The 115,343-nt window shown below is 63.3% G+C and carries 100 protein-coding genes, 3 tRNA genes and 1 pseudogene (2 of these 104 cut by a window edge); 69 read left to right on the top strand and 35 right to left on the bottom strand.

Annotated features, from left to right (window positions below; all coding sequences use genetic code 11):
* From DU490_RS00765 to DU490_RS00735, 7 genes are all read left to right on the top strand, one after another.
* Positions 1-107: the 3' portion of a class I SAM-dependent rRNA methyltransferase gene (locus DU490_RS00765; protein ID WP_309485725.1), read on the top strand. 1,096 nt of this gene lie to the left of the window's left edge; 107 of the gene's 1,203 nt are visible here — the last part of the coding sequence; its start codon lies off the left edge, out of view; its stop codon occupies positions 105-107.
* Positions 108-114: 7 nt separating this feature from the next.
* Positions 115-447 carry a putative signal transducing protein gene (locus DU490_RS00760; RefSeq protein WP_114572433.1) on the top strand — a complete coding sequence of 111 codons (333 nt, stop codon included), beginning with the start codon at positions 115-117 and terminating at the stop codon, positions 445-447.
* A gap of 6 nt (positions 448-453) precedes the next feature.
* Positions 454-906 carry a thioesterase family protein gene (locus DU490_RS00755; protein ID WP_114572432.1) on the top strand — a complete coding sequence of 151 codons (453 nt, stop codon included), beginning with the start codon at positions 454-456 and terminating at the stop codon, positions 904-906.
* A 167-nt stretch (positions 907-1,073) separates the two neighbouring features.
* On the top strand, positions 1,074-2,186 hold the full coding sequence (ald, locus tag DU490_RS00750) for an alanine dehydrogenase (RefSeq protein ID WP_114572431.1): 1,113 nt from the start codon (positions 1,074-1,076) through the stop codon (positions 2,184-2,186).
* Between the two features lie 517 nt (positions 2,187-2,703).
* Positions 2,704-3,729 (top strand): tryptophan--tRNA ligase, encoded by a 1,026-nt coding sequence (gene trpS / locus DU490_RS00745; protein ID WP_114572430.1) that lies wholly within the window; start codon positions 2,704-2,706, stop codon positions 3,727-3,729.
* 353 nt (positions 3,730-4,082) lie between these two features.
* The gene (locus tag DU490_RS00740) at positions 4,083-5,762 is read left to right on the top strand and encodes an NAD-dependent malic enzyme (RefSeq protein WP_114572429.1); all 1,680 of its coding nucleotides are present in this window, start codon (positions 4,083-4,085) and stop codon (positions 5,760-5,762) included.
* A gap of 175 nt (positions 5,763-5,937) precedes the next feature.
* Positions 5,938-7,806, top strand: coding sequence for a sensor domain-containing phosphodiesterase (locus tag DU490_RS00735; protein ID WP_181869915.1), 1,869 nt, complete (start codon positions 5,938-5,940; stop codon positions 7,804-7,806).
* 119 nt (positions 7,807-7,925) lie between these two features.
* On the opposite strand, the gene acnA is transcribed toward DU490_RS00735, so the two are convergent.
* Positions 7,926-10,673, bottom strand: a complete 2,748-nt coding sequence (acnA, locus tag DU490_RS00730) for an aconitate hydratase AcnA (protein WP_114572427.1) — start codon at positions 10,671-10,673, stop codon at positions 7,926-7,928.
* A 156-nt stretch (positions 10,674-10,829) separates the two neighbouring features.
* On the opposite strand from acnA, the gene DU490_RS00725 reads away from it, so the two are divergent.
* Together DU490_RS00725 and trxB are read left to right on the top strand one after the other, a co-directional pair.
* Complete coding sequence (locus DU490_RS00725; RefSeq protein ID WP_114572426.1) at positions 10,830-11,039, top strand: CPXCG motif-containing cysteine-rich protein; 210 nt, start codon at positions 10,830-10,832, stop codon at positions 11,037-11,039.
* Between the two features lie 147 nt (positions 11,040-11,186).
* Positions 11,187-12,137 carry a thioredoxin-disulfide reductase gene (trxB, locus tag DU490_RS00720; protein ID WP_114572425.1) on the top strand — a complete coding sequence of 317 codons (951 nt, stop codon included), beginning with the start codon at positions 11,187-11,189 and terminating at the stop codon, positions 12,135-12,137.
* 217 nt (positions 12,138-12,354) lie between these two features.
* On the opposite strand, the gene DU490_RS00715 is transcribed toward trxB, so the two are convergent.
* Positions 12,355-12,600: a SlyX family protein gene (locus DU490_RS00715; RefSeq protein WP_234279507.1), complete on the bottom strand. Its 246-nt coding sequence runs from the start codon at positions 12,598-12,600 to the stop codon at positions 12,355-12,357.
* Between the two features lie 136 nt (positions 12,601-12,736).
* On the opposite strand from DU490_RS00715, the gene DU490_RS17555 reads away from it, so the two are divergent.
* Entirely contained in the window at positions 12,737-13,201 is a 465-nt protein-coding gene (locus DU490_RS17555; protein WP_114572423.1) for a cold-shock protein, read from the top strand.
* Positions 13,202-13,426: 225 nt separating this feature from the next.
* On the opposite strand, the gene DU490_RS00700 is transcribed toward DU490_RS17555, so the two are convergent.
* The 7 genes from DU490_RS00700 to map all read right to left on the bottom strand — a co-directional run bounded on the left by DU490_RS00700 (position 13,427) and on the right by map (position 21,179).
* Entirely contained in the window at positions 13,427-13,813 is a 387-nt protein-coding gene (locus DU490_RS00700; RefSeq protein WP_114572421.1) for a hypothetical protein, read from the bottom strand.
* 8 nt (positions 13,814-13,821) lie between these two features.
* Positions 13,822-14,988, bottom strand: a complete 1,167-nt coding sequence (dapE, locus tag DU490_RS00695; RefSeq protein ID WP_114572420.1) for a succinyl-diaminopimelate desuccinylase — start codon at positions 14,986-14,988, stop codon at positions 13,822-13,824.
* Positions 14,975-16,000 (bottom strand): 2,3,4,5-tetrahydropyridine-2,6-dicarboxylate N-succinyltransferase, encoded by a 1,026-nt coding sequence (dapD, locus tag DU490_RS00690; RefSeq protein ID WP_114572419.1) that lies wholly within the window; start codon positions 15,998-16,000, stop codon positions 14,975-14,977. Before dapD ends, dapE begins: the two co-directional genes overlap by 14 nt.
* A gap of 35 nt (positions 16,001-16,035) precedes the next feature.
* A complete protein-coding gene (locus tag DU490_RS00685; RefSeq protein ID WP_114572418.1) occupies positions 16,036-16,380 on the bottom strand; it encodes a Spx/MgsR family RNA polymerase-binding regulatory protein in 345 nt (114 codons plus the stop codon).
* Positions 16,380-17,576 (bottom strand): succinyldiaminopimelate transaminase, encoded by a 1,197-nt coding sequence (gene dapC, locus DU490_RS00680; RefSeq protein WP_114572417.1) that lies wholly within the window; start codon positions 17,574-17,576, stop codon positions 16,380-16,382. The genes DU490_RS00685 and dapC overlap by 1 nt, the downstream gene beginning before the upstream one ends.
* Before the next feature lie 118 nt (positions 17,577-17,694).
* Positions 17,695-20,376, bottom strand: coding sequence for a [protein-PII] uridylyltransferase (locus DU490_RS00675; RefSeq protein WP_114572416.1), 2,682 nt, complete (start codon positions 20,374-20,376; stop codon positions 17,695-17,697).
* Between the two features lie 11 nt (positions 20,377-20,387).
* Entirely contained in the window at positions 20,388-21,179 is a 792-nt protein-coding gene (map, locus tag DU490_RS00670) for a type I methionyl aminopeptidase (protein WP_114572415.1), read from the bottom strand.
* A gap of 313 nt (positions 21,180-21,492) precedes the next feature.
* On the opposite strand from map, the gene rpsB reads away from it, so the two are divergent.
* From rpsB to tilS, 18 genes are all read left to right on the top strand, one after another.
* On the top strand, positions 21,493-22,239 hold the full coding sequence (rpsB, locus tag DU490_RS00665; protein ID WP_114572414.1) for a 30S ribosomal protein S2: 747 nt from the start codon (positions 21,493-21,495) through the stop codon (positions 22,237-22,239).
* A gap of 170 nt (positions 22,240-22,409) precedes the next feature.
* Entirely contained in the window at positions 22,410-23,279 is an 870-nt protein-coding gene (gene tsf / locus DU490_RS00660; protein ID WP_114572413.1) for a translation elongation factor Ts, read from the top strand.
* A gap of 116 nt (positions 23,280-23,395) precedes the next feature.
* A complete protein-coding gene (gene pyrH, locus DU490_RS00655) occupies positions 23,396-24,172 on the top strand; it encodes a UMP kinase (protein WP_114572412.1) in 777 nt (258 codons plus the stop codon).
* Between the two features lie 4 nt (positions 24,173-24,176).
* Positions 24,177-24,734, top strand: a complete 558-nt coding sequence (gene frr / locus DU490_RS00650; RefSeq protein ID WP_114572411.1) for a ribosome recycling factor — start codon at positions 24,177-24,179, stop codon at positions 24,732-24,734.
* Positions 24,735-24,803: 69 nt separating this feature from the next.
* Positions 24,804-25,580, top strand: a complete 777-nt coding sequence (gene uppS, locus DU490_RS00645; protein WP_114572410.1) for a polyprenyl diphosphate synthase — start codon at positions 24,804-24,806, stop codon at positions 25,578-25,580.
* Positions 25,573-26,373, top strand: a complete 801-nt coding sequence (locus DU490_RS00640; RefSeq protein WP_114572409.1) for a phosphatidate cytidylyltransferase — start codon at positions 25,573-25,575, stop codon at positions 26,371-26,373. Before uppS ends, DU490_RS00640 begins: the two co-directional genes overlap by 8 nt.
* Position 26,374: 1 nt before the next feature.
* Positions 26,375-27,583 (top strand): 1-deoxy-D-xylulose-5-phosphate reductoisomerase, encoded by a 1,209-nt coding sequence (gene ispC / locus DU490_RS00635; RefSeq protein ID WP_258801079.1) that lies wholly within the window; start codon positions 26,375-26,377, stop codon positions 27,581-27,583.
* Between the two features lie 49 nt (positions 27,584-27,632).
* Positions 27,633-28,991 (top strand): RIP metalloprotease RseP, encoded by a 1,359-nt coding sequence (rseP, locus tag DU490_RS00630; protein WP_114572408.1) that lies wholly within the window; start codon positions 27,633-27,635, stop codon positions 28,989-28,991.
* 131 nt (positions 28,992-29,122) lie between these two features.
* On the top strand, positions 29,123-31,465 hold the full coding sequence (gene bamA / locus DU490_RS00625; RefSeq protein ID WP_258801078.1) for an outer membrane protein assembly factor BamA: 2,343 nt from the start codon (positions 29,123-29,125) through the stop codon (positions 31,463-31,465).
* 19 nt (positions 31,466-31,484) lie between these two features.
* Positions 31,485-31,985 carry an OmpH family outer membrane protein gene (locus DU490_RS00620; RefSeq protein ID WP_114572407.1) on the top strand — a complete coding sequence of 167 codons (501 nt, stop codon included), beginning with the start codon at positions 31,485-31,487 and terminating at the stop codon, positions 31,983-31,985.
* A 47-nt stretch (positions 31,986-32,032) separates the two neighbouring features.
* Positions 32,033-33,073 carry a UDP-3-O-(3-hydroxymyristoyl)glucosamine N-acyltransferase gene (lpxD, locus tag DU490_RS00615; RefSeq protein ID WP_114572406.1) on the top strand — a complete coding sequence of 347 codons (1,041 nt, stop codon included), beginning with the start codon at positions 32,033-32,035 and terminating at the stop codon, positions 33,071-33,073.
* Positions 33,074-33,196: 123 nt separating this feature from the next.
* Positions 33,197-33,640 carry a 3-hydroxyacyl-ACP dehydratase FabZ gene (fabZ, locus tag DU490_RS00610; protein WP_114572498.1) on the top strand — a complete coding sequence of 148 codons (444 nt, stop codon included), beginning with the start codon at positions 33,197-33,199 and terminating at the stop codon, positions 33,638-33,640.
* Positions 33,637-34,404: an acyl-ACP--UDP-N-acetylglucosamine O-acyltransferase gene (gene lpxA, locus DU490_RS00605; protein ID WP_114572405.1), complete on the top strand. Its 768-nt coding sequence runs from the start codon at positions 33,637-33,639 to the stop codon at positions 34,402-34,404. The genes fabZ and lpxA overlap by 4 nt, the downstream gene beginning before the upstream one ends.
* A gap of 12 nt (positions 34,405-34,416) precedes the next feature.
* Positions 34,417-35,700 carry a lipid-A-disaccharide synthase gene (lpxB, locus tag DU490_RS00600; RefSeq protein ID WP_114572404.1) on the top strand — a complete coding sequence of 428 codons (1,284 nt, stop codon included), beginning with the start codon at positions 34,417-34,419 and terminating at the stop codon, positions 35,698-35,700.
* Positions 35,687-36,298, top strand: coding sequence for a ribonuclease HII (gene rnhB, locus DU490_RS00595; RefSeq protein ID WP_114572403.1), 612 nt, complete (start codon positions 35,687-35,689; stop codon positions 36,296-36,298). The genes lpxB and rnhB overlap by 14 nt, the downstream gene beginning before the upstream one ends.
* A gap of 332 nt (positions 36,299-36,630) precedes the next feature.
* On the top strand, positions 36,631-40,131 hold the full coding sequence (gene dnaE, locus DU490_RS00590; RefSeq protein ID WP_114572402.1) for a DNA polymerase III subunit alpha: 3,501 nt from the start codon (positions 36,631-36,633) through the stop codon (positions 40,129-40,131).
* Positions 40,132-40,525: 394 nt separating this feature from the next.
* Positions 40,526-41,479 carry an acetyl-CoA carboxylase carboxyl transferase subunit alpha gene (gene accA / locus DU490_RS00585; protein ID WP_114572401.1) on the top strand — a complete coding sequence of 318 codons (954 nt, stop codon included), beginning with the start codon at positions 40,526-40,528 and terminating at the stop codon, positions 41,477-41,479.
* A 155-nt stretch (positions 41,480-41,634) separates the two neighbouring features.
* Positions 41,635-42,918 carry a tRNA lysidine(34) synthetase TilS gene (gene tilS, locus DU490_RS00580; protein WP_114572400.1) on the top strand — a complete coding sequence of 428 codons (1,284 nt, stop codon included), beginning with the start codon at positions 41,635-41,637 and terminating at the stop codon, positions 42,916-42,918.
* A gap of 13 nt (positions 42,919-42,931) precedes the next feature.
* Here tilS and ppx read toward each other — a convergent pair.
* A pseudogene (ppx, locus tag DU490_RS00575) lies at positions 42,932-43,915 on the bottom strand (exopolyphosphatase); the annotation flags it as partial.
* Positions 43,916-44,395: 480 nt separating this feature from the next.
* Here ppx and rho point away from each other — a divergent pair.
* The 7 genes from rho (at position 44,396) to DU490_RS00545 (ending at position 51,382) form a co-directional block, all read left to right on the top strand.
* The gene (gene rho, locus DU490_RS00570) at positions 44,396-45,655 is read left to right on the top strand and encodes a transcription termination factor Rho (protein WP_114572398.1); all 1,260 of its coding nucleotides are present in this window, start codon (positions 44,396-44,398) and stop codon (positions 45,653-45,655) included.
* 288 nt (positions 45,656-45,943) lie between these two features.
* The gene (gene ubiD / locus DU490_RS00565; protein WP_114572397.1) at positions 45,944-47,443 is read left to right on the top strand and encodes a 4-hydroxy-3-polyprenylbenzoate decarboxylase; all 1,500 of its coding nucleotides are present in this window, start codon (positions 45,944-45,946) and stop codon (positions 47,441-47,443) included.
* On the top strand, positions 47,440-48,219 hold the full coding sequence (locus DU490_RS00560; protein WP_114572396.1) for an NAD(P)H-flavin reductase: 780 nt from the start codon (positions 47,440-47,442) through the stop codon (positions 48,217-48,219). The genes ubiD and DU490_RS00560 overlap by 4 nt, the downstream gene beginning before the upstream one ends.
* On the top strand, positions 48,216-48,929 hold the full coding sequence (gene folM / locus DU490_RS00555) for a dihydromonapterin reductase (RefSeq protein ID WP_114572395.1): 714 nt from the start codon (positions 48,216-48,218) through the stop codon (positions 48,927-48,929). The genes DU490_RS00560 and folM overlap by 4 nt, the downstream gene beginning before the upstream one ends.
* Before the next feature lie 83 nt (positions 48,930-49,012).
* The gene (locus DU490_RS17375; RefSeq protein WP_258801075.1) at positions 49,013-49,135 is read left to right on the top strand and encodes a hypothetical protein; all 123 of its coding nucleotides are present in this window, start codon (positions 49,013-49,015) and stop codon (positions 49,133-49,135) included.
* A 536-nt stretch (positions 49,136-49,671) separates the two neighbouring features.
* Positions 49,672-50,763, top strand: coding sequence for a 3-deoxy-7-phosphoheptulonate synthase (locus tag DU490_RS00550; RefSeq protein WP_220270430.1), 1,092 nt, complete (start codon positions 49,672-49,674; stop codon positions 50,761-50,763).
* A gap of 106 nt (positions 50,764-50,869) precedes the next feature.
* On the top strand, positions 50,870-51,382 hold the full coding sequence (locus DU490_RS00545) for a DUF3087 family protein (protein ID WP_114572393.1): 513 nt from the start codon (positions 50,870-50,872) through the stop codon (positions 51,380-51,382).
* A 42-nt stretch (positions 51,383-51,424) separates the two neighbouring features.
* Here the strand turns inward: DU490_RS00545 and hemB are convergent, their stop codons facing one another.
* Positions 51,425-52,426: a porphobilinogen synthase gene (gene hemB, locus DU490_RS00540; protein WP_404872823.1), complete on the bottom strand. Its 1,002-nt coding sequence runs from the start codon at positions 52,424-52,426 to the stop codon at positions 51,425-51,427.
* A gap of 204 nt (positions 52,427-52,630) precedes the next feature.
* On the opposite strand from hemB, the gene elbB reads away from it, so the two are divergent.
* The gene (elbB, locus tag DU490_RS00535) at positions 52,631-53,293 is read left to right on the top strand and encodes an isoprenoid biosynthesis glyoxalase ElbB (RefSeq protein ID WP_114572391.1); all 663 of its coding nucleotides are present in this window, start codon (positions 52,631-52,633) and stop codon (positions 53,291-53,293) included.
* 54 nt (positions 53,294-53,347) lie between these two features.
* Here elbB and tatC read toward each other — a convergent pair whose 3' ends face one another.
* From tatC to DU490_RS00470, 13 genes are all read right to left on the bottom strand, one after another.
* Positions 53,348-54,136 carry a twin-arginine translocase subunit TatC gene (gene tatC, locus DU490_RS00530; RefSeq protein ID WP_114572390.1) on the bottom strand — a complete coding sequence of 263 codons (789 nt, stop codon included), beginning with the start codon at positions 54,134-54,136 and terminating at the stop codon, positions 53,348-53,350.
* Positions 54,133-54,603, bottom strand: a complete 471-nt coding sequence (gene tatB, locus DU490_RS00525) for a Sec-independent protein translocase protein TatB (protein ID WP_114572389.1) — start codon at positions 54,601-54,603, stop codon at positions 54,133-54,135. Before tatB ends, tatC begins: the two co-directional genes overlap by 4 nt.
* A gap of 6 nt (positions 54,604-54,609) precedes the next feature.
* A complete protein-coding gene (gene tatA, locus DU490_RS00520) occupies positions 54,610-54,876 on the bottom strand; it encodes a Sec-independent protein translocase subunit TatA (protein WP_114572388.1) in 267 nt (88 codons plus the stop codon).
* A 46-nt stretch (positions 54,877-54,922) separates the two neighbouring features.
* Complete coding sequence (locus DU490_RS00515) at positions 54,923-55,258, bottom strand: phosphoribosyl-ATP diphosphatase (RefSeq protein WP_114572387.1); 336 nt, start codon at positions 55,256-55,258, stop codon at positions 54,923-54,925.
* 30 nt (positions 55,259-55,288) lie between these two features.
* Positions 55,289-56,911 (bottom strand): ubiquinone biosynthesis regulatory protein kinase UbiB, encoded by a 1,623-nt coding sequence (ubiB, locus tag DU490_RS00510; RefSeq protein ID WP_114572497.1) that lies wholly within the window; start codon positions 56,909-56,911, stop codon positions 55,289-55,291.
* Positions 56,911-57,549, bottom strand: coding sequence for an SCP2 domain-containing protein (locus DU490_RS00505; RefSeq protein WP_114572386.1), 639 nt, complete (start codon positions 57,547-57,549; stop codon positions 56,911-56,913). Before DU490_RS00505 ends, ubiB begins: the two co-directional genes overlap by 1 nt.
* Positions 57,550-57,556: 7 nt before the next feature.
* The gene (gene ubiE / locus DU490_RS00500; RefSeq protein ID WP_114572385.1) at positions 57,557-58,324 is read right to left on the bottom strand and encodes a bifunctional demethylmenaquinone methyltransferase/2-methoxy-6-polyprenyl-1,4-benzoquinol methylase UbiE; all 768 of its coding nucleotides are present in this window, start codon (positions 58,322-58,324) and stop codon (positions 57,557-57,559) included.
* Between the two features lie 108 nt (positions 58,325-58,432).
* Complete coding sequence (locus DU490_RS00495; RefSeq protein WP_114572384.1) at positions 58,433-58,816, bottom strand: gamma-butyrobetaine hydroxylase-like domain-containing protein; 384 nt, start codon at positions 58,814-58,816, stop codon at positions 58,433-58,435.
* Positions 58,817-59,070: 254 nt separating this feature from the next.
* Positions 59,071-60,393, bottom strand: a complete 1,323-nt coding sequence (gene hslU / locus DU490_RS00490; protein ID WP_114572383.1) for an ATP-dependent protease ATPase subunit HslU — start codon at positions 60,391-60,393, stop codon at positions 59,071-59,073.
* A gap of 10 nt (positions 60,394-60,403) precedes the next feature.
* Positions 60,404-60,949, bottom strand: coding sequence for an ATP-dependent protease subunit HslV (hslV, locus tag DU490_RS00485; RefSeq protein WP_114572382.1), 546 nt, complete (start codon positions 60,947-60,949; stop codon positions 60,404-60,406).
* A gap of 150 nt (positions 60,950-61,099) precedes the next feature.
* Positions 61,100-61,837: an SPOR domain-containing protein gene (locus tag DU490_RS00480; protein ID WP_114572381.1), complete on the bottom strand. Its 738-nt coding sequence runs from the start codon at positions 61,835-61,837 to the stop codon at positions 61,100-61,102.
* A gap of 3 nt (positions 61,838-61,840) precedes the next feature.
* A complete protein-coding gene (argS, locus tag DU490_RS00475) occupies positions 61,841-63,526 on the bottom strand; it encodes an arginine--tRNA ligase (protein ID WP_114572380.1) in 1,686 nt (561 codons plus the stop codon).
* A gap of 203 nt (positions 63,527-63,729) precedes the next feature.
* On the bottom strand, positions 63,730-65,970 hold the full coding sequence (locus tag DU490_RS00470; RefSeq protein WP_258801072.1) for a primosomal protein N': 2,241 nt from the start codon (positions 65,968-65,970) through the stop codon (positions 63,730-63,732).
* Positions 65,971-66,116: 146 nt separating this feature from the next.
* On the opposite strand from DU490_RS00470, the gene rpmE reads away from it, so the two are divergent.
* On the top strand, positions 66,117-66,332 hold the full coding sequence (gene rpmE, locus DU490_RS00465; RefSeq protein WP_114572378.1) for a 50S ribosomal protein L31: 216 nt from the start codon (positions 66,117-66,119) through the stop codon (positions 66,330-66,332).
* Between the two features lie 266 nt (positions 66,333-66,598).
* Positions 66,599-67,870 (top strand): malic enzyme-like NAD(P)-binding protein, encoded by a 1,272-nt coding sequence (locus DU490_RS00460; protein ID WP_114572377.1) that lies wholly within the window; start codon positions 66,599-66,601, stop codon positions 67,868-67,870.
* 77 nt (positions 67,871-67,947) lie between these two features.
* Here the strand turns inward: DU490_RS00460 and DU490_RS00455 are convergent, their stop codons facing one another.
* Entirely contained in the window at positions 67,948-70,476 is a 2,529-nt protein-coding gene (locus tag DU490_RS00455; RefSeq protein WP_114572376.1) for a penicillin-binding protein 1A, read from the bottom strand.
* A gap of 265 nt (positions 70,477-70,741) precedes the next feature.
* Between DU490_RS00455 and pilM the strand changes: the two genes are divergently transcribed.
* The 12 genes from pilM to eno all read left to right on the top strand — a co-directional run bounded on the left by pilM (position 70,742) and on the right by eno (position 88,065).
* Entirely contained in the window at positions 70,742-71,803 is a 1,062-nt protein-coding gene (gene pilM / locus DU490_RS00450; protein ID WP_114572375.1) for a type IV pilus assembly protein PilM, read from the top strand.
* Complete coding sequence (locus tag DU490_RS00445) at positions 71,800-72,366, top strand: PilN domain-containing protein (RefSeq protein ID WP_114572374.1); 567 nt, start codon at positions 71,800-71,802, stop codon at positions 72,364-72,366. Before pilM ends, DU490_RS00445 begins: the two co-directional genes overlap by 4 nt.
* Positions 72,363-72,986, top strand: a complete 624-nt coding sequence (locus DU490_RS00440) for a type 4a pilus biogenesis protein PilO (RefSeq protein WP_114572373.1) — start codon at positions 72,363-72,365, stop codon at positions 72,984-72,986. Before DU490_RS00445 ends, DU490_RS00440 begins: the two co-directional genes overlap by 4 nt.
* Positions 72,983-73,513 (top strand): pilus assembly protein PilP, encoded by a 531-nt coding sequence (locus tag DU490_RS00435; RefSeq protein ID WP_114572372.1) that lies wholly within the window; start codon positions 72,983-72,985, stop codon positions 73,511-73,513. Before DU490_RS00440 ends, DU490_RS00435 begins: the two co-directional genes overlap by 4 nt.
* 86 nt (positions 73,514-73,599) lie before the next feature.
* Positions 73,600-75,639 carry a type IV pilus secretin PilQ gene (gene pilQ, locus DU490_RS00430; protein WP_114572371.1) on the top strand — a complete coding sequence of 680 codons (2,040 nt, stop codon included), beginning with the start codon at positions 73,600-73,602 and terminating at the stop codon, positions 75,637-75,639.
* The gene (aroK, locus tag DU490_RS00425) at positions 75,639-76,181 is read left to right on the top strand and encodes a shikimate kinase AroK (protein WP_114572370.1); all 543 of its coding nucleotides are present in this window, start codon (positions 75,639-75,641) and stop codon (positions 76,179-76,181) included. Before pilQ ends, aroK begins: the two co-directional genes overlap by 1 nt.
* Before the next feature lie 5 nt (positions 76,182-76,186).
* Positions 76,187-77,299: a 3-dehydroquinate synthase gene (aroB, locus tag DU490_RS00420; RefSeq protein ID WP_114572369.1), complete on the top strand. Its 1,113-nt coding sequence runs from the start codon at positions 76,187-76,189 to the stop codon at positions 77,297-77,299.
* Positions 77,300-77,789: 490 nt separating this feature from the next.
* Complete coding sequence (gltB, locus tag DU490_RS00415; protein ID WP_114572368.1) at positions 77,790-82,241, top strand: glutamate synthase large subunit; 4,452 nt, start codon at positions 77,790-77,792, stop codon at positions 82,239-82,241.
* 24 nt (positions 82,242-82,265) lie between these two features.
* Positions 82,266-83,687: an FAD-dependent oxidoreductase gene (locus tag DU490_RS00410; protein ID WP_114572367.1), complete on the top strand. Its 1,422-nt coding sequence runs from the start codon at positions 82,266-82,268 to the stop codon at positions 83,685-83,687.
* Between the two features lie 480 nt (positions 83,688-84,167).
* Positions 84,168-85,829 (top strand): CTP synthase, encoded by a 1,662-nt coding sequence (locus tag DU490_RS00405; protein ID WP_114572366.1) that lies wholly within the window; start codon positions 84,168-84,170, stop codon positions 85,827-85,829.
* A 17-nt stretch (positions 85,830-85,846) separates the two neighbouring features.
* The gene (kdsA, locus tag DU490_RS00400; protein WP_114572365.1) at positions 85,847-86,698 is read left to right on the top strand and encodes a 3-deoxy-8-phosphooctulonate synthase; all 852 of its coding nucleotides are present in this window, start codon (positions 85,847-85,849) and stop codon (positions 86,696-86,698) included.
* Between the two features lie 74 nt (positions 86,699-86,772).
* Positions 86,773-88,065, top strand: coding sequence for a phosphopyruvate hydratase (gene eno, locus DU490_RS00395; RefSeq protein ID WP_114572364.1), 1,293 nt, complete (start codon positions 86,773-86,775; stop codon positions 88,063-88,065).
* A gap of 535 nt (positions 88,066-88,600) precedes the next feature.
* On the opposite strand, the gene fdxA is transcribed toward eno, so the two are convergent.
* Positions 88,601-88,924 carry a ferredoxin FdxA gene (gene fdxA, locus DU490_RS00390; protein ID WP_114572363.1) on the bottom strand — a complete coding sequence of 108 codons (324 nt, stop codon included), beginning with the start codon at positions 88,922-88,924 and terminating at the stop codon, positions 88,601-88,603.
* A 159-nt stretch (positions 88,925-89,083) separates the two neighbouring features.
* On the bottom strand, positions 89,084-91,660 hold the full coding sequence (mutS, locus tag DU490_RS00385; RefSeq protein WP_114572362.1) for a DNA mismatch repair protein MutS: 2,577 nt from the start codon (positions 91,658-91,660) through the stop codon (positions 89,084-89,086).
* 154 nt (positions 91,661-91,814) lie between these two features.
* Between mutS and DU490_RS00380 the strand changes: the two genes are divergently transcribed.
* From DU490_RS00380 to DU490_RS00340, 9 genes are all read left to right on the top strand, one after another.
* Positions 91,815-92,342: a CinA family protein gene (locus DU490_RS00380; RefSeq protein WP_114572361.1), complete on the top strand. Its 528-nt coding sequence runs from the start codon at positions 91,815-91,817 to the stop codon at positions 92,340-92,342.
* 176 nt (positions 92,343-92,518) lie between these two features.
* Complete coding sequence (gene recA, locus DU490_RS00375) at positions 92,519-93,580, top strand: recombinase RecA (RefSeq protein ID WP_114572360.1); 1,062 nt, start codon at positions 92,519-92,521, stop codon at positions 93,578-93,580.
* 3 nt (positions 93,581-93,583) lie between these two features.
* Positions 93,584-94,054, top strand: a complete 471-nt coding sequence (locus DU490_RS00370) for a regulatory protein RecX (RefSeq protein WP_114572359.1) — start codon at positions 93,584-93,586, stop codon at positions 94,052-94,054.
* A 178-nt stretch (positions 94,055-94,232) separates the two neighbouring features.
* Positions 94,233-96,848, top strand: coding sequence for an alanine--tRNA ligase (alaS, locus tag DU490_RS00365; RefSeq protein ID WP_114572358.1), 2,616 nt, complete (start codon positions 94,233-94,235; stop codon positions 96,846-96,848).
* A gap of 65 nt (positions 96,849-96,913) precedes the next feature.
* Positions 96,914-98,164: an aspartate kinase gene (locus DU490_RS00360; RefSeq protein ID WP_066450799.1), complete on the top strand. Its 1,251-nt coding sequence runs from the start codon at positions 96,914-96,916 to the stop codon at positions 98,162-98,164.
* 210 nt (positions 98,165-98,374) lie between these two features.
* Positions 98,375-98,575 (top strand): carbon storage regulator CsrA, encoded by a 201-nt coding sequence (gene csrA, locus DU490_RS00355; protein WP_114572357.1) that lies wholly within the window; start codon positions 98,375-98,377, stop codon positions 98,573-98,575.
* A 103-nt stretch (positions 98,576-98,678) separates the two neighbouring features.
* Positions 98,679-98,771 (top strand) — tRNA-Ser (locus DU490_RS00350).
* 80 nt (positions 98,772-98,851) lie between these two features.
* A tRNA-Arg gene (locus DU490_RS00345) sits at positions 98,852-98,928 on the top strand.
* Between the two features lie 100 nt (positions 98,929-99,028).
* Positions 99,029-99,105, top strand: a tRNA-Arg gene (locus DU490_RS00340).
* Positions 99,106-99,860: 755 nt separating this feature from the next.
* Here the strand turns inward: DU490_RS00340 and DU490_RS00335 are convergent.
* A complete protein-coding gene (locus DU490_RS00335; protein ID WP_114572356.1) occupies positions 99,861-100,826 on the bottom strand; it encodes a tRNA-dihydrouridine synthase in 966 nt (321 codons plus the stop codon).
* Between the two features lie 173 nt (positions 100,827-100,999).
* Between DU490_RS00335 and DU490_RS00330 the strand changes: the two genes are divergently transcribed.
* From DU490_RS00330 to DU490_RS00320, 3 genes are all read left to right on the top strand, one after another.
* A complete protein-coding gene (locus DU490_RS00330) occupies positions 101,000-101,263 on the top strand; it encodes an OadG family protein (protein WP_114572355.1) in 264 nt (87 codons plus the stop codon).
* A gap of 96 nt (positions 101,264-101,359) precedes the next feature.
* Positions 101,360-103,183 (top strand): sodium-extruding oxaloacetate decarboxylase subunit alpha, encoded by a 1,824-nt coding sequence (oadA, locus tag DU490_RS00325; protein ID WP_114572354.1) that lies wholly within the window; start codon positions 101,360-101,362, stop codon positions 103,181-103,183.
* A gap of 12 nt (positions 103,184-103,195) precedes the next feature.
* Positions 103,196-104,518 carry a sodium ion-translocating decarboxylase subunit beta gene (locus DU490_RS00320; RefSeq protein WP_114572353.1) on the top strand — a complete coding sequence of 441 codons (1,323 nt, stop codon included), beginning with the start codon at positions 103,196-103,198 and terminating at the stop codon, positions 104,516-104,518.
* A 75-nt stretch (positions 104,519-104,593) separates the two neighbouring features.
* Here DU490_RS00320 and DU490_RS00315 read toward each other — a convergent pair whose 3' ends face one another.
* From DU490_RS00315 to DU490_RS00290, 6 genes are all read right to left on the bottom strand, one after another.
* The gene (locus DU490_RS00315) at positions 104,594-106,201 is read right to left on the bottom strand and encodes a gamma-glutamyltransferase family protein (RefSeq protein WP_114572352.1); all 1,608 of its coding nucleotides are present in this window, start codon (positions 106,199-106,201) and stop codon (positions 104,594-104,596) included.
* Between the two features lie 12 nt (positions 106,202-106,213).
* Positions 106,214-107,731, bottom strand: a complete 1,518-nt coding sequence (locus tag DU490_RS00310; protein ID WP_114572351.1) for a tripartite tricarboxylate transporter permease — start codon at positions 107,729-107,731, stop codon at positions 106,214-106,216.
* Between the two features lie 16 nt (positions 107,732-107,747).
* A complete protein-coding gene (locus DU490_RS00305) occupies positions 107,748-108,218 on the bottom strand; it encodes a tripartite tricarboxylate transporter TctB family protein (protein WP_114572350.1) in 471 nt (156 codons plus the stop codon).
* Positions 108,219-108,277: 59 nt separating this feature from the next.
* Positions 108,278-109,252: a tripartite tricarboxylate transporter substrate binding protein gene (locus DU490_RS00300; RefSeq protein WP_181869914.1), complete on the bottom strand. Its 975-nt coding sequence runs from the start codon at positions 109,250-109,252 to the stop codon at positions 108,278-108,280.
* Between the two features lie 109 nt (positions 109,253-109,361).
* Positions 109,362-109,892, bottom strand: coding sequence for a chromate transporter (locus DU490_RS00295; protein ID WP_114572495.1), 531 nt, complete (start codon positions 109,890-109,892; stop codon positions 109,362-109,364).
* A gap of 2 nt (positions 109,893-109,894) precedes the next feature.
* Complete coding sequence (locus DU490_RS00290; RefSeq protein WP_114572349.1) at positions 109,895-110,464, bottom strand: chromate transporter; 570 nt, start codon at positions 110,462-110,464, stop codon at positions 109,895-109,897.
* Between the two features lie 153 nt (positions 110,465-110,617).
* Between DU490_RS00290 and DU490_RS00285 the strand changes: the two genes are divergently transcribed.
* Positions 110,618-111,277, top strand: coding sequence for a GntR family transcriptional regulator (locus tag DU490_RS00285; RefSeq protein WP_114572348.1), 660 nt, complete (start codon positions 110,618-110,620; stop codon positions 111,275-111,277).
* A 93-nt stretch (positions 111,278-111,370) separates the two neighbouring features.
* On the opposite strand, the gene DU490_RS00280 is transcribed toward DU490_RS00285, so the two are convergent.
* A complete protein-coding gene (locus tag DU490_RS00280) occupies positions 111,371-111,841 on the bottom strand; it encodes a LexA family transcriptional regulator (RefSeq protein ID WP_114572347.1) in 471 nt (156 codons plus the stop codon).
* Positions 111,842-112,045: 204 nt separating this feature from the next.
* Here DU490_RS00280 and ccmA point away from each other — a divergent pair, with 204 nt between their 5' ends.
* The 6 genes in view from ccmA to DU490_RS00250 are tightly spaced (at most 14 nt apart) and all read left to right on the top strand, a layout consistent with a single transcriptional unit that may run on beyond the window.
* Positions 112,046-112,690, top strand: a complete 645-nt coding sequence (ccmA, locus tag DU490_RS00275; RefSeq protein ID WP_114572346.1) for a cytochrome c biogenesis heme-transporting ATPase CcmA — start codon at positions 112,046-112,048, stop codon at positions 112,688-112,690.
* Positions 112,677-113,417: a heme exporter protein CcmB gene (gene ccmB, locus DU490_RS00270; RefSeq protein WP_404872822.1), complete on the top strand. Its 741-nt coding sequence runs from the start codon at positions 112,677-112,679 to the stop codon at positions 113,415-113,417. Before ccmA ends, ccmB begins: the two co-directional genes overlap by 14 nt.
* A gap of 14 nt (positions 113,418-113,431) precedes the next feature.
* Positions 113,432-114,172, top strand: a complete 741-nt coding sequence (locus DU490_RS00265) for a heme ABC transporter permease (protein ID WP_114572345.1) — start codon at positions 113,432-113,434, stop codon at positions 114,170-114,172.
* Positions 114,172-114,411 carry a heme exporter protein CcmD gene (gene ccmD / locus DU490_RS00260; protein WP_114572344.1) on the top strand — a complete coding sequence of 80 codons (240 nt, stop codon included), beginning with the start codon at positions 114,172-114,174 and terminating at the stop codon, positions 114,409-114,411. Before DU490_RS00265 ends, ccmD begins: the two co-directional genes overlap by 1 nt.
* A gap of 1 nt (position 114,412) precedes the next feature.
* Positions 114,413-114,943, top strand: a complete 531-nt coding sequence (gene ccmE / locus DU490_RS00255) for a cytochrome c maturation protein CcmE (RefSeq protein WP_114572493.1) — start codon at positions 114,413-114,415, stop codon at positions 114,941-114,943.
* 12 nt (positions 114,944-114,955) lie between these two features.
* On the top strand, positions 114,956-115,343 hold the 5' end (the start) of the coding sequence (locus DU490_RS00250; RefSeq protein WP_114572343.1) for a heme lyase CcmF/NrfE family subunit. Its footprint extends 1,619 nt past the window's final position; 388 of the gene's 2,007 nt are visible here — the first part of the coding sequence; the start codon lies at positions 114,956-114,958; the stop codon falls past the right edge of the window.

Here is a 115,343-nt window from a genome sequence, read left to right as displayed (position 1 = left end):
GCCAGGTCGTTTTCCAGGGCCATCAGGGGTCCGATCACCCGGTACACCCGGCGATTCCGGAGACCGCTTACCTCAAGGCGCTGGGTGTCCGCGTCTTCCGCGACTAGGTGTTCCATGAGCCCTGAGTACGTCCGCGTCTTCGCCCACTCCAATGCGCTGCTGGTCAGCCACGTTCGCAACGTGCTGGCTGCGGCCGATATCCCGGTGGAGCTGCGCAACATGACTCTCGGTGGCGGCGCAGGTGAGCTGCCGCTGGGGGAGTGCGAGCCGGAGGTCTGGGTGGCGCCCCATAACCGAAAGCGTGCCGAGGACTTGATCCACCAGGCCATGACAGGTGGGGACGAAGTCCCCGACTGGACCTGTCCCCGCTGCGGCGAAGCGCTGGCGGGGGTGTTCGATACCTGCTGGCGCTGCGGCGCAGCGAGAGAATTAAACAGTCAAGGATAGCGCTGCATGGATAGCACCAAGTCTCAGGAGTGGGATCTTCCCGAACCTTTCGTCATCGATCTCGAGGTGGGCGCCTCGGCTATCGATGAGTACGGCCACGCCAACAATGCAGAGTATCTGCGCTGGGTTGAACAGGTGAGCTGGGGCCATTCCGAGCGGCTGGGGCTGAATCTGTCCCGCTATCGAGAACTGGATCGCGCCATGGCCGTTCACCGCCACGAGCTCGACTACCTGGCCCCTGCCTTCGAGGGGGAGCGCCTGCGCATGGCCACCTGGATCGTCGGCTGTGATGGCCGCCTGACGCTGACTCGCCGCTTCCAGCTCTTACGTCCGGCCGACGGCCGTACCTTGCTGCGGGCACGCACCCGCTTTGCCTGCATCGAGCTTTCCAGCGGAAGGCCACGGCGGCTGCCCGAGGAGTACGTGAAAGTCTATGGCGGCGTGCTCGTTGCCGAGTGACAACGATTTTTTTTGTCATTTCACGCTTCAAAAAAAGAATTTTCTGCATTAGCTCCAATCTGCATGGATTTTTTTATTCTTGAGCGTTGGCACTTCGTGTATGGACTGTTTGTGCTGTAATGGTGCTCCCAAGACCCTAACAAGACAGCATTAATCTGGAGATGCCCATGAAGATCGCCGTGCCGAAGGAAATCAAGAACCATGAATATCGCGTCGCCTTGACTCCCACGGGTGCCCGGGAACTGGTGACGCGGGGGCACTCGGTCACTGTTCAAGTCAGTGCCGGTGAAGGCGCTGGCTTCTCGGATGCCGACTACCAGGCAGCGGGCGCCAGTCTCGAAGCGAATGTGGACGCCCTGTGGAGCGGTGCTGAGCTGATTCTCAAGGTCAAGGAGCCTCAGGCCGAGGAGGTGGCGCGGCTGATACGTGGCCAGACGCTGTTCACCTACCTGCACCTGGCTGCCGAAGAGACGCTGACGCACAGCCTGATGACTAGCGGTGCCACCTGCATTGCCTACGAGACCATCACCGATCGCGAAGGCGGCCTGCCGCTGCTGGCACCGATGAGCACGGTGGCGGGGCGCATGGCTGTCCAGGCTGGCGCACACAGCCTGGAGAAGGCCCAGGGCGGTGCCGGCGTATTGTTGCCCGGTGTGCCCGGCGTGGCACCCGGGAAGGTGGCGGTGATCGGTGGCGGGGTGGTGGGCGAGAATGCCGCACGCATGGCCTTGGGCCTGGGCGCTGAGGTGACCGTGCTCGACAAGTCGATTGCGCGTCTCGAAGTCCTTGATGATCGCTACCAGGGTCGTATGAAGACCGTCTTTTCCACCGCCGATGCTATCGACGAGGCGGTGCGAGAGAGTGACCTGATCGTCGGCGCCGTGCTGATTCCCGGTGCTGCTGCGCCCAAGCTGATCACCCGTGCGATGCTCACCGACATGAAGCCCGGTAGCGTGCTGGTGGATGTGGCCATCGATCAGGGCGGCTGCTTCGAGACCAGCCGTGCGACGACCCATGCCGAGCCGACCTATATCGTCGATGGCATCGTCCACTACTGCGTGGCCAATATGCCGGGGGCGGTGGCCCAGACCTCCACGCTGGCACTGACCAACGCCACCATGCCTTTCGTCATTGCCCTGGCCGACAAGGGCTGGCAGCAGGCGCTCGCCGACGATTCTCACTTCCTGCCGGGGCTCAATGTCCACGATGGCCAGGTCACCTACCGGGCCGTGGCTGAGGCCTTTGGCCTGGATAGTGTCGATCCCGCGCGGCTGGTGTAACAAATCTCTGCGCGAGCGAATCGCTGCGTTGCGCGGTGCCGAAGCGTCGGACCGTCGGAATCCTCACATATACCCCATATGCTCCGGTTGACTCGAAGCCTTCGGCTTCTCGCTCCTTCGGAGCCATCCTGCGGATGTTTGTCGCTTCGCTCGGTACTGTGCTCCGTGCGCGTTGCGACCCACAGGGATGTGGGAAGTGCGTTGGTTCGTCGGGAATGAACCTAGCCGCTTCATCTCGCTCGCCAATTTTTTCAGCGCTTCCCAAATTGCTTGCGCCTAGACATTCCACTTTGGCGAGCGGCGCCGGGGATAGGCCGTAGTGGAGGTCCGATGCCATGGATGGCATCGGTAGCGCCCAGGGATGGGTTTACAGCGCCTCCACGACGGTCCGGCGCCCCGGGGCCTGTCGCCGGGAAAGCCGCGGTGGACTTACCGCCCCATGCCCGCCTGGCCGGTCGCCTTGTCCGCCCCCTCGCGTTACCATAGCGGGCATTTCCGCTAGCAGAGTCCGCTTTCCATGAGTGCAGCTTCCCAGAAGACACGCGTTCTCACCGGCATCACCACCACCGGTACCCCCCACCTGGGCAATTACGTCGGGGCCATCAAGCCCGCCATCGCCGCGAGCCAGGACCCTACCGTCCAGTCCTACTACTTCCTCGCCGACCTGCATGCGCTGATCAAGTGCCAGGATCCCAAACGCGTGCAGGAGTCGCGCCTGGAAATTGCTGCCACCTGGCTGGCGCTGGGTCTGGATACCGACACCGCCATCTTTTATCGCCAGTCGGATATCCCCGAGATCCCAGAGTTGACCTGGATGCTCTCCTGCGTCTGCGCCAAGGGCCTGATGAACCGCGCCCACGCCTACAAGGCGTCGGTGGCAGAGAACGAGGCCGCTGGCAATCAGGACCCGGACAAGGGCATCACCATGGGCCTGTTCGGCTATCCGGTGCTGATGGCTGCCGATATCCTGATGTTCAACTCGCACAAGGTGCCGGTGGGTCGCGATCAGATCCAACACATCGAGATGGCCCGGGATATCGCCGGGCGTTTCAACCACCTCTACAAGGGCGACTACTTCACCCAGCCCGAGGCGGTGGTGGACGACAACGTGGCGACGCTGAACGGCCTGGATGGGCGCAAGATGTCCAAAAGCTATAACAACACCATTCCGCTCTTCGTCGCCGAGAAGAAGCTGCTCAAGCTGGTGCGCAAGATCAAGACCAACTCGCTGGAGCCGGGTGAGCCCAAGGATCCGGCCACCTGCACCTTGTTCCAGATCTACTCGGCCTTCGCCAGCCGCGAAGCGACGTCGGCGATGCGCGCCGAGTACCAGGCCGGTATCGGCTGGGGCGATGCCAAGAGCCGTTTGTTCGAGATGCTCAACGAACAGCTGCGCGAACCCCGTGAGCGCTATCTGGCGCTGATGGAGGATCCGGGGCATATTGAGGCCGTGCTGCAGAAGGGTGCCGAGCGGGCGCGTGCCGAGGCGGCTCCCTTCATGGATCGCTTGCGTCATGCCGCGGGGCTGGGCCGCTTTGTTTGAGCCGAGTCTTGCATGCTCGACAGGGCGCCTCTGGGCGCCCTGTCGCGTTCTGTGACTAGCTGGCGGACTTCCGCCGGGCTTCCAAGCTTCAGGAGTGAATAGAGAGGGGAGGTTGAATGGCCACTGCAATGGATGCGAAGCGACCACTCCAGAGATCCCTTAAGCTTGCTGCGCTACTGATGAGCGGGGCGCTATTGGTAGGGACGAGCTACTTTAGCGGTGGGCCGAGCCAGCCTGCACGGGTAAAGGGAAGCTGAGCCGGGCCCCGTTGGCGGCCGAGCATGATAAAGTTGGGGCCAAGGCGCCGTTAGAGCGCCTACGGCACGGATTCCAGTCAACGCATCGAGATCACAATGACCACCGAAACCAAACGCCCACTTTACATTCCCTATTCCGGCCCTTCGTTGCTCGAGATGCCGCTGCTCAACAAGGGCAGTGCCTTTTCCCGCGAGGAGCGGCTTGAGTTCAACCTGATCGGTCTGCTGCCTCAGAACGTGGAGACCATCGAAGAGCAGGCCGAGCGGGCCTATCTGCAATACCGGCAGTGTCACAGCGACCTGGATCGACATATTCACCTGCGTGCCATCCAGGACGACAACGAGACCCTCTACTATCGATTGGTCACCGAGCATCTCGAGGAGATGTTGCCGATCATCTACACCCCCACGGTGGGGCAGGCCTGTGAAGAGTTCTCCAATATTTATCGTAACCACCGCGGCCTCTTTATCTCCTACCCGGACCGGGAACGGATGGACGACATCCTGCGTAGCGCCACCAAGGACAGGGTCAAGGTCATCGTCGTGACCGACGGAGAACGGATCCTGGGCCTCGGCGACCAAGGTATCGGCGGCATGGGAATCCCCATCGGCAAGCTGGCACTCTATACCGCCTGCGGTGGCATCAGCCCCGCTTATACACTGCCGATCATGCTCGATGTGGGCACCAATAATCAGGCGCTGCTGGACGACCCCATGTACATGGGTTGGCGGCATCCGCGCATCTCCCAGGAGGAGTACGACGCCTTCATCGAGTCGTTCATCGATGCGGTGAAGCGTCGCTGGCCCCACGTATTGCTTCAGTTCGAGGACTTCGCCCAGGCCAATGCCGTCCCGCTGCTGGAGCGCTATCGCAATGAGCTGTGCTGCTTCAACGATGACGTCCAGGGCACTGCCTCGGTCTGTGTCGGCACCCTGATGGCAGCCTGTCAGGCGCGTGGTGAGACCATGGCCGAGCAACGAGTGGTCTTCGTCGGTGCCGGCTCGGCAGGCTGCGGCATTGCCGAGCAGGTCGTGGTGGCGATGCAGGTGGAAGGCCTTTCCGAGCAAACGGCGCGCAGTCGCGTGTTCATGGTGGACCGGGAAGGGCTGGTCACCAGCGACCAGAGCTGGCTGCGCGATTTTCAGCGCCGCCTGGCCCATGATCCCGCCATGACCGAGGGCTGGGACGGACAGGCGCTGGCCGAAGTCGCCCGGCAGGTAAAACCCACCGTCATGATCGGTGTCTGCGGCCAGAAGGGCATCTTTACCGAAGAGGTCGTACGCGCCATGCATGCAGGCTGCGAGCGGCCGCTGATCATGCCGCTCTCCAACCCTACCTCACGCGCTGAAGCGACCCCCTGGGATGTGCTCAATTGGACCGATGGACAGGCTTTGGTGGCCACCGGCAGCCCCTTCCAGCCGGTGGTCTACGACGGCGAGACCTATCCCATTGCTCAGTGCAACAACGCCTATATCTTTCCCGGCATCGGCTTGGGCGTCGTGGCCAGCGGTGCCAGGCGCGTCACCGATGCCATGCTGATGGCCGCTTCCCGGGCGCTTGCCCGCGAAGCACCGCTGGTCAAGGAGGGCGAAGGCGCCCTGCTACCGGCGCTCTCGCAGATCCGCGAGCTCTCCAAGGCCATCGCCTTCGACGTCGCTGCCCAGGCCCAGGGCGAAGGCGTCGCGCTCAAGACTGACGGCATCAAGCTGCGTCAGGCTATCGAGCGCAACAGCTGGGCGCCGCAGTACAGGCGTTACCGCCGCCGCTCGTTCTGAGCCGCACTCCACGCCGCTGAGCCACGCCGAACATCGGCGTGGCCTTTTCTGGTTTCCTTTCGGCTTACGTGTTGCGTTGACTCAGCGCAACGCAGTGGCCGGCATGCGGGCGCTGGCTGTTCTAGGCTACAAAGAAAGGTCGGCGATTATCCAGGGAAGGCCAGTAGGGGGTAAAGTGGCTGAAACAGATGAGGGGCATGGCGCTACCGCCTACATGGTACCCGATATTCCGACTGACGAGGCAGCGCGGCTGGAGGAGCTGCATAGCCTCAAGCTGCTCGACAGCACATCCGACCAGCGCTTTGATCGCTATACCAACCTCGTCGCGGATATCTTCGACTTCCCCATCGTGCTGATTACCCTGGTCGATCGTGATCGCCAGTGGTTCAAGTCCAGCTGTGGGCTGAGTCTGCGTGAAACCAGTCGGGACATTTCGTTCTGTGCCCACGCGATCAATTCCCATCGTGTCATGGTGGTTCCCGATACCCATGAAGATCGTCGTTTCGCAGGCAATCCTCTGGTCACGGGCGATACGGGTATCCGCTTCTATGCTGGCGCTGTGGTCCATGGCCCTTCCGGCCAACCGCTGGGCACCCTCTGCGTGCTCGACCGAAAGCCACGCTTGTTCGACGAAGTGCAGTGCCGCCGTCTCAGGGAATTTGGTGATCTGCTCGAAAGTGAAATCGCCCACCGCAATGATCTGGAAAGCCTGCGGGCCTCGATACAGTTTTCTGCCTATTACGACGCCCTCACCGGCCTGGCTAATCGACGCCTGCTGCAAGACCGCCTGAGTCAGTTGATCGAGTGGGCAGATAGCGAGCAACGCACTGTTGGTGTGCTTCTGTTCAATATTTCCGGGCTGCGCTTGATCAATCAGAGCTTCGGCAGCGAGGTCGGCGACGACCTGCTCTGCCAGTTTGGTGAGCGCCTTCAGACCCTGTGCCCGCCGGGGGGAACCCTGGCTCGCCTTCAAGCTGATGAATTCATCATCTGTTTCTCGCCTCACAAGGGTGATGATCGGTACATCGATGCCAAGGCCAGTCACGCCCGAGGAAGCCTGAGCCGTCCCTTCCTGGCTGGCGGGCGCCAGCACTACCTGCAGGTCAAGATCGGTGCCAGTGTCTTCCCGCAGCATGCCACGACGCCGGCTGGGCTGATCGAGCGTGCTTCGGCGGCGATTGGTTTCACGGCAAGTGGAGAAACGCCGGGCATCCGCTTCTTTACCCATGAGGAGGCGCTGAATATCTCGGAGCGACTGAAGATCGAGTCACGGCTTCAGATCGCACTGGAAAATCGCGGTCTCGAACTGGTCTTCCAACCCATCATCGATCTTTGGACCGGTCGTATTGCTGCGGTGGAAGCGCTTTGTCGCTGGCAGGATCCCGAATTGGGGAGAGTGGGTCCGGATCGCTTCATCCCCATCGCCGAACAGAGTGGGTTGATCCATCTGCTGGGACGCTGGGTCCAGCAGGCGGCCTGTGAACAGATCCAACAGTGGCATCATCTGAGTCAGTGCCGGGTTCCGGTTGCCATCAATGTGGCCGCAGCCGAGCTTCAGCACCCGGATTTTGCCCGAGACCTGTTGGCTAAACTGGATGCCGAGGGTATCGATCCCGAGCTGCTCTGGCTTGAAGTCACGGAGCACTCCCTGGTATCTGACAGCCCTCTGCTGGCAAACAATCTGGCGCTGCTGACGCAGGCGAATATCCATCTGAGTATCGATGACTTCGGCACCGGTTATTCGTCCCTTTCTTACCTCTGCCGACTTCCCATCAGTGGCCTGAAGATCGATCGAACCTTCATCGAACGATTGCCGGATGGAGACAAGGAGTTGGCGCTTGCCCGGTCGATTATCCGTATGGCAGAGGCATTTCATATCGAGACGGTGGCGGAGGGGGTGGAGACGCAGCAGCAGCTGGCATGCCTGGTTGAGCAGGGTTGTCGGTTTGCCCAGGGTTTCTTCATTGCACGACCTGTAAGACCCGGGGAGATACCCGCCTTGTGTCGGCGTGTCTTGGTGAGCGGCCTGGAATATCCCGATTGATTCTTCCGGTATGCGATAGGCAAACTGACAAAGAACCCGAGCGCAGGATGACATGACCCCACCGGCCTCCCGGTGGGGTCATGTCTCTTCCTCGGCTCTTCAGGACGGGTCACATGCCGTCAGGCTGTTCCGATCATCCTGCGCAGCACGTAGTGCAGGATGCCGCCGTGGCGGTAGTAGTCCAGCTCGTTGGCGGTGTCGATGCGGCACAAGGCCTCGAGCGTCTTCTCGCCTTTGTCACTGCTCACCGTGACCGTGACCTTCCCGCCCGGAGAGAGGGCATCGAGGCCGTCGATGGAGATCGTTTCGTTGCCGGAAAGCCCCAGCGTCTTGCGATCCTCACCTTCCGGGAACTGCAGCGGCACAACGCCCATGCCGATCAGGTTGGAGCGATGGATGCGCTCGTAGGACTCGGCGAGCACGGCGCGCACGCCGAGCAGTCGCGTGCCTTTGGCCGCCCAGTCGCGCGAGGAGCCGGTGCCGTACTCCTTGCCGGCTACCACCACCAGCGGGGTGCCTTGCTCCTGGTACTTCATGGCCGCGTCGTAGATGGCCATCTGCTCGCCTGAGGGCACATGACGGGTTTCGCCGCCTACCACGCCGCCGAGCATCTCGTTCTGGATGCGCACGTTGGCGAAGGTGCCGCGCATCATCACCTCATGGTTGCCACGGCGCGAACCGTAGGAGTTGAAGTCCACCGGCTTGATCCCTCGCTCCTGCAGGTAGCGCCCCGCAGGGCTGTCGGGCTTGATCGCACCGGCCGGGGAGATGTGGTCGGTGGTTACCGAGTCGCCCAGGACGGCCAGGATATGGGCGTCCTTGACGTCTTCGATGGGATCCGGATCGCGCCCCATACCCTCGAAGAAGGGCGGATGCTGGATGTAGGTGGAGTCCGCCGACCATTCATAGACCTTGCTTTGGGGCACCTTGAGCGCCTTCCAGGATTCGTCGCCCTCGAAGACCTCGGCGTACTCGCTGCGAAACATCGAGGTCTTGACCTTCTCTACGGCGTTGGCGATATCCGCCTGAGAGGGCCAGATATCCTTCAGGTAGACCGGTTTACCGTCACTGTCCTCGCCCAGCGGTTCGCTGGAGAGGTCGAGGCGGACGTTGCCGGCCAGGGCATAGGCCACCACCAGCGGCGGGGAGGCGAGCCAGTTGGTCTTCACCAGCGGATGAATGCGGCCCTCGAAGTTGCGGTTGCCCGAGAGCACCGAGGCGACGGTCAGGTCGCCATCCTCGACCGCCTTCTCGATGGGCGGCGGCAGAGGGCCGGAGTTGCCGATGCAGGTGGTGCAGCCATAACCGACCAGGTTGAAGCCCAATGCATCGAGGTCATCGCTGACCCCGCCGGCATCCAGGTATTCGGTGACCACCTTGGAGCCCGGCGCCAGGGAGGTCTTGACCCAGGGCTTGGTCTTGAGGCCGCGGGCTAATGCGTTGCGGGCCAGCAGGCCGGCGGCCATCATTACGCTGGGGTTGGAGGTATTGGTACAGGAGGTGATGGCGGCAATCACCACGGCGCCGGGGTGGAGCTTGAACGATTCGCCCACGTACTCGACAGGTTGGCTGTCATGGTGATCGTAGCTGTCCTGCACGCCGACGGCGGTCTGGCCACCCTCGGACATCAGCTTGCCGTTCTCGGTGGAAGAGGAGTGCTGATTGCCCTCGTCCCCCATCAGTTTGGCGAAGGCCCGGGGCATGTCCTTCAGCGCCACCCGGTCCTGGGGGCGCTTGGGGCCGGCCAGGCTGGCTTCGACCTCGTCCATGTCCAGCTGCAAAGTGTCGCTGAAGATTGGCTCATGGCCGGGCTCGCGCCAAAGACCCTGGGCCTTGCAGTAGGCCTCGACCAGCGCCACCTGGGCGTCGTCGCGGCCGGTCAGGCGCAGGTAGGTCAACGTCTCCTCGTCCACCGGGAAGAAGCCACAGGTGGCCCCGTACTCCGGCGCCATGTTGGCGATGGTGGCACGGTCGGCCAACGGCAGGTCGGCCAGGCCATCGCCATAGAACTCGACGAACTTGCCCACCACGCCATGATTGCGCAGCATCTGTGTCACCGTCAGCACCAGGTCGGTGGCGGTAATGCCCTCCCTGAGCTTGCCGGTGAGCTTGAAGCCGACCACCTCGGGAATCAGCATCGATACCGGCTGGCCGAGCATGGCGGCCTCGGCCTCGATACCACCGACGCCCCAGCCGAGTATTCCCAGGCCATTGATCATGGTGGTATGGGAATCGGTGCCCACCAAGGTGTCGGGGTAGGCGAGGATCTTGCCGTCTTCCTCCTTTGTCCACACCGTCTTGCCCAGGTACTCCAGGTTGACCTGATGGCAGATGCCGGTGCCCGGCGGCACGACGCGAAAGTTATCAAAAGCGTCCTGGCCCCAGCGCAGGAATTCGTAGCGTTCGCGGTTGCGCTCCATTTCGATGGCGACGTTGTCCTTGAACGCTGAGGGGTCACCGAACTTGTCGACCATCACCGAATGGTCGATGACCAGGTCCACCGGCGATAGCGGATTGATGCGTGCCGGGTCTTCGCCGAGCGCTTTAACTGCCGCCCGCATGGAGGCCAGGTCCACGACACCGGGTACCCCGGTGAAGTCCTGCATGAGCACCCGCGCCGGGCGATAGCCGATCTCACGATCGGAACGGCCCTGTTGCTGCCAGTCGACCAGCGCCTGGAGATCCTCACGGGAGACACTTTCAGCGTCCGAAAATCGCAGCTGGTTTTCCAGCAGGATCTTCAGGGTCATCGGAAGGCGGTCGATATTGCCCAGTGCCTCGGCTGCCTTGGGGAGGCTGTAGTAATGATAGGTGGTGTCGTTCGCGTCCAGCGTCTGCCGGGTATCCGGTATCGCGTCGTTGCTCATGGTAGTGCTCTCCTTCTCCATTCACCTTGCGCCCTTCGCGGGAAGTGATCGATCCTATATGGTTAACACATGGTCATCATAGGTCCCGCTTTCAAGCACTGCCCACTGTTTCGGACAGAGAGTGCCGGGAAATGCGGCTGACTAATGGAGTCCACCATGAATGAAGAGCGCCTCGATACGCGATCGGTTCACTGCCCCTACTGCAATATGCCCTTCGAACTGCTAGTGGATGTCTCCCAGGGGAGTCACGAAACCTGGGAGGACTGCCCCTACTGCTGCGCACCCATCCAGCTGCGCATTGTCGTCTCACCCTTCGATGGTGAACTGGAGGATGTCCTGGTGGGGCGTGACGACGAGGTCCTCTAGCGGGTCGGCGCGGGATGCGCCACCCCGGGGATTGGGCTGCTACAATGGTCCTCTTTGCTTCCGGGGGTCCGGCGCTAGCGGCTGGCATGCCGTAAGGGCTGGATCGGCAACCGATTCTCATCTATCCAGCGAGTCACGAGGTTCTCCATGAGCGACGCGCGTCACGAACGCTTGATCATTCTCGGCTCCGGCCCGGCAGGTTATACCGCTGCGGTCTATGCGGCCCGTGCCAATCTCAAGCCGGTGTTGATCACCGGGATCCAGGCCGGCGGCCAGCTGACGACTACCACCGATGTCGACAACTGGCCCGGCGACGATGCCGGCGTGCAGGGCCCCGAGCTGATGGAGCGCATGAAGCGACACGCCGAGCGTTTCGATACCGAGGTGCTGTTCGATCACATTCATGAGGTGGAGTTGCGCGAGCGCCCCTTTACCCTCAAGGGCGACAGCGGCAGCTATACCTGTGACGCACTGATCATCGCCACCGGCGCCAGCGCTCGCTACCTGGGGCTGGAATCCGAGCAGAAGTTCATGGGGCAAGGGGTCTCGGCCTGCGCCACCTGCGACGGCTTCTTCTATCGCAACCAGGAGGTTGTCGTGGTGGGTGGTGGCAACACCGCCGTGGAGGAGGCGCTCTATCTGTCCAATATCGCTTCCAAGGTGACCCTGGTGCACCGCCGTGACACCCTGCGTGCCGAGAAGATCCTGCAGGACAAGCTGCGCGAGAAGGCCGAGAACGGCAACGTGGTACTCGAGTGGAACCATGTGCTGGAGGAGGTGCTGGGTGACAATACCGGCGTCACCGGGGTGCGGATCAAGTCCACCCAGGACGGCAGCACCAAGGAGATCGTCGCGCCGGGCCTGTTCATTGCCATTGGCCATAGCCCCAATACGGGCATCTTCGAGGGACAGCTGGACATGGCCGGTGGTTATATCAAGGTGCAGTCGGGCCTGGCGGGCAACGCCACCGCCACCAGCGTGCCGGGCGTGTTCGCCGCTGGCGACGTGATGGATCACGTCTACCGCCAGGCGGTGACCTCCGCCGGTACCGGCTGCATGGCGGCGCTGGATGCGGAGCGTTATCTGGACGAACTGTAACGACACGAGGTGAATACGTGCTGCCGTAAAAGAGCCAAGGATAGGCTTTGCGGTATCAGCCCGCGGCTTGTCCGGCGAAAGGCCTTTGAGGAGGCGCTGTAAACCCCTCCCTGGGCGCTATTTTTTCCGTCCCTGGAAAAAGACCTCCTCTTCGGCCTTTCCCCGGCGCCGCTTGCCTTGATGGCACCGCCAATACTTTTCTTGCTCCGACACTGGGTCAATAATGCGGCGGCACCTCGTCTTCCGGGCGGGGTGACGCCATATCGACCTCCTGCAGCGCCTGCTGCTGGTCGCGCAGCTTCTGCTGCATCACGCCGTTGATCCTCTCCAGCTGCGTCAGGCGCTTCTCCTGTGCCGCCACGGCTTCGTCCAGCGTATCCAGCCAGTGCTCCTGGTGAGCAATGCGGCTTTCCAGCGCCTCCAGGCGCGATAACAGCCAGGCGGACGTCTGATCGGGGCTCATGCTAGAATCGTTGCGCTGTGTGTCTCTGTTCATCGTGACACCTTCGTCGGGCGATGTGGCCGTGTGCCTTGTCGTCATCTGACACTCCGTTTCATTGTTTTTCCATTTCACCACAACAAGTGAGCATCACGGATCCATGAATCGCAAGGTTATGTTTCGTTGCACTTTCGTCAGTCTGCTTCTGGCTGCTCCGGCGCCGCTGCTGATTGCCCTGTTCATCTATTTTATCGGTGGCGATACATCGCGCCAGCTTCTTGCCGCTCTGGAAGTCGGCGGTGTCGCGGCGGTCTATTTTGCCACGCTGGCAGCTGTCTTCCTGCTATTGCTGATTGCCACGCTATTCGTGCATGGCGTGAGTCCACAGTTGGCTGCCATCACCGATGTCGAGAATGACGATCGCGAGATCGGCGAGGTCAAGTGGTTCAATGTCAACAAAGGGTACGGCTTCATCAAGCGTGACAGTGGGGAAGACGTCTTCGTGCACTTTCGCGCCATTCGCGGCCGTGGGCATCGGACCCTGGCCGAGGGGCAGAAGGTGCGTTACTACGTGATCGAGAATGAGAGGGGGCTTCAGGCCGACGACGTCACCGTCATTACTTAGGCGGAGAAAAGCGGCTGCGCTCGGTCATACTGCGTTAAAAATCGACTTAAAGTACTCATTTACTAAAGTAAACTCCGTCTTTTCGTCGATTTTTGCCTGGTCTGACCTTCGCTCGCCGGCTTTCGCGAGGTTTGTGGTGCCGCTCGGCAGCTTCTAGTTTGTAGACACCGCAGTTTCAAGTCTTTCATAACATCGCCCCGCACCTGCGGGGCGATGTCGTTTGGCTCACTGGCCGGAGTCGGGCCATTCAATGAGCGCTTCGCTGCCGTCGGGCAGAACGCGCCAGAAGCGGTCGGGGTCGTCGCCGGGCTGCCAGCTGCCCAGCGAGCAGCGCACTTCGCAGTCGAGGCGGGCGGCGGCTTCCCGTGCGCAGTCGCAGTCTCGCGGCCAAGGCGTGTGAGCGCTGTCGAACCACAGGCTGGCGTAGCCGTCTGCGGCCTTCTCCACCAGCAGGATTGGCACGCCATGGCCGTCGTGGTGGCCACGGGTCTGCCACTGCTTGCGCCCAGCCTCACTCAGCGGAGCACAGTCCAGCCGCTCACCGAGCCAGGCATTGAGTGCTTCCAGCGGAGCCTTGGCCAGGTAGATCTCGATATCCGGGTAGTCAGTCATGCGAACCCTCAGGGCTGGGCGGTGCCGTTGACGAAGAGCCTGGCCAGGATCGCTTCGTAGATCCGGCTGAGCTCGTCGAGGTCGGCGGCCAGGACGCGTTCGTTGGCCTGGTGGATGGTGGCGTTGCGTGGCCCCAGCTCCACCACCTGGCTGCCCAGGGTGGCGATGAAGCGTCCGTCCGATGTGCCGCCGGAGGTCGAGAGCGCCGGCGTGCGGCCGAGTACCGCCTCGACGCCGTGGAGGGCGGCTTCCACCAGCTCCCCTTCGGGTGTCAGGAAGGGCTCGCCGTTCAGCGTCCAGTCGATATGATACTCGATGCCGAAGCCGTCGAGTATGGCGGCGGTGCGTTCGCGCAGCTGCTCATGGGTCACTTCGGTGGAGAAGCGGAAGTTGAAGATCACCTCCACGTCACCGGGAATCACATTGGTGGCGCCGGTGCCCGCGCGGATATTGGATATCTGGAAGCTGGTGGCGGGAAAGAAGTCGTTCCCCGCATCCCAGTGTTCCCGCACCAGGGCGTCCAGTGCCGGCATGGCCTGATGGATGGGGTTGCGCGCCAGGTGCGGGTAGGCCACGTGGCCCTGCTTGCCCCTGATGTGCAGCACGCCGCCCAGCGAGCCGCGCCGACCGTTCTTGATCACGTCCCCGAGTTCGTCGGTGGAGGAGGGTTCGCCGACCACGCAGTAGTCGAGCCGCTCGTGGCGCTCGCGCAGGTGCTCGACCACGGCGCGGGTGCCGTCCACCGCCGGCCCTTCCTCGTCGGAGGTGATCAGGAAGCCGATCTTGCCGTGGTGGTCGGGGTGGGCCGCAACGAACCGCTCGGCGGCGGTGATCATCGCCGCCAGGCTGCCCTTCATGTCGGCGGCTCCTCGCCCCCGGAGCATCCCCTCATCGTCGATGCAGGGCTCGAAGGGCGGGTAGTCCCAGTGCACATGAGGGCCGCTCGGCACCACGTCGGTATGGCCGGCGAAGGCCAGCATCGGGCCGTGATGGCCGCGTGTCGCCCAGAAGTTCTCCACGTCCCCGAACGGCAGCTGCTCGACATGGAAGCCGATGCGCTCGAGCCGCTCGATCATCAACGCCTGGCAGCCCAGGTCGTCGGGCGTCACCGACGGGCGACGGATCAGCTCGATGGCCAGCGCCAGGGTCGGGGAGAGGGGCTCAGTTGTGGGCATGCAGCGCCTCGTTGAGTGCAATGGCACTCTTGTTGGTCAGGCACTCGATGCGGCCGTTCTGTGAATTGCGACGCAGCAGCAGGTCGTCATGGCCGGCGAGTTCGCGGGCGGCCACGGTCTTGACCTCCTGGTTCTGGTCGTCGAGCAGGGTGACCTTGGCCCCGGCGGTGATGTAGAGCCCGGCCTCGATGGTGCAGCGGTCGCCCAGCGGAATGCCGATACCGGCGTTGGCGCCGATCAGGCAGCCTTCACCCACCTTGATGATGATATTGCCGCCGCCGGAGAGGGTGCCCATGGTGGAGCAGCCGCCGCCCAGGTCGGAGCCCTTGCCGACCATGACGCCCGCCGAGATACGGCCCTCGATCATGCCCGGACCCTCGGTGCCGGCGTTGAAATTGACGAAGCCTTCGTGCATCACGGTGGTGCCTTCACCCAGGTAGGCACCCAGGCGCACCCGGGCGGTGTCGGCGATGCGCACGCCGGTGGGCACCACGTAGTCGGTCATCTTGGGGAACTTGTCGACACAGTCCACCGAGAGGGTGCGACCCTCCAGCCGCGCCTTGAGACGACGGGCCGGCAGCTCCTCGATGTCGATGGGGCCTTCGCTGCTCCAGGCGATGTTGCGCAGCAGGCCGAACATGCCGGTCAGGTCGAGCTGGTGCGGCTTGACCAGGCGGTGCGACAGCAGATGCAGCTTGAGATAGACCTCGGGTGCGCTCTGCGGCGGCAGGTCGCTCTCCAGGAACATGGCGACCAGCGGCCGCTGGCTGGCGGCAAAGGCGTCGACCAGCTCGGCCTGGGCGGTATGGCCGGCGGCCTTGAGGGCTTCTCCCAGGGCGGCGCAGTGCTCGGGCAGGAAGCTGACCGTGGCATTGCCGGCGGGGACGTCGAGCACCTTGCCGATGGCGTCGACCAGGCTGTCGTCGGGGTTGAGCAGGGGGGCGGGATAGTAGATCTCCAGCCAGTCGCCCTGGGTGTTCTGGGTGCCGATTCCGAAAGCAAAGCTCAGCATGGGGTGTCCTCGTGTCAGGTAAGGGTAGGTCGGCGTCAGCCCTTCAGGGTGTCGTAGTCGCCATCGCGATAGCCGAGAATGATGTCGTCGCCGGTATCGAGCAGCGGCCGCTTGAGCAGCGTGGGGTTGGCCATGATCAGCGCTCGGGCCTTGTTGGCGTCGATCTCCTTCTTGTCCTCCTCGGGAAGGTTGCGCCAGGTGGTGCTGCGCCGATTGAGGGCTTCCATCACCGGCACTCGGGCGAGGATATGCTCGAGCAGGGCCGCCGAGAGGCCATCCTTGCGCAGGTCGTGAACCTGATAGGGCAGGCCCTTCTCATCCAGGGCCTTGCGCGCCTTGCGGCAGGTATCACAGTTCTTGATCATGAAAAGGGTAAGCATCATGCCCTCCTTTCAATGAAGCGGCGAATTCGGTGGGCAGCTGTCACGGTGGGCTCGAGTTCGGCCACCAACGCCAGGCGGATCCTGCCCGCGCCGGGATTCTCACCATTGATTTTTCGGCCCATATAGGAGCCGGGCAGTACGCTGACATGCTCCTCGGCGAATAGCGCCCGGGTAAAGGCTTCGTCATCGCCCCCCGGTACCGACGGCCACAGGTAGAAACTCGCTTCCGGGGCAGGAAACGCCATCACCGGTGCGAGGATTTCGGTGACGGCGGCGAACTTCTCGCGATAGGCGTCTCGGTTGGTCCGCACATGGGCCTCGTCGTTCCAGGCGGTGATCGAGGCGTGCTGCAGCGGCAGCGACATGGCGCAGCCATGGTAGGTGCGGTAGCGCTTGAAGGGGGCTATCAGGCCGGCGTCGCCGGCGACGAAGCCGGAGCGCAGCCCCGGCAGATTGGAGCGCTTGGAGAGCGAATGAAATACCAGGCAGCGACGGTAGTCGTGCCGGCCCAGGGCAGCGCAGGCCTCGAGCAGCCCCGGAGACGGTGCACTCTCGTCCAGGTAGAGCTCGGAGTAGCACTCGTCGGAGGCGATGATGAAGTCGTGCTGATCTGCCAGGGCAATGAGTTTCTTGAAATCATCCAGCGGCGTCACCGCGCCGGTGGGATTGCCCGGTGAACAAAGAAAGACGATCTGCACCTCGCGCCAGGTCTCGGCCGGCACGCTATCGAAATCGGGGCGAAAGCCGGTCTCGGCGCGGCAGTCCAGGTAGAGCGGCTGGCCGCCGGCAAGCAGGGTGGCGCCCTCGTAGATCTGGTAGAAGGGATTGGGCACCGCGATCCGGGTCGGATGAGTGCGGTCAATGGCGGCCTGGACGAAGGCGAAGATCGCCTCCCGGGTGCCGTTGACCGGCAGCACCTGACATTCCGAATCGAGCCCTGCGAGGCCGAAACGCCGCGTGGCCCAGTCGGCGATGACTTGGCGCAGTTCAGGCATGCCGGCGGTGGCCGGATAGCGGGCGAAGTCCAGCTGATGCTCGTGCAGGGTCTTCAGTGCCCCGGCAAAGGGCGCGTGCTGGGGCTCGCCGATGGTCAGCGGCACGTGTTCCAGCTCCGCGGGCGGCGTCACACCGGCCTTCAGGGCGGCGAGCTTCTCGAAGGGGTAGGGCTTGAGAGCGTCGAGATCGGGATTCATCGGTGTCCAGGGCGTCGTGGAGCGGCGTCGTATTCGCGTTTTGATGCAGGGCACGGCACTGCGGGCGTGCGGGCAGACCGCCGATTATAGGGAAGGCCCAGGCTCGCCTCAAACCCGGCTAGCCGGAAACGTCGAGGACCTCGATCAGCCGCTCGCGCAGGCGCTGCTGGCGTTCGGGGTCGGTGAGCGGCAGCCCCCCCTTGTCGGTGATGAAGAAAACGTCCTCGACCCGCTCCCCCAGGGTGGCGATCTTGGCCGCCGACAGGGCGATGTCCTGCTCCATGAAGATGCGCCCCACCCGCGCCAGCAGCCCAGGCCGGTCGGGGGCGGTGAGTTCCAGCAGGGTGCGCTCATTGGCCGGGTCCTGCTCGATCAGCACTTCCGTGGCGACGTGGAAGTGACGTAGCTGGCGCGGGGTGTGGCGGGTGACGATCTGGGGATAGTCGTCCGGGTCGTCGAGCTCTTCCACCAGGTGGCGGCGAATTGCCTCGATACGCTCGGCGTCGCGGATCGACTCGCCGCGGCTGTCGAGCACGATGAAGGTGTTGAGCGTCCAGTCATTACTCGAGGTGGCGATGCGGGCATCGTGGATGGAGAGCCCCAGCTGTTCCATGGCGGCGGCGGTGGCGGCGAACAGGTCGTCCACCGAGCGGGTGTGGATGAACACCTTGGTACCGCCGTCTGACATGTCGTCGGTGGGGGCGCTGATCAGGATCAGTGGCAGCTGAGAGCCGCCGTGGGCAAGGATGCCCATGGTCTGCCAGACGATCTCACTGGGGGCATATTGGAGGAAATAATCCTCTCCCAGAGATTCCCAGAGCCGGTCGACCCGGGACAGCTCGGCACCCACTGAGGCCAGCAGCGAGCGTGCCTCGCTCCGGGTCTCGCCTACCCATTCCTCACGATCCAGCGGGTTGTCGAGACCGCGGCGCAGGGCACGCTTGGTTTCGGCGTGGAGCTGGCGCAGCAGCGAGGCGCGCCAGCCGTTCCACAGCGTGGGGTTGGTGGCGTTGATATCGGCCACCGTCAGCACGTAGAGGTGATCCAGCCGCGTTTCGTCACCCACCACCCGGGCAAAGTCGCGGATCACGTCGGGGTCGGTGATGTCACGCTTCTGGGCCACCATCGACATCAGTAGGTGATTCTCCACCAGCCAAGCGACCAGCCGCGTGTCGCGCAGCGTCATGCCGTGCCGTTCGGCGAAACGCTCCACGTCGCGGGCGCCGAGAACCGAGTGGTCGCCGCCACGGCCCTTGCCGATATCGTGATAGAGGCCGGCAATCCACAGCAATTCAAGCTTGGGCAGTTGATGGATCAGGGCAGCCGCTACGGGAAACTCGTCGCGGGCATCGGATTCGCGGAAACATTGGATGAACTTCAGCAGGCGAAGAGTGTGCGCATCCACGGTGTAGATGTGAAAGAGGTCGTGCTGCATCAACCCCACCGCCTGACCGAATTCAGGCAGGTACTTGCCCAGCACACCATAGCGATTCATGCGTCGCAGCTGGCGCGCCACGTTGCCGCTGGAGCGCAATAGCGACATGAAAAGGTGCTGGTGGCGGGCATCGTCGCGGTAGAGGTCGTCGATCTGGTGCCGGTGGTCACGGATCAGGCGGATGGTGTCGGCGCGCACCCCCTCGATTTCGGGATGCTCGGCCATCAGCAGGAACAGCTCGAGCAGGGCAGAGGGGTGTTCACGGAACACCGCACGGCTGCGGGCCTGGATATAACCGCCTGCGATCTCGAAGCGGTTGTTGAGAGGTACCGACTCCAGGCGCTCGCCGCTACAAAGGATTGCTTCATCAAAGTGCTGCAGCAGCATGTCGTTGAGCCCGGCCAACGCCGTGACGTGGCGATAATAGCGCTTCATGAATTGTTCGACGGCCAGTCGCTCAGGAGTGTCGCGGTAGCCGAACAACTCGGCGATGGTGCGCTGATGATCGAACTGCAAGCGGTCCTCGGCGCGATCGGTCAGCATGTGCAGGGCATAGCGTATCTGCCACAGGAAGGCCTGGCCCTGGCTCAGGATGCGCAGCTCCGCGTCGTTCATGAAACCGTTTGCCACCAGGTCCTCATAGCGCTGGCTGCCGAAGTGGCGCTTGGCCACCCAGCCAATCATTTGGATGTCGCGTAGCCCACCCGGTGAGCTCTTGATGTTGGGCTCCAGGTGATACTCGGAGTTGTTGAAGCGGTGGTGGCGGGTGATCTGCTCCTGCCACTTGGCCTCGAAGAACTGGTCGGCGGGCCACATGCGCTCGGCGGCGATGCGTGCCTTCATCGACTCACGCAGACGCTCGGGACCAACCAGGGTGCGCGACTCCATCAGGTTGGTGATGATGGTGATGTCGCCTTCGGCCTCACGCGCGCAGTCGGAGAGCGAGCGCACGCTGTGGCCGATCTCCAGGCCGATGTCCCACAGGAAGGTGATGAAGTCGGTCAGCGGTTCCCGGTAGGGTTCGTCGTCGTCGTGCTCGAGCAGCAACATCAGGTCGACGTCCGAATGGGGATGCAGTTCGCCTCGTCCATAGCCGCCCACGGCCAGCAGTGCTACATCGTCGTTTGGCCATGCCTGTAGTGCCCAGGCGATGGCGAGCAGGCGGTCGAGACACCAGGCGCGGCCATGCACCAGATCGCGAATGTCGGCACCGGTGCGAAAGCGTTCGTCGAGTCGTGCCTGGATGTCGCCGAGTGCCGCCTTGAAGGGCGCGATGGGCGAACGGTTAGCGGTCAGTTCGCTGCGAAATGTCTCGGCATCGAACAGCGACTCATCCGGTGCAAAACGGTAGTGGTGCAGAAGCATGAGCGATCGACTCAGTGGTCGAGGAAGGCGAGATCTTCTTCGCCGCGGGCAGTCAGTACCTCGACGCCGGTTTCAGTGACCAGCAAGGTGTGTTCCCACTGGGCGGACAGGCTCTTGTCCCGGGTCACAGCCGTCCAGCCATCGCGCAGCACCTTGGTCTGGTGCCCGCCAACGTTGATCATCGGCTCGATGGTGAAGCACATGCCGGCTTCCAGCACAGCGTCTGCCTCGGGGGCGTAGCCGTCATAATGCAGCACTTGAGGGTCTTCATGAAAGGTGGCGCCGATACCGTGGCCGCAGAAATCGCGCACTACCGAGTAGCCGTTGTCCTCGGCATGCTGCTGAATGGCTCGTGCAAGCTCAGAGAGGCGCGCGCCGGGACGCACCAGAGCGATGCTGTGGTAGAGGCACTCCTGGGTCACGCGGCACAGACGTTCGCCCTGGATGCTCTCGCCGACGATAAACATGACGCTGGAGTCGCCGTGATAGCCGTCGGCCGTCTTGACGGTGATATCGATGTTCATGATGTCACCCTTCTTCAGCTTCTTGTCGCTGTCCGGGATGCCATGGCAGACCACATGATTGATCGAGGTGCAGATCGATTTGGGGAAGCCGTGGTAGTTGAGGGGGGCCGGCGTGGAACCCAATTCATCAACAATGTAGTCATGGCAGAGGCGGTCCAGCTCGCCGGTGGTTACACCGGCTTTCACATGCGGCGCGATCATCTCCAGCACGCTGGCAGCCTGACGGCCGGCTTCGCGCATCATCTCGATCTCGTCGGGCGTCTTGATGGGAATGTTCATGGGGTCTCGGTTCTGAGGGGTTCTCGCGCCCGGCAAATGGCGGGTATGCGCGGCGGGTGACTTCATCTCGTCGGCGAACTATGGTATAAAGCCGCGCGCTTTCCTGCAATCGTCGAACCTCCCTCAAGGCCGTGGCTCGGCCAGGAGCCGACAGCAGTGACGGCGCAATAACGAGGCGCATACCGCGTTTCGATAACATAGCCTTGAAAAACACACACGCACCGGCACATGGTCCCGGGTGCTGCCGCGGCTCCGCCTCGGTAGTCGGATCCATGGGGTGCGTGGAGGCCTAACCCGATTTTCAGGAGTCATCATGGCACACGTCAATATGCGCGATCTGCTGAAGGCAGGCGCTCACTTCGGTCACCAGACCCGTTACTGGAATCCGAAGATGAGCAAGTTCATCTTCGGCGCCCGTAACAAGATCCACATCATCAACCTCGAGCACACCCTGCCGGCCCTCAATGAGGTGATCGACGTGGTCGAGAAGATGGCCGCGTCCAACAACAAGATCCTGTTCGTTGGAACCAAGCGCAGCGCCAGCAAGATCATCAAGGAAGAGGCCAATCGTGTCGGCCATCCGTTCGTCAATCACCGCTGGCTCGGCGGCATGCTGACGAACTACAAGACCATTCGTCAGTCGATCAAGCGCCTGCGCGACCTCGAGACCATGCGCGAGGACGGCACCTTCGAGAAGTTGACCAAGAAAGAGGTCCTGATGGCGACCCGCGAGCAGGACAAGCTCGAGCGTTCCATCGGCGGTATCAAGGAGATGGGCGGCCTTCCCGATGCTCTGTTCGTCATCGATGTCGATCACGAGCGCATCGCGATCAACGAAGCGAACAAGCTGGGCATCCCGGTCATTGGTGTAGTGGATACCAACTCCGACCCGGATGGCGTCGACTACGTGATCCCGGGCAATGATGACTCCATCCGCGCCATCCAGATCTACGTGAAGGCGATTGCCGACGCTTGTGGTCGTGCGAAGGAAGGTCGGCCGGACGAGTTCGTCGAGGTCACCGAAGGCGAAGGCGGCGACGCGACTGCCGCTGCCGAGTAACGCCAAGCCATCCGGGCAGGCGTTCCTGTCCGGGCTGGCTGGGCCCGTTACAGCCCCAGCCAGCCCTCCCAACCCTGTATGCGGGGCGGGATTCCACCGGACCCCCAAGGTCCGGCGCACTTATTCCCAGGTCGAACCGATCCAGGTTCAACTATCAAGAGGTGAATACCATGGCAGCGATCAGCGCCTCCCAGGTCAAGGAACTGCGCGAGCGTACCGGGCTCGGCATGATGGAGTGCAAGAAGGCTCTTACCGAGGCCGATGGTGACATCGAAGTCGCCATCGAGAATCTGCGCAAGAGCTCCGGTCTCAAGGCTGCCAAAAAGGCCGGCCGTACCGCCGCCGAAGGCGCCGTGGTGACTCGCGTCGCCGAAGACGGCAGCTACGGCGTGGTGGTGGAGATCAATTCAGAAACCGATTTCGTTGCCCGCGACGACAACTTCAAGGCCTTCGCCGACAAGATCGCCGGCGCCTTTTTCGCCGCCAAGAGTGAAGACGTGGCAGCGGTGATGAGTGGCGAACTCGAGACCGTTCGCGAGCAACTGGTGCAGAAGATCGGTGAGAACATTAGCGTGCGTCGCTGTGCCGTCGTCGCCGCAGCAGAAGGCGGGCTGGTGGGCGAATACGTCCACGGCGGCCGTATCGGTGTGCTGACCGAGCTCAAGGGTGGCAACAGTGAGGTGGCCAAGGATGTCGCCATGCACGTGGCGGCAATCAATCCGTCCGTCGCGCGTCCCGAGGACATGCCTCAAGAAGAGCTCGACAAGGAAAAGGCGATTATCCTGGCCCAGCCCGACATGGCCGGCAAGCCAGAGCAGATTGCCGAGAAGATGGTCGAAGGCCGCCTGAAGAAGTATCTGGCCGAAAACAGCCTGACCGAGCAGCCCTTCGTCAAGGATCCCAACCAGAGCGTGGCCGAGTTCGTCAAGGCCGCGGGTGGTGAGGTTCTCGGTTTCATCCGCTTCGAGGTGGGCGAAGGCATCGAGAAGGAAGAGGTCGATTTTGCCAAGGAAGTCATGGAACAGGCTGGCCGCAGCTAAGGTCAGAGGTTTCAGTTCGAAGGTCGGCGTGCGCGCGAGCGCACGCCTTCTCGTATCCGGCTGCCGCGTCGGCCGTCGTAGAATAGCTTCATCCCCTTGCGCCCAGGAGAGTTGCCATGCCCACAACTGAACCGGTCGATAGTGCCGCCCAGCCCCGCCCTGACAAGTCCCGCAGTGAAAAATCCAAGTACAAGCGCATCTTGCTCAAGCTCTCCGGTGAGGCCCTGATAGGCGAACACGACTTCGGGATCGATCCCAAGGTACTTGACCGCATGGCGCTGGAGATCGGTCAGCTGGTCGGTATCGGCGTGCAGGTGGGTATCGTGGTTGGTGGGGGAAACCTGTTCCGTGGCGCTGCACTCAATGCGGCGGGCATGGATCGCGTCACCGGTGACCACATGGGCATGCTGGCCACGGTGATGAACGCACTGGCCATGCGCGATGCGCTGGAGCGTTCCAATATCCGCTCACGGGTCATGTCGGCTATTCCCATGAGTGGGGTGGTGGAACACTACGACCGGCGTACCGCCATTCGCTACCTGACGTCCGGAGACGTGGTATTGTTTTCCGCCGGAACTGGCAACCCGTTCTTTACCACCGATTCGGCGGCCTGTCTGCGCGGCATTGAGATCGACGCCGACGTGGTGGTCAAGGCCACCAAGGTGGACGGGGTATACGACAAGGACCCGGTAAAGCACGCCGATGCGATCAAGTACGACATGCTGAGCTATGACGATGCACTCGACAAGAAGCTCGGCATCATGGATTTGACCGCCATCTGCCTGGTGCGGGACCATGACATGCCGGTTCGCGTATTCAACATGAACAAGCCGGGCGCCCTGCTGAACCTGGTGATGGGCGGCAAGGAAGGCACGCTGATAGACAGAGGTTGACACTGTGATCGATGACATCAAGAAAGATGCTGAAAGCCGAATGAAGAAGAGCCTCGAGGCCCTTCATGGCAACTTCAACAAGATCCGTACCGGGCGTGCTCACTCCAGCATCCTCGACTCGGTGACGGTGGATTATTACGGTAGCCAGGTGCCGCTGAGCCAGGTGGCCTCGGTAAACGTGGAAGACGCCCGTACGCTGAGTATCGTGCCGTGGGAGCAGGGAATGGTGGCCAAGATCGAGAAGGCGATCATGACCTCCGACCTGGGCTTGAACCCGGCGAGTGCCGGCACCGTGATTCGGGTGCCCATGCCGATGCTTACCGAGGAGACCCGCAAGGGCTACATCAAGCAGGCGCGTGCCGAGGCCGAGCATGCCCGCGTGGCGATTCGCAATGTGCGTCGCGACGCCAATGGCGACTTCAAGTCCCTGCTCAAGGAGAAGGAGATCTCCGAGGATGAGCAGCACCGGGGTGAAGAGGCCATCCAGAAGTTGACCGACAAGTACATTGCCGAGATCGACAAGCTTCTGGAAACGAAAGAACATGACCTGATGCAGGTCTGAGGAGCGCCGGGCGGACGACTCCGTTACGGGGGCTTCCGCCAGGCCCCGCCCATTCCATTGCGAGACATCATGACGTCAGCGCAGACCCCAGGCTCCCAGGTGCCGCAGAACGCATCCGGTGGAGACGTGCCGCGACATGTGGCGATTATCATGGATGGTAACAATCGCTGGGCACGAGCGCGTGGGCTCTCCGGTGCACGTGGCCATCGTGCCGGCGTCGAGGCCGTGCGCGCCGTGATTCGGCGCGCCGCAGAGCGGGGTGTGGAAACGCTTACCCTGTTCGCCTTCTCCAGTGAAAACTGGCGACGCCCCGAAGCCGAAGTACGAGCCTTGATGGAGCTGTTTTTGATCGCATTGAAGCGGGAAGTGAAAAAGCTCCACACCAACGGTATCCGGCTTTCGGTGATCGGTGACCGCTCCGCCTTCTCCTCATCGATTCAGAAGTACATCGTCCGGGCCGAGTCGATGACCCGTGAGAACACCCGCATGCATCTGGTGGTGGCGGCCAATTATGGCGGCCACTGGGATATCGCCGGGGCTGCCCGTCGCCTTGCCGAGCGAGTCGCCACGGGGGAGCTCGATCCCGCCGACATCACCGAAAAGAGCGTAGAGGCCGAACTCTGCCTAGCCCATGAGGCGCCGGTGGACCTCTGCATTCGCACCAGTGGCGAACAGCGTATCTCCAATTTCCTGCTGTGGCAGATGGCCTATGCAGAGCTCTACTTCACGCCACTGCTGTGGCCCGATTTCGATGGCGAGGCTCTCGATCTGGCTATCGACGACTTTCGCCGACGGCAGCGCCGCTTCGGCATGACCGATGAACAAATCGAGGCCCAAGGTGCTTAGACAGCGAATCATCACTGCGGCCTGGCTGGCGCCGCTGATGCTGGCTGGCCTGTTTGGCCTGCAGGGCGGCGCCTTCGCCGCCTTTACGGCTGCTGTCGTGCTGCTGGCGGCTTGGGAGTGGAGCAACCTCGCCGGAGTGACGGAGCCGAACCGACGCCTGGCGCTGGTGGCCGGCCTGGCCGTCTTGATGCTTCTGCTCTGGGCAACAGGCGCCATACTGGCTGTCTGGCCGCTATGGCTGGCGCTGGTGGGGTGGCTGGCCAACCTCTACTGGGTGATTCACTACCCCGGCAAGGGAGAGCAGTGGCAGTCGACGCTGCGGCGACTGGCCATGGGGTTGTGGGTGCTGCTGCCGGCCTGGGTCGGCTTCAACATCTTGCGCGACACTGGCGCGGTATGGCTGCTTTTCGTCCTGCTGCTGGTCTGGAGTGCCGATATCGGCGCCTACTTCTCAGGCCGTGCCTGGGGGCGGCGTAAGCTGGCGCCGGCAGTCAGCCCCGGCAAGTCATGGGAGGGGGTGTTCGGTGGGCTAGCCGTCACCTTGCTGCTGGCGCTGGTCTTCGTTGTTTGGCAGGGACTGGGCTTGGCCGGCGGTACGGCCTTGGTACTGGTCACCGCCGTGGTGACCCTGGTGTCGGTGCTCGGTGATCTGGTGGAGAGCATGCTCAAACGCTATCGGGGCATCAAGGATTCCAGCAATCTCCTGCCCGGCCATGGCGGTGTCCTTGACCGTATCGACAGCCTGACGGCGGCCGTGCCGCTGTTTGCGCTGCTCTCCCTCGGAGTCCTGTAAGGTGGGCGCTGCTGTCATTGCGGAGCAAGGGCGTCGGCTGACTGTCACGGTGCTCGGCGCGACTGGCTCGATCGGTACCAGCACGCTGGATGTCGTCGGACGTCATCCCGAGCGTTATCGGATTCACGCCCTCACGGCCCATCGCTCCCGCGAGGCGCTGCTGGCCCAGTGCCGGCGCCACCGGCCAAGGGTGGCGGTGCTGGACAGGGACGAGGATGCCGCCTGGCTGCGCCGGGAGCTTGCCGATGACGGGTTGGATACGGAGGTGCGCAGCGGCGTCGAGGCGCTGGTCGAGGTGGTCGAGGCGGATGAAGTGGACGTGGTGATGGCTGCCATCGTCGGTGCTGCCGGGCTACTGCCGACTTTGGCTGCGGTGCGTGCCGCCAAGCGGGTATTGCTGGCCAACAAGGAGGCGCTGGTGATGTCCGGCGCCCTGTTCATGGACGCGGTGGCCCGGCATGGTGCCCTGCTGCTGCCCATCGATTCCGAACATAATGCCATCTACCAGTGTCTACCTCAGGAGCATCGCGGCGGCCTGGGTCAACACGGCGTCACCCAACTGTTGCTGACCGCCTCCGGCGGACCCTTCCGGGGTTGGAAGCCGAAGGCGCTGGCGTCGGTTACGCCGGAGCAGGCCTGTGCCCACCCCAACTGGTCCATGGGGCGGAAGATTTCAGTGGACAGCGCCACTCTGATGAACAAGGGGTTGGAGCTGATCGAGGCGTGTTGGCTGTTCGATGCGCGACCGGAGCAGGTACAGGTGGTGGTGCACCCCCAGAGCGTGATTCACTCCATGGCCGCCTACAGCGACGGGTCGGTGCTGGCGCAGCTGGGCAACCCCGATATGCGCACCCCCATCGCCTACGGCCTGGCCTGGCCGGAACGAATCGATGCCGGGGTCGAGGCCCTCGACCTGTTCCAGGTCGCACGGCTTGATTTCGAGGCACCGGACGAAGCGGCCTTTCCTTGCCTGCGCCTGGCCCGGGAGGCCATGGTGGCCGGAGGAACGGCGCCGGCAGTGCTCAATGCGGCCAACGAGATCGCGGTGGATGCGTTTCTCGCCGGTCGGCTGGGATTTACCGGCATCGCCGAACTGGTGGAGAGGACGCTTGAATCGTTGCCCATGGAGCCGGCCACCGACCTCGAGACCATCCTGGAGGCCAATGCGCGGGCTCGCCACACTGCCAACGACTGGTTGAAGCGTCGTTGAGCGTACCGTCGCTGGCATCCGTCATCTTGTTACCTAGAAGGAGGCTGACTTGGGCCTGATCCAGAATGTGCTGGCCGTCATCGTGGTGCTGGGCCTGCTGATTACCTTCCACGAATACGGGCATTACTGGGTGGCACGACGCTGTGGTGTCAAGGTGCTGCGCTTCTCGGTGGGCTTTGGCAAGCCGATCTGGTCCCGTGTCGACCGCAACGGTACTGAATTCGCCATCGCTGCCATTCCGCTGGGCGGCTATGTCAAGATGCTCGATGAGCGCGAGACACCGGTGCCCGACGATCAGCTCGACCAGGCCTTCAATCGCAAGTCGGTGTGGCAGCGCATCGCCATCGTGGCGGCCGGTCCGCTGGCCAATTTTTTGCTCGCCATCGTTGCCTACTGGGCTCTTTTCGTCGCCGGTACCACGACCGTTGCACCCGTGGTCGGCGATGTGGCGATCGATTCACCGGCCGAGCGTAGCGGCCTGCGCAGTGGTCAGGAAATCGTCTCGATTGAAGGCGACGCGGTACGCTCCTGGGATGACATAAACCTCCGCCTGATTTCCCGCATCGGTACCAGTGGCGAACTGGCGTTCCAGGCGCGTGGCGATGCCAGCGAGGAGCCCCGCGCGTATCGGCTGCCGGTGGAGAGCTACCTGGTTCGCCAGGACCCTCCCCAGCCGCTCGCCACCCTGGGGATCACTCCCTGGCAACCGCCCTTCCCGGCCAGGCTTGGGCAGGTCATCGACGGCGAGGCCGCCGCCCAGGCCGGGCTGGAGGCCGGCGATGAGGTCCTCGCGGTGAACGGCACGCCGATCGATGACTGGATGGATTTCGTCAATATCGTGCGCACGAGCCCTGGCGAGAGCCTGGCCCTTGAAGTGGCGCGCAACGGCGAGCAGCTGAGCCTGACGTTGGTGCCCGGCAAAAGAGAGCTGGAAACCGGCGTTTCCATCGGCTACGTTGGCGCCGGAGTCGAAAGCGTCGAGTGGCCGGAAGAGTATCGGCGCGAGATTCGCTATGGTCCCGTGGCGGCCCTGGGGCAGGCGGTGACACGCACCAGTGACATGACGCTCTTGACCCTGGGGGCTATCCGCAAGATGCTGGTGGGGCTGATCTCGCCATCGAACCTGTCCGGACCCATTACCATCGCCCAGGTGGCTGGTGATACGGCACGCACCGGTCTGGAGAGCTTTATCAGCTTCCTGGCCTACCTGTCGATCAGCCTGGCGGTGCTGAACTTGCTGCCCATTCCGGTACTCGACGGTGGCCACCTGCTTTATTATTTCGTGGAAGCGGCCCGCGGCCGGCCGGTTTCCGAGCGGACCCAGGCGATGGGTCTGCGTATTGGTTTGGCACTGATTGCCACGCTGATGTTGATGGCGCTCTATTTCGATCTGATGCGTCTCTGGTAGCGAGCGACTCTACCCCCGGCCGGGGGCACAGGGAGAAGTGGAGCCCGGCTCCAGCCTTGTCAGTCACCCGCACAAATGTATAAGGTGCCTGTCTGGACAAGCAGGCGGATAAACGCGAGCGAAGCGACTGCATGAATATCAAGACCCTCGGACTGGCGGCTCTGCTGCTGGCCGGTTCCAATACGGTGCTGGCCGAATCTTTTGAAGTGACCGACATTCGCGTGGAGGGGCTGCAGCGGGTTTCCGCCGCCTCCGTCTTCAACGCCTTCCCCGTCAGTGCCCGGGACCGGGTGGACGACCGCGAACTGGCCGAGGCGGCACGCAGCCTGTTTGCCACCGGCCTGTTCGACGATATCCAACTGGCCAGGGACGGTGACGTGTTGGTCATTCAGGTGGTGGAGCGCCCCACCATCTCGCGGCTCAATATCAGCGGCAACCGCCAGCTCTCCGAAGAGGACCTGCGTCGCGGACTACGCGAAGGTGGGCTCGCTGAGGGGCAGGTACTTCAGCTCTCCACCCTGGAGGAGATCCAGCGTGAGTTGGAGGGTGTCTACCAGGCCCAGGGCCGCTACAGCGCTCGCATCGAAGCCAGCGTGCGTGAGATCGACGAAGGCCGAGTACAGGTCGATATCGACATCAACGAAGGCGCCGTGGCCAAGATCCGTCAGATCAACGTCGTCGGCAACCGGGATTTCGACGACGACGAACTGCGCGACGTCTTTGAACTCAGCGACCGCCCCGGCCGCTTCTTCGGTTGGTTCTCGAGGGACGAGTACTCTCGTGAGGCGCTGGCCGGCGACCTGGAGCGACTGCGCTCCTTTTATCTCGATGGTGGCTATGTGAACTTCGCCATCACCTCCACCCAGGTGTCGATCAGCCCCGACAAGTCGCGGATCTTTGTCACCGTCAATATCGACGAGGGGCGCCAGTATCGTCTGGGCGACATCCGCTTTGTCGGAGACCTGCAGATCAGTGAGCGTGAAGCGCGTAACTTGCTCCAGGTGCAAAGCGGCCAGATCTTCTCGCGCAGCGATGTCACCGCCTCTACCGAAGCCCTGCGTTCCCGCCTGGGTGCCGAAGGCTTCGCCTTCGCCAGGGTAGAGGGCGTGCCGGAGCCCGGCGCAGATGGCTCGACGGTGGATCTCACCGTGATGGTCGAGCCGGGGCTGCGTGCCTATGTGCGGCGCATCAACTTCATTGGTAACACCAGTACACAGGACGAGGTGTTGCGCCGCGAGATGATCCAGATGGAAGGCGCCCCCGCTTCCACAGAATCGATCAGCCAGTCGCGCCGCCGCTTGGAGCGCCTGGGCTTCTTCAGCCAGGTCGAGGTGGATACCCAGCCAGTGGCGGGAGAGTCCGACAAGCTGGATGTCACCTATACTGTCGAGGAGCAGCCCTCAGGCTCGATCTCTGCGAGCATTGGCTTCTCCCAGAGTGCCGGCATCATATATGGGGCGTCTCTGGCCCAGAACAACTTCCTGGGAACTGGCAACCGGGTCAACATCGGTGCCCAGCGCAGCGACACATTCACCAGCCTCAACTTCGGCTACACCGACCCTTACTGGACGTTGGACGGTATCTCGCGGGGCTACAACCTGTTCTATCGCGAGACCGATTATGCCGATTCGGATATCTCGACTTTCTCTACCGACGCCTATGGCGCGGGCATCAATTTCGGCTACCCGATCAGCGAACTCTCGCGGCTCAACTTCGGCGCCAGCCTCGAAGATCTGACGGTCAAGACCTACCGCGACACCCCCTCGGAGATCGTGCGCTACGTGGACGAGCAGGGCGGCGATGCCCAGAGTCTGAAGCTCACCGCCAGTTGGACGCGCAACAACCTGAATCGCGGCATCATGCCCACTGCGGGCAGCTATCAGCGCCTGTCGCTGGAGACCGCGGCACCGGGCAGCGATGCCGACTATTACAAGCTGCGGGCACGGGCTCAGCATCTGTTTCCCTTGAACGAGGAGGAGACCTGGGCGCTGAAGTTCGGCTCCACCCTGGGCTATGCCGACAGTATCGGTAGCGACCCCTATCCCTTCTACGAGAACTTCTTTTCCGGTGGACTCGGCTCGGTACGCGGTTTCACCGCCAACACCCTGGGCGAGCGCACCACACCACGTGAAGCAGGGCGCGATCGCACCCTGGGTGGCAATGTGCTGGTTGAGGGAAGCGCGGAGCTGCTCTTCCCGATGCCGTTCCTCGAGGATCAGAGGTCGCTTCAGACAGGCTTCTTCCTGGATGCCGGCAATACCTTTCTGACCAGCTGTTATCCGCTGGTCGACGGTGATGGCCCGTCGAACTGCTCTTCCGGTGTCGACCTGGGCGAGCTGCGTTACAGTGCCGGTATCGGGCTATCCTGGTTGACACCAGTGGGGCCGTTGACCTTCAGCATCGCCGAACCCCTCAATGAAAAGAGTGGCGACGATACCCAGTTCTTCCAGTTCTCACTGGGTCAGACATTCTGACCCGGTCAAGGAGTCGTTCATGCGCAAGTTGACTGCCATTCTCTGTATTGGCCTGTTTGGTGCCCTGGCACTGCCGGCGCACGCCGCCGAGGTCGCCGTGCTGGATTGGCGACAGGCGCTGCTCTCGTCTGATGCCGCCCAGCGCTCCATGGAGCAACTGGAGAACCGCCTTCGCGGCCAGCAGCAGGAAGCTCAGGTCTTGGGCGAGGAGCTGCAGAATTTGCAGCAGCGCCTGCAGGGCGACAGCTTCTCCGATGCCGAGCGTCAGACCATGATCCAGGAATTCCAGCAGAAGGGTAGCCGCTTCGAACAGCTACGCCAGCAGATCATCGAGGAGCAGATGCGCTCGGAGCAGGAGTTCCTGCAACAGTCCGAACCGAAGCTGGAGCGAGCAGTGGAGCAGGTTATCTCTCGTCACGGCATTCAGGTGCTGGTCGACCCTCAGGGCGTGGTTCACTCCGAGGTCGAGCTACCGAACCTGACCAGGGAAGTGACTGACATCCTCAACTCACTCAACTGATCCGTCACGGCGGCTTGCCGCCGTGCTCTGCTGACTACCGGGCCGTCATGACGCAACCTCCTCCCCCACAATTCACCCTCGCCGATCTCGCTGAACAGCTTGGAGCTCGGCTGGTGGGTGACGGTACGCGCCGCATCACTGGACTGGCAACCTTGCAGGACGCCGGCCCTGAACAGGTCGCCTTCGTGGCCAATCTCTCCTACCTGAAGAGCCTGCAAGCCACCCGTGCCGGTGCCGTGTTGCTCCACCCCGAGCACACCGGAGAATGCCCGGTAGACCGCCTCGAGCTCGACAACCCCTATCTCGGCTATGCACAGTTGTCGCGGCTCTTCGATCCGTTCCTGGCCCGACCTGTCGGTGGCATTCATCCGTCGGCGGTGGTGGCGGAAGACGTGCGGGTGGGTGCCGGGGTGGAGATCGGACCCCACGCAGTCGTCGAGGCCGGCGTCGAGCTGGGCGACCAGGTTGTCATCGGTCCGGGCTGCGTGGTTGGGGCGAAATCGCGGATTGGTGCCCAGTCACGGCTCCATCCCAACGTGACAGTCTGTCACGGCGTGGTTATCGGCGAGCGCGCCATACTGCACAGCAACTGCGTCATCGGTGGCGACGGCTTCGGCTTCGCCCATGACGGAAAGCGTTGGCACAAGATCGCGCAGCTGGGCGGCGTGGTGCTGGGCGACGATGTCGAGGTCGGCAGTTGCTCCAGCATCGACCGCGGTGCGCTTGATGACACCGTGATCGGCAACGACGTCAAGATCGACAGCCAGGTGCAGATCGCCCACAACGTGCGCATCGGCGACCATACTGCGCTTGCTGGTTGTGTGGGTATCGCCGGTTCGACCCGGGTGGGGAGCAATTGCATGCTGGGTGGTGGGGTTGGGCTCGCCGGCCACCTGACGATCTGCGACGGGGTTCAGGTCACCGGCATGAGCCTGGTCACCAACTCGATTCACGAGCCGGGGGTCTATTCGTCGGGTACCGGCGCGATGCAGAACGCACAGTGGCGAAAGAATGCGGTGCGCTTCAAGCAGCTCGACGATATCGCCCGCCGGCTGGCCAAGCTCGAAAAGCGTAACCAGGAGGGTTGAGACGAAGTCTGGCGACGCTATAATCCATCGCACGCTTCTTTCTCACCGCAGGCATTTTGGAAAGCCGGATGCAACATGCCCATGCTGCTCCGGCTTTCTTACTTTCTTTCAGAGGTCGCTACGATGGTAATGGACATCAACGAAATTCGTGAGTATCTGCCGCACCGATATCCCTTCCTGCTGGTGGATCGGGTCACGGAGCTGACACTCGGCGAACTGATCGTTGGCTACAAGAACGTCAGCATTAACGAACCATTCTTCAACGGCCATTTCCCGCACCACCCGATCATGCCCGGCGTACTGGTTCTCGAGGCCCTGGCGCAGGTGTGTGGCATCCTGGGGTTCAAGACCGTCAACAAGCTGCCCGCCGACGGCTATGTCTACTACCTTGTTGGCAGCGACAACGTACGCTTCAAGCGCCCGGTCATGCCTGGCGACTGCCTAGCTCTCGAAGCCCGTGTTGAACGTGAAAAGCGCGGCATCTGGAAATTCGCCTGCCGTGCTACCGTAGGTGAAGAGCTGGCCTGTGAGGCCGACATCATCTGTGCCGAGAGGAAGGTTGCTTGATACATACCACTGCCATCGTCGATCCCAGTGCGCGTCTGGCCGAGGATGTCGAGGTTGGACCTTTCACCGTGATCGGGCCCGACGTCGAGATCGGGGCCGGTAGTCGGATCGGCTCCCATGTCGTGATCAAGGGGCCGTCCGTGCTGGGTGCCCGTACCCGCATCTTCCAGTTCGCCTCGGTGGGAGAGGATTGCCAGGACAAGAAGTATGCCGGCGAACCGACGCGACTGGTGATGGGTGACGACAACATCATTCGCGAAGGGGCGACCCTGCACCGTGGCACCGTTCAGGATCGTGGTGAAACCGTCATCGGCTCGCGCAACCTTTTCATGGCCTATGTCCACGTGGGGCACGACTGTCTCATCGGCAACGACTGCGTGCTCGCCAATCAGGCAACCCTTGCCGGGCATGTGACCCTGGGTAGTTACGCTATTATCGGCGGGCTGTCGGCCATTCACCAGTTCTGCCACTTTGGTGACTATGCAATGGCCGGTGGCGGTTCGATCATCACCAAAGACACGCCGGCTTTCGTGATGATCAACGGCAACCCGGCCAAGCCCCATGGGCTCAACCTGACGGGGCTGAAGCGCCGCGGTTTCTCGAAGGAGGCGATCCAGGCGCTGAGTGAGTCCTACAAGCTGGTCTATCGCCAAGGTCTGACCGTCGATCAGGCCCTGATCGCGATTCGCAGCCGCTTCTCGCTGCCCGAGACCGACGCCTTCGCTGCCTCCATCGAGGTGTCGTCGCGTGGCATTACTCGCTGACATGTCGCTCCCATGACGGTAACGCGCGTCTACATCGTGGCCGGTGAACTCTCTGGCGATAATTTGGGTACTGGTCTGATGCGCGCCCTGAAAGCCCGCCATCCGGAGGTTGCTTTCCGCGGCATTGGCGGACCGGGAATGATCGGCGAAGGCCTGGAGAGTCGCTTTCCTCTGGAAACCCTGTCGGTGATGGGGCTGGTCGAGGTGATCAAGCACCTCCCCGAGCTGATTCGCGTGCGCCGCTCCCTCAAGGCGGATGCTCTGGCCTGGCAACCCGATATCATGATCGGCATCGATGCCCCCGATTTCAATCTCGGCCTGGAGCGACAGCTGCGCGAGGCGGGCATTACCACCGCACACTATGTAAGCCCCACGGTATGGGCCTGGCGTCAGGGCCGAGTCAAGGGTATCGCCCATTCCGTCGATGCCATGCTCACCTTCCTGCCCTTCGAAGCCGCTTTCTATGCCCGGCACAAGGTACCGGTGGCTTTCGTCGGTCATCCGCTGGCCGATGAACTGCCGCTGACCAATGACCGTGCCTCGGCCCGCGCCGCGCTGGGGCTGGACGAGGATGCGATGGTTCTGGCCTTGCTGCCGGGGTCCCGGGCCAACGAGATCCGCTTTCTCGGTGGCACCTTCCTCGACGCCGTCGAGCAGCTGTGCCGAACCCGTCCGGTACTCAAGGTGGTGATCCCCGCGGCGACGCCAAAGCGGCACGAAGAGCTGAGCGAGCTGCTGGCGGCACGCCCCGGCCTCGCCGGCCGGGTGGTGCTGCTCGACGGCCGCGCCCGGGAGGCCATGGTCGCGGCCGACGCCGTGCTGCTGGCATCGGGTACCGCGGCGCTGGAGGCGATGCTCTGTCACCGCGCCATGCTGGTGGCCTACAAGATGGCACCGGCCACTCACTGGCTGGCCAAGCGGCTGGTCAAGACGGAATGGGTCTCGCTGCCCAACCTGATCGCGCGAGAGACCCTGGTGCCCGAGCTGATCCAGGAAGCGGCCAGCGCGTCGGCCATCGCTGCACGCCTGGGCGAGATGCTCGATGACGACGACTACCGCTTGGCGCTGGAGACGCGCTTCGCCGAGATGCATGCCGGGCTGCAGCGCGATGCCAGTCGTCGCGCCTGCGACGCCGTCGAGGCGCTGGTGGAGGGGCGCGCGCTGCCCGAGAGCGTCTCGCCCGACAGTACTATCGCTGTCGGGGTACAGTTGAAGCCTGGAGCTGGTGGTGTGGGGGGTCAGGCGAGCCCGAATCAAGCGGGAAGAGAAAGGACACAGAGCGATGAAGCCCCATGAACTGCCACCCCTGACCATCGACTATCAGGGCACCCTGCTGGCGGGTGTCGACGAGGTGGGTCGCGGACCGCTCATCGGTGCCGTGGTGGCCGCTGCCGTTATTCTCGACCCGGCCAGGCCCATCGCGGGTCTGGCCGATTCCAAGCAGCTCACGGCAGAGCGCCGCGAACGGTTGGATGGCGAGATTCGCGAAAAGGCCCTGGCCTTTGCCGTGGCCGAGGCCTCGGTTGCCGAGATCGACGAACTCAATATCTATCACGCCACCCATCTCGCCATGCGCCGAGCCATCGATGCCCTGCCGCTGGCCGCGGAGTACCTGCTGGTGGACGGTAATCGCCTGCCCGGGCATCATGTTCCCGGCCAGGCGGTGGTAAAAGGAGATGCCCGCCATCCAGCCATCGCGGCCGCGTCGATCCTCGCCAAGGTATCCCGCGATGCCCAGATGGTGGCGCTCGACCGCCTCTTTCCCGGGTACGGCTTCGCTCGCCACAAGGGCTACCCGACCCGCGAGCACCTGGCCGTCCTGGAGCGCCTGGGGCCGCTGCCGGAGCACCGTCGCTCCTTCGGCCCGGTCAAGCGCCAACTGGCGCTGTTCTAGGCATCCGATAGCGAGGAGCGCCGGGGACAGGTCGTAGCAGGGGTTTTTTGCCATGGGTGAGGAGCACTGCTCCGAACGGGCTGGCCATGGATGGCCAGCCCCGGTCCTGCAAGCGAAGCAGGATGCGAGAGCGCAGCAGGGCAAAAGTAGCGTACAGGGAGGTATTTACAGCGCCCCTGCGGAGAGCTGTCGCCGCATCAGCTCCGAGCGGGCAGGGTGCGTAAGCGCAGGATCAGCCGCGAGCGAAGCAGGATGCGATAGCCTATGCCATGCCACAGGTCCAATAGCCTGGTTTTCGTACCGACCATTTACCGCCAAGCTTCGAGCCCTTTATGACCACGCCCTTCGTACATCTTCGCGTTCACACCGAATACTCGCTGGTCGACGGCCTGGTGCGGCTCAAGCCGCTGGTCAAGGCCACGGCCGAACGGGGCATGCCGGCCCTGGCCGTCACCGACGAGACCAACCTGTTCGGCCTGGTAAAGTTCTATCGCGGTGCCCAGGGGGCCGGGCTCAAGCCGGTCATCGGCGCCGACCTGTGGCTGGCCAATCCCCTGGATGAGGGCCACCCTTATCGCCTGACCCTGCTGGCCATGAATGACATCGGCTATCGTAACCTCACCGAGCTGATATCCCGCGGCTGGATGGAGGGGCAACGGCAGGGCCGGGCGCTGCTCGACCGCGCCTGGGTACTCGGGCAGAGCGAGGGGCTGATTGCCCTGTCCGGTGCCCGCGACGGCGAGATTGGCCGTCACCTGTTGTCCGATCACCGGGACGAAGCCCGTGCGCTGCTCGACGAGTGGAACACCGCCTTCCCGGGGCGCTTCTATCTGGAGCTGGTACGTACCGGCCGGCCGCTGGAGGAGGAGTGCGTCCACCTGTCGGTGGCGCTGGCCATGGAGTCCGGTACGCCGGTGGTGGCCACCAACGACGTGCGTTTCCTCGAACGCGACGACTTCTGGGCCCACGAGACCCGGGTGTCCATCGGCGAGGGCCGAGCACTCGACGACAAGCGACGCGAACGGCGCTACACCGAGGAGCAGTACCTCAAGAGCCCGGAGGAGATGGCCGAGCTCTTCTCGGATATCCCCGTCGCGCTCGAGAACAGCCTGATGATTGCTGCGCGCTGCAGCGTGGACGTGCGGCTGGGCGAGATATTTTTGCCCGAGTTCGAGATTCCCGAGGGCATGACCCAGGACGAATTCTTCCGCAAGGTTTCTCATGACGGCCTCACCGCACGACTCGACTTTCTGTTCCCCGACGAGCGCTACCCGCGGGACGGGGCGGAGTATGCCGAAATCGACGCCCGCTACCGCAAGCGACTGAATTTCGAGCTCGACATCATCATCCAGATGGGTTTCCCCGGCTACTTCCTGATCGTGATGGACTTCATCCAGTGGGCCAAGGACAACAATGTCCCGGTGGGGCCGGGGCGTGGCTCCGGTGCCGGCTCGCTGGTGGCCTACGCCCAGAAGATCACCGACCTCGACCCGCTGGAGTATGACCTGCTGTTCGAGCGCTTCCTCAACCCCGAGCGGGTCTCGATGCCCGACTTCGACGTCGACTTCTGCATGGAGAAGCGCGACCGGGTCATCGAGTACGTGGCCGACCGCTACGGGCGCAACGCCGTGTCCCAGATCGTCACCTTCGGCACCATGGCCGCCAAGGCGGTGGTGCGCGACGTGGCCCGGGCCCAGGGCCGCCCCTATTCGCTGGGCGACAAGCTCTCCAAGCTGATTCCCTTCGAGGTGGGCATGACCCTGGCCAAGGCCATCGAGGCCGAGCCGGCGCTGAAGGAGTTCATCGACAACGACGACGAGGCCCAGGAAATCTGGGAGATGGCGATCAAGCTGGAGGGCATCACCCGCGGCACCGGCAAGCACGCCGGCGGCGTGGTGATCGCCCCCACCAAGCTCACCGACTTCGCACCGCTGCTGTGTGACGAGGAGGGCAACGGCCTGGTCGTGCAGTTCGACAAGAACGACATCGAGGAGGCCGGGCTGGTCAAGTTCGACTTCCTCGGCCTGCGGACCCTGACCATCATCGACTGGGCGCTGGAGATGGTCGACAAGGTGCGTGCGGCGGCCGGCCAGGGGCCGCTGAATATCGATACCATCCCACTCGATGACGCCCCTACCTTCGAGATGCTCAAGCGTGCCGAGACGACGGCGGTGTTCCAGCTCGAGTCCCGCGGCATGAAGGAGCTGATCAAGCGGCTGCTGCCGGATTCGCTGGAGGACATGATCGCCCTGGTGGCACTGTTCCGCCCCGGCCCCCTGCAGTCGGGCATGGTCGACGACTTCATCAACCGCAAGCACGGCCGCGCCGAGATCTCCTACCCGCACCCGGACTACCAGCACGAACTGCTCAAGCCGGTGCTCGAGCCCACCTACGGCATCATCCTCTACCAGGAGCAGGTGATGCAGATCGCCCAGGTGCTGGCAGGCTACAGCCTGGGGCAGGCGGACATGCTGCGCCGGGCCATGGGCAAGAAGAAACCGGAGGAGATGGCCAAGCAGCGTGCCGGCTTCATGGAAGGCTGTGCCGCCAACGGCATCGACAAGGAGCTTGCCGGCAACATCTTCGACCTGGTGGAGAAATTCGCCGGCTACGGCTTCAACAAGTCCCACTCGGCGGCCTACGGCCTGGTTTCTTACCAGACCGCCTGGCTCAAGTCGCACTACCCCGGCCCGTTCATGGCGGCAGTAATGTCCACCGAAATGGATAATCTGGACAAGGTGGTGCCGCTGATCGAGGAGTGTCGCCACCTGGGGTTGACCGTGACCCCGCCGGACGTCAACGTCGGTGGATACAAGTTTACCGTCGATATCGAGGCGCGAGTGGTTTATGGCCTGGGGGCCATCCGTGGCGTGGGCGAGGGGCCCATCGGTGCCATCGTCGAGGCACGCGAAGCCCACGGTTCCTTCAGCGACCTGTTCGACTTCTGTCGGCGGGTTGACCCCCGGCGCATGAACAAGCGTACCCTGGAGGCGCTGATCCGCTCCGGGGCGCTGGACAACCTCGGCCCGAGCCGTGCTGTGCTCAGCGCGGCGATGGAGGCCGCACTCAAGGCCGCGGCCCAGACCCAGGCCAACCAGAACCTGGGCATGATCGACATGTTCGGCGAGGCCTTCGCCGACGAGCCGGAGGCGGATCCTTACGATGCCTATCGACAGGTCCGGGAGTGGACCGACAAGGAACGCCTGGCCGGTGAGAAGGAGACGCTAGGGCTCTACCTCACCGGTCACCCCATCGACGAGTACGAACAGGAGCTCAAGCGCTTCGTCTCGACGCGTATCAGCGACCTCAAGCCCTCGCGCGAGCCGCAGCGGGTCGCCGGCCTGGTGGTGGGGATGCGCACCATGAAGTCCAAGCGCGGCGACACCATGGCCTTTCTCACTCTCGACGACCGTACCGGACGCATCGAGGCTTCGCTGTTCGGTGAGATGTTCGAGGCACTGCGCGGCCAACTCGACACCGAGCAGGTGCTGATCGTCGAGGGGGAGGTCTCCAGTGACGAGTACTCGGGTGGCCTGCGCCTGCGCGGCAAGGAGATCACCCCCATGGTGGCGGCGCGCAGCCGCTATGGCGAAGCTGTGGAGCTCTCCCTCGACGGCGATCGGGTCAACGGGCGGCTGATCGACAACCTCCGCGACAGCCTCTCGCCCCACTGCGATGCCAGCGGCCTGCCGGTCCGGCTGCGTTATCGCAACGGCGAGGCCGTCGGCTGGCTGGAGCTGGCCGAACATTGGCGGGTCGCGCCCTGCGACGAACTGCTGATCGCGCTGCGCGAGGTGCAAGGGCAGGATGGCGTGCGGCTGAAGTATCGCTAGACTCTGTCCGAAAAGTGCCTGCGCTCGGTCATACGGCGTTAAAAAACGTCTTAAAATGCTCATTTACTAAAGTAAACTCCGCTTTTGCGCCGTTTTTTGCCTTGTCTGACCATCGCTCGCCGACTTTTCGGACAGAGCCTGAACTCACCACCTTGGCTGAGAGCGGCGCCGGGGACAGGCCGTAGCGGAGGTCTTTTGCCATGGATGGCAAAAGTAGCGCCCAGGGATGGGTTCACAGCGCCTCCGCATAGACCTGTCGCCGGAAAAGCCGCGCTTTCACGCCTTGCGCGACTTCGTCAGGGTGCGATAATGCCGACACTCGACTTTATGGCTTCCGGGGCAAGAAGCGGTCACTGTACCCCGGCGACAGCAATGACAAGGCGGCTTAGCCACTATGAATCCCAATTATCTCGATTTCGAACAGCCCATCGCCGAGCTTCAGGCCAAGATCGAAGAGCTGCGCCTGGTCGGCAACGACAGTCAGGTCAGCCTCAGTGACGAGGTCAGTCGACTCGAAGAGAAGAGCCGCAAGCTCACCGAGTCGATCTTCAAGGGCCTGAGCCCCTGGCAGGTCTCGCAGCTTTCGCGCCACCCGCAGCGCCCCTACACCCTGGACTACCTCGAGCACATCTTCACCGACTTCGACGAGCTGCATGGCGACCGTCGCTTTGCCGACGACCCGGCCATCGTCGGCGGGGTGGCTCGCCTGGATGATCGACCGGTTATGATCATTGGCCACCAGAAGGGACGTGAGGTGAAAGAGAAGGTGCGCCGCAACTTCGGCATGCCGCGCCCCGAGGGTTACCGCAAGGCGTGCCGGCTGATGGAGATGGCCGAGCGCTTCAAGATGCCGGTGCTGACCTTCATCGACACGCCCGGGGCCTACCCCGGCATCGATGCCGAGGAGCGTGGCCAGTCGGAAGCGATCGCCTACAACCTGGCGGTGATGTCACGACTCAAGACTCCGATACTCGCCACCGTGGTGGGCGAAGGCGGTTCCGGTGGGGCGCTGGCCATCGGTGTGTGCGACGAGCTGGCCATGCTTCAGTACTCCACCTATGCGGTGATCTCTCCGGAAGGCTGTGCCTCGATCCTGTGGAAGAGCGCCGAGAAGGCCTCCGATGCCGCCCAGGCCATGGGTATCACCGCCGAGAGGCTCAAGGAGCTGGGCTTCGTCGATACGCTGATTCCCGAGCCGCTGGGCGGCGCCCATCGTCATCCTGTCGATACCGCCGAGCGGGTCAAAACGGCGCTGCTGGCAAGTCTCGACCGATTGGAAGCAATGGATACCGAGGCTCTGCTTGAACGCCGGTATAATCGCCTGATGAGCTATGGCGCCCCTGCTTAGAGGCCTTTCTGCGCTCGGTCATACTGCGTTAAAAATCGGCTCAAGATGCTCATTTACTAAAGTAAACTCCGCTATTTCGCCGATTTTTGCCTTGTCTGACCTTCGCTCGAAGCGGCCCCGTTAGGTGATTGGCTCGCTAAGACGGAGTGTTTCCAATGTCCCTGCAATCCACTATTGATCGCGCCCTGGCGGAGACCCCGTCGGGGCGTGTCGTTTGGGTGGCGCTCTCGGGTGGGTTGGACTCATCGCTGCTGCTGACCCTCGCGGTAGAGGCGTGCCGGCGCTATCCGCGTCCGATCCATGCGTTGCATGTGCATCACGGCCTGCAGGCCGCCGCCGATGACTTCGAGAAGCACTGCGGTTGGCTCTGTTCCCGGCTCGGGGTGCCGCTGTTCGTCGAGCGGGTGAACATTTCGCTGTCGGGGGGGCTGGGGCTCGAAGGCGCCGCTCGACAGGCTCGCTATCTCGCCTTTGCGCGGCGGGTCGCCGCTGGCGAGACCCTCTGGCTCGCCCAGCACCGCGATGACCAGGCCGAGACCTTCCTGCTCGCCGCACTGCGCGGCAGCGGCGTGCGCGGCCTGGCGGGGATGCCGGTGCGTCGGCATGCCGGTGGCGTGGTGCTCGAACGCCCGCTGCTGAGCATCCCGCGAAGCACGCTCGAGGCCTATGCCGGCAGTTTGGGTCTGCGCTGGGTCGATGATCCCAGTAACGATGATCAAGCGCTAGACCGTAACTTCCTGCGTCGCAGCGTGCTGCCGCTGCTTAAGGCGCGCTGGACCCATGTCGGCGAGGCGCTGGCTGACGCGGCAAGGCACTCCGGCGAGGCCGATGCACTGCTAGACGAACTGGCGGCACAGGACCTCGAGCGCCTGGGGGGCAACCCCGGGCAGCTGGCGGTGACGGCACTCAAGGCCATGTCGTTCCCCCGTCAGCGGCTGCTGATTCGTCACGCCTGCCGCCGCCTGTCGTTACCCACGCCGCCCGAGTCGCGCCTGACCGCCCTGATGACGCAGCTGACGGCGCGGCGCGATGCGCGGGTACGGATCGGCTGGCCGGATGGTGAGGCGCGTATCTGGCGGGAGCGCCTCTACCTGCGTAGAGCGGTTAGCCCTTTGCCGGCGGGATGGCGAATCGATTGGGACGGGCTGACGCCTCTGGCGACCCCTCTGGGTCGCTTTACCCCGACTCTGCGGCGCCGGGAAGGCGGGCCTGTCGAACTTCGGCTCACGCTGCGCCAGGGCGGCGAGCGGATGCGCCTGGCGGGGCGCGGTTCGCGGGATTTGAAACGCCTGCTCCAGGAAGCCGATCTTGCTCCTTGGGAGCGTGAGCGGTTGCTGGTGGCATGGCACGGCGAGACAGTCGTGGCAGCGCTGCTGCCGGAGCAGGGGGGCTGGTTGGCCGTGGCGGAGGGCTGGGAAGGGGTGCCCAGGTGCCGGTGAAGGCAGCTCAGCCGCTCTCGTGGTCGAATGCGCCGTCGCGCTCCAGTATGTCGTAGAGCACTCCCTCCCGCAGGGCGCCATCGGCGAAACGCATCCGGGTGAGGCCAAAGGTCTCGAAGATGGCACCAAGGATGGCTACGCCAGCGGGAAAGATGCGCGCCCGGTCGAGCTTGAGTCCATCCATGGCGACCTTGTCGAGGTGCCTGCAGGCGATCAGCCGTTGGCGAAGATCGAGGAGTCCCTGGTGGGTAATCGTGCCTTCGTCAGCGTTTGCGTCACTTGCTGCGAGGACTGAAGCGACGGCCTTGATGGTACCACTGGAACCGACCGGGTCGGTCCAGCCGACGGCCTGATAGGTGGTGCTGACCGGGCTGCACGCCGCCTTGGCGGCCTGCTCGGCCCGGCTCATGCTGGCTTCGCTGAGAAAGCCGTTTGAAAAGTGGCGCTGGGTGAAGGTGACGCACCCGATGTCCAGGCTTTCCAGGTGCAACGGTGCGAAGTTCTCGCCGATGGCAAACTCGGTGGAGCCGCCGCCGATATCGACGATCAGGCGCTTGCCATTCTCGGCCAGGGCGTGCGCCGCACCCAGATAGATCAGGCGCGCCTCCTCACGGCCATCGATGATCTCGATGCGACAGCCGAGCAGCGATTCGGCGCGTTCGACGAAGGCCTGGCTATTGCGTGCCGTGCGCAGTGCACTGGTGCCCACGACACGCAAGCGACCGGGTGCAATATCGCCCAGCAGGGGGGTGAAGCGAGTCAGGCAGCTGAGTGCGCGCTCTATCGCCTCCTCGCTCAACCGATTGGCTTTGTCGAGCCCGGCGGCGAGTTGGACCTTTTCGCCCAGGCGCGATACCGCCTGCAGCCGACCCTCCCGGTAGCTGGCCACCAGTAGGTGGAAGCTGTTCGAGCCCAGGTCGATTGCGGCCAGCCGCTGAAGTTGCGCTGTGGCGGCGAGTGGTGTTTCAGTGCGATGCCGGTCCATTGGCTGAGTCATCGAGTCACCCTGATGGCAGAGAGTTCAAGGTTGCGGCGACTTCCCAGTCGTGTCAATTGACACGGCGTGTCGGTTGATGGGGTTGCGTTCGTCGCCGCCCTTGACTAACATCGAGTCGTTCGCCTGTTCCGAATGCTTTCCGACCGAGACACGACGTCCGCGTCGCGGTCAACATCAAGTCGTCAGACAGCCCCTTTTGTCGCTCGCTATCATGTGCCTGAAAGCCATGGTGGCACTTGAAGACGCCCAGGCGATTACAGTCCAAGCGACAATAGCGCTGCTCCCTCGAACACGATACCGTTCCGACGACCCCTTCTAGTGCTGGTTAGTGCCTGGATAAGGTCGTGATTTGCCGGTCATCACCCGCGAGTGGAAGCCTTCCCGGGCTCTGAACGCACCCAAGCGGCGTACCGTTCTTTTCCCCGTCACATTCACGGCGCCGTGCCGCCACGCTGACATGAGCTACTTCCGAACACACCGATGAATCTTACCGAACTCAAGCAAAAGACCGTCCCGGAGCTCCTGGAGCTTGCCCGCGAAATGGGCATCGACAACCTTGCTCGCTCGCGCAAGCAGGACATCATCTTCGCCATCCTCAAGAAGCACGCCAAGAGCGGCGAGGATATCTATGGCGATGGGGTGCTCGAAATTCTGCAGGACGGCTTCGGCTTCCTGCGCAGCGCCGACAGCTCCTACCTGGCGGGCCCCGACGACATCTATGTCTCGCCGTCACAGATCCGTCGCTTCAACTTGCGCAAGGGCGATTCCATTTCTGGCAAGATTCGACCGCCGAAGGAAGGGGAGCGCTATTTCGCGCTACTCAAGGTCAGCCAGATCAACTTCGATAAGCCGGAAAATGCCAAGCACAAGATCCTGTTCGAGAACCTTACGCCGTTGTTCCCCAACGAGCGTCTGCGCATGGAGATCGGCAACGGCTCCACCGAGGACCTGACGTCGCGCATCATCGACCTCACCGCACCCATCGGCAAGGGCCAGCGCGGGCTTATCGTATCGCCGCCCAAGGCGGGCAAGACGCTGATGCTGCAGACTATTGCTACCTCGATCACCCGCAACGATCCTGACTGCCACCTGATCGTGCTGCTGATTGATGAGCGCCCGGAAGAGGTGACGGAGATGTCACGAACCGTGCGCGGCGAAGTGGTTGCCTCGACTTTCGACGAGCCGCCGGCGCGACACGTGCAGGTCGCCGAGATGGTCATCGAAAAGGCCAAGCGCCTGGTCGAGCACAAGAAAGACGTGGTGATCCTGCTCGACTCCATCACCCGCCTGGCACGAGCCTACAACACCGTGGTGCCGAGCTCCGGCAAAGTGCTCACCGGCGGTGTCGATGCCCACGCCCTGGAGAAGCCCAAGCGCTTCTTCGGTGCTGCGCGAAACATCGAGGAAGGCGGCAGCCTAACCATCATCGCCACGGCACTGGTGGACACCGGCTCCAAGATGGACGAGGTGATTTTCGAGGAGTTCAAGGGCACCGGCAACATGGAGGCCCACCTCGACCGTAAGCTCGCCGAGCGCCGCGTCTACCCGGCGATGAATATCCGCCGCTCCGGCACCCGCCGCGAGGACCTGATCGCCTCCGAGGACGAGATGCAGCGCATGTGGATCCTGCGCAAGCTGCTCAACCCGATGGAAGATACCGCGGCTACCGAGTTTCTGATCGACCGACTCAAGGATACGAAGACTAATCTCGAGTTCTTCGAGGCAATGAAACGCCGCTGATCGCTGTTGATGGTTGACGGCGGGACGCTCGGGGCTGTTCCGTCGACAAGCCTGCGGGGAGGCGCTGTGAATACCTCCCTGTACGCTACCTACGCCATCCATGGCGTAGGACCTCCCCTACGGCTTGTCCCCGGCGCCTCTCGCTGCGGTCAATTCATAGCTCCGGAGCCTGTCGCTGGGTCAGCCGCGGTTGCCTAGCGGGCTTCGCTGACGGTATGGCGGGGAAGGGAAAGGGGCAGCATGCTATGCTGCCCCTTTCGTCGTTCGGGAAACGGGATAGGATAGGCCATGAAATACAAGGATCTACGAGATTTTATCGCCGCGCTGGAGGCTCAGGGCGAGCTGGTTCGCGTCTCGGCCGAGGTCGATCCCTACCTGGAAATCACCGAGATCTGCGACCGCACCCTGCGCGCCGGTGGCCCGGCGCTGCTGTTCGAGAACGTCAAGGGGCATGACATGCCGCTGCTGGGCAACCTGTTCGGCACGCCGAGGCGAGTCGCCCTGGGCATGGGCCAGGACAGCGTCGAGGCGCTGCGCGAGGTGGGCAAGCTGCTCGCCTTCCTCAAGGAGCCCGATCCGCCCAAGGGTATGCGCGACGCCTGGGACAAGCTGCCGATCTTCAAGCAGGTCATGAGCATGGGGCCGAAGACCGTGCGCTCGGCCCCGGTTCAGGCGCTCGTCTACGAGGGCGACGACGTCGACCTCGGTCGACTGCCGATCCAGCACTGCTGGCCCGGTGATGTCGCCCCCCTGGTGACCTGGCCGCTGGTGGTGACCCGCGGGCCGCACAAGAAGCGCCAGAACCTGGGTATCTACCGCCAGCAGAAGCTCTCTCGCAACCGGCTGATCATGCGCTGGCTTTCCCACCGCGGCGGCGCGCTCGATTTTCAGGAGTTTCAGCAGACGAACCCCGGCGAGCCCTTCCCGGTGGCGGTGGCGCTGGGCGCCGACCCGGCCACCATTCTCGGTGCGGTGACGCCGGTGCCTGACTCGCTCTCCGAATACGCCTTTGCTGGACTGTTGCGCGGTTCGCGCACCGAACTGGTCAAGTGCGGGCATGCCGATCTGCAGGTACCGGCATCGGCGGAGATCATCCTGGAGGGCTTCATCTACCCGGACGATACGGCGCCGGAAGGCCCCTACGGCGACCACACCGGCTACTACAACGAGGTCGACGAGTTCCCGGTATTCACGGTCACGCGCATGACCATGCGGGAAGATGCCATTTACCATTCGACTTACACCGGACGGCCGCCCGACGAGCCGGCGATACTCGGCCTCGCGCTCAACGAGGTATTCGTGCCGATCCTGCGCAAGCAGTTTCCCGAGATTACCGACTTCTACCTCCCCCCGGAGGGCTGCTCCTATCGCATGGCGGTGGTAACCATGAAGAAGCAGTATCCGGGCCATGCCAAGCGCGTGATGATGGGCGTATGGAGCTTCCTGCGCCAGTTCATGTATACCAAGTTCGTGGTGGTGCTCGACGATGACGTCAGCGCCCGCGACTGGAAAGATGTGATCTGGGCCATCACCACGCGCATGGACCCGGCCCGGGACACCGTGATAGTGGAGAATACGCCCATCGACTACCTCGACTTCGCCTCTCCGGTGGCGGGACTGGGCTCGAAGATGGGGCTGGATGCCACTGCCAAGTGGCCCGGCGAAACCGACAGAGAGTGGGGCACGCCCATCGTCATGGACGAGGCCGTCAAGGCTCGCGTCAGCGAACGCTGGAACGATCTGGGTATCGCGCTGCCCTCCAACCCTGATGACAAGAGGCATTCATGACGGCAAGGACCCTGACCTGCCAGGTGACAGTGGTGGAGGATCTCACTCCCGACGTGTTCCGGGTACGGCTGGAGGGACGCCCCGAGGCCATGGCCCATGATCCGGGCCAGTACCTTGAGCTGGCTCTCGACGATGACACCTGGGTGCCGTTCTCCATTGCCAACGCCCATGGCGGTGACGGTACACTCGAGCTGCATATCCAGCACTGGCCTGAGCGGGAAAACTCCGACCGCCTGCGAGACCTGGTCGTGGTTGCCCGGCACCTGACTCTGCGCATGCCGGGCGGCGACTGTGTGTTGGATAGCACCAGCCAGCGACCGCTGTTGCTGATTGCCGCCGGTACCGGCTTTGCCCAGATGAAGGCGATCGTCGAAGCCTCGTTGCACGAGTCACCCGAGCGGCCCATCGACCTGTGGTGGGCGGCGCGGGAGCGGCGTGATCTCTATCTCGAAAGCCTGCCTCGGGAGTGGGCCGAAAGCCACGCGAATCTCCGTTTCCATGTGGTCACCGAGGTGACACCGGAGGCGCCGGTAGCGGGCGAGCGTAGCCAGGGGCACCGGGGACGCATCGATCAGGCCCTGGCCGAGGGGCTCGATGATATCTCCGGCCATGACGTCTACCTCTCCGGCTCGCCGGGCATGGTCTACGCCTGTGTCGACGTGCTGGCCTCACTGGGCCTCACTGCCTCGCGGGTCTTCTCGGATGTTTTCGCCTATGCGCCGCGCCAGCCGCTGGTGCCTACCGCAGGGGTGCTCAGGCGGGAGGGCGGCCGGTGAGCGCCTCGCCGATCCTGATCACTGGTGGCGCGCAGCGCCTGGGGCGCCACTGTGCCGAGCGGCTGGCCGAGGACGGGCATCCCGTGATCATCAGCTATCGCCGTGAGCGCGACGAGCTTGCGGCACTGCGCGGGCGAGGCATCGTGACACTCAAGGCCGACTTCGCTACCGAAGCGGGGATTCTCGACTTCATCGCCCGGTTGAAGGCGACCACCTCAGCCCTGAGAGCGATCGTGCACAATGCCAGCGACTGGGCACCGGACTCGGTCGACGATCAGGCGGGCGCGACCTTCGAGCGGCTATTTCGGATCCATATGCAGGCGCCCTACTTGATCAATTTGCATTGCCGTGAGCTGCTCGACGCCTGCGGTGAGCCCCAACGCGACATCGTGCATATCACCGACTACGTTGTGCAGAAGGGATCGAGGAAACATGCCGCCTATGCTGCCACCAAGGCGGGCTTGGAGAGCCTGACGCTGTCTTTCGCGGCCATGTACGCCCCGTCGATCCAGGTCAACGCCATCGCCCCGGCCCTGATCATGCTCAATGAGGGCGACGATGAAGCCTACATCGAGAAGGCGCGGGCAAAATCGGCAATGGGTATGGTGCCCGGTCCCGGCGTGTTTTATCAGAGCTTGCGCTATCTGCTCGACAATCGCTATGTGACCGGGATCACCCTGCCGGTCGATGGTGGCCGTCATCTCCGCTAGACTGTTGGTCACTATCACGCTTTTCTGCCGGAGTGGAATGGCAGGCGGTGGCATGCGCGCTAGCTGATGGAAAGGAGACATGTATGGCTCCCCATAAGGAGTATCACGACGAGAGCGGTCTGCTGTGGCTGCTGCCGCTTGTGGCGGCTCTAGCGATCAACCTGTTGCCGCTTGTCATCGCCGTGATGCGCGCCGTGGCGGCATGAATCCGGGCTTGCCAAGATTGCCGCGATGCGGCACGATGAAAGTAGAATCCAGGGAGATACCATGACACCGAGGCTTTCTCAGACCTGCAACTCTTACGACCGCGCCCCCAGTGCGGTGGAGTTACGTGGTGTCGGTTTCAATGGTCAGTATTGGTACTGGTTTAGTGCCGGTGTGCCGGCGGCCGGGTCCTAGGATACCGCCGTGAAGGCACACCCTAACCGGGTTGCCTCCCACCAGAAACCCCCGGTCGGCAACCCGCCCGGGGGTTTTGCGTTATACAGCCCCGAACACAATCTTTGCAGCACAGCCTTTTGCAGCACAGCCTTTTGCAACGCAACACTGAGAGGAAACGCACCATGACCGCACGCTACAGCGCTTTTGCCGCCTATGCCCGGAACCGCCAGGATTATCATGGCTGGGGCTATGGCTGGCGATTTAGCGCTACGCGGTCGGGTCAGTGCGCCACCTCCGGCCGTGAGATTACGGGTGGCATGGAAGCGACACGATGTTTGCCGATCTCACGGAGTTGACCACCATGAATGCCCACACTTCCCTTGCCGAGCGCCTGCCCGCCGACCTCGCCGATTTCGATGTCGCCGCCGACACGAGACGAACCGAGACGACGCTGCCCACCCCAGTCGAACTGCGTCGCAGCCTCCCGCTGGATCTGCTGTTGGCCGAGCGCCTCCAGGCTCAACGCCAGGCCGTTCACGATATCCTGCAGGGCCGTGACGACCGCTTGCTGGTCGTGGTGGGTCCCTGCTCGATTCACGACCCCGTGGCGGCGCTGGAGTACGCGCAACGCCTGGCCGAGTTGGCCCCCAGGGTGTCGGATCGCCTGCTGCCAGTTATGCGCGTCTACGTGGAGAAGCCGCGTACCACGGTCGGCTGGAAGGGACTTGCCTATGACCCTGGCCTCGACGGCAGTGGCGACATGGCCCGCGGCCTTCAGCTGTCACGCCAGTTGATGCGTGATATCGCCTCGCTCGGCCTGCCGATAGCCACTGAGTTACTGCAGCCGATGCTCGCCCCCTACCTGGAAGATCTGCTGGCTTGGGTAGCCATCGGCGCGCGCACCAGCGAATCCCAGTTGCATCGTGAGCTGGCTAGTGGACTGGACGCGGCGGTGGGCTTCAAGAATGCCACCAGCGGCGACGTCAAGGTCGCCCTGGACGCCATGCGGGCGGCGGCGCATCCCCACCAGCACTTCGGCCTTGCCGCCGATGGTCGCCCAGTGATGCGTGAGACCGTAGGCAACCCCCACACTCACCTGGTACTGCGCGGTGGCCATGACGGCCCCAACCACGACGCCGATTCGGTGAAAGCCTGTCGCCAGGCACTGGAAGCCGCTGGGCTGGCGCCTCGTCTGATGGTCGACTGTAGCCATGCCAACGCCTGCAAGGACCACCGCCGCCAAGGCGACGTGCTGCGCGACGTGCTGACGCAGCGCCTGGCCGGGGAGACCTCGCTGATGGGGCTGATGCTGGAGAGCCACCTGGAGGAGGGGCGGCAGGTCCTCGAGCCCGCTACCATGCGCTACGGCGTGTCGGTGACCGATGCTTGCCTGGGCTGGGAAACCACCGAGGCGCTGCTGATGGAGGCAGCGGAACAGCTCCGCTCGGGTTGATCCGGCCGGTTGGCCATGCCGACCTGACCTCTTTGCCTGTACCGTGGCGGTGAATGACGGGATAATCCCGTACTTTCCCGCCGCGAGCCAAGCAGAGGAGGCACCGATGCCGTTCCGTTTCGAGCACCATGACCCGGAAACCTACCGTCGCAAGGCGCGGCTGATCAGCGTGGCCATGGCCGCCCAGCTGATCGTCTTCGGGCTGGTGCTCTCCCAGCTACTGACCACCACCTTCGGTTCCAGCCTCTGGCTCAACGGGCTTGGGGTGCTGCTGGGCCTGATCGTCACCAGCTTGACCTTCGCCGTGCTGCGCGAGCGTCCCTGGATGACCGAAATGCGATATGTATGGCAGCTCAAGCACCATCTGTCCCGGGTCAGCGGCTACCTCTCCACCCTGCGTCGTGAGGCGGAGCAGGGCAATGACGTGGCACTCGACCTGATGACCTTCTACCACCAGGGCATGGTGCAGCTGGCCGAACTCAACGGCCGCACCATGGATGACGATGCCGAACTCATCGCCGAGCGGCAGAAGATCAGGGGGCTGCGCCAAGAGCGGGGCCTGGCCGAGCGGGTAGAGGGATTCGATCCGCACGACCTGGCCGCCTTCAAGCGTAGTTAGGAGCCTGTCGGACTTAACGCCGGGCTATTCCGACAGGCTCCTCTAGGCTTCTGCCAGCAGCCGGGCCGCGCGCTTGGCAAAGTATGTGAGGATGCCGTCGGCGCCCGCTCGCTTGAAGCATGTCAGCGATTCGAGAATCACCTCGTCGGCCGCCAGCCAACCGTTGTCGAAGGCGGCCACGTGCATGGCGTACTCCCCGCTCACCTGGTAGGCGTAGGTAGGCACCTTGAGCTCATCCTTGATGCGCCGCACCACGTCCAGATAGGGCATGCCTGGCTTGACCATCACCATGTCGGCCCCCTCGGCCAGGTCGAGGGCCACTTCATGCAATGCCTCGTCACTGTTGGCCGGATCCATCTGGTAGGTGCGTTTGTCGGCCTTCCCCAGGTTGGCAGCGGAGCCCACCGCATCGCGGAAAGGGCCGTAGTAGTGGGACGCATACTTGGCGCTGTAGGCCATGATTCGGACGTTGTGCAGGTTCTCCTGCTCGAGTACCTGACGTATCTCGCCGATGCGGCCGTCCATCATGTCGGAGGGTGCCACCACGTCGGCTCCGGCTTCGGCGTGTGAGAGCGCCTGCTTGAGCAGGGTCTCCACGGTGCGGTCGTTGAGCACATAGCCGCTATCGTCGATGATGCCGTCCTGGCCATGACTGGTATAGGGGTCAAGGGCCACGTCGGTGATGATGCCGAGCTCGGGAACGGCCTCCTTCAACGCCCTGACGCTGCGCTGGACCAGGCCGCTGGAGCTGTAGGCCTCTTCAGCCAGCTCGCTTTTCAGTGATTGATCCACCACCGGGAACAGGGCGATGGCTGGGATCCCCAGGTCATGGGCTTCCCGGGCCTCCTCGATCAGCAGGTCCAACGACAGGCGTTCGACGCCGGGCATGGAGGGCACGGCTTCGCGACGTTGCTCGCCGTCGAGCACGAATACCGGCCATATCAGGTCGGAGGGCGTCAGGGTCGATTCCCGCATCAGGCGGCGTGAGAAATCGTCACGTCGCATGCGTCGCATGCGGGTGGCGGGGAATTGGCGTGTGGTCATGAAGCTCAAGGCTGTTCTCCGGCTGTGGGGCCCTGGCGACCCCGTGTCGATACCCTTGAGTATATCAGTGCAAGCGTCTATCGAAAGCTGCGGCTTGTCGCACCCCGCGCGACTCTCTAAAGTGTTGGCTTCAGCTAGAGTGTTGGCTTCAGAATTTCAGGTAGAGCCCTTCATTCGAGGCGCCTTCATTACAAGGAGAAAGGCATGAGCAAACAGGTGGCGGTCATCCTGTCGGGCTGCGGCGTTCAGGATGGCTCGGAGATATACGAGACCACTCTGACCCTGCTGCGGCTGGACCAACTGGGTATCGGCTATCGCTGCTTCGCGCCAGACATCGAGCAACATCATGTCATCAATCATCGCACTGGCGAGATGGCCGAGGGTGAAGTGCGTCGTGTACTGGTGGAGTCGGCACGGCTGGCACGCGGGGATATCAGTCCTCTCGAGGACCTCGATGCGGTAGAGTTCGATGCCGTGATACTGCCCGGCGGCTTTGGGGCGGCCAAGAACTTCTCCAACTTTGCCTGGGCGGGCAGCGATATGGAAGTCCTAGAGGGGCTTGTCGAAGCCGTTGCACCGTTCCATGAATCACGCAAGCCCATCGGCCTGATGTGTATCAGTCCCGCGCTGGTGCCGAAGCTGCTGGGCTCGGGTATCTCCGTGACGATTGGGCATGACCCGGGGGTTTCCGGCGCCATCAGCGCCATGGGGGGGCTGCATCGTAGCTGCGGCGTCGAGGATATCGTGGTCGACTTCGAGAATCGTGTGGTCACCACGCCGGCCTACATGCTGGCGACCCGCATCAGCGAGGCGGCCACCGGCATCTTCAAGCTGGTCGACCGCATCGATGAGATGATGGATCTCTAGCCGCTTTCGACGCAAGCCAATGCCCCCGCTCGATTCTCTCGAGTGGGGGCATTTTCATGGTTCGTCCCGCTCTGTGGCTTCGTCGCTTGCTTCGGAGGCCTTGCGCCGGCGGTGTCGGACCAGTCGGCCGAACAGGATCCCCACCTCGTAGAGCAGGTACATGGGGACCGCCAGCAGGCTTTGGGAGATCACGTCAGGCGGTGTCAGCAGCATGCCGACCACGAAGCAGCCCAGGATCACATAGGGGCGTTTCTTCGACAGGCTCTCGACGGTTGTGGCACCGGAGGCGATCAGCAGGAAGGTGGCAATGGGAATCTCGAAGGCGACGCCGAAGGCGAAGAACAGCTTGAGTACGAAGTTCAGGTACTGGTTGATGTCAGTCATCACCGCCACGTTCTCCGGCCCGGTCTGGGTGAAGAACTGGAACAGCAGCGGGAACACCGCATAGTAGGCAAAGGCCGCGCCAGCATAGAACAGCCCTACGCTTGAGGCCAGTATCGGCAGGGCAAGGGCCTTTTCGTTATCGTAGAGCCCCGGCGCAACGAAGGCCCAGGCCTGGTGCAGCACGTAGGGAATGGCCACGAACAGCGCTACCACCAGGGTCAGCTTGAAGGGGGCGAGAAAGGGCGAAGCCACTTCGGTGGCGATCATCTGCGAGCCTTCGGGCAGCAACGCCATCAGCGGCTGGGCCACGAAGGTGTAGATCTCGTTGGCGAAGGGGTAGAGCCCGAGGAAGATCACCAGGATCGCCACCACTGCGCGCAGCAGTCGCGATCGCAGTTCGATGAGATGTTCGATCAACGGAGCCTGGCCGAAATCCTGCTTGTCACCGGAGTCGCTCATCGGGAAGCGGCATCCTTCTTGTCGTCGTCGGAAGAAGCGGGTCGCTCGCCCGAGGTCGAGTCGTCAGTATGCTGGGCGCTGGCCAGGGCGTCGTCGAGCCGAGCGGCAGCAGGCCGCGGCGGAGCCTCGTCAGTGGTGCTCTCGTCAGCAACCCTGTCAGGCTCGGCTCTTTTGTCGCTGTGTCGGCTGGGTGTCGAGGAGGCGTAGGGCTTGGCGATGCTCTCCACATCACGCTTGGCCCTGTCGAGGCTCTCATCGAGCTTCGATTGCTGCTCCTTGAGTTTTTGACGCAGTTCTTCCGCCTCGAGCTGCGAACTGATCTCCCGCTGCATGCCTGAGACGGTGCGCTTGATCTTGCCCACCCACAGCCCGACGGTACGCGCCGCCTTTGGCAAGCGCTCCGGGCCGAGCACCAGCAGGCCCACGATCCCGAGGATCAGGAGTTCGAGAAAGCCGATATCAAACATGAGGGCTTATTTGCGCTCTTCCTGATTCTCCACCTTGTCCGCTGCCGCCTTCTCTTCGGCGCGAACGTCATAGGTGTTGGGCTGTTCGTCATGGGCGACCTTGGCGTGTGCCTTGTCTTTTTCGTCCTTTTCTTCCTCGCTGACGGCCTGCTTGAAGCCTTTCACCGCACCACCCAGATCGGTGCCGACGTTGCGCAGCTTCTTGGTGCCGAAAATCAGGATGATGATGCCGAGTACGATCAGCAGTTGCCAGATACTGATGCCACCTAACATGAAAGTTTCCTCTGAGTCGGGTCTCCGGTCGATCCGGAACACCTGTTTACTTGGACCTTGCCGCCTTCTCTTCGTGCCCGGAAATACCGAAGCGCCGGGCCAACTCGTCAAGCACGTCCTGGTGGTCGAGTCCTAGATGCGACAGCATCACAAGGCTATGAAACCACAGGTCGGCGGTCTCGGCGACCAGCGCCTTTCGTTCCGCCTCACCGCCGGCCTCGGCATCCTTGGCTGCCAGCAGTGTCTCGGTGGCTTCCTCGCCGACTTTCTCGAGTATCTTGTTCAGCCCCTTGTGATGCAAGGCGGAAACGTAAGAATCGGCGGGATCGGCGGTTCGGCGCTGCTCCAGCACCTCGAAGAGTTGGTCGAGAGTATCACGCATGACACAGCTTCCTGTTGCGGTGGGTCAAGTTCATTGCCAGGCCAGTAGCAGCAGCCCGGTGATGGCGATCAACAGTACGGGCCATGGCTGGCTGGCGGCCCATTGGCTCAGCGGCTGCCAGGCCAGCGCCAGCCCGGCCAGCAGAACGCCCAGCCGCAGCCGACGGCTACTGCGACGGCTATCTCGAAGCTGCCGTTGTATGCCGTCCAGGGCGAGGGCCTGGCGGTGGCGCTGGCGATGCTCATGCTCGATGCGGCTCAGGGCGTGATGGGCCACGGACGGCAGCTCGGGGAGCTGGCGCGCCAGCTCAGGGGCCTGGCGCTTGAGTGACTCCCAGAGGCCGCTGGCGCCTGCACGCTCTTTCATCCACTCTTCAAGGTAGGGCTTTGCAGTGGTCCAGAGGTCCAGGTCGGGATAGAGCTGGCGCCCGAGTCCCTCGATGTTGAGCAGGGTCTTCTGCAAGAGCACCAACTGCGGCTGGACCTCCATGTTGAAGCGGCGGGCGGTCTTGAACAGGCCTAGCAGCACTTGGCCGAAGGAAATGTCCTTGAGTGGTTTTTCGAGGATCGGCTCGCACACGGTGCGAATGGCGGCGGCGAACTCGTTGGCTCGGGTGTTCTCGCCGACCCATCCCGACTCGATGTGCAGCGCCGCCACTTCATAATAGTCCTGGTGGAAGAAGGCGAGCAGGTTGCGCGCCAGATAGTCCTGATCCTCGCGGGTGAGACTGCCCACGATGCCGCAGTCGATGGCGATGTACTGGGGATCGTGCGGGTGCTCCCGGGCAACAAAGATATTGCCGGGATGCATGTCGGCATGAAAGAAGTTATCGCGAAAGACCTGGGTGAAGAAGATCTCCACACCGCGTTCGGCGAGGCGCTTGAGATCGGTACCCTGCGCTTTCAGCGCCGCCAGGTCGGCGACCGGAACGCCATAGATGCGCTCCTGCACCATGACACGACGGCGGGTGTGCGACCAATAGGTCGCCGGTACGTAGAGCAGCGGCGAGTTCTTGAAGTTGCGCTTGAGCTGCGAGGTGTTCGCGGCTTCCTTGTGCAAGTCCAGCTCGTCGAACAGCGTCGACTCGTAATCACGCACCACTTCCACCGGACGCAGGCGACGGGCCTCGGGGATTCTGGCCAGTACACCGGCTACCCGATACATCAGTGCCATGTCCTGGCGCATGATGTGCTCGATACCCGGGCGGATGATCTTGGCCACCACCTCCTCGCCGGTATGCAGGCGGGCGGCATGGACCTGGGCGATAGAGGCAGAGGCTAGCGGCTCGGGCTCGAAGTGGGCGAATGCCTCGTCAATCGACATATGCAGCTCCGCCTCCACCCGCTCGCGGGCTTCGCGGCCAGGGAAGGGGGGTACCTGATCCTGCAGCCGCCGGAGCTCGTCGGCGATCTCCTCGGGTAGCAGGTCGCGTCGGGTGGAGAGCAGCTGGCCGAACTTGACGAAGATGGGGCCGAGGGCTTCCAGCGCCAGGCGCAGGCGTTCACCCGGCGACCGCTTGCCGATCGGCACCAGGCGCAAAGGCGATAGGGTGAACATCAGCTTGAGGTACCAGGGCATCCGCTCCAATGGCAGCAGCGTGTCGAGGCGATAGCGGGTAATCACCCAGAGGATGCGCAGCAAACGAAGACTCATCATAGCGAGGCCTCGTGTGCCAGTTGACGATGCAGTCTGTCCAGGCGGGCGGCGAGTCGGTCCGTGGTCACTTCAAGCTCGGTGAGGTGGTCGCGCAGGTTGTCGAGCTGGTGTCGCCCGGGCAGCAGTTTCGCTTCCTCGAAAACGAATTCGGCGATATCGCTGCGCATCTCGCTGTGGGCACGACGGCCCCAGCGAGATGCGCGACGCAAGCCCTCGGCAAGGTTGTGGGCGGGGGCATCCCCGAGCCAGCTTGCCAGTTCCCCCTCCCAGTCCAGGTCCAGGTCCAGCAACAGGTCCCGGGCCTCCTCGAGCAGGTGGGCACGGCCGCGCACCGAGAGCTTGCCCTGGAACAACAGTCGCTCGATACTTTCGCCGCCCAACAGTTCGCCCAGGGCCTCGGCATTCAATTCGACGCAGGCGTCGAAGGCGTCTTCGGGGGTTTCCTGAGGGCTCAACAGGTCGAGACCGTCAGGATGGAAGTGGATGGCCAGTGCCAGCTCGGGTCGCTCGAGGCGAAGTAGCAGCCGGTTTCCGCTGAGCCGGGCCAGCCGCGAAGGCGCTGCGGGATCACGTGCTAGCAGGGCATTGAGCGTCCGTTCGATGCCGGCCAGCAACAGGGTGGGAGTCAACGTCATCACTGCCTCAAAGCTTGATGCCGCGATGCAGGGCAACGATGCCCCCGGTGAGATTTGTGTATTCGACCCGCTCCAGCCCGGCGGCCTCCATCATCTGCTGCAGTGTCTCCTGGTCGGGGTGCATGCGGATCGATTCGGCCAGGTAGCGATAGCTGTCGGCGTCGCCGGCCACCATTTGACCCATCCGGGGCAGCAGCCGAAATGAGTATTCGTCGTAGGCTTTGGAAAGGAGCGGGTTGATCGGCTTGGAGAACTCCAACACCAGTACGCGTCCACCGGGCTTGAGTACCCGGGTCATGGAGCGCAGGGCGGATTCCTTGTCGGTGACGTTGCGCAGGCCGAATGCGATGGTGATGCAATCGAAGGTGTTGTCGGGGAAGGGCAGGCATTCGGCATTGGCCTGGACGTATTCGACATTGCCCCCAACGCCGTTGTCCAGCAGCTTGTCGCGGCCGACCCGCAGCATGGATTCGTTGATATCGGCCAGCACCACGCGGCCGCGTGGGCCCACCATGCGGGAAAACTTGTACGTCAGGTCACCGGTGCCACCAGCGATATCCAGCACGCTATGGCCGGGACGTACGCCGGAACGTTCGATGGTCAGTCGCTTCCAGAGACGATGAATGCCGAAGGACATCAAGTCGTTCATGACATCGTAGCGGGCCGCTACGGAGTGGAAGACATCGGCCACGCGTGAGGCCTTTTCGTCGACCGGTACTTCCTGGTAGCCGAAATGAGTGGTGTGTTTGTCCCCGGGGCTTGAAAGAGGGCTCATGCGAAAAAGGCTCCCGAATCGCGGCAATGTGAGGAGGCCGGGGTGATTCGGCCTCGAATGGGCGCCATTGTAGCCTTGCACGGCCGCGCTTGTCTTGACGTCGGTCTCCTACAACTGCTTGATCTCGATGCCCAGCGGCGCTCGCGACGCGCCGGCTTCCTCCAGGCGTCGCAGGTAGTCGGCCCAGTAGGCCTCGCGGTTCTCGATCAGGTCGCGAAGGTACTCCCAGCTATACAGGCCGCTGTCGTGGCCGTCATCGAAATGCAGTTTGACGGCATAGCGGCCGACAGGCTCGATGTTCTTGAGCCCGATATCCTTCTTGCCGACCTGCAATACCGCCTGGCTGGGGTTGTGGCCGCGCACCTCGGCGGAGGGGGAGTAGACGCGCAGGTACTCGACCGGCAGGCAATGGGTCTGGCCGTCGGCGTAGGTGAGCTCCAACTCGCGGGCCTTCTTGCGGTAATGGATCTTGCTGGGGGTGGGGGCGGTCATGTCGGTGTCCTTCGCAAGAATGGGCGTCAGGCGCCGGGCCGAGCGATTCGCGACAATCAAGAGCGAAACCCTGACCCTGCGCTTGCAGCTTGCGCGTCGGACAGGAACAAGGTCCCTCTTGCCTGTCCTCGATCGACATCCCTGTCGATCGCCGCGCGCTGCTGCGCTTGAGCCAGCGCTCTTGCTAAGGTCACGTCACTGCTCGCCCGACGCCTTCATGACAGCTCAGATCATTCGTTACTGCATCTCATACGCTACAGAATATACCGCGACAGATCCTCGTCCATAGCCAGCTCGCCGAGCTGGGAATCCACGTAGGCGGCATCGATCTCCAGCGGCGTGCCGATATCGGCTCCCTTGAACGAGGCCTCTTCCAGCAGGCGCTCCATCACGGTGTGCAGGCGGCGTGCGCCGATGTTCTCGGTGCCCTCGTTGACCTTCCAGGCGATCTCGGCGATACGCACGATTCCGTCTGGGGTGAAGCTGATATCCAGCCCTTCGGTGGCCAGCAGTGCCTTGTACTGCTTGGTCAGCGAGGCAGAGGGCTCGGTGAGGATGCGCTTGAAGTCGTCCGGCGTCAGAGCATTGAGCTCGACACGGATCGGTAGGCGGCCCTGCAGCTCGGGGATCAGGTCCGAGGGACGCGACAGGTGGAAGGCGCCGGAGGCGATGAACAGGATATGGTCGGTCTTGACCATGCCGTATTTGGTCGAGACCGTGGAGCCCTCGATCAGCGGTAGCAGGTCGCGCTGAACCCCCTCGCGGGAGACTTCGCCACCGCTGGACTGTCCGCTGCCCTTGGTCACCTTGTCGATTTCGTCGAGGAACACGATACCGTTCTGCTCCACGGCGTCGATGGCACGGTGCTTGATCTCTTCATCGTTGACCAGCTTGCCGGCCTCCTCGTCGCGCAGCAGGGCGAAGGCATCCTTCACTGCCACCCGGCGGATCTCGCTCTTCTGCCGGCCCATGTTGGAGAACAGGCTCTGCAGCTGGCTGGTCATCTCCTCCATGCCCGGCGGGGTCATGATGTCGATACCCGGCCCCTGGGGGGTGATTTCGATATCGATCTCCTTGTCGTCGAGTTGGCCCTCGCGCAGCTTCTTGCGGAAGATCTGGCGCGTCGAGCTGTCGCTGCGGGCGCTCTCTTCCTGTCCCCGGGGCGGAGGCAGCAGGGCGTCGAGGATGCGGTCCTCGGCGGCGTCCTCGGCGCGGTGGCTGACCTCTTCCTTGGCCTGTTCGCGGACCAGCTTGATAGCGGCCTCGGTCAGGTCGCGGATGATCGATTCGACGTCGCGGCCCACGTAGCCCACCTCAGTGAACTTGGTAGCCTCGACCTTGATGAAGGGCGCCCGGGCCAGCTTGGCCAGGCGACGGGCGATCTCGGTCTTGCCTACGCCGGTGGGGCCTATCATCAGGATGTTCTTCGGTGTGACCTCGTGGCGCAGGTCGTCGTCGAGCTGCATGCGCCGCCAGCGGTTGCGCAGGGCGATGGCGACGGCGCGCTTGGCATCCTGCTGACCGATGATGTATTGGTCCAGGGCGTGGACGATCTCACGGGGTGTCATCTGGGTCATGGTGGCGGCCTTAGCGTTCCTGTGAAGCGTCTTTGGTGGACAGTGCTTCGAGGGTGACGTGGTGATTGGTGAACACGCAGATGTCACCGGCGATCTCGAGTGACTTGCGGGTGATGTCGCTGGCCGGGAGTTCGGTATTCTCGAGCAGGGCGCGGGCGGCGGCCAGTGCATAGTTGCCCCCTGAGCCGATGGCGATGATGCCGCGCTCTGGCTCGACTACGTCGCCGTTGCCGGTGATGATCAGCGAGGCTTCCTTGTCGGCCACGGCGAGCAGCGCCTCCAGGCGACGCAGGGCGCGGTCGGTGCGCCAGTCCTTGGCCAGCTCCACGGCGGCCTTGACCAGGTTGCCCTGGTACTTTTCCAACTGCGCCTCGAAGCGTTCGAACAGGGTGAAGGCATCGGCCGTGCCACCGGCGAAGCCGGCCAGCACCTGGCCGCGATAGAGGCGACGCACCTTGCTGGCATTGCCTTTCATCACCGTATTGCCCAGCGAGACCTGGCCGTCACCGGCAAGGGCAACCTGGTCGCCGCGGCGCACGGATACGATCGTGGTCATGGAGGGAACTCCGTAACGGGGAGCGCGCGGCTCCCGATGACTTTCGGCACCGGCAGTGCCGGGGGCCGTGTACGAGCATTTAAGGGAAGTGCGGGCGAGCGGTGTCGAATTCAACCGGCAGTGTCGACGCGACTGACAATTGCCGGCCGGTCAATTGCTGGCCCTGTGCCGCAGTGGCGTGATGCCCTGGGTGGTCATCAGGTCCTCTGCGCGGTTGAGCTCACGTGTATCGTCGTAGGGACCCACCATCACCCGGTGCCAGGTATCGCCCTCGGCCGACTGGACCTGGCTGACTTGGGCCATCAAGCTGAGATTGCGCAGACGTTGCTGCAGCGCTTCGGCATCGGCCGGCTGACGAAAGGAGGCCGCTTGCAGCATGTAGCGCGTTCCGTCAGGCGCCACCGCCTCGCTGGTTGCTTCGCTGGTCGTGGCATTGGCATCATCCTGAAGGTTGGCGGCGATGACTTGGGCGATCGGGTCATTGACCGTGTCTCCGTCGACAGGAGACGTCTCGGTGAGCTCGGGTGCAGACGTGACGATTTCTGGTGGAGAGGCCGTCGAGGCAATGTCACGGGGTGCCACGACCTCTTCGGGCAGCAGCGTATAGAACTCGAAGGTCGGCATGCGCGGTTCGCTGGGCTCGACGGTGGACGTGGGTAGCGCCTGTTCCGTCGTCGGGGCTCGCGGTATCAGTTTGGCCAGGGGTGAGTCGTGCCCCTCCTGCCAGGGCGCTGTTCCGTGCTGATGCTGCGCCAGCAAAAAACCCGCCACCACGCCGCCCATTCCCCACACCCAGCCGGGCAGGCGGAAGCCCTCGCGGCGTCGCGCGGTGCGGCGTTGGCTGGCAGTGGCGCCGCGCTTTTTCGGGGGGGCTCGCCGGGTTGCCATGGTTTACATTTCCTCTGGGGCGCTGACGCCCATGAGGTCGAGCCCGTTGCGCAGCACTTGTCGCGTGGCGAGTCCCAGGGCAAGGCGGGCATTACGCAGCTCGTCGTCCTCGACCATTACCTTGACGGCGTTATAGCAGGAGTGGAACTCGGCGGCCAGGTCCAGCAGGTACTGGGCTACCTGCTGCGGCTCCCGCGCCAGGGCCGCATGGGAAACGACCTCCGGAAAGCGAGCCAGGCGGTTCATCACCGCCTTCTCCTGCTCCGCCTCCAGTTTTGCCAGGCTGACCATGGCGAGGTCGTGATCGAAATGCAGGGATTCGGCGTCGGCGCGGCGCAGCATGCTGCAGACCCGGGCATGGGCGTACTGCACGTAATAGACGGGGTTGTCGTTGGACTGCGAGCGTGCCAGGTCGATATCGAAGGTCAGTTGGGAGTCTGCCCGGCGGGCGGCCAGGAAGAAGCGGGTGGCGTCGCGTCCCACTTCGTCGATCAGGTCGCGCACCGTGACGTAGCTGCCGGCACGCTTGGAGAGCTTCACCTCGACTCCCGAGCGGGTGACCATCACCATCTGGTGCAGCACATAGTCGGGCCAGCCCTCGGGAATCCCGGCTTCCAGGGCCTGGAGGCCGGCCCGTACCCGGGTCACGGTGGAGTGGTGGTCGGCGCCCTGCTCGTTGATCACCGTGCTGAAGCCGCGCTGCCACTTGTTCAGATGATAGGCCACATCGGGCAGAAAATAGGTGTAGTTGCCGTCCGACTTGCGCATCACCCGGTCCTTGTCGTCACCGAAACGGGTGGTGCGCAGCCAAAGGGCGCCATCCTGCTCGTAGGTGTGGCCGTTGGCGATCAGCCGTTCGACGGCTTCCTCGACCTTGCCCTGATCGTAGAGGGAGGACTCGAGGAAGTAGACATCGAACGAGACGCCGAAGGCCTTGAGATCGAGATCCTGCTCGCGGCGTAGCCAGGCCACGGCAAATTCGCGAATCGCCTCCAGGTCGTCGGGGTCTGCCTTGGCGATGACGTGGCGGTCGTCGGCATGCACCGTCGCGCCGGCCAGGTAATCCTTGGCTACCTCGGCGATGTAGCCGCCACGATAGCCGTCGGCAGGCCAGGCGACACTGTCTGGCTCGATGCCCTTGACCCGAGCCTGGACCGACAGCGCCAGGTTGCTGATCTGGGCGCCGGCGTCGTTGTAGTAGAACTCCCGGGTGACGTCGAAACCGGTGGCTTCCAGCAGGCGACAGATGCAGTCGCCGAGCGCCGCGCCACGGCCGTGGCCCACGTGGAGCGGGCCGGTGGGGTTGGCGGAAACGAACTCCACCTGCACTTTCTGACCCTTGCCCGTCAGGTTACGGCCGAAGGTGTCGCCGGCCTCGAGTACCTGGCGTACCACCTGGGCGGCGGCATCGGTGGCAGCGAAGAAATTGATGAAGCCGGGCCCGGCGATCTCGACCTTCTGCACCGCGTCGCTGTCGGGCAGGGCCGCCACCAGCGTTTCGGCCAGCTCGCGTGGCTTCCTGCCGGCCGGCTTGGCCAGCATCAGCGCCAGGTTGGTGGCGTAGTCGCCGTGGGCCTTGTCCCGGGTGGGGTCGACCTTGATGGCGGGGGCGGCATCCACGGGTAGCACACCCTGCTGTTTGAGGTTGTCTAGGGCATTCTCGAGCAGGGAAACGATCGTTTCTTTCATGAAGTCTGTTGTCCTGTAGCGCCGGGCCCGCATCGGGGGAGGGTGACAGTGCGACTGGCGGGCGGACGCAGGCATGAAAACTCGCCCAGTAGGGCATGATCGCCCATTATCGGCAATTGTGTCTCGGCTTTAAACCCCGCTAGCAGGCAGGCTGTCGCAGAGAGTAGTGAAACCGCTGCTTGCCCCATGGCTTGGCGCTGCTGCTAGGAGAGCGTCTGGGGGTCTACATCCAGCGACCAGCGGGCCTTGCGTGCCTCGGGCGTCGCTTCCAGCCAGGCGGTGAGCTGGGCGCAGGCCTCATGGAGCTGGCTGCGCTTGTCGCTGGCCAGCATCAACTGTAGGTGGTAACGGTTCTGGCGCCGCTCCATGGGGGCCGGCACCGGGCCCAGGCAGTCGACGCCCAGCTCGCGTGCTTTCAGCCACTCGCGCAGCGCCGTTGCGGCACTGGAGGCCAGGGCGTTGGCCAATTTCTCCCTGGGGCTCTCCAGTCTCAGCAGGGCGAGAAAGCGGAAGGGCGGGAGGCCGGCGGCATGCCGCTCGGCCAGCAGTTGCTGTGCCAGGTCGTCATAGCCGGCTTCCGCCAGCAGCCGCAGGTGCGGGTCATCGTCGTGCAGCGTCTGCACCAGCACCCTGCCGGGGTGGGACGAGCGGCCGGCCCGGCCGGCGACCTGTACCAGCAACTGTGCGCTGTGTTCCAGGGCTCGGAAGTCGCTGGCATAGAGTCCGGCATCGGCGTTGACCACGACCACCAGGGTCACGTGGGGCAGATGATGCCCCTTGGCAAGCATCTGCGTGCCCACCAGCAAGCAGGGCTCGCCGCGCTTCACGTCTGTCAGGATCGCTTCGAAGGCATCGCGGCGGCGGGTGCTGTCGCGGTCGATACGATGCACCGGCACCTGGGGAAATAGGGCGGCCAGGGTCTCTTCGGTGCGCTCGGTCCCGCTACCGAGAGGGCGAAGGTCGCCACTTCCGCAGGCCGGGCAGCTGTCCGGGATCGGGCGCCGCTTGTCGCAGTGATGGCAGGCCAGTACGGGCGGCTGGCGATGCAGGGTCATGCGCGCATCGCAGTGGTCGCAGTCGGCCAGCCAGCCGCAGGCATGGCAGGCCAGGGTGGGGGCGAACCCCCGCCGATTGATGAACACCAGGACTTGATGGCCGGCGTCGAGAGTGCCGCGAATCGCCTCCAGCACGGGAGGGATCAGGCCGCCCTGGCGGGGTCGGCCGCGCAGGTCGACCAGTTCCAGCCGGGCCGGGGCGTGACGGCTGGCGCGCTGGGTCAGCCGCAGGTGGCGATAGGCACCGCTGCGGGCGTGGTGCAGGCTCTCAAGCGAGGGGGTGGCGGTGCCCAGCACCAGCGGGATGCCATGGTGGTGGGCGCGTGCCACGGCCAGGTCCCGGGCGTGGTAGCGCAGCCCCTCCTGCTGCTTGAACGAGCCGTCGTGCTCCTCGTCGACGATGATCACGCCGGGGTGGAGCAGCGGCGTGAAGATAGCCGAGCGTGTGCCAATGACGATGGGGGCCCGGCCGCTGGCTGCGGCTTCCCATGCGTCCAGGCGCTCGTTGTCGGTCAGTCCGGAATGTAGTGCCACCACCGGCACCTGGAAACGCTGGCGGAAACGGGCCAGTGTCTGGGGAGTGAGACCGATCTCCGGCACCAGCAGTAGTGCCTGCCGGCCGTGGCTCACTACCGCTTCGATAAGTTGAAGATAGACTTCGGTCTTGCCGCTGCCGGTGACGCCGTGCAGCAGGCAGGGGTGGAAGTAGTCCAGTCGCTCATGAATCGCCGCAAGGGCGGTTGCCTGCTCTCGTTTCAGCGGCAGAGACGGCTCGGCCAGCAGGTGGCCGCTGGCAGGCTGGGGTGAGGCCATCAGGGGCGTCTCGTGGCGCTCGATCAAGCCCTTTTCCACCAGGGCAAGCAGTTGTTCGCGGGAAAAGGACTGGGCCACGATCGCCTGGGTCGGTAGTCCATGGGAGTGCTGGCACAGCATGGTCAGCAGTTCGGCCTGACGGGGTGCGCGTTTCAGGCGTTCGTCGTCCGGGCGCCGGCCGCTGTCGGTGGCCTGCCACCGTTCGCGCATGCGGCCCGCCAGGGGGCGGCCTTGGCGCAGCAGTACCGGCATGGCTTGGTGCAGGGTGTCGCCCAGCGAATGCTGGTAGTAGCGGGCGGTGAAACGGCACAGCCACAACCAGTCGGCCGGCAGCGGGGACGCATCCAGCCACTCCTCCACCGATTTCAGCTTGGCCAGTGGCAGGTCGCTGTCGTGGCGACAGCTCTCCACCACGCCCACGACTTGACGCCGGCCGAAGGGCACCCGAACGCGAATGCCCGGCTGCCAGCCGTCGGGCGGTGGCGCCTGGCTCGGCCGGTAGTCAAAAAGTCGCCGCAGTGGCGTGGGGATCGCCACACGCAGTACGCGGGGAGTAATGCAAGATGAGTCGGGCAATTGGCCTCCGGCCTCGGCTCTGCTAGAATGCTCCGCCGTCGTGGCGCTTGGCGCTCCCGGCGGCAACCGGTTAGAGACGACAGACAACCCGTATGCGGTGCCTGGCAACGGATCAGGTGGCGGCATACCGCTCCATGAGGCTCAAGATGAAACAAGGTATCCACCCCGATTACAAGACGGTCACGGCCACTTGCTCCTGCGGCGCGACCTTCGAAGTCGGCTCTACGGTCGGCCATGACCTGTCACTGGACGTATGCTCCCAGTGCCACCCTTTCTATACTGGCAAGCAGAAGCAGGCGACCACCGGTGGCCGCGTTGAACGCTTCAACAAGCGCTTCGGAGCCGCCATCAAGCGTAACTGATCACGCGCTTGCCCGCGGCTACGGCCGAGAGGAAACCCGCCCAGGTGGCGGGTTTTTTTGTTCCGGCAACGTGTCTCGACAGCCTGGCGCACGCAGTGATAAGTAATGACTTATGACTGGCTTGTTGAGCATAAGTTACAACAAATGGCTTCGAATGGCCATGAACGGGCAAGAAAATGCACGAACGGGCCGGCCATTGAGGAGTGGAAGGTTTTTCTATATTCTGGTTTTACTTCCTATACGTTACACGGATACCGGATCACAGAATGACAGATGCCAAGAAGCAGGCCGCGCTGGATTATCACGCTAAGCCCATACCCGGAAAGCTCTCTGTGGAGCTGACCAAGCCCACTGTGACAGCTCGTGATCTCTCCCTCGCCTACAGCCCCGGTGTCGCCGAGCCGGTTCGAGAGATCGCTCGTGACCCGGAGAACGCCTACCGCTACACCGGCAAGGGTAATCTGGTCGCAGTGATTTCCGATGGCAGCGCCATTCTCGGCCTGGGCAACCTGGGGCCGCTGGCCAGCAAGCCGGTCATGGAGGGCAAGGGGGTCCTGTTCAAATGCTTTGCCGGCATCAATTCGGTGGATATCGAGGTCAATGCCGAGAGCCCCCAGGCCTTCATCGATACCGTGGCACGCATTGCCGACACCTGGGGGGGCATCAACCTCGAGGATATCAAGGCGCCGGAGTGCTTTGAGATCGAACAGGCGCTGATCGAGCAGTGCAGTATCCCTGTCTTTCACGATGACCAGCACGGCACTGCCATCGTCACTGCGGCGGGCATGCTCAACGCGCTGGATATCGCTGGCAAGCGACTCGAGGACGCCAGGATCGTTTGCTTGGGCGCCGGTGCGGCAGCCATTGCCTGCATGAAGCTTTTGATCTCCTGCGGCGCCCGCCCCGAGAACCTGGTGATGCTTGATCGCCGCGGCGTGATCCATGACGGGCGCGAGGGACTCAACCCCTACAAGGCGATGTTCGCCGTGGAAACCGACAAGCGTACCCTGGACGATGCCATCGACGGGGCCGATGTCTTCATTGGGCTGTCGGGCCCCAACCTGATGACGGCCAATCATATTCGCAAGATGGCGGCCAACCCCATCGTGTTCGCCTGCACCAACCCTGATCCCGAGATTAACCCCGAGCTGGCTCGTGAGACGCGCCCGGACGTGATCATGGCCACCGGTCGCTCGGACTATCCCAACCAGGTCAACAACGTGCTGGGCTTTCCCTTCATCTTCCGCGGCGCGCTGGATGTACGAGCCACGCGCATCAACGAGGAGATGAAAGTGGCGGCGGTGCATGCGCTGAAGGACCTGGCCCGCGAGCCGGTCCCCCAGGCGGTGCTCGATGCCTACGAGCTTGACCACATGGCGTTCGGCCCCGAGTACATCATTCCCACTCCGGTAGATGTGCGTCTGCTGGAGCGGATCACCTCAGCGGTGGCCCAGGCGGCAGTGGATTCCGGCGTGGCACGCCGGCCCTATCCAGCCCACTACCCGCTCAAGACCGTGGATGACGTCTACGGCAATTGATGCGTCTGCTTGTTCTGCATGTCGTTGCGCCGGCGCAGTGCGTCAAAGGTACGGGTCGGCTTGGCTGTGCGACCGGATCAGAAGATTGCCTCGTAGCTTCCGCTGCCCTGGGAGCCACTGCTTCGCTCGACCTCCTGCTCGATGCGGCGTGGCTCCATGTCCGGCAGATGGTCGGGGTGGAAGATTTCACTGATACCGCCGGACTGACCATCGGCTAGGCGTCGTCCGGTCTGGTCGTCGACCCTGGCCTGCACCAGACCGGAGGGCCTTTCGGACATGGCTTCAGGTCGGCCATCGAGGGCGTGTTCCATGAACTCGATCCAGATGGGCAGGGCCGCATTGCCCCCATATTCGGCGATGGACTCGTTGTCGTCCTTGCCGACCCAGACGGTTGCCACCAGGTCGCGGTTGTAGCCGGCAAACCAGCCGTCGCGCTGGTTGTTGGTCGTGCCGGTCTTGCCGACCACATCGCTGCGGTTGAGGCTGAGGGCGGCGCGGCCGGTGCCGGTTTCGATTACGTCGCGCAGCATATCGGTGAGGATGTAGACCGCCATGGGGTCGGCTACCCGGGGGGCGACCTGGTAGGCCCGGCCGTCGATTTCGACCTCGGACTGGTCGTCGCGACACTCGCGGCAGGCGACCATCGGACGGGCCTGCTCGACGAGGTTGTCATCGCTTACGCGCGTGACGCGCTCGATGAACCAGGGCGAGACCTGGAAGCCGCCGTTGGCCAGCACCGCATAGGCGTTGGTCATCTCCATTGGGGTCAGGTCTGCGCTGCCCAGCGCCAGTGACAGGCCGCGAGGGAGGCGGTCCGAGGCAAACCCGAAGCCTTCTAGGTAGTCGATGGTGGCGTCCAGCCCCAGCGTTTGGAGTATGCGGATGGTGACCAGATTACGCGAGCGGGCCAGGGCGACGCGCAGCCGTGTCGGACCGAGGAAGTCACCGCTGGCGTTTACCGGGCGCCAAATCTCGTTGCTGCCGTCCTGCAGCACCACCGGCGCGTCGTTGACCACGCTTGAGGCGGTCATCAGGCCGGTGTCGAGCGCAGCCAGAAAAACGAATGGCTTGAAGATGGAGCCTGACTGCCGCTGGGCCTGCACCGCCCGGTTGAACTTGCTGGCATTGAAGCTGAAGCCGCCCTGCAGGGCGAGAATGGCGCCGGTAGCAGGCTCCAGCACCACGATCGAACCCTCGGCGTCGGGACGCTGGGAAAGTCTCAGGCTATTGTCTTCCCGCTGCAGGATGCGGACCAGGTCGCCGGTGCTGGCGATCTGGGACGCCGAGCTCGGCTCTGGGCCACGTGCACGCGGGTTGCGATAGGCTCGGGCCCAGCTCAGGCCGCTCCATTCCACGGTGTGCAGTTCGCCACCGCGGGTCATGACCTGCAGTTCGCGGCCTTCGTTGGCGACAACGATAGCGGGCTGCAGCGGACCGAAACCCGGGGTGCGCTCCAGCACTCGCAGCCAGTTGCTGACATCGCCATCGACACCCTCGACCTCTGTTTGGCTGCGCTCGGCAGCCTGGCGGGCCGTTTTCAGTACTTCGGGCGACTCGGAAAGCTCCTCTTCCAGGCCGCGACGCTCGGTGCGCGCCTGGGCCTCGGCAAGGCTCTTCGGAATGTCGGTCTCTTCCGGGCCGCGCCAGCCGTGCCGGGTATCGTAGTCGATCAGGCCGTTGGCCAGGGCGTTGCGGGCAAAGGGCTGGAGTTCGCTATCCAGGGTGGTGTGAATGCGATAGCCGCCGGTATAGGCGTCCTCGCCGAACCGTTCTACCGCATACTGGCGCGCCATTTCAGCGACATAGTCGGCGTCTACCTCGACTTGGGCGACGTGCCGGCGGGCAGTGATGGGCTCCTGCACGGCGGCCTCGTAGCTGGCCTGGTCGATATTGCCGAGCTGGCGCATACGGTAGAGAATCCAGTTCCGCCGGATCAACGAGCGTTCCGGATTGGCTAGCGGGTTGAAGGCGGAGGGCGCCTTGGGCAGGCCGGCAATCATCGCCTTCTGGGCAAGGCTAAGCTCATCGAGAGTCTTGTCGTAGTAGACCTCCGCTGCTGCCGCGATGCCATAGGCACGGTTGCCAAGGAATATCTTGTTGACGTAGAGCTCTAGGATCTCCTCCTTGGTGAGGATCTGTTCCATCTGCAGTGCCAGCAGGATCTCGCGGATCTTGCGGGTGAAGGTCCGGTCCAGTGTCAGCAGGTAGTTGCGCGCCACCTGCATGGTGATGGTGGAGCCACCGGTCTGGATCTCGCCACCGCTGGAGGCCAGCTCCAGGCTGGCGCGCGCCAAGCCGCGCGGATCGACGCCGCGGTGGTCGAAGAAGGCGGCATCCTCGGCGGCGAGAAGCGCCTGGATGAAATCTTTGGGTATTTCGTCGAAGTCCACCGCCATGCGGCGCTCTTCTCCATATTCGCCGATCAGCTTGCCGTCACGGGTGAAGATGCGCAGGGGGGTATGCAGCTCGAAATCCTGGAGCTGACGCACGTCGGGCAGCCCGGGCGTGAAGTAGAGGGCTGCGCCGGCCACGCCGAGCAGAAGCGTGGTCAACAGCGCTATCAGCAGCCAGAAGGCCGAGGAAATCAGTGTCTTGATCCACTTCATGTAAAGGCGGTATCCGTGGTGTGAGCAGGAAGGAAAGGGCGACGATGGAGCTGCCTTCACTGGCTACGATCATTATATGAACCCAGGCCGTAGGTCACCAGCGTTGAGGGCGCGGAAGTCTAACTTTATGTAACAATGACCAATATCATGTAACCTCGTCCCTACAGAGCAGGGTATTATCTTTCTGAGCCTTATCGTTGAGACGATCTAAGGTGTATCGATAACAAGCGGAATACCGCGACTGATTACGCAGGTATATGAATTGATGCGACTCAGAGCCTCTGGCAAGGGGCTGATCGGCGTCGATATCACATCGGCAACGGTCAAGCTGATCGAGCTCAAGCGGGCCGGTTCCCATCATCAAATCGATAGTTATGCCGTCCGACCTTTGCGGGAAGGTGCCGTGGTCGAGCGGCGCATTCGCGATATGGGCGAGGTGGTCGATGCTCTGCGCCGTGCCGTAGAGAGCGCGAGGCCGTCGTCGAAGCTCGCCGTGGCTGCCGTTCCGGCCAGCGCCGCGATCACCAAGACGCTGACGCTACCCGCTTCGCTCAATGACGATGAGATCGAGGCGCGCATTCAACTCGAGTCTGACAAGCATATTCCCTTTCCGTTCAGCGAAGTCGCCTTCGACTTTCAGCGGCTGGGCCTCAACGCCCGCTACGCCGACCAGCAGGACATCCTGCTGGTTGCCTGTCGTCAGCAGGATGTCAATCAGTTGACCGATGCGCTGGTTCAGGCGGGACTGACACCGGCGGCGGTGGATGTCGAAACCTTTGCCATGGAGCGCGCCTTCACCGAGCTTCGCCATCAGCTGCCACCTGCCGGTGGGGACGACGACTGCGTGGCACTGGTCGATATCGGAGCGACCATGAATGCCTTTCACGTCGTGCGTGAAGGGCGCATTACCTACAGCCGGGATACCGTCTTTGGCGGGCGACAGCTGACTGAGGAGATCCGCATCCGCTATGGGTTGACCCTTGAAGAGGCCGGCCTGGCCAAGAAGCGGGGGGGGCTACCCGAGGATTATCAGGTCAGCGTGTTGGCCCCCTTCCTCGACGCCCTCGTCCAGCAAGTCGGCCGCTCACTGCAGCTCTATTACACTGCCGGTCGCAAGCACGAGGTGCGGCGCATGGTGCTGGCCGGCGGGTCGAGCGTAATTCCTGGCCTGGCGGAGCGGCTGGCCCAGGAGAGCGGGATGGAGGTCGTGATTGCCAATCCCTTCCTGCGCATGCGGATCAATACCCGTATCGACGTCCAGACCCTGGCCAGTGATGCGCCCGCCATGTTGACGGCATGCGGCCTGGCGATGAGGTCGGCACCATGACGATCGAGATCAACCTGCTCGCGTGGCGGGAACAGCAGCGGGAGCGTCGCAGCCGACGCTTCTTCATGGCCATGGCGATGGTGGCGGTTCTGGGCATGGTGGGGGGGCTGGGCATGACCTACCACTACCAGGAGGCGCTATCAGCTCAGGAGCAACGCAATGCCCATATTCGTGAGAAGATGCAACACCTGGAGGATGATATCCGTTCGATCAGCGAATACGAGGCGATTCGTGAGCGCATGATCGGCCAGATCGAAGTCTTCAGCGACCTGCAGTTGGGGCGCTCCCAGACGGTGCATGTCTTTCGTGACCTCGCGACCAGCCTGGTTGACGGCGTGCACTATACCGAGCTGAGCCGACAGGAGAGCCGGCTACGACTTTCCGGGCGTGCCGAAAGCAACCACCAAGTATCCGATCAGCTGCGTGGGCTGTCCGCCGCCGCCTCTCTATCCGAACCGGTGTTGTCGGAAGTGGAAGCCGATGGCGGCGCCAGGCGGCGCTTCAGTCTCAGTGTTGTCCAACTGACGGGTCAGCCTGTTGGCTCTGATGAGGAGGCCCCATGAGTCTGCAGGCTGAGCTGCGTCGCTTACGCGAGCTCGATTGGCGTGAGCTGGATATAAAGGAAGCGGGCACCTGGCCATGGCTGCTGCAGTTGATCTGCTGTGTGCTGATCTTCGGCCTGACCTTTGCCGGCATGCACTGGTATCTCGCCAGCTCCAAAGCGGCAGAGCTGCACCAGGTGGAGGCGGAGGAACAGCAGCTGCTGCGTGACTATCGTAACCGGGCCGCCCAGGCTGCCAGACTGCCGGATATGCTCGAGCAGATGGCGGTGCTCGAATCCCGCATGGACCGACTCACGGCCATGTTGCCATCGGGGGCGGAGATTCCGTCGCTGATCGACAGCATCAGTGAGATTGCCATCGACAATCAGCTGTCGATCGATTTCATCCGCCTGCGCGGCACCGTGGCGCGTGATTTTTATATCGAGCGGCCCTTCGACATTCAGGTGGAAGGGCAGTATCACCATATCGCTGCCTTCCTGGCCGGCATCGCATCCCTGCCGCGTATCGTTACCCAGCATGACTTTACCCTCACGCCGGTAGAGGGTGGTGAGCGCCTGAGGTTGTCGATGCTGGCACGCACCTACAGCTATCTTCCTTCGTCACAGGAGGCGTCGCCATGAGAGAGAGACGACGCCACTGGCTAGCGGCTAGCGGTGCCATTCTACTTGGCCTGGCTGGTTGTGCGGATCCTCAGTTATCGTCGCTCGACCGTGAGCTGGCCACGATTCGCGCCAATCCTGGCACGCCGAAGCCTCTGGAGTTGCCGGAGGTGCCAAGCTACGAGGCGACACCCTATCAGCAAGGGGATCGTCGCAGCCCTTTTCGGCCGCAACTGCCGGAGCCGGAAGCGGCGCCGGTTGGCGATGCCGGGCTGGCACCTGATGCCGACCGGCCTCGCGAGCCCCTGGAAGCCTACCCGTTGGAGGAGCTGGAGCTGGTCGGCGTGCTGGCCATGGGTGGGCAAACCAATGCCCTTATCCAGGCCCCGGATGGCGAGGTGCATCGTTTGCAAGTCGGTCGCCACATGGGGCGCGACCACGGCAGGATTGTCAGTATCACCGGCTCCTCGGTGCAACTGGTGGAGCTGGTGCCCACGGGCGGGGGCGGCTGGGTAGAGCGCAATACGCGTATCGCGCTGGACAACTAGAGCGGGACAACGAGAAAAGACGGCTGCATCACCGCGTCCGAACAGGGGCGTGGTCTCAGGCGGGGGGAACGGGAACGATGAGACAGATGATTCGCGCAATGGCAGGGCTTTGCCTGCTGGCAGTGTCCTCGGTGGTGCTGGCGACGACGACACTGACCGACCTGGATTTTCGACAGGGCGAGAGCGGCGAACTTCAGGTTGACCTGACGTTCAGTCATGGGGTGCCGGAGGTTCGCGGCTATCGGCTGGACGAGCCCGCGCGGCTGACCATCGACCTGGTCGATACCACCAATCGACTGGAGCAGCGCCGGATGGAGCTGGGCATCGGCGGCGTCGAGCAGGTCACCGCCCTCGAGGCGGGGTCGCGTACCCGCCTGGTCTTCAATCTCGAAGGCCCGCTGCCCTATGACACCGCCCAGCAGGGTGATCGTCTCAGGCTCTCCATTGGCGGTGGAGGCGCTGCGCCGATGGTGACGGCCGCGCAGCCGCCGAAGCCTCGTCAGGCGCCTTCGGCTCCCGCCAGCGGTAGGCCTACGATCGAAGAGATCGACTTTCGGCGCGGCGAAGGTGGCTCGGGTCGGCTGATCGTTACCTTCGACCGCGCCGGCGTCGATGCGCGGGTGCGGGAAGCGGGGCGCAATCGTATCGTTGCCGAAATGCGCGACGTGGCGCTTCCGGCATCCCATGACCAGGTGCTCGACGTCAGCGACTTCAATACGCCGCTGCGTCGGATTACCCCGCGGGCAGGCCGTGATGGCGTGACCTTCGATATCGAAGGCAGCGGCGAATTCGCCTTGCTCTCCACCCAGAGCGGCCGGCAGCTGACTATCGAGGCGCAGCCCGTTACCCAGGCCGAACGCGACCAGCGGGTGCGCCAGCAATTCCCCTATACCGGCGAGCGTATCACGCTCAATTTTCAGGATATCGAGGTCCGCTCGGTGCTGGCGGTCATTGCCGACTTCACCGGCCTCAATCTCGTTGCCAGCGACAGTGTGACCGGGCGTGTGACCCTCAACCTCCAGGACGTGCCATGGGATCAGGCGCTCGACCTGGTGCTCAAGAGCCATGGCCTGGCCAGTCGCCAGGAAGGTAATGTCATCGTCGTGGCTCCTGCCAGCGAGCTGGCCAATATCGAGCGTCAGGAGATCGAGGCCAGGACGCAGGTCGAGACGCTGGCACCGCTGGTCTCGGAATACGTGGAGGTCAAGTACGCCCGGGCCGAGGATCTGGCCCAGCTGCTGCGCGGTGGTGACGGCTTCGGCCTGCTCACCGAGCGTGGCCGGGTGGCGGTGGACCAACGCACCAACATGCTGCTGATTCAGGACACCGCCGATCAGGTTCAGGAGATCCTGCGTACCCTCGGCCGGCTCGACGTGGCGGTGCGTCAGGTGCAGATCGAAGCGCGCATCGTGATCGCCCGGGATGGCGTGACCCAGGAACTGGGCGTCAACTGGGGGGCATCCTCGACACGCGGGTTTCGGGCGGCGGATGATGGCACCTTCGTGAGTCGCGATATCAACCCGGACGGGCTCAACCGCGCGCGCGGCAGCTTGGCCGTCGACCTGGGCAGCGCCAATCCCATGACCAGCTTCGGCTTCGGCTACCTGTCGGGTGATATCCTGCTCGACCTGGAGCTTCGCGCCCTGGAGACTGAGAGCAGGAGCCAGACGATCTCCCAGCCGCGCATCATCACGGCCAACCAGCGCACGGCTGTCATCCGTCAGGGGGAGGAGCGTGCCTTCCAGACCATCAGTGACAACGTGCCGCAGATCGAATTCAAGGAAGCCGTGCTCTCCCTGGAGGTTACGCCGCAGATCACCCCGGACAACCGCATCATCATGGATCTGGTAGTGACCAACGACAGCTTCCGAGATGTGGCAGCGGGCGAGCCGCCCATCGATACCAGCAGCATCGAGACCCAGGTGTTGGTCAATAACGGTGAAACGGTGGTACTGGGTGGCATCCTGACCACCGAGCAGCTGAGCCGGTTGGCCAAGACGCCCTTCTTCGGTGACCTGCCTGTGCTGGGAAGGCTTTTCCGGTACAATGAGGAAAGCAGCCAGAAAGTCGAGCTGCTGGTTTTCATTACTCCACGGATACTCGAAGACGGTCTGGCGATTCGCTGATGCAGGATTTGCCCAATCTGATACTGGTCGGTCCCATGGGGGCCGGCAAAAGTACCATCGGCCGCCTTCTGGCGGCCGAGTTGTCACGTGAGTTCTTCGATAGCGACCACGAGATACAGTCTCGCTGCGGCGCCGATATCCCCTGGATCTTCGACGTCGAGGGCGAGGTTGGTTTTCGTCAGCGCGAAGTGCAGATGATCGAAGAGCTGACCCGGCTCGACGCGGTGGTGATCGCGACGGGTGGCGGCGCCGTGCTGAGCGAGGAGAACCGCCGCCGGTTGCGCGAACGGGGCACTGTGGTCTACCTGTTCACCACCGTCGAGCAACAGCTCAGGCGGGTGGCCAAGGACCGTAATCGCCCCCTCTTGCAGCGTCCCGACCGGGAAGCGACCCTGCGCGAGATGTTTGAGCTGAGAGATCCACTCTATCGTGCCACTGCCGATGTCGTGGTGCGCACCGACCGGCGTAGCCCACGCGCCGTGGTAAACGAGATCGTGCGTCGCATCCAGCGGCTGGTCGACCCCCTTCAAGCCAAGGCCTGACGCCCATGACCCTGATGCCATCCCCTGCTCCCCAGCGCAGTCTCCAGGTCGCGCTGGGAGAGCGCAGCTACCCCATCCATATCGGCCCCGGCATGCTGGGCGATGCCACCTTGCTGTCACCCTATCTGGCCGGCAGCCAGGTGATGATCGTGACCAACGAGACAGTGGCGCCGCGTTATCTCGCGCGCTGTCGCCAAGGGCTCCCCGAGGGGCTCGAGGTCGAGGAGCTGGTGTTGCCCGATGGCGAGGCGACCAAGACGCTGGAAAGCGTGAGCCGGATCTGGGACGCCCTGCTGGCGGCCGGATTCAATCGCCGCTGTACGCTTATCGCCCTGGGTGGCGGGGTGATCGGTGACATGGTCGGCTTTGCGGCTGCCTGCTATCAGCGTGGTGTGGCCTTCATCCAGGTGCCGACCACCCTGCTTTCCCAGGTCGACTCCTCGGTAGGCGGCAAGACCGGCGTGAACCACTCGCGTGGCAAGAACATGATCGGCGCCTTCTGGCAGCCGCAGGCGGTGCTCATCGATACCGATACCCTGCTGACCCTGCCGCCACGGGAGCTTTCGGCGGGCCTGGCCGAGGTGATCAAGTATGGCCTGATCCGCGATGCCGGCTTCCTTGGTTGGCTGGAGGAGAACATGTCGGCGCTGCGTGACCTGGATGCGGCGGCGTTGACCCAGGCCATCGAGCGAAGCTGCACGATCAAGGCCGAGATTGTTGCCGAGGACGAGACCGAGCAGGGGGTTCGTGCCTTGCTCAACCTGGGGCACACCTTCGGCCATGCCATCGAGGCTCACCAGGGCTATGGCAACTGGCTCCACGGCGAGGCCGTGGGTGCCGGCATGCTGATGGCAGTCGAGCTGTCACAGCGCCTTGGCTGGCTTTCCGCGCCGGAAGTGGCGCGTATCGCCGCCGTCATCGAGGCAGCCGGGCTGCCGCTGTCGGCGCCGGCGGATATGTCTGCCGAGGATTTTCTCGCCCTCATGCGGTTGGACAAGAAGAATATCGACAGCCGTCTGCGCCTGATCCTCCTGGCTGCACTGGGCGACGCCCGGGTGCACGACGAGACGCCCCCTGAGCTGCTGGCGGAATTGCTGACCGCCTTCCCGCGCCGCTGACAGCCCCCTGGCTCTCCGTTTCTTCCAGGCCCGAATATCTTCCAGGCCTGAATAAAGGCACAACGATTCGTCTGGCGCCGAGTCAGCGACGCCCGTCCCCGACGGGCGTCGTCGTTTCTGGCGTCTGATCATTATGCCGAATGCAGATAAATCTGCATGCCTCATGCAGCATCGGTATGGGCAAAAAGCGCCATGTTAGACTAAAGTCTAGTATTTTGAATCATGTCGTTTGAAAAGCGTTTATGGCAAGTGCAAGTCATTGAGCTGCTGGATTTTTTCTTGCACTGTCACCGGTCAAGTTGCGGATTTGGCGGGCTTTTTCATTGAGCAGAAAGTGGGCGGGAATTGCGTGTCATGGCCCGGGATGTCTATGCTGGGCGTCCTTTTTCTCGCGACAGCAGTGCACCGTTTTTCGGGCACAATAATTAAAAAACCATCCAAAATATAAATCTACTGCTGTTAAGTCAATAGTCTTTTTTGAGGCACGCCCATGAACAGAGGTCTTCATCATCCTGGTGAGTTCCGCGACAACTGTGGCTTCGGCCTGATCGCCCACATGGAAGGGCAGGCTAGCCATGACCTGCTCAGGACGGCTATCGAGTCCCTGACCTGCATGACCCATCGCGGCGGTATCGCCGCCGATGGCAAGACCGGCGATGGCTGTGGCCTGCTGTTGAAGATGCCGAGTGCCTTCATGCGTGAGGCGGCAGCGGAGGCGCTCGGCGTCACCCTGGGCGAACGCTTTGCCGTCGGCGCGATCTTCCTGCCCGACGATGATGCCAAGGAGGCCCGGGCTCGCGGCATCCTCGAGGGCGAATTGCGTGCCTGCGGCCTGGTCATTCGGGGCTGGCGCGACGTACCGGTGGATCCGTCCTTTTGCGGCCCCATGGCGCTGGCGTGCCTTCCGCGCATTCGCCACCTGTTCGTCGAACCGGGCAAGCAGAGCGATCCCGAGCGCTTCGATGTCGATCTGTTCATGGCCCGCCGCCGTGCCGAGCAGATGCTGCGCGACGAGGAAGACTTCTACGTCTGTTCGCTCTCCGCCGAGGTGGTCTCCTACAAGGGACTGGTGATGCCGGTGGACCTGCCGACTTTTTATCATGACTTGGGCGATGAGCGCCTGGAAACGGCCATCTGCGTCTTTCACCAGCGCTTCTCGACCAATACGGCACCGCGCTGGCCCTTGGCGCAGCCGTTTCGCATGCTGGCTCACAACGGTGAGATCAACACCATCGAGGCCAACCGCGGCTGGGCCAACTCGCGCAAGGATAATTTCGTCAACGAGCGGCTGCCCGATATCGCCGAGCTGGACGAGATCGTCAACACTGTCGGCTCCGACTCCTCTAGCATGGATAACATGCTAGAGGTCCTGCTGATGGGTGGCATGGAGCTGCATCGGGCGGTGCGCATGATGGTGCCGCCAGCCTGGCAGAACATGGAAACCATGGGCGGTGAGTTGCGTGCCTTCTACGAATACAACTCCATGCATATGGAGCCCTGGGACGGTCCCGCCGGCGTCGTCATGACCGACGGGCGACAGGCGGTCTGCATGCTCGACCGCAACGGCCTGCGTCCGGCGCGCTGGGTCATCACCAAGAACGGCTACATCACCCTGGCCTCGGAGATCGGCACCTATGCCTACAAGCCGGAAGACGTCGTGGCCAAGGGGCGGGTGGGGCCGGGTCAGATACTCGCCGTGGATACTCAGACTGGCGAAGTGCTTCACACCGAGGATATCGACGAGCGTCTCAAGTCCGCCTATCCCTACAAGCGCTGGCTGAAGGAGGAGGCCCACTACCTGGAGTCGGCGCTGACCGAGCTTGCCAGCTTCCAGAACATGGACAGCGATGCGGTCAAGACCTGGCAGAAGATGTTCCAGGTCACCTTCGAGGAACGCGACCAGGTGCTGCGCCCCTTGGCCGAGAGTGGCCAGGAAGCGGTGGGCTCGATGGGCGACGACACACCCATGGCGGTGCTGTCGCGCAAGCATCGGCTACTGACCGACTACTTCCGCCAGAAGTTCGCCCAGGTCACCAATCCGGCCATCGACCCGCTGCGTGAAGCGATCGTGATGTCGCTGGAAACCTGCATTGGGCCTGAGCTCAATGTTTTCAGGGCCACGCCGGAGCACGCACATCGCATCATCCTCACCACGCCGGTGCTGTCGCCGCGCAAGTTCACTGCGCTGGTCGAGCAGGATGACCCGACCTTCGCTAGCCACAAGCTCATGCTGGGCTATGATCCTGAACGGGTTGGACTCAAGGCGGCACTCGTCGAACTGTGCCGTCAGGCCGAGGCCGCGGTGCGCGACGGAAAGGTGCTTCTGGTGCTTTCCGATGCCAGTCTCGGCAAGGGTCAACTGCCGATCCATGCGGCCCTGGCCGTCGGTGCCGTGCATCACCATCTTGGCAGGCTGGCACTGCGCCCGCGTGCCAACATCGTGGTCGAGACCGGTTATGCCCGCGATGCTCACCAGATGGCGGTGCTGTTCGGTGTAGGTGCCACCGCGGTCTTCCCGTGGCTCGCCTACCAGGTCATGGCCGATATGCATCGCACCGGCGAGCTGACCGGCAACCCGGCCGATGCCCGCGAGAACTATCGCAAGGGGATGCAGAAGGGCCTTTACAAGATTCTCTCCAAGATGGGTATCTCGACGCTGGCCTCCTATCGCGGCTCCCAGCTTTTCGAAGCGGTGGGGTTGCACTCCGAGGTGATGGGCCTGTGCTTCAGCGGCATGGCCTCGCGCATCGAAGGTGCCGGTTTCGCCGAGCTGCAGTTGCAGCAGGAGCTGCTGGCGAGGGATGCCTGGACGCCGCGCAAGGGCATTTCCCAGGGCGGCCTGATGAAGTATGTGCATGACCACGAGTATCACGCCTACAACCCGGACGTGATCAAGTCGCTGCAGGAAGCCGTGCAGGAGGGCGACTACGCCAAGTGGAAGAAATTCGCCGCGCTGGTCAACGAGCGTCCGGCCGCCACCCTGCGCGACCTGCTCAGGCTCAAGTCGTCCGAGTCGCCACTTGCGCTTTCCGAAGTGGAAACGGTCGAAGAGCTGCTGCCGCGTTTCGACAGCGCCGGCATGTCGCTGGGCGCCTTGTCGCCCGAGGCTCACGAGGCGTTGGCTCAGGCCATGAACGAGGCCGGTGGGCGCTCCAACTCCGGCGAGGGAGGCGAGGATCCGGCACGCTACGGCACCATCCGCTCCTCCAAGATCAAGCAGATCGCCTCCGGTCGCTTCGGCGTCACCCCGGCCTATCTGGTCAACGCCGATGTACTGCAGATCAAGGTAGCCCAGGGTGCCAAGCCCGGCGAGGGCGGCCAGCTACCCGGCGGCAAGGTCAATGATTTGATCGCCCGGCTGCGCTACTCGGTGCCCGGCGTGACGCTGATCTCGCCGCCGCCGCACCACGACATCTACTCCATCGAGGACCTGGCGCAGCTGATCTTCGACCTCAAACAGGTCAACCCGGAAGCGCAGGTGTCGGTGAAGCTGGTCTCCGAGCCCGGCATCGGCACCATTGCCACCGGCGTGGCCAAGGCCTATGCCGACCTGATTACCGTGTCGGGCTACGATGGCGGCACTGCGGCGAGCCCGCTGACCTCGATCAAGCACGCTGGCTCCCCCTGGGAGCTGGGTCTGCCGGAGGTGCACCAGGCGCTGCGCATCAACGGCCTGCGCGACAAGATTCGCCTGCAGACCGATGGCGGCCTCAAGACCGGTCTCGATGTGGTCAAGGCGGCGATCCTCGGCGCCGAGAGCTTCGGCTTCGGCACCGCGCCGATGGTGGCGCTGGGCTGCAAGTACCTGCGCATCTGCCACCTCAACAACTGTGCCACCGGTGTCGCCACCCAGCACCAGTATCTGCGTGATGAGCATTTCCGCGGCACCGTGGACATGGTCAAGAACTACTTCCGCTTCATCGCCGATGAGGTGCGTGAACTGCTGGCGATGTTGGGCGTGCGTCGGCTGACCGACCTTATAGGCCGAACCGACTTGCTCGAGGTGCTGGAAGGCGCGACTCCTTCCCAGCGCAAGCTCGACCTCTCGGGTCTGCTTGGCAACGACTTCGTGCCGGCGGAGGCACCGCAGTTCTGCCAGGTCAGCCGCAACGTACCCCATGATCCGGGTGCCAAGAATCAGGAGGTGCTGGGAGCCATCGAGCAGGCCATCGCCGACAGGAGCGGCGGCGAGTTCGCTTTCACCATCACCAACTGCGACCGCTCGGTGCCGGCGCTCTCCTCGGGTGCGGTGGCCAAGCAATACGGTGAGGCCGGGCTCGAGGATGACCCAATCACGCTGCGCTTCGAGGGCGTGGCCGGCCAGAGCTTCGGGGTGTGGAACGCGCGCGGCCTCAACCTCTACCTCGAGGGCGATGCCAACGACTACGTCGGAAAAGGCATGAACGGCGGCAGGGTGGTCATCGTGCCGCCGCGCGGTAGCCGTTTCGCCAGCCACGAGACCGCCATCATCGGCAATACCTGCCTGTACGGTGCCACCGGCGGCAGGTTGTTCGCCGCTGGCACCGCCGGTGAGCGCTTCGGCGTGCGCAACTCCGGTGCCCATGCGGTGATCGAAGGTGCCGGCGACCACTGCTGTGAGTACATGACAGGCGGCATGATCTGCGTGTTGGGCGAGACCGGCGTCAACTTCGGCGCCGGCATGACCGGCGGTTTCGCCTACGTGCTCGATGAAGACCGCTCCTTCGTCGATCGCTACAACCATGAGCTGGTGGAAATCCACCGCGTCAATACCGAGGCCATGGAGGCCTATCGGCGTCACCTGCGGGAAGTCATCGAGGAGTTCGTTGCCGAGACCGGGTCCGCCCGGGGGCGCGAGCTACTCGACGATTTCAGCGACTACGTGCGTCATTTCTGGCTGGTCAAGCCCAAGGCCGCGAGCCTGGGAAGCCTGCTCGACGAATCACGCAGGCGCCCCGAGTAAGCCGGATTTCCCAGGAGACAAGACATGGCCAATCGTTTGACCAATAACGACTTCCAGTTCATCGACGTGGGTCGCCAGGACCCGCAGAAAAAGGATGCTCGCACTCGTGCGCGCGAGTTCGGCGAGATCTACGAGCCGTACAAGCCCCAGGAGGCGGCAAGTCAAGCGCATCGCTGTCTGCATTGCGGCAATCCCTACTGCGAGTGGAAGTGCCCGGTACACAACTACATTCCCAACTGGCTGCAGCTGGTGGCGGAGGGCAACATCCTCGAGGCGGCGGAGTTGTCGCACAAGACCAATACCCTGCCCGAGGTGTGTGGCCGGGTGTGTCCGCAGGATCGCCTGTGCGAGGGGGACTGCACTCTCAACGACGGCTTCGGTGCGGTGACCATCGGCTCGGTGGAGAAGTACATCACCGATACCGCCTTCGCCATGGGCTGGCGTCCCGACATGTCCCAGGTTGAGTGGACCGACAAGAAGGTGGCGATCATCGGCGCCGGCCCGGCGGGGCTGGGCTGTGCCGATATCCTGGTGCGCAGCGGCGTCAAGCCGGTGGTCTTCGACAAGTACCCCGAGATCGGAGGTCTGCTGACCTTCGGCATTCCCGAGTTCAAACTCGAGAAAACGGTGATGGAGCGGCGTCGCGCGGTATTCGAGGAGATGGGCATCGAGTTCCGCCTCAATACCGAGATCGGCCGCGACATCGACTTCGAGACATTGCTCGCAGAGTACGATGCGGTCTTCCTCGGCATGGGTACCTACAAGTACATGGCCGGCGGCTTCCCAGGCGAGGAACTGCCCGGCGTGCACAAGGCGCTCGACTACCTGATCGCCAACGTCAATCACTGCCTCGGCTTCGAGAAGGACCCAGCCGACTACGTCTCGTTGGAAGGCAAGAAGGTGGTGGTGCTGGGCGGCGGCGATACCGCCATGGACTGCAACCGCACGGCAATTCGCCAGAACGCCGCGACGGTGACCTGCGCCTACCGGCGTGACGAGGAGAACATGCCGGGCTCCAAGCGCGAGGTGAAGAATGCCCGCGAGGAAGGCGTTGAGTTCCTGTTCAACCGCCAGCCGGTGGCAGTGGTCGGCGAGGGCCAGGTGGAGGGCGTGAAGGTGGTACGCACCCGCCTCGGCGAGCCCGATGAGAACGGTCGCCAGCGTCCCGAGGTCGTGCCGGGCTCCGAGGAGATCCTGCTGGCCGATGCCGTGGTCATCGCCTTCGGCTTCCAGCCGAGCCCCTCGCCCTGGTTCGAGCCCGCGGGCATCGAGCTCGACGAGCGCGGGCGGGTGCTGGCGCCCGAGCATGGCACCTACGCCTTCCAGACCGCCAACGAGAAGATCTTCGCCGGTGGCGACATGGTGCGCGGCTCCGACCTGGTGGTCACCGCCATCCATGAAGGGCGCCAGGCCGGCGAGGGCATCCTCGACTATTTGAAGGTTTAAGGCGGGCGCGGCGGCTTCCCGGCTCGCTTGCCAACCTTGCCGCTCCATCAAGGGTAAGCGGCGCCGGGGACGGGGCGGAGGTCTTTTGCCAGGGAAGGCAAAAGTAGCGCCCCGGGAGGGGTTTACAGCGCCTCCGCGAAGGCCTGTCGCCGGAACAGCCGCGGGTGCTGGCCACCGGAGCAGCACTGGCAGACTCGCGACGCACAAGGACGAAACCCTGACATTTCGCTTGCGACTTACGCGTCGGGCCGGAACAAGGTCCCTCTTGCCGGCCCTCGATCGACATCCCTGTCGATCGCCGCTAGTCGCTTCGCTCTCTGTCAGCGTCCTTGCGAAGTCGCTTCGCTAGCCAGCCCTGCTCCTGTATGGCCTCCTATGGCCTGGCCAAAATTGAGCCATTGGTCGTAATCTGCTAGTCTGTCGTCCCATCCTGGCGCAGCTTCCTGCCGCGCCTCATGATCACGTATCGACAGGTTCTCCATGACACGATATATCTTCGTGACCGGCGGCGTTGTGTCCTCTCTCGGCAAGGGCATCGCATCGGCCTCGCTGGCGGCGATTCTCGAGGCGCGCGGCCTCAAGGTCACCATGCTCAAGCTCGATCCGTACATCAACGTGGATCCGGGCACCATGAGCCCCTTCCAGCACGGCGAAGTCTTCGTCACCGAGGATGGGGCCGAGACCGACCTGGACCTGGGCCACTACGAGCGCTTCATTCGTACCAAGATGACTCAGGGCAACAACTTCACCACCGGTCGCGTCTACGAGCACGTTCTGCGCCGCGAACGCCGTGGCGACTACCTGGGCGGCACCGTTCAGGTGATCCCGCACATCACCGACGAGATCAAGCGCCGCGTCTATGCCGGCGGCGAGGGCTTCGACGTGGCGCTGGTGGAAATTGGCGGTACGGTGGGCGACATCGAGTCGCTGCCATTCCTCGAGTCGATCCGCCAGATCCGTAGCGAGCTGGGCGCGAGCCGGGCGATCTTCATGCACTTGACGCTGGTGCCCTACATCAAGACGGCGGGCGAGACCAAGACCAAGCCGACCCAGCACAGTGTCAAGGAACTGCGTTCCATCGGTATCCAGCCGGACATCCTGATCTGCCGCAGCGAAGTCGAGCTAGAGGAGACGGAGTGTCGCAAGATTGCGCTGTTCACTAACGTCGAGGAGCGCGCTGTCATTCCTTTGCAGGATGCCGATACCATCTATCGCATCCCGCTGATGCTTCATGAGCGCGGTCTCGACGAGATCGTCTGCGACAAGCTGCGCCTGGAGGCACAAGACGCCGATCTCACCGAGTGGGTCCATGTACTCGACGCCAAGCTCAATCCGCTCAAGTCGATCAACATCGCCATGGTCGGCAAGTACATGGAGCTGCTCGACGCCTATAAGTCGCTCAACGAGGCGCTGATCCATGCCGGCATCCAGACCCGGGTCAAGGTCAACGTCGACTACATCGACTCCGAAGATATCGAGCGCCACGGCACTGAGCGCCTGGCGGGCAAGGACGCCATCCTGGTGCCCGGCGGCTTCGGCGAGCGCGGCGTCGAGGGCAAGATCGCCACGGCCCGCTTTGCCCGGGAGAACGGCATTCCCTACCTCGGCATCTGCCTCGGCATGCAGGTGGCGGTGATCGAATACGCCCGGCATGTAGCCGGCTGGGAAGACGCCAATTCCACCGAGTTCACCCACGACACTCAGCATCCGGTCGTCGGCCTGATCACCGAGTGGCTCAATGCCGAAGGCAAGATCGAGCTGCGTGACGCGGCATCGGATCTGGGCGGCACCATGCGCCTTGGCGGCCAGGCCTGCCATCTGAGAACAGGCACCAAGGCTCGTGAGGCCTATGGCGCCGACGAGATCGTCGAGCGTCATCGCCATCGCTTCGAGGTCAACAACCAGTTCATCGATGAGCTGGAGCAGGCGGGACTGGTGGTTTCCGGCAAGAGCGTCGACAACTCCCTGGTGGAGATGATCGAGCTGCCCGACCACCCCTGGTACGTGGCCTGCCAGTTCCATCCGGAATTTACCTCCACCCCCCGCGATGGCCACCCGCTGTTCACCGGCTTCATCAATGCGGCGCTGGAGCACAAGAACGTGCGTGCACGGCAACAGGCCCAGGCGCAGCCACAAGGCTGAGGGGCAAAGGAGTGTCCATGACATACGTACAGCGCATCATCGATGTTGCCGGCCTTCGGGCCGGTAATGCGTTGCCGCTCATGCTGCTCGGCGGCATGAACGTGTTGGAGTCCCGCGAGCTGGCCCTGGAAGTGGCCGAAACCTACGTCGAGGTGACCGGTCGCCTGGGTATCCCCTTCGTGTTCAAGGCCAGTTTCGACAAGGCCAACCGCAGCTCGATCCACTCCTTTCGTGGCCCGGGCCTGGAAAAGGGCTTGGAGATATTGGCCGAGGTAAAGTCGCGCTTTGACGTGCCCATCATCACCGACGTGCACGAACCGTGGCAGGCCGCGCCCGCAGCCGAGGTGGCCGATATCATCCAACTTCCGGCTTTCCTTGCCCGCCAGACCGACCTGGTGGTTGCCATGGCCGAAACCGGGGCGGTGATCAACCTCAAGAAACCGCAGTTCCTGGCGCCCCATGAGATGCGGCATATCATCAGGAAGTGCGAAGAGGCCGGCAATGCGAAATTGTTACTTTGCGAACGCGGATCGAGCTTCGGGTATAACAATCTAGTGGTTGATATGCTTGGTTTTGGTGATATGAAGGAGACCGGTTATCCGGTCTTCTTCGATGTGACCCACGCCCTGCAGCGGCCGGGCGGCCGGGCGGACAGCGCCGGAGGCCGTCGCGAACAGGTTGGCGAGCTGGCCCGGGCCGGCGTGGCCGTGGGCCTGGCCGGCCTCTTCCTGGAAGCGCACCCGGACCCGGACAACGCCAAGTGCGATGGGCCCTGTGCGCTGCCCCTGGACCGGCTCGAGCCCTTCCTGGCGCAGCTCAAGGCCATCGATGACATGGTCAAGGGCTACCCTGCGCTGGATATCACCTGATACTCATTCACTGACCAACTGACTCACTCAACGCTGATTCATAAGACTGATTCATAAGAATAGGACGACACACGATGACCAAGATTGCCGATATCCTTGCCCTCGAGGTGCTCGACTCCCGTGGCAACCCCACTGTGCAGGCCGAAGTGCGGCTGGAGAGCGGTGCGGTGGGTGTGGCCTGTGCGCCCAGTGGTGCCTCCACCGGTTCACGCGAGGCCCTGGAGCTGCGCGATGGCGACAAGGCACGCTACCTGGGCAAGGGCGTGCTGAAAGCCGTCGAAGCGGTCAATGGTGCGATTCGTAGCAAGCTGGTGGGCATCGATGCTCGGGATCAGCGAGGCCTGGATAATGCCATGCTCGCGCTGGACGGGACCGACAACAAGGCCTCGCTTGGCGCCAATGCCATCCTGGCCGTGTCGCTGGCCGCAGCCAAGGCGGCCGCCAATGCCAAGGGTGTACCGCTCTATGCGCATATCGCCGAGCTCTACGGCCAGCCTGGCCGCTACAGCATGCCGGTGCCGATGATGAATATCATCAACGGTGGCGAGCATGCCGACAACAATGTCGATATTCAGGAATTCATGATTCAGCCGGTGGGCGCGGCGACCTTCCGTGAAGGGCTGCGCATGGGGGCCGAGATATTCCACGCCCTCAAGAAAGTGCTGTCCGCCCGAGGGCTTTCCACGGCGGTGGGCGACGAAGGCGGTTTCGCCCCCAACCTGGCCTCCAATGCCGAGGCGTTGGCAGTCATCAAGCAGGCCGTGGCGGATGCCGGCTATACCCTGGGCGAGGACATCACCCTGGCGCTGGATTGTGCCTCCTCTGAGTTCTACAAGGATGGTCAGTACAACCTGGCTGGGGAGGGACAGTCATTTGATGCGGCAGGCTTCGTCGACTACCTCGCCGGGCTGTGTGACGACTATCCCATCGTTTCCATCGAGGACGGCATGGACGAGTCCGACTGGGATGGCTGGAAGGCGCTCACCGACAAGCTGGGCGACAAGGTGCAGCTGGTTGGCGACGATCTCTTCGTCACCAATACCCGGATTCTCAAGCGCGGCATCGATGAGAAGATCGGCAACTCCATCCTGATCAAGTTCAACCAGATCGGCTCGCTCTCCGAGACCCTGGATGCCATCAGGATGGCCCAGGACGCCGGTTTCACCGCCGTCATTTCCCATCGCTCCGGCGAGACCGAGGACACCACGATCGCCGACCTGGCCGTTGGCACCGCGGCAGGTCAGATCAAGACTGGCTCGCTGTGCCGTTCCGACCGCGTGGCCAAGTACAACCGACTGCTGGTGATCGAGCAGCAGTTGGGTGAGCAGGTCGTGTACCCGGGGCGTGCCGCCATCAAGGGGCAGTGAGCGACGCCGCCAGCGCGCTCTATTGAGCTACTGGCCGACGACATTAACTACACGGTTTGTAGGAAATTACCTACATTAAGCCGACGTTCTAAGCTTGATTTGGGGCAATATGGCCGGCGCGGTTGCGTCGGTCTTTTTTTATGCTACTGTTTTAAAAGAATAATTTTCCAGAAGGTAATCAAAAGTTAAGTTAGGATCAGTTGCTGGGTGCAGTTGCGTCCCCGTGGGGAGGTGCCACAATGTGCGTGGGACGAGGTAGAGCGGGAGAGCTCTCCGGCAGGATGCAAAACGGGATGCGTTAACGGTGGTGCGCTCGGTGCGACAGGACGTCGCCTCTGGGCAGGGACGTTACCACGAGGAATTCGGACGGAGGGACCCGTTCATTGGAACCGCTGGGAGCCGGGCGACCTGCGGGTCGCCTTTTCCATGCGTGGTTTTCATGGTGCGTGGTTTTCATGGTGCGTGGTTTTCATGGTGCCTTGAAAAGGAAAACGCCGAACGTCATCAGCGTCCGGCGTTTTCTTGTGCGTGCGATTCAGCGCTCCAGGTGCTGCAGCTTGCCCGGCTTGCCATCCCACTCTTCGGCGTCGGCCGGCGGATCCTGCTTTTCCGCAATGTTGGGCCAGACCTCGGAAAGTTCGGCATTGATGGCAATGAACTCCTCCTGCCCCTCCGGCAACTCGTCTTCGGCGAAGATGGCTTCTGCCGGGCATTCTGGCTCGCACAGGGCGCAGTCGATGCACTCGTCCGGGTGGATGACCAGGAAGTTGGGGCCTTCGTAGAAACAGTCCACCGGGCAGACTTCGACACAGTCGGTGTACTTGCACTTGATGCAGTTTTCGGTGACGACAAATGTCATGCCTGTCTCCCTCCTCGGGGCCGGGTCTTGCGGTGCCCGGTCTGGTGGTGATTGAGCATCAGGGCAATAGGCCTGATGGTTATAAAAAAGAGGTTTTATATAATCGATGTTTGGAGGAACGCTTCATTCTAGTCATGCGTCGCGGCGGGGGCAAGCCGACTAGACCCGCTCGCGCCATTCATAGAGCAATTCCAGCGCCTGGCGCGGGGTCAGCTCGTCGGGCTCCAGGCCCGCCAATGCCTCGATCAGCGGATGCGGCGCAGTGGCGAATAGGTCGGTCTGCAGCGGAGTCGGCTCGCCGCTGTTGCACAGCGGCAGGCGGCTGCCCTGGTCGACCTCCTGCTGCTCCAACTGTGCCAGCTTCTCACGGGCTCGGGCGATCACCCCCTGCGGAACGCCGGCCAACTGAGCTACCTGGAGGCCGTAGCTTTGGCTGGCGGGGCCGTCTTCCACCCGATGCATGAATACGATGCCGTCGCGGTGCTCGGCGGCGGTTAGGTGGACATTGGCCACTCCCTCTGCCTGCTCGGCCAGGGCCGTCATCTCGAAGTAGTGGGTGGCGAACAGCGTGAAGGCCCGGCTCCGGGTCAGGTGCTCGGCGCTGGCCCAGGCCAGCGACAGGCCGTCGAAGGTGCTGGTGCCCCGTCCGATCTCGTCCATCAGAACCAGGCTCTGCTCGGTGGCATTGTGCAGGATGCTGGCGGTCTCGGTCATCTCCACCATGAAGGTCGAGCGGCCCCCGGCGAGGTCGTCGCTGGAGCCGATGCGGGTAAAGATGCGATCCACGGGGCCGACATTAGCCGCGTCGGCGGGGACGAAGCTGCCGGTATGGGCCAGCAGGGTGATCAGTGCCGCCTGGCGCATGTAGGTGGACTTGCCGCCCATGTTGGGGCCGGTGATGATCAGCATCCTGCGATTGTCGTCCAGCATCAGGTCGTTGGGCACAAAGGGCGCATCGCTGACCTGTTCCACGACCGGGTGTCGACCGCCCCGAATCTCGATGCCGGGGGTTTCGAGCAGCCGTGGGCGCTCGAAGCCGAGCGCCTGGGCGCGCTCGGCAAAGGTGGCCAGCACATCCAGCGCCGCGAGTGCCTGACCAGTGGCCTGAAGCTCCCCCAGCTCGGCATTCAGCGCATCAAGCAGGCTCTCGTAGAGCAGCTTCTCCCGGGCCAGGGCGCGTGACTTGGCCGACAGCGCCTTGTCCTCAAACTCCTTGAGTTCGGGAATGATGAAGCGCTCGGCATTCTTCAGTGTCTGGCGGCGGATATAGTCGACCGGGGCTTCCTGGGCCTGGGCGCGGGGGATCTCGATATAGTAGCCGTGTACCCGGTTGTAGCCCACCTTGAGGCCGGCAAGGCCGGTACGTTCACGCTCCCGGAGCTCCAGCTTGATCAGGTAGTCGCCGGCGTGTTCGGCCAGGCCGCGGTACTCGTCAAGCTCATCGTCGTACCCCTTGCGGATCACGCCGCCCTCACGGATCACCACCGGCGGGTTGTCCATCAAGCCGCGGCTCAGGGTGTCGGCCAGTTCGGGATAGGGGCGGATATGGTGCTGAAGATGGTCCAGGGCGGTGCCGTCGCTGAAGGCACTCAGCTCCTGCTGCAGCGCCGGGAGCGCGAGCAGGGCGTCGCGCAGCCGTGCCAGGTCCCGGGGCCGGGCGCTGTAGAGCGCCACCCGGGCCAGGATGCGCTCCACGTCGCCGATGGCCTTGAGCAGCTCGCGCAGCGTAGCGAAGGCCTCCTGGTCGAGCAGCAGGGCGACCGCCGCCTGGCGATTCTGAACAAGGGTGCGGTCACGCAGCGGGCGGTTGAGCCAGCGTTTGAGCAGTCGCGAGCCCATGGCGGTGGCGCTGGTGTCGAGTATGCTGGCCAGGGTGTTGTCGGCGGTGCCGCCAAGATTGGTATCGATCTCCAGGTTGCGACGGCTGGCGGCATCGATCACCACGGCGTCGTCCCGGCTTTCCACGCCCAGCGCCGTGACGTGGGGCAGGCGCGAGCGCTGGGTGTCCCGGGCGTACTCGATCAGCACGCCGGCAGCGGTAATGGCGGCCTTGAAGTGGGCGCAGCCGAAGCCGCGAAGGTCCTGGCACTGGAACTGGTCGCACAGGGCGCGGGTGGCGCCATCGAGGTCGAACAGCCAGTCGCTCTGGCGGCGCAGGCCACGACGCCCCTCGAGGGACGGCGGCAGGATCAGGCTCTCCGGCACCAGTAGCTCGGCAGGGTCGAGGCGCTGAAGCTCGGCCAGCATCTCGCTCTCGCCTTCCACCTCGAGCACGCTGAAGCGGCCGCTGGAAAGCTCCAGCCAGGCTAATCCCCAACAGGTACCCAGGGTATGCACGGCCACCAGCAGGTTGTCGCGACGAGCATCGAGCAGCGCCTCGTCGTAGAGGGTCCCGGGGGTGACGATGCGCACCACCTTGCGCTCGACCGGGCCCTTGCTGGCGGCCGGGTCGCCGAACTGTTCGCAGATCGCCACCGACTCGCCGGCCTTGACCAGGCGGGCGAGGTAGCCTTCGGCGCTATGGTAGGGTACGCCGGCCATGGGAATCGGCTTGCCTGCCGACTGGCCGCGCTGGGTCAGGGTGATATCGAGCAGCGCCGCGGCGCGCCTGGCATCGTCGAAGAACAACTCGTAGAAATCGCCCATTCGATAGAAGAGCAGCACCTCGGGATGCTCGCGCTTGATCTTCAGATATTGGGCCATCATCGGAGTATGCTGGGCGCTGGCCTGTGACATGGGGGTCCTGTGCTGAGCGGTCGTTTCCGGGGCTATGACGTGGCGATCGTGCCACGGCCTGCATATCGCGAACAAAGCCGCTATTGTACGCAAAAGTCTATCCTTACGCGCGGTCGGCGTCAGGGGCTGATCACCACCTCGAAGGAGCGACACCATGTCTCATCGCGCTGCCAGCCTGGCGAACCTCGACCTGATCACCCTTGCCGAACGCCTCGGGCGCTGCTGCCGGGAGCAGGGTTTGAGCGTGACGGTTGCCGAATCCTGTACCGGCGGGGGGGTCGCCAGCGCTATCACGGCCGTTGCCGGCAGCTCCAACTACTTCGAGACCGGTTACGTGACCTACTCCAACGCCGCCAAGGCTCGCCTGCTCGGCGTGCCCGAGGCGACCATCGCCGAGCACGGTGCGGTGAGCCGCGATGTGGTAGAGGCAATGGTTGCTGGCGCTTGTCGCGAAAGCGGTGCGCCGCTCGGCGTGGCGATCAGCGGCGTGGCCGGCCCGGACGGTGGTTCGCCGGACAAGCCGGTGGGCACCGTGTGGCTGGCCTGGGGGGATGCCGAGCGACAGCAGGCCGAGCGGCTGCACTATCCCGGGGACCGCGGGGCGGTGCGTGAGCGTGCAGTACGCGACGCCATTGTCGGCCTGATCCGTTATATCGAGGCAAGTTATATCGCGGCCACGTAGGTGCCACGCTTGGCGAGCGGCGATTTTTTCGCCATACTACTGTCCAACCATACAGTGTCCGGGCGACCCCCTAACGGTTTCGTCCGCCATTCCGGTTGTTGAGCAAGTGTTGAGCAAGTGTTGAGCAAGTGTTGAGCAACCGAATTTCTGCAGACGAGTTCTACGAGGAGCGCTACATGGCACAGGAAGACAACCGTACAAAGGCATTGAATGCCGCCCTTTCTCAGATCGAGCGCCAGTTCGGCAAGGGTACCGTGATGCGGCTGGGTGATACGCCCCGGGTGATCATGCCATCGGTGTCGACCGGCTCCCTGGGCCTGGATATCGCCCTGGGCATCGGCGGCCTGCCGCTGGGGCGGGTCGTCGAGATCTTCGGGCCGGAATCCTCGGGCAAGACGACGCTGACCCTCTCGGTGATTGCCCAGGCCCAGAAGCAGGGCAAGACCTGCGCCTTCATCGATGCCGAGCATGCACTCGACCCCAGCTACGCCGAGAAGCTCGGGGTCAACCTCGACGACCTGCTGGTCTCGCAGCCCGATACCGGCGAACAGGCGCTGGAGATCTGCGACATGCTGGTGCGCTCCGGCGGGGTCGACGTGATCGTCATCGACTCGGTGGCGGCGTTGACCCCGCGGGCCGAGATCGAGGGCGAGATGGGCGACTCCCACGTCGGCCTGCAGGCACGCCTGATGTCCCAGGCCCTGCGCAAGATCACCGGTAATATCAAGAACGCCAACTGCATGGTGGTGTTCATCAACCAGATCCGCATGAAGATCGGCGTGATGTTCGGCTCGCCGGAAACCACCACCGGTGGCAATGCGCTCAAGTTCTACGCCAGCGTGCGCCTGGACATTCGCCGTACCGGTTCGGTCAAGTCGGGCGACGAGGTGACCGGCAACGAGACCCGGGTCAAGGTGGTCAAGAACAAGGTGGCACCGCCGTTTCGTCAGGCCGAGTTTCAGATCCTCTACGGTAAGGGCATCTATCACGCCGGAGAAGTGGTCGACCTGGGCGTGCAGTGCAACTTGGTCGACAAAGCCGGCGCCTGGTACAGCTACAAGGGCAACAAGATCGGCCAAGGCAAGGCCAATGCCGCCCAGTTCCTCGAGGACAACCCGGCGGTGATGGAGGAGATCGAAAGCCAGATCCGTGGCCAGCTGCTGGCCACGGTAGAGCCCCGGGAGAAGGAGGCCACCGCCGAGCTGGCCGATGACGCCGACGAAGGCAGCTTGCTCTAAGCCATGCTGGGCCAGCCGCCGAGCGATCGCGACACCTCCCCCAGGGAGGACGCCATTCGCCTGCTGGCCCGGCGCGAGTACTCGCGCGTCGAGCTGGCGGAGCGGTTGGCCGCGAAAGGGCACGACACGGCGGCTATCGACGACTGCCTCGATGCCCTGGCCGAGCAGGGTCTGCAGTCGGATAGTCGTTTCGCCGAAAGCTTCCTTCGCTCGCGGGTGGCCCGGGGCCAAGGGCCACTGAAGATTCGTGGCGAGCTTTCCCGGCGCGGTATCGACCGCGCTACCCTCGAGGCCGCTTTTGCCGAGGCGGAAACTGCCTGGTTTGCGCTGGCCTGTGACTCACTGGCACGGCGTTTCGACGGTCCCGGCGACTCGCCCCGTGAGCGCGCGCGGCGGGAGCGTTTCCTCGCCAGCCGAGGGTTCGATTTCGAGCATCTGCGTCACGCCCTTTCCCACGCCTGGGATGGTGATTGAGACGGCCGCTTCGGCCTGCACTCTTCAGTCGCTTGACAACTACGCTATAATACCCCCCTTTGCGAACGCCCCGGGTCGCGCTTCGGCGCGCCACGGCGCCCCTGCAGCGGCCTTTTTTCGACGGCCGCACCCGCTTTCCCGCCCGTCGGGTCATCATGCTCATCGCCACGGATATTCCATGAAAAGCGCAGACATCAGACAGGCCTTTCTGAGTTACTTCGAGGAGCACGGACATACCATCGTGCCGTCGAGCTCCCTGGTGCCGGGCACGGACCCGACCCTGCTGTTCACCAACGCCGGCATGGTGCCGTTCAAGGACGTCTTTCTTGGGCAGGATCCGCGCCCCTACGTGCGCGCGACCTCATCCCAGCGCTGCGTCCGCGCTGGCGGCAAGCACAATGATCTGGACAACGTCGGCTATACCGCCCGACACCACACCTTCTTCGAGATGCTGGGCAACTTCAGCTTCGGCGACTACTTCAAGCGCGATGCCATCCGTTTCGCCTGGACTTTCCTTACCGAACGGCTGGGGCTACCTGCCGAGAAGCTTTGGGTCACTGTATTTACCGAAGATGATGAGGCCTACAGCATTTGGGCCGATGAAATCGGTGTGCCCCATGAGCGCATCGCGCGTATCGGCGCAAAAGACAACTTTTGGCAGATGGGGGATACCGGCCCCTGCGGCCCTTGCTCGGAGATATTCTTCGATCACGGCCCCGAGGTGTGGGGCGGGCCTCCCGGCAGCCCGGAAGAGGACGGCGACCGCTATATCGAGATCTGGAACCTGGTGTTCATGCAGTTCGACCGCGATGCGGCGGGCAACCTGAACCCGTTGCCCAAGCCCTCCATCGATACCGGCATGGGTCTCGAGCGCGTGGCCGCGGTGCTGCAGGGCGTGCACTCCAACTACGAAATCGATCTTTTCCAGAATTTGCTCGAGTCGGCGGCTCGGCATACCGGCCATACGGATACTACCACCCCGTCGCTGCGCGTGATCGCCGACCATATCCGCTCCTGCGCTTTCCTAATTGCCGACGACGTGTTGCCTTCCAACGAGGGGCGCGGCTATGTGCTGAGACGGATCATCCGCCGGGCCATCCGTCACGGAAACAAGCTGGGTGCCAAGGGTGACTTCTTCCACAAGCTGGTCGGGGCGTTGGATGCCGAAATGGGCGACGCCTACCCGGAGCTGCGCGAGGCTCGCCATCAGATCGAACGCGTGCTGCTCAAGGAGGAGCAGCAGTTCGCCCGCACCCTGGAGCATGGCATGGGCCTGCTCGAGGAAGCGCTGCAGGCGTTGGAGGGCGACGTGCTCTCCGGCGAGACGGTGTTCAAGCTCTACGATACCTACGGCTTTCCCTATGACCTGACCGCTGATGTCTGTCGCGAGCGCGGAGTGACCCTCGACGCCGAGGGCTTCGAGCGTGAACTGGAGGCCCAGCGTGAGCGCGCCCGGGCGGCCAGCCAGTTTGGTTGCGACTACAGTGCCGCGCTGGAGCTCGAGGGTGAAACCGAATTCACCGGCTACGACAGGCTGGAAGGTCGCGCCGCCGTCACCGCGATTGTCGACCGCGAGGGCAAAGCACTGGCCGGCCTTGAGCCCGAGCAGCGCGGCCTCGTGGTGCTCGACCGCACGCCGTTCTACGGCGAGTCCGGCGGCCAGGTTGGCGACACCGGCTACCTGCACCTGGACGACAACAGCCGCTTCCTGGTCACCGATACCCAGAAACAGGGTGGGCACCACCTGCACCATGGCGTGCTGCTCGAGGGCAGCCTCAGCGTAGGCGCCGAGGTGCGTCCTCAGGTTGATGCCAGGCTACGCGGCGCCACCATCCGCAACCACTCCGCAACCCACCTGATGCATAAGGCACTGCGCCTGGTGCTGGGTGATCACGTCCAGCAGAAGGGCTCGCTGGTCACGCCGGAACGGCTGCGCTTCGACTTCAGCCACTTCGAGGCCATGACGCCAGAGCAACTCGCCGAGGTGGAACGACTGGTCAACGAGCAGATCCTGGCCAATGCGGCCACCCGGATCGAGCAGATGACCCTCGACCAGGCCAAGGACAAGGGCGCGGCGGCGCTGTTCGAGGCCAAGTACGCGGACAGCGTGCGGGTGCTGACCATCGGCGCCGACGACTTTTCCATTGAACTGTGCGGCGGTACCCATGTGGCCCGCAGCGGCGACATCGGCTGCTTCCATATCGTCAGCGAACAGGGTATCGCCTCGGGGGTGCGCCGCATCGAGGCGATCACCGGCGAGGGGGCGCTCGCCTGGTTCCGTGAGCAGGAGGCTCGGGTCAATCGCATCGGCGAACGGCTCAAGGCCAAGCCGGAGCAGGTCGAAGAGCGCGTCGAATCGCTGGTCGAGCGCAATCGCTTGCTGGAAAAGGAGCTCGAGCGGCTCAAGGCCAAGCTGGCCAGCGCCGCCGGCAGCGACATGCTGAGTGAGGCCCACGAGATCGGCGGTATCAAGGTGCTCGCCACCCAACTGAAGGGTGTCTCAGCCAAGGAGTTGCGCGGTGTGCTCGATCAGCTCAAGCAGAAGCTGGGTTCCGGTGTCGTGGTGCTCGGCGTGGCCGATCAAGAGGCAGGCAAGGTGAGCCTGATTGCCGGTGTCACCGATGACCTGACCTCCCGCGTCAAGGCAGGCGACCTGGTCAACCATGTCGCCTCCCAGGTGGGCGGCAAGGGCGGTGGGCGCGCCGACATGGCCCAGGCAGGGGGTAGCGACGTTGCGGCCCTGCCGGCGGCCCTGCAGAGCGTACCGGCCTGGCTTGAGCAGCGGCTGCAGTAATACCGTGGGCCGGCCCCGGCGCCGGCCCTGAGCGCTTACACTCGAAAAACGAGGGAAAACCGCATATGGCACTATACGTACAGAAATTCGGCGGCACCTCGGTGGGCTCCGTGGAGCGCATCAAGGCCGTGGCTGAGAAGGTCAAGGGCTTTCGCGATCAGGGGCATCAGATCGTCGTCGTCCTGTCCGCCATGAGTGGCGAGACCAACCGCCTCATCGGCCTGGCCAACGAGATCAACGACGAGCCGACACCCCGGGAGATGGACATGCTGGTCTCCACCGGTGAGCAGGTCACCATCTCGCTGCTGGCCATGGCGCTGCACAAGTTGGGCGTACCGGCGACCTCCTATACCGGTTCCCAGGTGGGCATCCTCACCGACAGTTCCCATACCAAGGCACGCATCCAGCGCATCGAGACCGACGAGATGCGCGAGGATCTGGATGACAACAAGGTGGTGGTTGTCGCCGGTTTCCAAGGCGTCGACGAAGAGGGTAATATCACCACGCTCGGTCGCGGTGGCTCCGATACCACCGGTGTGGCCCTGGCGGCAGCGCTCAAGGCCGATGAGTGTCAGATCTACACCGACGTCGACGGCGTCTACACCACCGACCCCCGCGTCTGCTCCAAGGCCCAGCGCCTCGACACCATCACCGTCGAGGAGATGCTCGAGCTGGCGAGCCTCGGCTCCAAGGTGCTGCAGATCCGCGCTGTTGAATTCGCCGGCAAATACAATGTTCCGCTGCGCGTGCTGTCCAGTTTCCAGGATGGCCCCGGCACCCTGATCGTTGCTGACTCCGACCAAGACGAGGACTCCATGGAAGAACCGCTGATCTCTGGTATTGCCTTCACCGCCAACGAGGCCAAGCTCACCCTGCTCAATACCCCCGATGTGCCCGGCGTTGCGTCGCGTATCCTGGGCCCGATCGCCGATGCCAACATCGAGGTCGACATGATCGTGCAGAACGTGGCGCCGGCGGGCGACTACACCGACTTCACCTTCACCGTGGCCAAGGGCGACTACAAGCAGACGATGAAGATCCTCCAGGAGCAGGTGCTGCCTGACCTGGGTGAGGGCGAGGTGAAGGGCGATGACAACATCGCCAAGGTGTCGCTGGTGGGGGTCGGAATGCGCTCACACGCGGGCGTGGCTTCCAAGATGTTCCGTGTGCTGGCCGATGAAAACGTCAATATCCGTATGGTTTCCACCTCCGAGATCAAGATTTCGGTGGTCATCGACGAGAAGCACATGGAACTTGCGGTCAAGGCGCTGCACAAGGCCTTCGGTCTGGACAAGAGCGATATCGAAAGCGAATAAATCCGGAAAACAACGGGATTAGCCTGTATCTTCTACGCTTGAAGGGAGTCGGTAACGCCACGGCATGCGACTTCCCTTCAACGAATTCATGATGTCACGGTGCGCGTTGGTGGTACGTAGTGGTTTCATGCCACATAATAGGCTTAAAGTACTAGCGTCGATTGGATCGTCGCGTATCCCGTTGTTAGTCGTCTGAGAAGGAGATCAGTCATGCTCATCCTGACCCGCCGTGTCGGCGAAACCCTGATGATCGGTGATGATGTCACCGTGACCGTCCTTGGCGTCAAGGGCAATCAGGTCCGAATCGGCGTCAATGCACCCAAGGATGTCGCAGTACACCGCGAAGAGATCTACCAGCGCATCCAGCGTGAAAAGTCTGAGGAAGAAGGGGGTGGCGGCAGCGCATCCTGATGGGGATGACGAGACGCTCGCGATTCAGATGCCAGGAAACAAATCCCTGAATACGCTAGACAAAGAGGCGCAGGAGCGATAGGATATGCGCCGTGTCGTCGAGGGAGAGGTGGCCGAGTGGCTGAAGGCGCTCCCCTGCTAAGGGAGTATGGGGTTTATAGCCCCATCGAGGGTTCGAATCCCTCCCTCTCCGCCATGACGATACGTTGCAGAGTGGCAGAATCGAAAACTGCAACGCTAGAAAACTGCAATTGAAAGAGTAGAAAGACGAAGCACGCGCCCGTAGCTCAGCTGGATAGAGTACCTGACTACGAATCAGGTGGTCGGAGGTTCGAATCCTCCCGGGCGCGCCATGTTTTAAGCAGCATGGCTTCAAGCAGCATAGCTTCAAGCAGCATAGCTTCAAGCGTGATTATTGGAAGTTTGCTGTAGCATGTCGTGGTTACATCTTTTGCGCCCGTAGCTCAGCTGGATAGAGTACCTGACTACGAATCAGGTGGTCGGAGGTTCGAATCCTCCCGGGCGCGCCAGATTCAGACCCGTCCTCGATCCGAGGGCGGGTCTTCTGTTTATGGTTATCAGGCCAGTTATGGTTATCAGGCCAGTCAGCCTATCGGATAGTGATAACGGCCCGTTCAGGGAGGAATGTGTTGGCCGCGATCGTTTGGGGTGTTGTCGCTTGTCGACCGCACCCCTTTTTTATGGTTCTACGCAGACTGGCGTGAAGAGGCCGCAGGCCTCCCGGCGGGGTTGCCAGTGCCAGCGACCATCGCCTACGCCGTGGCCTCCGCCAAGGCGCCTGACGGCGCCAGTCGCGATGGAAACCAGCGCTCCAACAATGATTCTCTCCACCAACGCGAACCGCACCGCTGTAGGAGGAAGCTTCAGCTCACGACTGGAGGCCGCAGGCCTCCCGGCGGTGTTGGAAACGTTACGGTTATCGCNAGCAGCGCTCCAACAATGATTCTCTCCACCAACGCGAACCGCACCGCTGTAGGAGGAAGCTTCAGCTCACGACTGGAGGCCGCAGGCCTCCCGGCGGTGTTGGAAACGTTACGGTTATCGCCGTGGCGGCGGCCTCCTCCAAGGCGCCTCTCGGCGCCAGTCGCGATGCAGAGTCGGGGCGCCGAACCGAGCGCTCCAACAAGGAGCGCCTGCGTCGCTATCGCCGAGGCGTCCTTCCACAATGCAGTCTGTGCAGAGCAGGTTCGCGCCAAAGTGTGAAGAACCTTTTTTATGGCTTGATACGGTTCTGATCGCATCGGGAGACCGATAGTGGGTCGTCTCAAGCGGGCTCGCAGGTTTTCTGCCCTAGCGCTGTCGGGGTTGTCTCCAACCCGGCGAGCAGTGCATCGAGGTCGGTAATGCGCTTGAGTTCCTCGAAGTGCTGAGCCGCCACGGCATCTCTATGACGCATCTGATTCAACCACTGCTTGACCAGTGAAACCACCACCCTCGCTTGCAGTTTTTCGCGCTGCGTTGCAGCATACGCGGTGAGGAGTGCGGCTCGGGCCTGCCAGCTAGTGCCAGTAAGACGTTCACCTGTCGCTAGCCAGTGATGGATGCGCGGCGCCAGCCAGGGGTCGGCCAGGGCGCCGCGGCCAAGCATCACATCCCGGCAGCCGGACAGCGTTCTTGCTTTCCAGTAGTCCTCCAGGCTCCAGATGTCTCCATTGGCGACAACGGGAATGCTCAAGTGGCGGCGTATATGTCCGATCCACTCCCAGTGAGCCGGTGGCCGGTAGCCTTCATCGCGGGTGCGGGCGTGCACGACGAGTTGAGTTGCGCCACCCTGTTCGGCGGCCCTGGCGCAGGCGATGGCGAGACGGCGATCTGAAAAACCGAGGCGGATCTTGGCAGTGACCGGCATGGCGTGGCCGACTGCGCCATGCACGGCGGCTACGGCGGCGTGTACTCGGCGCGGATCGCGCAGTAATGAGGCGCCGCCATCATGGCGATTGACCAGTTTGGCTGGACAGCCGAAATTGAGATCGATGCTGCTCACGCCCAGTTGCAGGGCCTGGCGAGCATTGGCGGCCAGGGCTGCGGGATCACTGCCCAGCAGTTGCAGGTGTACCGGTACCCCGGAGGGGGTGCGGGCTGGCTGCAGAGCGAGTTCCGGGCAGGTCTTGTAGTAGACTCGCGGAGGCAGGCGAGCATCGACCACGCGGACGAATTCGGTGACCGTCCAGTCAAAGCCGGGCTGCCGGGTGAGCAGGTCGCGGGTAACGGCGTCGATCACGCCCTCCATGGGGGCGAGCCCGATTCGACCCTTTTTGCGACTCTTTTGTAGTAAATCAACAACGCTGGCTTCCACCATAGGGCGCTTGCAATCTGTCCTGAGTGTGGCAATTTATACGACCGGATTTCTACGCTATTTGACCTGATGGCGTCAGTACGCGGTCAGGTTTCGGGAGAAGGCGCATGCAGGATCTGCAGTTGTTACATGACGGTCTGGCCCTGATGGGGGTTGGCATGGGGTTTGTTTTTGTTTTTCTTACCGTGCTCGTGGTCGCCACTACCCTGATGTCGCTGGTGGTTCGTCGCCTGGCTCCCAAGCCTTCAGTCGCGCAACCCGCCACCGGTCAAGGCACGGCTCCCACCGCTCACCGAACCGATGATGCCGAACTGATGGCCGTCATCAGCACCGCCGTACATCGCTACCGCCATCGCCGCCCTCGCCACTGACTGCTTGCTACTGACTGCATGCTACAGACTGAGAGTGCGTCGAAGGCGCGCCATGTTACTACATAAATACATCGCCATCTCTACGGGGTCATCGTCATGAGTGAGACCAAGCGCCCGCTGGGCATCACCGACGTCGTGCTGCGCGACGCCCATCAGTCGCTGTTCGCGACTCGCATGCGTCTAGACGACATGCTGCCGATTGCCGAGAAGCTCGACAAGGTTGGCTTCTGGTCGCTGGAGTCCTGGGGTGGTGCCACCTTCGACGCCTGTATCCGCTATCTCGGTGAAGATCCGTGGGAGCGGATACGGGCGTTGAAGGAGGCCATGCCCAACACCCCGCAGCAGATGCTGCTGCGGGGCCAGAACCTGCTGGGCTACCGTCACTATGCCGACGATGTGGTCGACCGTTTCGTCGAGCGGGCCAAGACCAACGGCGTCGATGTCTTCCGGGTGTTCGACGCCATGAACGACCCGCGCAACCTGGAGCGGGCCATCAAGGCGGTACGTGACGTACAAGGGCATGCCCAGGGTACGATCTCCTACACTGTCAGCCCGGTGCATACCCTGGATAGCTGGGTGGAGCTGTCCGAGACCATCGCCGAGATGGGCGCCGACTCCCTGTGCATCAAGGACATGGCCGGTCTGCTGACCCCCTACGACGCCTTCGAGCTGGTCTCGCGTCTGAAAAAGGCGCTGTCGATCCCGATTCACATGCAGTGTCATGCTACTACCGGGATGTCCACCGCCTCGATCCTCAAGGCCGTGGAAGCTGGCATTGATAACGTCGATACCGCCATCTCCTCCATGTCGATGACCTATGGCCACAGCCCCACCGAGTCAGTGGTGGCCATTCTGCGGGGCACCGAGCGCGACACCGGCCTGGATCTCGAGCTGCTCGAGGATATCGCCGGCTACTTCCGCGAGGTACGCAAGAAATACGCCGCCTTCGAGGGCTCGCTCAAGGGCATCGACTCCCGCATCCTGGTGGCGCAGGTTCCCGGCGGCATGCTCACCAACATGGAAGGCCAGCTCAAGGAGCAGGGCGCCGGCGACAAGCTCGACGATGTACTGGCCGAGATCCCGCGTGTCCGCGAGGATCTGGGTTTCATTCCACTGGTGACGCCGACCTCCCAGATCGTCGGCACCCAGGCGGTGATGAATGTCATGATGGGCGAACGCTACAAGTCGATTTCCAAGGAGGTCCAGGCGCTGCTCAAGGGCGAGTACGGCGCTGCCCCCGCTCCCTTGAACAAAGAGCTGCAGCAGCGCGTGCTGGAGGGTGGCGAACCGATCACCTGTCGGCCGGCCGACCAGCTCGAACCCGAAATGCAGAGACTCGCCGCCGAGCTGAAGGAGAAAGCCAAGGAGGAGACGATTCGGTTGGCCGAGGGCGAGGGCGAGATCGATGATGTCCTGACCTATGCGTTGTTCCCACAGATCGGGCTCAAGTTTCTCAAGAACCGCGACAACCCCGATGCCTTCGAGCCGGTGCCCCAGGTTCCGGAAGCAGCGGCCAAGGCGAGCCTGCCTGCCACGACGGAGGCCAAAGTGCCGGCCAAGCAGGGTGCTGCCACGACAGGCCCCGAAACCTACACCGTCAAGGTCAACGGTAAGGCCTACGTGGTGGAAGTGGCCGAGGGCGGCGAGATCGGCGAGGTAGCGGAGCAGGGCGGTGCTGCTCCGGCCCCGGCGGCTCCGCCCGAGCCCAGCGGCGAAACCATTGCCGCGCCACTGGCGGGCAATATCTTCAAGGTCAACGTCAAGCCGGGCGATACGGTCAAGGAGGGTGACGTCGTGATCATCCTCGAGGCCATGAAGATGGAAACCGAGGTGCGGGCAAGCAGTGCCGGCACTGTCTCCGAGGTCAAGGTCAGCGAAGGCGACAGCGTATCCGTCGGCGATGCGTTGATCGTGCTGTAAGGGCGACGCCACATGGATAAGCTACTGACCCTGTGGGAGGGCTCGGGCCTCTACAATCTGACCCCTGGCCAGGCGGTCATGATTGTGGTGGGCCTGGTGCTGCTCTACCTGGCGATCCACAAGAAATTCGAGCCGCTACTGCTGGTGCCGATCGGTTTCGGCGGGATTCTTGCCAACATTCCCGAGGCGGGGCTGGCCATCTCGGCGCTGGACCAGGCCATCGGAGTGGCCCGGCCGGCCGTGCTGCATCAGATCGCCTCGGTGATGGGGGCCACGCTCGACCCGCTGGCTGGCGAAGAGGCGTGGCGAGCGACGCTGAAGGCGATTGCCGACAATGGCGCCTCGCCGGATCAAATTCGCGCCGCGCGTGATGTGGCCATGAACGTGGGCTACGGTGACGGCTTGCTCTACACCTTCTACTCGGTGGCCGTGGCGTCGGGCATCGCGCCGCTGCTGATCTTCATGGGTGTGGGCGCGATGACTGACTTCGGCCCGCTGCTGGCCAATCCGCGCACGCTGTTCCTGGGCGCCGCCGCGCAGTTCGGCATCTTCGCCACCCTGTTCGGGGCGGTCGGGATGACCACGCTGGGCTGGATGGATTTCACGCTAGAACAAGCGGCCGCCATCGGCATCATCGGCGGTGCCGACGGCCCCACCTCGATCTACGTCTCCAGCGTATTGGCCCCGGAACTGCTTGGGGCGATTGCCGTGGCGGCCTACGCCTATATGGCACTGGTGCCGCTGCTTCAGCCGCCGATCATGAAGTTGCTGACTTCCAAGCGTGAGCGCGAGATCACCATGACCCAACTGCGTCCGGTATCCAAGTTGGAGAAGATCGTCTTCCCGCTCCTGCTGTTGATGCTGGTGGCACTCTTCCTTCCCGACGCGGCGCCGCTGCTGGGGATGTTCTGCTTCGGCAACCTGATGCGCGAATGCGGCGTGGTGGAGCGGCTGACCGATACGGCCCAGAATGCGCTGATCAATATCGTCACCATCGTGCTGGGGCTGGCGGTCGGCTCACGGCTGATGGCGGAGAGCTTCCTCGCGGTCGAGACCCTGGGCATCATGGCGCTGGGCATGGTGGCGTTTGCCATCGGCACCGCGGCTGGGGTGCTGATGGCCAAGCTCATGAATGTGATGAGCAAGATGCCGATCAACCCGCTGATCGGTGCCGCCGGGGTCTCCGCCGTACCCATGGCGGCGCGCGTTGCCAACAAGGTTGGTTTGGAATCCAATCCGCACAACTTCCTGCTGATGCACGCCATGGGACCCAACGTGGCCGGGGTCATCGGCTCGGCGGTAGCGGCTGGGGTAATGATCAAGTACCTGGGCTGAGCTGCTTCCTGGTCACAGTGCATGAAACGCCAACGGCGCCCACAGGGGCGCCGTTGGCGTTTCATGCAGCTTGGGTTACCAGGCCAGCACGGCACTGTCGGTGCGCGGTTCGGTGCCGCCGCACAGCACGCCGCTGTCGCCGTCGCGCAGGATGACCTGGCCGCGACCGAAGCTCAGGGTGTCGGCCATCTTGACGATGTCATGGCCGCGCCGTGCCAGCGCCTGGGCAAGGTGGTCGGGAAAGTGCGGCTCGACCTCGACGGTCCTGCCCCTGGTCCACTTCCAGCGCGGCATGTCCAGCGCCGCCTGGGGGTTGAGGTGGTCGTCGAGCATGGCGGTAATCACCTGGACGTGGCCCTGGGGCTGCATGTAGCCGCCCATGACGCCGAACGGCCCTACTGCCTGGCCATTCTTGGTGATAAAGCCGGGAATGATGGTGTGGTAGGTGCGCTTGCCGGGCGCCAGGGCGTTGGGGTGCGCCGGGTCCAGGGAGAACCCCCAGCCACGGTTCTGCAGGCTGATGCCGGTACCGGGTACCACGACGCCCGAGCCGAAGCCCTTGTAGTTGCTCTGGATGAACGAAACCATGTTGCCGTCGCCATCGGCGGTGGCCAGGTAGACGGTGCCGCCCTTGATCGGATTGCCGTGCTTGGGGTCCAGCGCCTGCTCGCCGATCAGGCCGACGCGCTCGGTGAGATAGTCGTCGGCCAGCAGTTGCTCCACGCTCGGGCCCATCGCTTCGCGCTCGGTGACGTAACGCTGGCCGTCGACATAGCCCAGCTTGGTGGCTTCGATGCGCCGATGCAGGGTCTCCACCGGGTCCCGCCCCTCCTCGCCCATGCGCTCGAGCATGCCCAGCGCCTGCAGGGCGATCAGCCCACTGCCGTTGGGCGGTATTTCCCAGATATCGTGTCCGCGGTAGCGGGTACTGATCGGCTCGACCCACTCCGGCTGGAAGGCCGCCAGGTCCTCCTTGCGCAGCAGGCCGCCGTGCTCGCGGAAGAAGGCGTCGATGCGTTCGGCCAGTTTGCCCTCATAAAAAGCCCGCCCTTTTGTCTCGGCAATCGCCCTTAGGGAACTGGCATGCCCAGGGGAAGACCAAAGCTCACCTGGGCGAGGAGCATGGCCATTCGGGGCGAAGGTCTCGAACCAGGGCTTCAGGGCGGGGTCATCGTGGCGACTATAGATATCATGGGCCTCTTCCCACATCTGGTTGACGATCGGCGAGACCGGGTAGCCCTCTTCCGCCAGGGCGATGGCCGGGGCCAGCAGATCGGCGAAGGGCAGCTTGCCGAAGCGCTCGGAGAGGGCCGCCCAGGCCGCCGGCGCCCCCGGCACGGTGACCGGCAGCATGCCGTATTCCGGAACCCGCTCATGGCCGAGGGCCTTCATCGCCTCGATGGTGGCCGCCTGGGGGGCCGGACCGCTGGCGTTCAGGCCGTGCAGCTTGCCCTCCATCCAGACGATGGCGAAGGCGTCGCTGCCGAGGCCGTTGGAGGTGGGTTCCACGACGGTCAGCGCCGCGGCGGCGGCGATGGCGGCGTCCACCGCGTTGCCGCCCTGCTGGAGGATCTGCATGCCGGCCTGGGCCCCCAGGGGCTGTGAGGTGGCGACTATTCCCCGGCTGCCGAAGGTGGCCATGCGCCGCGAAGGGCTCGGATAGAAACGCGCGTCGTGCTGCATAAGAAGGCTCCTTTACTGCTCGGGCAGGTTCCTGGCCCTGAGCTGGTTATGTTGGATCTTGCGGTCCTGATAGAGCGAGAAGATCACCGAGGCCACCGCCAGCGCCAGGAACAGTGCCGACAGCGGCCGGGTCAGGAAGGTCATCCAGCTCTCGTCGAGCTCCAGGGCGCGGAACAGCTGGCGTTCCAGGTTGTTGCCCAGCACCACGCCGAGAATCAGTGGGGTGAGCGGCACCCCGGCTTTCCACAGCAGGTAGCCGATCACGCCGAAGACGAACAGCACCCAGATATCGAACAGGTTGTTGTTCAGCGCGTAGGAGCCGATGGCGCAAAGCATCAGCACCACCGGCACCAGGACCTCCTGGGGGATCAGCGAGATCTTGGCGAACCAGCGCACCAGCAGCAGCTGGCAGAGCACCATGATCACCGCGCCGATCAGCAGGCTGGCGTAGATGGCGCCGACCAGTACCGGGTTCTGCTCGAACATCAGCGGCCCTGGCGTGATCCCGTGCAGGATCAGCACGCCCATCATGATGGCCATGGGCAGGTCGCCGGGAATGCCAAGTGCCAGGGTGGGCACGAAGGCGCCGCCGGCCACGGCGCTGTTGGAGGCCTCCGAGGCGACGATGCCGCTGGGGGTGCCCTTGCCGAAGGTCTCCGGGTGTTTGGAAAACTTCTTGGCCTGGTCGTAGCTGATGAAGTTGGCCACGGTGCCGCCGGTTCCGGGCAGGGCGCCGACCAGGCTGCCGATCAGCGACGAGCGCAGGGTGTTGAGCTTCTGACTGCCCATGTCCTTGAGGATGCGGCCGTAGGGGATGGTGACGCTGGTGTCGACGCCCTTGATCTTGCCCTGTTCGTCGCGCAGCTTCTCGAGATTGCCCATCAGCTGGGAGAAAGCGAAGATGCCGATCATCACCGGCAGGATCTCGAACCCGGAGCCCAGTGCGGGTAAGCCGAAATCGAAGCGCAGGTTGCTGTTCCGGTCGTAGCCGACGGTGGTGATCAGCAGGCCCAGGGCGGCGGCCAGCAGCCCCTTGATCAGCGCGCCGCTGGAGAGCCCGGCGACCAGGGTCAGGGCGAAGACGATCAGCGCGGTGATCTCCCAGGGGCGGAAGTTCATGCTGAAGCTGGCGATCAGCGGGCCGAAGAAGACCAGTACGGCCACGCTGATCAGGGTGCCGAGGAATGAGGCCGCCACGCCGATGCCCAGAGCGCGGCCGGGTTCGCCGTTCTGGGCCATGGGGTAGCCGTCGTAGACGGTGGTGATCGAGGAGGGGGTGCCGGGAATGCCGAGCATCACGCCGGAGACGATGCCCCCGGAGTAGCCGCCCACGAACACGCCCACCATCAGCGACACCCCGCTGACCGGGTCCATGGCGAAGGTGAAGGGGAAGACCACCAGGATCGCCATGGTCACGGTGAACCCCGGTATGCTGCCGCCGATGATGCCGAACAGCACGCCGATAACGATCAGCGCCAGTACCGAAGGGCTGCTGACCTGGCCGAGGGCCTGTAGAAAGAAATCCGCCATGTGTCACTCCCGGGCGTCAGGGCAGCCAGACATTGAGGCCGAAGCGGAAGATCACATACACCAGCGGCACCAGGGTGAAGCTGACGGCGAGGTTGATGATCCACTTGCGGCGAGAATCGATTCCCAGCAGCAATCCCAGCGATGTCACCAGGAAGGTCAGGGTGGCGACGAGGTAGCCGAGTACCGGCAGCAGTGCGGCATACAGCCCGAACAGTCCGAACAGCGAGAACACCGTGCGATTATGGCCCAGCCATTGGACGAAGCTGCGCCGGGGCTCTGTTCTTGCCGGCGCGCCGGTTATCAGCGAGCGGACCAGGATCAGCAGTGACAGCAGGCCGGTGACGACCAGCAGGATGCGTGGAAACAGTGCCGAGCCGTAGGGCTGCCAGGAAGTGGGCGGGCGGATATTGCCCGACTCGACCCACATCACGGCAACGATCAATAGCAGGGCCAGCGCCAAGGCGCGGTCCTTGGTAAGTGTCAACATCGAAACGTCTCCCGACCCCCGCCTCGACGTGCCGGGACGGGGGCTCACTCAGTGCAGGCTCAGTTCTGGAAGTCGATGTTCTCGGCGGCCGCCGAGAGCGCCGCTTCGTTGTCGTCGAGGAACTCGAGATAGTCGTCACCGGCGAGGAAGCGCACCACCGAGCCGAACTCGTTCTCGATGCGGCTGCGTACCGTCTCGTTCTCCAGCGCCTGGCCATAGGCCTCGGCGATGGTGTCGAGGACCTCCTGCGGAGTGCCCTTGGGGGCGAAGATGCCGCGGCTGGTGGAGTGGTCCATCGCGATGCCCAGTTCGCGCAGGGTGGCGACGTCGGGCATGCTATCGAGGCGTTCGGGGTGGGCGATGCCCAGTGCACGGAAGGTGTCGTTCTCGAAGAACGAGCCGCCGGACGGCAGGTTGAACATGGCGAAGTCGATCTCTTCGGCCATCAGTGCCGACACCTGCTCGCCGGTGTCGGGGTAGCCCACCAGGCGTACATCGGCCATGTCGATGCCGGCCTCCTGGAAAAATTGTGCCCAGAAGAAGTGGTCGGTGGAACTCGGGATCATGCTGAAGCGTACCTGGCCCGGGTTTTCACGCACGTAGTCGGCGATCTCGTTGGCGCTCTGCACTTCATGGTTGGCGTGCGCGGTGGGGATGTTGATGGTCTGGGTCAGCAGTGCGATCGGCTCGAACGCGTCGAATGAGTAATCGACGGTGCCGGCCAGCTTGGACAGCGCGATGGTGTCGTGGCTGCCGAGCAGGGTGTAGCCGTCCGGGTTGGCATCCTTGACGTTACGCGAGCCGAGCGTAGCACCGGCGCCGGCCATATTGACCGGAACGATGGATTCACCCAGATACTGCTCGGCTTCCTGGGAGATGAGCCGGAAGATGATGTCGGTGGCGCCCCCGGGACCGTAGGGAATGATCAGGCGAATATCCTGCTCGGGATAGTCTGCCTGGGCGGTGCCGGACAGGGCGATGCCGGTGGCGAGGCCGATGGCGGCAATGGTATGGGTCAGCTTCGTACGCGTCATGATGGATCACCTTTGTATTTTTGGTGGTGTAATAGCTGCCGCTCGCCTCGGGCGAGACAGCAACGGAGTGAGCGCGTGTTCCCTCGTTGGGGTGTTGTTATTCAACGTGTCAGCTCAGGAATAGACCTCCGTAAATGAGCGCAGCCAGGACCACGAAGGCCGGATGGGTCTGGAAGCGCAGAAGGGCGATGGCGGCTGCCACACCTATGAGGATGGTATGTACCAGGCCCGCGCTGTTTAGGCCCTCGCTGAAGAAGCTCCATGTCAGCCAGGCCATCATCATTGCGATCACCGGCCGCACCCACTGGCTCATGCGCTTGACGCGGGGGGAGTCGCGATGACGGTAGAGCAGCCCCAGGGCACCCAACATCAGCAGCAGCGAAGGCACCACCGTGGCGAACACTGCGACCAGGGCGCCGCCGATACCCGCCACGTCATAGCCCACATAGCCGGCCATCTTGGTGGCGATGGGGCTTGGCAGGGCATTGCCCAACGCCAGGGTCTCGGCGAACTCTTGGGCGTTCATCCAGCCGTAGCGGCCGACCACCTCCACTTCGATCAGCGGAATGATCGCCGGTCCACCGCCGTAGCCGATGATGTTGGGGATGAAGAAGGCCAGGAACAGCTCCCAATAGACCATCATCATGCGGGCCTCTGCTTGGATGTCGGTCGCAGCAGCGCTGCCGCAAGGATGCCGCCGATCACCCAGCCGGGATGCACACCGAGCAGGTAGATCGTCACACCGGCCACTCCCGCCATGACCAGGCTCACCGCCCAGCCCAGGGCCAGGCGTGACTTGTTCCAGAAGTCCATGGTCAGTTGTCCCATCATGACCATGACCACCGGAACGACAGCCTGGCCCATGCCGTGGATCCAGTCCACGTGGCGATAGCTGCTGAATAGGGCCAGTAGCGCGATCATCGCTACGATCATGGGCAGGATCACGGCGGACACGGCAATCGCACAGCCGGCTGCGCCGGCTACCCGATAGCCGATGTAGCCGGGCATCTTGGTTGCGATGGGGCCGGGTAGGGTGTTGCCGATGGCTAGCACGTCGGCGAATTCTTCATCGCTCAGCCAAGCGTGGCGCTTTACCACTTCCTGTTGTACCAGGGGTATCATCGCGGGACCGCCGCCGAAACCGAGCAGACCGATACGGGTGAAGGCCCAGAACAGAGCGCCAAACGGCACCTTGTCGGGAGAGGCTGTCATGCGGAGGCCATGTTTTTTTCGGCCATGGAGAGGGTCGTTGATTTATTGTTCATTAGTCGTCTTATCGTAAAAGAATCGATTATTTGTACTAGAGTAGATTAAAGAATGAAAAAAGGTCAACCTTCGGTTTCGAGACAAGGTGAAGGAGGGGGCATGGGAAGACCCACCCAGAAGGGGCACATGACGACGTCTGGTCGTATCTACGACACCTTGCGTCAAGACCTGGTAAACGGTCGTTTCCAGGCTGGCGAAAAAGTGGCTATCAATACTCTCAAGGAGCACTACGGTGTGGGGCTCAGCCCACTACGCGAGGCACTTAACCGGCTCGCCGCTTATGGTCTGCTTGAACAGGAGAACCAGCGTGGCTTTCGCGTGCCGCGGCTGGAAAGCCGCGAGCTTGACGACATTGCCGAGATGCGTCGTGAGCTGGAGGGCATGGCCTTGGAGCGGGCGATTCGCTTCGGTGATGCCGAGTGGGAGTCGGAACTGCTGGCGGCGGCGCATCGGCTCAAGCGGGCCGACATGGTGCCGGAAGAGGTCGACGAATGGGAGCGATTGCATACCCGCTTTCACCGTACTCTGGTGGCCCCCTGTGGCTCGGTCTGGCTGTTGCGCTTCATCGAGCAGCTCCATGACCAGTTCGACCGCTATCGCCGCATGGCGCCGGAAGCGCCCGAGGTGCGGCGTGTACTCGATGCCCAGCACGGTGAATTGGTAGCACTTGCCCTGGAGCGCGACATCAAGGCCGCGCGAGCATTGATGGATGACCATATCCGGCGTTCGTATGAGGTGGCACTGAGCGGGGTGACGTGATGGGGTCCGGCCAGGTGATGAACCTGCTCTATTCGACCTCGGTCTCGGATTCCCACCGGGTGCCGGCAGGTACGTCAGAAACCGGGTGGCACATCAGTGGGTGAGCTCGTGCTGACGCACCACGCCCATTACCATGCCCAGCACCTGGATGTCGCTGTTCTTCAGGTAGATGGGGGGCAGGCGCTCGTTGGCCGGCTGCAGGCGGACCCCGCTCTTCTCTATGTATAGCTTCTTCAGGGTGACTTCTTGCTGATTGATCAGTACCACGGCGGTTTCGCCATTTTCCGCGCTCTCCTGGCGTTCGATGATGATCACATCACCGTCGAAGATGTTGCAGTCGATCATGGAGTCGCCGAGCACGCGCAGGGCGTAGGTGTTGCGGCGTACCATGCAGGAGGGGGCATGTACGGCACCGATGGTCGGGCATGCCTCGATGGGCATGCCGGCCGAGACGTCGCCCAGCAATGGGATCTCGACGAGGTCATCACCTTCGATGCGGATCCAGGCCTCGGGCATGGGCAGGTTGGGGCGTCGGTGCAGATAGTGCGTGGAAGCCTGTGGCATGTGGCGTTTCTCTCTCTGATCGAACCTGTGAAAATGTACAGGTATCAAGCATCATAGCAGGCGATGCTTCCCAGGCAAGTTCCCTGGCCAGGGACAAGTCTTGACCTGCGGCAAGATAGGCACCGTGACGCAGGTCGATTACTAGTAGCAAAAAGCCATTTAGTGTAGCATTTCCAGCGAATTTACCATTCCTGGAGAGTGCCGTTGAGCCTGCGTCTGCAAGCGCAAAATCTCGCATGTGAGCGCGATGATCGTTGGCTGTTCCGAGGCCTGGACCTGGATATCCGCGCCGGTGAGATCGTGCGGGTAGAAGGCCCCAACGGCAGCGGCAAGACCACCCTGTTGAAGATACTCTCCGGCCAGTTGGCAGACTACGAGGGTGAGCTTTTCTGGGACGAACGCCCCATGTGTGAAGCACGCGATGCCTTTCTCTCGAACTTGCTTTATATGGGCCATGCTCCGGGGGTCAAGGCGGCGCTGACCCCGCTGGAAAACCTGACCTGGTATCAAGCCATGGCGGGTCAGTCGCAGGATGAGGCATCCCGCTATGCGGCACTGGACGATGTCGGCCTGGCCGGCTTCGAGGACCTGCCGGCAGGCCAGCTCTCCGCCGGGCAGCAGCGCCGGGTGGCGCTGGCTCGTCTGGTGCTGACGCCGCGGTCGCTGTGGGTGCTGGACGAGCCCTTTACCGCCATCGATCGCGACGGTGTTGCGGCCCTTGAGCGGCGCTTGTACGACCATGCCCGCCAGGGTGGCTGTGTGCTGGTGACCACTCACCACGAGCTGACGCCCTGTGCCGAGCTGCGCCGTATCCACCTTGGTGGGGGAGGGCTCGATGATGGGAACTGAAGGCTCGCTGAGCGGGGAAGTCCCGGTGGCCCTTCGCGGGGAACCTGGCGGCGGTTTGGCTGTCGCATTCTGGGCAACGCTCAAGCGTGACCTGGTGCTGTTACTGCGTCGGCGCAGCGAGGTGATGAATCCACTGGTCTTTTTCGCCATCGTGATCACCCTGTTTCCGATCGGCATCTCGCCCGACCCACAGCTGCTTACGGCCATCGCCCCGGGGCTGCTGTGGGTGGCTGCGCTGCTCGCGGCGCTGCTGTCGTTGGACAGCCTGTTCAGGGCCGATTACGACGACGGTACGCTCGAGCAACTGCTGCTCACACCTCAGCCGCTGGCAATGCTTGCCTTAGCCAAGGTGGCTGTTCACTGGCTGCTGACCGGCTTGCCCCTGGCGCTCATGGCGCCGCTGCTGGGGATCATGCTGGCACTGCCTGCGGGCAGCTATGGTGTGTTGGCGATTTCACTGGCACTAGGCAGTGCCAGTCTCAGCCTGATTGGTGCCATCGGAGCGGCGCTGACGGTGGGGTTGTCCCGCGGCGGTGTGCTGCTTTCGCTGCTGGTGCTTCCCCTTTATATCCCGGTGCTTATCTTCGGTGCCGGAGCCGTGCAGGCCGCCATTTTCGGCGACGGTGTCATGGCGCATCTGGCGATTCTCGGCGCGCTGTTGGCGCTGGCGCTGATTCTTGCGCCCCTGGCAATTGCGGCATCACTGCGCATCAGTATCAACGGTTGAGAGGGTGACTAGGCATGTGGGCCTTTATTAACAAGTTGCGTTCCCCGAAGTGGTTCTACGCGATCAGCGCACGGCTCCAGCCCTGGTTCTGGGCCGCGGCACTGATCCTTATCGTTACCGGCACGGTCTGGGGGCTGGCCTTCGCTCCGGCCGATTACCAGCAGGGCAACAGCTTCCGCATCATCTATGTGCATGTGCCGGCAGCCTTCCTGGCCCAGTCGATATTTGTCTCCATGGCAATCGCGGGCCTGGTTTTCATGGTCTGGAAGATCAAGGTCGCCGATATGGCAGCCGCCATGATGGCGCCGCTGGGTGCCGCCATGACCTTCATCGCACTCTTCTCCGGGGCGGTGTGGGGGGTGCCCACCTGGGGCACCTGGTGGATGTGGGATGCACGCCTGACCTCGATGCTCATTCTGTTGTTCCTGTACCTGGGCGTGATCGCCTTGCGCGGCGCCTTCACCAGCCGCGACAGCGCCTCGCGGGCCGCCTCGGTGCTGGCCATGGTTGGGGTCATCAACATACCGATCATCAAGTACTCGGTTGACTGGTGGTATACCTTGCACCAGCCGGCCACCTTCAGCATCACCGGACGCGCCGCCATGCCCATGGAAATGTGGGCGCCGCTGCTGATCATGGTGCTGGGCTTCTACAGCTTCTTCATCGCCTTGACCCTGATGCGGACACGCAGCGAGATCCTGCGCCGGGAATCCAACAAGCGCTGGGTGCGTGACCTGGCAGGGGAGGAGCGCTGATGGCCTTCGAGTCCTTTAACGAATTTATTGCCATGGGGGGGCATGCTCCCTACGTCTGGGCCGCCTGGGGGGTGACCGGTGGACTACTGCTGGCACTAACTCTGCACGCCCGTGCCGAACGTCGCCTGCTGCTGCGTAACCTGCAGCGTCGGGTGCGGCGCGAAGAGCGTCTGGGCGCCAACCAGGTCGACATGGCTCGAGTTTCACATCAAACGGGTGGTAATCGTCATGACACTTAGCCTGACACCAAAGCGTAAGCAGAAACTGTACGTCACCCTGGGGTTGGTTGCCCTGGCGGCAATCGCCATAGGCCTGACCCTCTATGCGTTACGGGCCAACATCAATCTCTTCTTCAGCCCCATCGAGATCGCCGCCGGGGATGCACCCTATGAACGCCAGATCCGTGCCGGTGGCATGGTCAGGGAGGGTAGCGTGGCGCGAAATCCTGATAGCCTGGAAGTGGAGTTCACAGTCACCGACTATGTCGAGGATCTGCGTGTCACCTACAGTGGTATCCTGCCTGACCTGTTTCGCGAGGGGCAGGGCGTGGTCGTCGTCGGTCAGCTGCAGCAGAATGGCATGTTCCGTGCCGATCAGGTGCTGGCGCGTCACGACGAAAACTACATGCCTCCCGAAGTCGCTGAGGCACTGGAAGCGGCTGGCTACTCTCCCGCCGATTTTCAGGCCAAGGCCGCCGAGGTGGCTAAACGTGTCGAGGCACGGGAGTCAGGCGAAAACGAAGGCGTCAGCCAGAGTCAGAGCCAGTACTGATCCGGAGTAACCATGTTGATCCAGATGATTCCTGAAATCGGCCATTTCGCCCTGGTCATCGCCCTGTTGCTGGCGGCGGCTCAGACGGCGATGCCATTGGCCGGCGCGGCAACGCGCCGGCCGTTGCTGATGGCCTATGCTCGCCCCATGGCAAGCGGACAATTCCTGTTCGTGGCGATCGCCTATGCCGCACTCACGGCGAGTTACATGCTGGACGATTTCAGCGTGACCAACGTGGCCAACAACTCCAACTCCATGCTGCCCTGGTACTACAAGTTCAGTGCCGTATGGGGCAACCATGAAGGCTCGGTGCTGCTGTGGAGCCTGATGCTGGCTGGCTGGGGCTTCTTTGCCGCCCGCTATTCCCGCGAGCTGCCCCGTGACATGGTGGCCCGTGTCA

This window comes from Halomonas sp. DQ26W (assembly GCF_003339685.1).
Lineage (GTDB): Bacteria > Pseudomonadota > Gammaproteobacteria > Pseudomonadales > Halomonadaceae > Halomonas.
The sequence above is the reverse complement of the archived record's forward strand: the minus strand, read 5'-3'. Positions and strand labels throughout refer to the sequence as shown.

Bases quoted from the DNA above. Each gene is read 5' to 3' on its own strand.
- DU490_RS00760 (WP_114572433.1), top strand. From the start codon at position 115: ATGAGCCCTGAGTACGTCCGCGTCTTCGCCCACTCCAATGCGCTGCTG.
- DU490_RS00755 (WP_114572432.1), top strand. From the start codon at position 454: ATGGATAGCACCAAGTCTCAGGAGTGGGATCTTCCCGAACCTTTCGTC.
- ald (WP_114572431.1), top strand. From the start codon at position 1,074: ATGAAGATCGCCGTGCCGAAGGAAATCAAGAACCATGAATATCGCGTC.
- trpS (WP_114572430.1), top strand. From the start codon at position 2,704: ATGAGTGCAGCTTCCCAGAAGACACGCGTTCTCACCGGCATCACCACC.
- DU490_RS00740 (WP_114572429.1), top strand. From the start codon at position 4,083: ATGACCACCGAAACCAAACGCCCACTTTACATTCCCTATTCCGGCCCT.
- acnA (WP_114572427.1), bottom strand. From the start codon at position 10,673: ATGAGCAACGACGCGATACCGGATACCCGGCAGACGCTGGACGCGAAC.
- DU490_RS00725 (WP_114572426.1), top strand. From the start codon at position 10,830: ATGAATGAAGAGCGCCTCGATACGCGATCGGTTCACTGCCCCTACTGC.
- trxB (WP_114572425.1), top strand. From the start codon at position 11,187: ATGAGCGACGCGCGTCACGAACGCTTGATCATTCTCGGCTCCGGCCCG.
- DU490_RS00715 (WP_234279507.1), bottom strand. From the start codon at position 12,600: ATGAGCCCCGATCAGACGTCCGCCTGGCTGTTATCGCGCCTGGAGGCG.
- DU490_RS17555 (WP_114572423.1), top strand. From the start codon at position 12,737: ATGAATCGCAAGGTTATGTTTCGTTGCACTTTCGTCAGTCTGCTTCTG.
- DU490_RS00700 (WP_114572421.1), bottom strand. From the start codon at position 13,813: ATGACTGACTACCCGGATATCGAGATCTACCTGGCCAAGGCTCCGCTG.
- dapE (WP_114572420.1), bottom strand. From the start codon at position 14,988: ATGCCCACAACTGAGCCCCTCTCCCCGACCCTGGCGCTGGCCATCGAG.
- dapD (WP_114572419.1), bottom strand. From the start codon at position 16,000: ATGCTGAGCTTTGCTTTCGGAATCGGCACCCAGAACACCCAGGGCGAC.
- DU490_RS00685 (WP_114572418.1), bottom strand. From the start codon at position 16,380: ATGCTTACCCTTTTCATGATCAAGAACTGTGATACCTGCCGCAAGGCG.
- dapC (WP_114572417.1), bottom strand. From the start codon at position 17,576: ATGAATCCCGATCTCGACGCTCTCAAGCCCTACCCCTTCGAGAAGCTC.
- DU490_RS00675 (WP_114572416.1), bottom strand. From the start codon at position 20,376: ATGCTTCTGCACCACTACCGTTTTGCACCGGATGAGTCGCTGTTCGAT.
- map (WP_114572415.1), bottom strand. From the start codon at position 21,179: ATGAACATTCCCATCAAGACGCCCGACGAGATCGAGATGATGCGCGAA.
- rpsB (WP_114572414.1), top strand. From the start codon at position 21,493: ATGGCACACGTCAATATGCGCGATCTGCTGAAGGCAGGCGCTCACTTC.
- tsf (WP_114572413.1), top strand. From the start codon at position 22,410: ATGGCAGCGATCAGCGCCTCCCAGGTCAAGGAACTGCGCGAGCGTACC.
- pyrH (WP_114572412.1), top strand. From the start codon at position 23,396: ATGCCCACAACTGAACCGGTCGATAGTGCCGCCCAGCCCCGCCCTGAC.
- uppS (WP_114572410.1), top strand. From the start codon at position 24,804: ATGACGTCAGCGCAGACCCCAGGCTCCCAGGTGCCGCAGAACGCATCC.
- bamA (WP_258801078.1), top strand. From the start codon at position 29,123: ATGAATATCAAGACCCTCGGACTGGCGGCTCTGCTGCTGGCCGGTTCC.
- DU490_RS00620 (WP_114572407.1), top strand. From the start codon at position 31,485: ATGCGCAAGTTGACTGCCATTCTCTGTATTGGCCTGTTTGGTGCCCTG.
- lpxD (WP_114572406.1), top strand. From the start codon at position 32,033: ATGACGCAACCTCCTCCCCCACAATTCACCCTCGCCGATCTCGCTGAA.
- fabZ (WP_114572498.1), top strand. From the start codon at position 33,197: ATGGTAATGGACATCAACGAAATTCGTGAGTATCTGCCGCACCGATAT.
- lpxB (WP_114572404.1), top strand. From the start codon at position 34,417: ATGACGGTAACGCGCGTCTACATCGTGGCCGGTGAACTCTCTGGCGAT.
- rnhB (WP_114572403.1), top strand. From the start codon at position 35,687: ATGAAGCCCCATGAACTGCCACCCCTGACCATCGACTATCAGGGCACC.
- dnaE (WP_114572402.1), top strand. From the start codon at position 36,631: ATGACCACGCCCTTCGTACATCTTCGCGTTCACACCGAATACTCGCTG.
- accA (WP_114572401.1), top strand. From the start codon at position 40,526: ATGAATCCCAATTATCTCGATTTCGAACAGCCCATCGCCGAGCTTCAG.
- tilS (WP_114572400.1), top strand. From the start codon at position 41,635: ATGTCCCTGCAATCCACTATTGATCGCGCCCTGGCGGAGACCCCGTCG.
- rho (WP_114572398.1), top strand. From the start codon at position 44,396: ATGAATCTTACCGAACTCAAGCAAAAGACCGTCCCGGAGCTCCTGGAG.
- ubiD (WP_114572397.1), top strand. From the start codon at position 45,944: ATGAAATACAAGGATCTACGAGATTTTATCGCCGCGCTGGAGGCTCAG.
- DU490_RS00560 (WP_114572396.1), top strand. From the start codon at position 47,440: ATGACGGCAAGGACCCTGACCTGCCAGGTGACAGTGGTGGAGGATCTC.
- DU490_RS17375 (WP_258801075.1), top strand. From the start codon at position 49,013: ATGGCTCCCCATAAGGAGTATCACGACGAGAGCGGTCTGCTGTGGCTG.
- DU490_RS00550 (WP_220270430.1), top strand. From the start codon at position 49,672: ATGAATGCCCACACTTCCCTTGCCGAGCGCCTGCCCGCCGACCTCGCC.
- DU490_RS00545 (WP_114572393.1), top strand. From the start codon at position 50,870: ATGCCGTTCCGTTTCGAGCACCATGACCCGGAAACCTACCGTCGCAAG.
- hemB (WP_404872823.1), bottom strand. From the start codon at position 52,426: ATGACCACACGCCAATTCCCCGCCACCCGCATGCGACGCATGCGACGT.
- elbB (WP_114572391.1), top strand. From the start codon at position 52,631: ATGAGCAAACAGGTGGCGGTCATCCTGTCGGGCTGCGGCGTTCAGGAT.
- tatC (WP_114572390.1), bottom strand. From the start codon at position 54,136: ATGAGCGACTCCGGTGACAAGCAGGATTTCGGCCAGGCTCCGTTGATC.
- tatB (WP_114572389.1), bottom strand. From the start codon at position 54,603: ATGTTTGATATCGGCTTTCTCGAACTCCTGATCCTCGGGATCGTGGGC.
- tatA (WP_114572388.1), bottom strand. From the start codon at position 54,876: ATGTTAGGTGGCATCAGTATCTGGCAACTGCTGATCGTACTCGGCATC.
- DU490_RS00515 (WP_114572387.1), bottom strand. From the start codon at position 55,258: ATGCGTGATACTCTCGACCAACTCTTCGAGGTGCTGGAGCAGCGCCGA.
- ubiB (WP_114572497.1), bottom strand. From the start codon at position 56,911: ATGAGTCTTCGTTTGCTGCGCATCCTCTGGGTGATTACCCGCTATCGC.
- DU490_RS00505 (WP_114572386.1), bottom strand. From the start codon at position 57,549: ATGACGTTGACTCCCACCCTGTTGCTGGCCGGCATCGAACGGACGCTC.
- ubiE (WP_114572385.1), bottom strand. From the start codon at position 58,324: ATGAGCCCTCTTTCAAGCCCCGGGGACAAACACACCACTCATTTCGGC.
- DU490_RS00495 (WP_114572384.1), bottom strand. From the start codon at position 58,816: ATGACCGCCCCCACCCCCAGCAAGATCCATTACCGCAAGAAGGCCCGC.
- hslU (WP_114572383.1), bottom strand. From the start codon at position 60,393: ATGACCCAGATGACACCCCGTGAGATCGTCCACGCCCTGGACCAATAC.
- hslV (WP_114572382.1), bottom strand. From the start codon at position 60,949: ATGACCACGATCGTATCCGTGCGCCGCGGCGACCAGGTTGCCCTTGCC.
- DU490_RS00480 (WP_114572381.1), bottom strand. From the start codon at position 61,837: ATGGCAACCCGGCGAGCCCCCCCGAAAAAGCGCGGCGCCACTGCCAGC.
- argS (WP_114572380.1), bottom strand. From the start codon at position 63,526: ATGAAAGAAACGATCGTTTCCCTGCTCGAGAATGCCCTAGACAACCTC.
- rpmE (WP_114572378.1), top strand. From the start codon at position 66,117: ATGAAACAAGGTATCCACCCCGATTACAAGACGGTCACGGCCACTTGC.
- DU490_RS00460 (WP_114572377.1), top strand. From the start codon at position 66,599: ATGACAGATGCCAAGAAGCAGGCCGCGCTGGATTATCACGCTAAGCCC.
- DU490_RS00455 (WP_114572376.1), bottom strand. From the start codon at position 70,476: ATGAAGTGGATCAAGACACTGATTTCCTCGGCCTTCTGGCTGCTGATA.
- pilM (WP_114572375.1), top strand. From the start codon at position 70,742: ATGCGACTCAGAGCCTCTGGCAAGGGGCTGATCGGCGTCGATATCACA.
- DU490_RS00445 (WP_114572374.1), top strand. From the start codon at position 71,800: ATGACGATCGAGATCAACCTGCTCGCGTGGCGGGAACAGCAGCGGGAG.
- DU490_RS00440 (WP_114572373.1), top strand. From the start codon at position 72,363: ATGAGTCTGCAGGCTGAGCTGCGTCGCTTACGCGAGCTCGATTGGCGT.
- DU490_RS00435 (WP_114572372.1), top strand. From the start codon at position 72,983: ATGAGAGAGAGACGACGCCACTGGCTAGCGGCTAGCGGTGCCATTCTA.
- pilQ (WP_114572371.1), top strand. From the start codon at position 73,600: ATGATTCGCGCAATGGCAGGGCTTTGCCTGCTGGCAGTGTCCTCGGTG.
- aroK (WP_114572370.1), top strand. From the start codon at position 75,639: ATGCAGGATTTGCCCAATCTGATACTGGTCGGTCCCATGGGGGCCGGC.
- aroB (WP_114572369.1), top strand. From the start codon at position 76,187: ATGACCCTGATGCCATCCCCTGCTCCCCAGCGCAGTCTCCAGGTCGCG.
- gltB (WP_114572368.1), top strand. From the start codon at position 77,790: ATGAACAGAGGTCTTCATCATCCTGGTGAGTTCCGCGACAACTGTGGC.
- DU490_RS00410 (WP_114572367.1), top strand. From the start codon at position 82,266: ATGGCCAATCGTTTGACCAATAACGACTTCCAGTTCATCGACGTGGGT.
- DU490_RS00405 (WP_114572366.1), top strand. From the start codon at position 84,168: ATGACACGATATATCTTCGTGACCGGCGGCGTTGTGTCCTCTCTCGGC.
- kdsA (WP_114572365.1), top strand. From the start codon at position 85,847: ATGACATACGTACAGCGCATCATCGATGTTGCCGGCCTTCGGGCCGGT.
- eno (WP_114572364.1), top strand. From the start codon at position 86,773: ATGACCAAGATTGCCGATATCCTTGCCCTCGAGGTGCTCGACTCCCGT.
- fdxA (WP_114572363.1), bottom strand. From the start codon at position 88,924: ATGACATTTGTCGTCACCGAAAACTGCATCAAGTGCAAGTACACCGAC.
- mutS (WP_114572362.1), bottom strand. From the start codon at position 91,660: ATGTCACAGGCCAGCGCCCAGCATACTCCGATGATGGCCCAATATCTG.
- DU490_RS00380 (WP_114572361.1), top strand. From the start codon at position 91,815: ATGTCTCATCGCGCTGCCAGCCTGGCGAACCTCGACCTGATCACCCTT.
- recA (WP_114572360.1), top strand. From the start codon at position 92,519: ATGGCACAGGAAGACAACCGTACAAAGGCATTGAATGCCGCCCTTTCT.
- DU490_RS00370 (WP_114572359.1), top strand. From the start codon at position 93,584: ATGCTGGGCCAGCCGCCGAGCGATCGCGACACCTCCCCCAGGGAGGAC.
- alaS (WP_114572358.1), top strand. From the start codon at position 94,233: ATGAAAAGCGCAGACATCAGACAGGCCTTTCTGAGTTACTTCGAGGAG.
- DU490_RS00360 (WP_066450799.1), top strand. From the start codon at position 96,914: ATGGCACTATACGTACAGAAATTCGGCGGCACCTCGGTGGGCTCCGTG.
- csrA (WP_114572357.1), top strand. From the start codon at position 98,375: ATGCTCATCCTGACCCGCCGTGTCGGCGAAACCCTGATGATCGGTGAT.
- DU490_RS00335 (WP_114572356.1), bottom strand. From the start codon at position 100,826: ATGGAGGGCGTGATCGACGCCGTTACCCGCGACCTGCTCACCCGGCAG.
- DU490_RS00330 (WP_114572355.1), top strand. From the start codon at position 101,000: ATGCAGGATCTGCAGTTGTTACATGACGGTCTGGCCCTGATGGGGGTT.
- oadA (WP_114572354.1), top strand. From the start codon at position 101,360: ATGAGTGAGACCAAGCGCCCGCTGGGCATCACCGACGTCGTGCTGCGC.
- DU490_RS00320 (WP_114572353.1), top strand. From the start codon at position 103,196: ATGGATAAGCTACTGACCCTGTGGGAGGGCTCGGGCCTCTACAATCTG.
- DU490_RS00315 (WP_114572352.1), bottom strand. From the start codon at position 106,201: ATGCAGCACGACGCGCGTTTCTATCCGAGCCCTTCGCGGCGCATGGCC.
- DU490_RS00310 (WP_114572351.1), bottom strand. From the start codon at position 107,731: ATGGCGGATTTCTTTCTACAGGCCCTCGGCCAGGTCAGCAGCCCTTCG.
- DU490_RS00305 (WP_114572350.1), bottom strand. From the start codon at position 108,218: ATGTTGACACTTACCAAGGACCGCGCCTTGGCGCTGGCCCTGCTATTG.
- DU490_RS00300 (WP_181869914.1), bottom strand. From the start codon at position 109,252: ATGACGCGTACGAAGCTGACCCATACCATTGCCGCCATCGGCCTCGCC.
- DU490_RS00295 (WP_114572495.1), bottom strand. From the start codon at position 109,892: ATGGTCTATTGGGAGCTGTTCCTGGCCTTCTTCATCCCCAACATCATC.
- DU490_RS00290 (WP_114572349.1), bottom strand. From the start codon at position 110,464: ATGACAGCCTCTCCCGACAAGGTGCCGTTTGGCGCTCTGTTCTGGGCC.
- DU490_RS00285 (WP_114572348.1), top strand. From the start codon at position 110,618: ATGGGAAGACCCACCCAGAAGGGGCACATGACGACGTCTGGTCGTATC.
- DU490_RS00280 (WP_114572347.1), bottom strand. From the start codon at position 111,841: ATGCCACAGGCTTCCACGCACTATCTGCACCGACGCCCCAACCTGCCC.
- ccmB (WP_404872822.1), top strand. From the start codon at position 112,677: ATGATGGGAACTGAAGGCTCGCTGAGCGGGGAAGTCCCGGTGGCCCTT.
- DU490_RS00265 (WP_114572345.1), top strand. From the start codon at position 113,432: ATGTGGGCCTTTATTAACAAGTTGCGTTCCCCGAAGTGGTTCTACGCG.
- ccmD (WP_114572344.1), top strand. From the start codon at position 114,172: ATGGCCTTCGAGTCCTTTAACGAATTTATTGCCATGGGGGGGCATGCT.